Genomic DNA, 110,114 nt, shown 5'->3' with positions numbered 1-110,114 from the left:
CAGGATCCAGACGTGTTCGGCGTCGGGCCGATCCTCACCATACTCCTCGCCGATCACGCCGTGGTCGGGATAGTGGGCGGCGATCGCCTGACGAATGGCGGCCTCGGCCTCCTTGTCGGCCTGGGTCACGGGATCGAAGGCCCCCGGACCCGCCTTGTTCTCCTGCGCATACTCGCCGCGAAAGAACGGCAGGGTCACGGCAGCGGCCGTGCGCGCCAGGTCGACGGCGAAGGCTTCAAGGGAGGTCATAGGGCCGAGGGTCTAGGGGCGAGGGAATGACGCTTCTAGCGTCTACACGCCCCGATGTCCTTACCTACTCGACCCTGAAACCTCGACCCTCGAACCTTGGGCTCAGGCGACCGGCTCTTCCGCGTGCAGCGACTTGGCCAGGTCCAGCAGGCGGCGGCGCGGGCGCTCGCCGAGCTGGTAGTAGGCCTGGATCAGGTCGAGGGTTTCCTTCCTGGAAAACATCTCGCCGCCGTTGGCCCCGGCGGCCTCCTTGCGTTCCATGGCCTCGGTCAGGCCGTCGTAGAAATAGTTGACCGGCGATTCCAGCGCCTCGGCCAGCTGCCACAGGCGGGCGGCCGAGATCCGGTTGGCGCCGCACTCGTACTTCTGGATCTGCTGGAAGCGGATGCCGACCTGGAGCGCGAGCTGTTGCTGGGTCAGGCCCAGCAGACGACGGCGACGACGCAGGCGGCGGCCCAGGTGAAGATCGATATCGGTGGCCATGGCCCCATTTCCCCATTCTGATGGAGTGTCCCAAGACGGGACGGCTCGCCTTACCAGCCGCAAGCGACATGCCGGTTTCGCTTGGGGAGGGAGTTGCAGCGTTCGACGAACGGATTCGGCAGCCCTGCGGCATTTCGACAGGCCGGGACGCAACCCGAAAGGTGGCGACGCATTACAGGCCCATCGAAAGCTTGACTTGGAAGGGTCACCACAATGGGTCTCGGAATTATCGGATGGATTGTCATCGGCATCGTCGCCGGCTGGCTCGCGGAAAAGGTCATGGGTCGTAGCCACGGCCTGGTCACCAACCTGATCGTCGGCGTCGTCGGCGCACTGATCGGCGGTTTCATCGCTCAGAATTTGCTCGGCATCCCCGTCGGCGGCTTCAACCTGATCACCCTGCTGGTGGCGTTCGGCGGTGCCGTCCTGCTGCTGTTCCTGCTGGGCCTGGTCAAACGCCGCGCCTGATCCTTCTCAGGATCAGAGCATGAAGAAGGGGCGGTCCTGTCGGGACCGCCCCTTTTTGCTATGCCGGTCGGGAAACCTTACTGAGGCTCGGTCGGAGCCGGTTCGGCCGTCTCGGTCTCGGCGTCGTCAGAGGCCGGTTCTTCGGTCGCCGGCGGTGTCGTGGTTTCGGTCGGGGCCGCGTCCTCGGCGATGGCCGGGGCGGCCGTGAACTCGGTCGAGGTCCAGCCGACCACGACGCCGGCGCCGTCCTGACGCAGACCGCCCAGCGGCACGCCCTTGAGCTGGCCATCCGCGCCACGCACGGTCAGTTCCTGTGCGCCCGCGTCATTGTTGCGCGCGCCTTCCAACTTGCCGAGCACGGTCCCATCAGAACCCTTCACGTCCGAGCCGGGTTGCAGTTGCAGCGTGGCGGGCTGGGCAGCGGGCGCGGCTGCGGCGGGGGCCGGCGGCGTCTGAGCCGGAGCGGGCTGGGTCTGGGGCGAAGTGGGGGCGGGCGGTGTCATCGCCTCCTGCGCCAGGACAGGGGCGGCCGTCAGCATCAGGCCGGCGATGCTGGTCAGAAGAGCGGTCTTGCGGATCATGTCGGATCGGTCCGGGGTTGCGCGGCAGAGGTGCGCCGCAGCCAGACAAACACCCTCCATTTCGGAATGTTTCACCCGCCCCGGAATGACCTTGGGGGCGCCACGGTTGGCCAAATCCCGCTATCAGACCGCCATGAGTTCGCCCCGTCGTCGCCCCGGTATCCTGATCCGCCTGCTCGCCCTGGGGCGCGAGGCCTCGCCCCAGGCCTTCGGCGTGGTGGTGTTCGGCGCCGGTGCCCTGACCCTGATATCGGCAGTGACGCCGGCCTTTTCGAACCGACTGTCGATCGTTCGCGAGACCTTTTCGCCCTTCCTGATCGACATCTCCCATTTCGCGGCCAGCGTGATCGGCTTCCTTCTGCTGCTGCTGGCCGCCGGTCTGTGGCGCAGGCGGCGGGGAGCCTACTGGCTGGCGCTAGGAGCCATGCTGGCGGGCGCGGTCTTCACCATGCTCAAGGGCCTGAACTGGGAAGAGGCGCTACAACTCGTGGCCGTGGCCGCCTTGTTGACGCCGTGCAAGCCGGCGTTCGACCGGCGGTCGCGCCTGGTGGAGCCTCTGCGCCCCGGCTGGCTGCTGCTGGTCGTCACGGCGGTGGTCGCCATGGTCTGGCTGGGCTTCTTCGCCTATCGCGACGTGGCCTATACCGACGAACTCTGGTGGACCTTTCTGAGCGACAGCGAAGCCTCGGGCTTTCTGCGCGCGGCGGCCGTGCTGTCGATCCTCACCCTGCTGATCGCGGCGGTGTCGCTTCTGGCCGCACCCGGATCGGGCCGTCGTAGGCTGCCTGATGCCCAGGATCGGGCCCGCGCCCTGACCGCCCTGGCCGAGGCGGCCCAGTCTCCGCTCCATAGGGCCGCGCCGGAAGCCTGGCTGGCGGCGCTGGGCGACAAGGCCCTGTTGTTCAGCCCCTCCGGCCGCAGCTTCCTCAGCTACCGCGTGCGCGGGCGGCGCTGGATCGCCATGGGCGAGCCGGCGGGGCTGAAATCCGAGCGACTGGACCTGCTCTGGGCCTTCGCCGAACTGGCCGACAGCTATGGTGGGGCCCCGGTCTTCTATTCGGTGGGCGAGGGGTTGCTCGCCGATCTGGCGACCATGGGTCTGGCGGTGCGCAAGGTCGGCGAGACCGCCGTGGTCGAGGTCGCCGCCTTCACCCTGGAGGGCAAGCCGCGCCAGAACCTGAGGACCGCCGTCAACCGCGCCGAGCGCGAGGGGGCGTCGTTCGCCGTCCTGCCGCCCGGATCGGCGTCGGGGATTGGGGAGGAGCTCCGCGCCGTCTCGGACGCCTGGCTGGCCGAGCACAACGGCGAGGAAAAGGCCTTCTCGCTGGGCCGGTTCGACCCCGACTATCTCGACCTGACCCCGCTCGCCGTCGTGCGCCAGACGGTCGAGCAGAGCAGCCGCATCGTCGCCTTCGCCAACCTGTTGCCGGGTGCAGGGGAGGCGAGGGAGGTCGCGATCGACCTGATGCGCCATGTGCCCGATGCCCCGCCGGGGATCATGGACTATCTGTTCATCCGCGCCATCCAGTGGGCGGGGGCGGAAGGCTACGCGGCCTTCGACCTCGGCATGGCCCCCCTGGCCGGGCTGGAGGACCGTCGCGGGGCCCCGGTGTTCGGCCGGGTCGGCGCCCTGGTCTTCGAGGAGGGCGGCGCCCTGTACGGCTTTCAGGGCCTGCGCGCCTACAAGTCCAAATTCTTCCCCGACTGGCGCCCCCGCTTCATCGCCGCGCCTGCAGCCACGCCGCTGGCGCTTGCGTTGCTGGACGTGGCCCTGCTGACGAGCGGGGGGTGGCTGGGGTTGTTGGGGGTGAGGCGCAGGCGATAAGCCCCGCTATCTCCCCTCTTGAGCAGATTTCGTGGCTGCCCTCGGCCGTGTCATGACTATGTCGCGGCCCGTAGCCGCTTGCCGAGAACCCGCCGTGCCCAGCCTGACCCATCTTCAGCGGCTGGAGGCCGAGAGCCTCCATATCCTGCGCGAGGTCGTCGCCGAGGCGGAGCGGCCGGTGATGCTGTATTCGATCGGCAAGGATTCGGCCGTGATGCTGCATCTGGCGGCCAAGGCCTTCTATCCCGCGCCGCCGCCCTTTCCCCTGCTGCACGTCGATACGACGTGGAAATTCCGGGACATGTACGCGATGCGGGAGGCCTCGGCGGCCCGCTACGGCATGGAGCTTCTGGTCCACAGGAACCCCGATGCCGTCGCCCGCAACATCAACCCGTTCGACCATGGCTCGGCCATGCACACCGACCTGTGGAAGACCGAGGGACTGAAACAGGCGCTGGACCTCTACGGTTTCGACGCGGCCTTCGGCGGGGCCCGGCGCGACGAGGAGAAGTCGCGCGCCAAGGAACGCATCTTTTCCTTCCGCTCGGCCCAGCACCGCTGGGACCCCAAGGCCCAGCGGCCCGAGCTGTGGAAACTGTATAACGCCCGCAAGAACCCCGGCGAGAGCATCCGCGTCTTCCCCATCTCCAACTGGACCGAGCTGGACGTCTGGCAATACATCCACCTGGAAAACATCCCGATCGTCCCCCTCTACTACGCTGCGCGCCGTCCGGTGGTGGAGCGGGACGGGATGCTGATCATAGTCGATGACGACCGGATGCCGCTGTGGCCTGGCGAGACGCCGGAACTGCGGTCGGTGCGGTTCAGGACGCTCGGCTGCTATCCCCTGACGGGGGCGGTCGAGAGCACCGCCGATACCCTGCCCGCCATCATTCAGGAGATGCTGCTGACCACGACGTCGGAACGTCAGGGCCGGGCCATCGACCACGACCAGGCCGCATCGATGGAGAAGAAGAAGCAGGAGGGCTATTTCTGATGGCCCTCGACACCGCACCGTCCGTATACAGACCCTCGGATCTGATCGCCGCCGACATCGACGCCTATCTGACGGCGCACCAGAACAAGTCCCTGCTGCGGTTCATCACCTGCGGCTCGGTCGACGACGGCAAGTCCACCCTGATCGGGCGGCTGCTGTACGACTCGAAAATGATCTTCGAGGACCAACTGGCCCAGCTGGAGGCGGACTCCAAAAGGGTCGGCACCCAGGGGTCGGCCATCGATTTCGCCCTGCTGGTCGACGGCCTGGCCGCCGAGCGGGAACAGGGCATCACCATCGACGTCGCCTATCGCTTCTTCGCCACCGACCGGCGCAAATTCATCGTCGCCGACACGCCGGGTCACGAGCAGTACACCCGCAACATGGTCACCGGCGCCTCGACCGCCGACCTCGCCGTCATCCTGATCGATGCGCGGAAAGGCGTCCTGACCCAGACGCGGCGGCACAGCTTCCTCGTCCAGCTGATGGGCATCCGCCACGTCGTCCTGGCGGTCAACAAGATGGATCTGGTCGGCTACGATCAGGCCCGGTTCGACGAGATCGTCACCGAGTACACAGCCTTCGCCGACCGGCTGGGCATGGCCGATGTGGTCGCCATCCCGATCTCAGGCGTCGCCGGCGACAACATCGCCTCGGCCAGCGCAAACACTCCCTGGTATTCCGGCCCGACCCTGATGGAGCATCTGGAGACGGTCGAGGTTGATGCCGACCGCCTGCAGTCCCAGCCGTTCCGCATGCCGGTCCAATGGGTCAACCGGCCCGACCTGGACTTCCGGGGGTTCGCGGGCCTGATCACCTCAGGGCAAGTCCGCCCCGGCGACGCCATCCGCGTCGAGCCCTCGGGCCGCGCCTCGACCATCGCCCGCGTCGTGACCCACGGAGGCGACCTCGACGTCGCGGTCGCGGGCCAGTCCGTGACCCTGACCCTGGCCGACGAGGTCGACTGCTCGCGTGGGGACGTCATCGCGGGCGCGGCCTCACCGCCCCAGGTCGCGGATCAGTTCGAGACCACGATCGTCTGGATGGCCGACGAACCCCTGCTGCCCGGGCGTTCCTACTGGCTGAAGATCGGCGCGCAGCGCGTCGCGGCTCAGGTCACCGAGATCAAGCACCGCATCCACCCCGACAGCCTGGAACATCTGGCCGCGCGCGAACTGGCGCTGAACGAGATCGCGGTCGCCAACCTGTCGCTGGACCGCCCGATCGCCTTCGATCCGTACACGGACATTCCTGACACCGGCGGCTTCATCCTGATCGACCGGATGACCAATGCGACGGTCGGGGCGGGCCTGATCCGCTTTGCGCTCCGCCGTTCCCAGAACCTGCACTGGCAGGCGTTGGACGTCTCAAAGGCCACGCGCTCCTCCGACCTGGGCCAGAAGCCGGCCGTGATCTGGCTGACCGGCCTGTCGGGGTCCGGCAAGTCCACCATCGCCAACCTGGTCGAGAAACGGCTGCGGGCCGAGGGCAAGCACACCTATCTGCTGGACGGCGACAATGTCCGCCACGGGCTGAACCGCGACCTGGGCTTCACCGACGCCGACCGGGTCGAGAACATCCGCCGCGTCGCCGAGGTGGCCAAGCTGATGCTGGACGCCGGACTGATCGTCCTGACCGCCTTCATCTCGCCGTTCCGCTCGGAGCGCCGCGTCGCGCGCGACCTGATGGGGCCCGGCGAGTTCTTCGAGGTCCACGTCGACACCCCCCTGGCCGAGGCCGAACGCCGCGACGTCAAGGGCCTGTACGCCAAGGCCCGTGCCGGCCAGCTCGCCAACTTCACCGGCATCGACAGCCCCTACGAAGCCCCCGAAACGCCTGAGATCGTCGTCGATACGGCCTCGATGACCGCCGAGGCCGCCGCCGAGATGATCGTCGATCGCCTGCGCGACGACGGCTACCTCAGGGCCGATCCGCTGTTCTCGGAGGGCGGCGGGGTTTGATCGCGCCTATTGCGCCAGCATCCCACCGTCGATCTTGAACTCGGTTCCCGTCACGAACTTGCTCTCGTCCGAGGCCAGATAGATCACCGCATAGGCCACGTCGTCCGGCTCGCCGATACGCTTCAGGGGAATGCCGCGCGCCAGACGTTCGTGGGCCTTGGCCTCGTCGCCGTGGGCCATGGCGATGAAGGGGTCGAGGATCGGGGTCTTGATGAAGACCGGGTGGACCGAGTTGACCCGGACGTTCCACTCCATCTTGGCGGCTTCGAGCGCGACGGTCTTGGTATACATCCACACCCCGGCCTTGGTGGCGTTGTAGGCCCCCATACCCGGAGCCCCGGCCAGTCCTGCGATCGACGAGATGTTGATGATCGACGACGGCGCGGCGGCCCTCAGATGCGGCATGGCGTGCTTGCAGCCGAACATCACCGATCGAAGGTTGATCTCGTACTGCCGCTGCCAGTTTTCGGCCGTGTCCTGTTCGGCAAACAGCAGCACGTCGCCGACGCCCGCATTGTTGATCAGCACCGACATCCCGCCCATGTCGGCGGCGGCGCGGGCGACGACGTCGATCCACTGCTCCTCGGACCGCACATCGTGGGCATAGGCGAAGGCGGACCCGGCCACCTCGGCGTTGATGGCGTCGGCCAAGGCCTCCGCTCGCGCGCCGTCCACGTCGGTCAGGGCGACCTTCGCCCCCTCGCGGACCAGCATCCAGGCCATGGCCTCGCCCAGCCCCCCGGCCGCGCCGGTGATCAGGGCCGTCTTGCCCGCGACGCGTCCCGTCATGATTTCACTCCCATGTCCTTCGCGGCCTCGTCGATGAAACGGGCCATCTTGATGTCGAGTTCGGTGACGCCGCCCGCGTCGTGGGTCGTCAGCAACACCTCGACCCGGTTGTAGACGTTCGACCATTCGGGATGGTGATCCATCCTGTCGGCCATCAGCGCGACGCGGGTCATGAAGCCGAATGCGGCGTTGAAATCCTTGAAGATCAGCCGCCGCTCGATCGCCGGGCGATCTCCTTCCGACGCCTGCCACAAGGGCAGGTCGACCAGAACTTCCGCAACGTCAACAGGGGCTTGGGTCATTTTCGATCCTCTTTTGACCGGCGTAGCGCGCCCTGAACCGGGCCACAAGCACCCGTCACGTGTCGCGCGGTCGCGTCGGGAACGTCTGGCCAAGCTTGGGCGTTAGCAAGCGTCGCTGTTCACAGGAGGCCCCCATGGACAATCTCTGGATCGCTGCCCTCAGCCCCGCCGACCGCAAGCGGATCGAACCCCACCTGAACGAGAAGGCCTTCGCCCAGGGCCAGATGCTGTACGACGCCGGCGAGGAGGTCGATGAGGTCTGGTTCCCGCTGAAGGGGGTTGTCTCCCTGATGACCGTCCTGCCCGACGACAAGATGATCGAGACCGCCGCCATCGGCCGTGAAGGTCTGGTCGGCGTCACGTGCGGCCCGATGAACGCCCGCGCCTCCAGCCGCGCGATCAGCCAGTCGGAGGGCGTCGCCGCCTGCCTGCCCAACGACATCTTCTCCGACGCTCTGGGCAGAAGCGAATCCATGCGGATATCGCTGGCCAAATTCACCGAGAGCTTGTTCGCCCAGGTCCAGCAGACCGCCGCCTGCAACGCCCAGCATAGGCTCGACGAGCGGCTGGCCCGGTGGCTGCTGACCATCCACGACCGATCCGACAGCGACCGCGTCAAGCTGACCCAGACCGACATCGCCGGGATGCTGGGCGTGCGGCGCGCCACGGTTTCGGAGGTCGGCGCCCAGCTGGAAGGCCAGCATCTGATCCGTCGCGGCCGGGGCTGGGTCGAGGTGCTGGATCGCAAGGCGCTCGAGACGGCCTCCTGTGGCTGTTACGGCCTGATGCGCGGGGTCATGAAGGATCTGGGCGTGCCGCGTCCCCGCGCTGGCTGATCCACCGAATCCGCCAACCCCGCGTTGCGCCGCGCCGCTCCACGAGCGATGTTACGACAGGCTTTGGGGAATCGACATGATCGAGTTGGTGATCGACGCGCGGCGCAAGGATCTCGGCGGGTTCGAGGTCGGGCGCGTCCTGCCGTTTCCGACGCGCCGGATGATCGGCCCCTTCATCTTCCTGGACCAGATGGGACCGGCGGAGTTCGCACCGGGTGCCGACGCGATCAATGTCCGGCCGCATCCGCACATCGGCCTGTCGACCCTGACCTATCTGTTCGAGGGCGAGATCATGCACCGCGACAATCTGGGGGTGACCCAGGCCATTCGTCCGGGCGAGGTCAACTGGATGACGGCAGGCAAGGGCATCGTCCACTCCGAACGCACCGATCCGCTGAAGAAATCGACCGGCGGCCCCATGCATGGGATGCAGGCCTGGATCGCCCTGCCCGACGGCGCCGAAGACATCGACCCCAGCTTCGACCACCATGGCGAAGACGACCTGCCGGCCTATGAGAACGGCGGCCTGTTCGCGCGGCTGGTGGCGGGCGAGGCCTATGGGGCCGCGGCCAAGGTGAAGACGTCCTCGCCCCTGTTCTATGTCCACTGGGAGATGCAGGAGGGCGTCCGCACGGCTCCCCCGCCCGGCAAGGGTTCGGGCGGGATGAGCGAACGCGCGCTGTTCGTCGCCAAGGGATCGATCGAGGTTGCCGACCGGACCTTCCACGCCGGCCAGATGATCGTGCTGGAGCCGCACGCCGAGCCGACCGTCAAGGCGCTGCAGGGGTCCACCGTCATGGCCTTGGGCGGCGAGCCAATCGGAGAGCGGCTGATCTGGTGGAATTTCGTCGCCTCGACCCAGGCGCGCATCGATGCGGCCAAGGCGGACTGGAAGGCCGGTCGCATGGCCCTGCCCACCGAGGACGATCTGGAGTTCATTCCGCTGCCGGAATGAGCGGGTAGGGAACCTTACCCCTGAGCGGGACGCAGGCCGGGGGCGGCGGCGACCTGGGCCGCGCCGATCTGACGCTTCTCGCCGCCCGAGGCGATGATCCGGTCGATCCGGGCCTTTTCGGCGCGGAAGGCGTTGAGGTCGGCACCCGCCAGAACGGTGCCCTCGGAGGTGCGGATACCGGCCGGATTGATCCGCTGGCCACCGCGCCAGATTTCATAGTGCAGGTGCGGACCCGTCGAGGCCCCGGTCGAGCCGACGAAGGCGACGACCTGTCCCTGGGTGACCCGCTGGCCTGCGCGAATGCCCGACCCATAACGGGACAGGTGGCCATAGCCGGTCTCGAGCCCGTTGGCGTGACGGATGCGCAGCCAGTTGCCGTATCCGCCCCAGCGCCGCGCCTCGACGACGACGCCGTCAGCGGGGGAAACGACCGGCGTTCCGGTCACGGCCGCATAGTCCATGCCCTGGTGCATCTTGCGATAGCCCGACAGCGGGTGGACCCGCACGCCGAATCCCGAGGACACGCGGCGGAAGCTGGACAGCGGGGCCCGCATGGCCGTGGTGCGCAGGTTGCGTCCGGCGGCGTCGAAATAGGCGAACTCGCGCGCACCGGCCGGCTTGAAGCGATAGAAGGCCTGGCCCTTGAGTTCGGCGTACAGCAGGTCGCCGGTCGCGACCGTGCGGCCCTGTTCGGTCACCGAGCGGTCGAACACAAGGGTGAACTGGTCGGCGCTGCGAACGTCACGCCCCATGTCCAGCTTGCCGGCCAGAACCTGAGTGGCCCGACGGATGATGGCGGAGGTGGCACCGAAGGCCCCGGCCGAAGAGGCCAGCGAGCGGTCGATCGTCCCGCGCGCGACGACGGTCTCGTGCGTGACCTTCTCGTCCAACGCCCGCAGGCGCAGCGCGCCGTCGAAGCTGCGGGACACAGTAAGCTGGCTGGCCGGGCCCGTACGCATGGTCAGGCCGATCAGGCGCGGCTCGCCCATCCCGCCACGCGGCTTGGAAATGGCGGTCTCGAACTTCAGGCCCGCGCCCATGGCGTTCAGGTCGAAGGCGTTGGAAATGGTGGCGGCGACGGCGTGGGCCTCGGCGGCACCGATGCCGGTGCGCAGCATGGCCTGCTCGAAGGTTTCGCCCTTGCGGATCTGGACCGCGACGTTTTCTGGGGCGGTCAGTCCGGCGGGAGCTCCGGCGGCGGCGAAGGCGCGCGCTTCGAGCGCATCAACCTGTTGTTGGGTCAGTTCGGGAACTTCCTGCGCCTGAGCGGGTTGGTATACCCGACCGGCGAGAAGCGCGACCGACAAAGCGGCCGTGGCAGTCAGCAGGTGCGGTGCAAAACGCATCGGCTGGCGGCGTGGATCGAACTGAGCCATCGGTCCCCGAAAAATGACGACGCCCCACAGCGCCCCGGAAATCTAAGTCTGAAACGCCAAGTCTGCATAAGGCTATGCAAGGATCGCGCCCGATGTACCCCGGTGTCGCGAGACAGGTCGTATACCTCAGCAAGACCACAATGGAAAGAAGGGCGTTACAAACCGTTAACCGCCGTGACCGCAGGGGAACCTCCCGCCCGGGCGGGGCTTTTCGCCCTTCGCGCGATCAGTCTATGACGAACCTCATGACCCTGCGGCTCCAGGCCACACCCCCCGCCTATTTCCGATGACGGATCACTCCGCGTCGGCGCACGCCGTCGACCCTGAACCCTCCCGGACGCCGACGCCTCGCAAGAGGCGCACAGGGCGCAGGGTCGCGATCGTCGCCCTGATGGCCACGACGGCGCTGGGCCTCGTGGTCGGCGTGGCCTGGCTGAACCGACGGGTGGTGGCGCGCGAGGTTCTGGTCGGCTGGCTCGATGACCGGGGCGTGCCTGCGACCGTGCGTGTCGATCGGCTCGAGCTGGACGGCTTCGTCGGTCGGATCGTCGTCGGCGATCCCCGCGATCCCGATTTCTCCGGCGACGTCAGCGTCGACTATCGCCTCACGGGCCCGTGGACCGGGGCCGGGTTCGGTGTGACCCCCAGCCGCATCCTCCTGACCCGGCCGGTTCTGAAGGCCCGCTGGTCCGACAATCGCTTCTCCATGGGCAGTCTCGATCCGGTCATCGAGGAATTCACCGGCCGACCGCCGCAACCTGACAGCCGCTCTCCGCTCATCATCGTCCAGGGCGGCCGCCTGAACCTTGCGACCGACTACGGCCCGGTCACTGCCTTCGCCGACCTGACTGTCGACAACGGCAAGCTGATGCGGCTGAAGGCCAGGACCCCCGACCTGCGCCTGGCCCAGGGGGAGACGCAGGCCACGGGTCTGGCCGCCACCCTCGACCTGACCACCACCGGCGACCGCGTGGCGCTGGGGCTGAACCTGCGCGCCGCCGACCTGTCAGGCCCGGTCGTGTCAGGCCGCAATGCCCGCATCGGCCTGATCGCCGACTTGCCCTATCCGGACCTGAAGACCCGACGTGGCGACGGCCGGGCCTCGTTCGACCTGTCGATGACCGGGGACGCCCTGGGCGTCGGCGGTGTGGCCACGTCTTCGCCCAATGCGCGCCTGACGTTCAGCGGCCAGACCACCGGCTGGATCGAGACCTTCCGCATCGCCGGCGACCTGACCGGGACCTTGCGCGCCGCCGCTGTGACCGGGGAGGGTCTATCCGCCACTGCACCGAACCTGGGCCTGACCGCGACCCGGCTCGACCTGTCGCGCCAGAACGCGGGCGACCTCACGTGGTCGGCGACCGGCCCGGCGACGCTGACAGCGACCCGCGCCTCTGCGGGTGAACTGACCCTTGCCGATCTCGCCGTCCGGTCGTCGACGCTGGCGTTCGGCGGGCGCGGTGCAGGTTTCGAGGCCACCGGCCCTGTGGTCCTGACCGCCGCGACGGCCACCTTCGGCGATCTGAACCTGACGGGTCTCAACGGCACGGCCGATCTGGACATGATCCAGGGGGACCAGACCCTCATCCAGGCCACGGGCGCGCTCAAGAGCTCCGGTGGTCGCTGGCCCCTGTTCGGCCCGATCGGGCCCGACGACGTGCCGGAGCTTGCCGCCATGAAGGCCGCGCTCGGCGACTTCGCCGTCGACCTGCCGTCATTCCGTCTCAGCGCGGGCACGCTCGGAACCCGGATCGACCTGACCGCCCCGGCGCGCCTGACGCCCCGTAACGGCGGTGTCCTGACCGTCCTGCCCGTCGCCCGCCCGATCTTCTCGGCCGCGCCCGGTGAGCTCGGCGGTGGCGCGCTGAAGGTCACGGCGACGCGTGGCCGGGGCCTGCCCGAGGCGACCTTCGACGTGCCCGACTGGCGGCTGACCCCCGGCGGCTTCTCCGCCCGCCTAGACGGCCGCGCCAGGCTCGACTTCGGCCTCGCCCAGGGCCTCGACGTCACCACCTCCGGCACGTTGTCCACCGATCGCGGCGTCCTGACCTATGCCGCCGCCCGCTGCCTCGACGTCGTGGTCGAACGGCTGGAGCTGGGCGAGAACGACGTGTTCGACGTCGCGGGCCAGGCCTGTCCGGCAGGCCGTCCCCTCGCCGAGGTCCGCGATGGACGCTGGCGCGCGGACCTCGGCCTGAAAGCCTTCTCGGCCAGGGCCCCCTTCCTAGCCCTCGACGTCGACCGGATCGAGGGGACGGCGGCCGTGACCGGATCGCCCTCGGGCATCGGCCTGACCGCCGACATCGCCTCCGCCCGCGTCAACGACGCCACCACGCCGCGCCGCTTCAACCCCCTGTCCGCCTCGGGTTCGGCCACTCTGAGCGGCGAGAGCTGGACCGGCGGCTTCGACCTGGTCTCAGGCCAGACGCCCATCGCCCATCTGGACCTGACTCACGACGGCCTGACCGGGCGCGGCGGCGTGGAGATCGACACCGGAACGCTCACCTTTGCCCCCGGCGGCCTCCAGCCCGTCGATCTGACGCCGCTCGTCGCCGGGATCGTCAGCCCGCCGGTCACCGGCTCGGCGGCCTTCAAGGGCCAGTTGGCCTGGGATCCTGCGCTTCCGGAGGGCATCAGCTCCGGCCGCCTGACTGTGCCCGGGATCGATTTCACCTCCCCCGCCGGGCCGGTGCAGGGTCTGCGCGGCACCATTGACTTCACCAACCTCGCCCCGCTGACCACGGCACCGGGCCAGATCCTGCATGTCGACAAGCTGGTGACGATCACCGACCTGACCGATCTCGACGTCAATTTCGCGCTCGGCAAGGCCGCCGTCACCGTCTCGGGGGCCGAGATTCAAGTTGCGGGCGGCTTCATCCGCATCGAGCCCTTGCTGCTGCCGCTCGACCGGACGACCCCCTTCGACGGCGTCATCGTCTTCGACCGGGTCCAGCTGGGCGAACTGGTCAAGGGGGCCGGGTTCGACGACAAGGTGGCGCTGGACGCCGTCGTCTCCGGCCGCCTGCCCTTCACCTACGATCCTGTCGCCGGCGTTCGCATCCAGGCCGGAACCCTGGCCGCCGTCCAGCCCGGCCGTCTGTCGATCCAGCGCGAGGCCCTGTCGGGGATCGAGGCTGGGGGCGGGGGCGCCATCCCGCCCGGTACGGTCGAGGACCTCGCCTATCAGGCCATGGAAAACCTGGCGTTCGACACCCTGTCGGCCAATGTGAACAGCGAGGGCGACGGCCGGGTCCGGCTGATGTTCGCCATCAAGGGTCGCCACGACCCGCCCGAGCGTCAGGAGCTGCGCCTGACCATCCCCGAGCTGATCAGCCGCCAGTTCCTGAACCGGCCCCTGCCGTTGCCCAGTGACACGGGCATCGACCTGAACCTGAACACCACATTGAACCTGAACGAGGTGGTCGGTGACCTCTTGGCCATCAACCGCGCCCGCAACGCCGCACCGGCCACGCCATCGGGAACATCGCCCTTACCTTGACCGTTAGACCCGCATAGACGTTCAGATCGCATTCACCGCTCGCGGCGCACTGAAGCCTACGAACCGTCGATCCTGGAGACCCCCCGCCATGACGCCGCCAAAGAGCTTTCCCCGCCGCCTCGCCTTCGCGGCCCTGGCCTCGACCGTGATGGTCGGGGGTCTGGCTGCCTGCACGCCCACGATCCGCCTTCAGGTCGATCCGATCCAGATCAATGCGACGCTGGACGCCAACGTCCGCATTCGCCTCGATCAGGAGCTTCAGGACCTGCTGCGCGAAAACCCGAACCTGTTCTGATCGAAAGATGATCACGATGAACCGCAATCTCCTCGCCGCCGCCTTCGCCGTCCTGGCGCTGGGTTCGGCCGCCGTCACGGTATCGGCCCTAGTCCCAACACCGGCCATGGCCCAGACCTCGGCCCAGAAGGCCCTGATCGACGCCGCCAAGGCCCAGGGCGTGGTCGGCGAACAGGCCGACGGCTTCCTCGGCTTCCGCACCGCCTCGTCGGACTCAGCCCTGCGCGACGCCGTTACGACCACCAACTCGGCTCGCCGCGCCGCCTATGCCCAGAGCGCGGCCGGGGCCGGCACCACGGCGGACGTCGCCGGCGTGCGCATGTTCGAGACCCTGATCCAGGCCCGCATCCCCTCGGGCCAGTGGTACCGCAACGCCTCGGGCACCTGGGTCCAGAAATAGGCTCACCCGCCCGCGACCCCCGAACCGCGACCATGCGGCCGCCGACAGGCCCCGCATGATCTGATAGGACAGACGGCATGGATCACCCTGCCGTCCGTTTTGTGTTGCGCCTGTTGCTGGCCATGGTGGTGGCGGCGGCCGGAACCGGAGCCATCGCCGGCTTCTGGACCCTGATCGGCGGTGGCGAGCTGACGATCCACGGCTGGATCGCCCTGACCCTGGGCGTTCTGGGCACCATCGGCCTGACCTGGGGCCTGATGGGCCTGGCCTTCCGCTCCCACCGCGATGGCTGGGACGACCGCGTCGACAACTCGCTGGATCCGGGGCGGGAGGGGGAGGATTAAGCTCCCGCCAGCGCCGGCAGAAACAACTGCTCCGTCAGCGCCCGCACCACCGGCGTCGCCACAGCGTCGCCCATCAGGGTCAGCGCCCCGCTCTCGCTCCCCGGCAGGCGAAAGTCGTCGGGAACCCCCATCAGACGAGCCGCCTCGCGCCCGGTCATCCGCCGCGCCCGCACCCGCCCGGCCTCGCAGACCAGGACGTACTGCCGCGACGACCCGCCCGACGGCGTCCTCAGACATCCCGCCAGCCCGTCCAGACGCACCTCCAGCCGCTGGACCTTGACGCCCGCCTCGACCCGGACCCGCCGGAAGGCCGCCGCCACCCGACGCTCGCCCGATGCCGCCGCCGCGTCCAGCCGCGCGCGGTGCAGGGGCGCGGTCAGGGCCAGCAGGCGTTCGGTCTGGGCCGCGTCGAACCAGTTCACCGCCGCGTCCGGCTCCAGCACACCGGTCAGATCGACATTCCGCCTGGGCGGTTCAGCCAGCCGCCACCAGGCCCAGGCCGCCCGCACCCGGTCGGGCAGGACCGCATGGGCGGCCATCAGTCGCCGCGAATGGAATGGGGCGACCGGTCTCGGCCCCTCCGCTCCCGTCACGCCGCGCATCCCGATGATGAACAGACGGGGCCGCGACTGGGGCAGCCAGGCCGCCGCATCGACCTCCAGCGCTCCGACCGTATAGCCCGCCTCGACCATGGCCCCACAGACGGTGGCGAAGTCCCGTCCCCGACCCGAGGTCAGCAGGCCGACCACATTTTCGACCACCACGATGCGCGGGCCCCGTCTCTCCGCGTCCAGCCCCTGCATCAGCCGCCAGAACCCCCAGAAGGCCCCCGACCGCCGCGCCTCCAGCCCGCCCCGCGCGCCGGCCAGGCTGACGTCCTGGCACGGCGACGAGGCCCAGCACAGGTCGGGCGTCCCCGGCAGGTCTGCGACCGCCAGGTCCCAGACGTCGCCCTCGTGCAGCGGGACGTCTGGATGATTGTCGCGAAACGCGCGCGCCTTCATCGGCGACAGATCATTGGCGAAGTTCATCTGAAACCCTCGCCCCCCGGCAGTCAGCCCGATCCCCGCCAGCCCGCCGCCCGCGAAGAACTCGAACGCCGTCGGTCGTGTAGGAGTGGGTGGTCGAATCGCCATCCGGGAACCTTAGGCACCGGGCCCGAGGAAGGCGACGCCGAGCCTCTCTCCTTCCTTTCGTCATTGCCGGGCTTGACCGGGCAACAAGGCGGCGCCGAAGGCGATTTGTTCAGACACGGCATTTCAAGGGCTCGTGTGCGCGACAGGTTCGCGCTCTCGCGCGCCGCTGGGTTCCGGGTCTCCGCTGCGCTGCGCCCGGAATGACGAAATTAGAGATGAGGCCTTAGCTTGAACGCGACGGCATCCGCAGTCACCATGGCTCGAGCACCAAGGACCACCTCATGCGCCCCATCGCCGCCGCGCCCTTCATCGCAGTTCTCGCCCTCGCCGCGTGTTCGGAACCGGCGTCGCAGCCCACCTCTGCCCCCGCGCCCGCACCGGCCGCCGCGACCTTGGCCGGTGTCGATCTCAACCAGCCGGTTCGGGCGCTGGGCACCGAACCCTTCTGGGGCGTCGAGATCACCGCCTCGGCGATCACTTACACCAGCATCGAGGGCCCGCCGCAGACGGGCACCAACTCCGGCCCGACGCTCCAGGGCACGACCGCCACCTATGCCTCGACCATCGGCGACCAGCCCATCGAGATCACCCTGATCGCCACCGAATGCTCGGATGGCATGAGCGACCGCACCTATCCCCTGACCGCCATGGTCAAGCTGGGCGGCGAAACCCTGAACGGCTGCGCGGCGTCCAAGGCCGCGCTGGAGGCCCAGCCCCCGGCCTAACCGCCCAGCAAGGCCCCAACCCCCGGCACCGTCTTGACCGCCTCCCCCAGAGGATCTGCCCCCGTCACCGTTCGCAGCCGGTTGCGCGCGGCGGGTAGCAGCCGCTTCAGCTCATCGCGCCCGACGCCGACTTTCTCCAGCCGCCCCAGCACGGCCATGGCGTCGGCGATCGCCTTGCCCGACAGACCCCCGGCGCTCTTCATCAACCCGCCCATCAGCCCCCCGCGCGGCGGCTTCGCCTCGTCGGACAAGGCCGCCTCACGCGCGCCCGACACGGCCGCATAGACCGCCGCCATCGCCTCCGGCTCGGCATGTTTCTCCAGCAATCCCAAGGCGCTGACCAGTGCAGCGCGGGCCTGTTCCGGGGTCAGTCCGGCCTTGTCGGCGGCGGCTGAGATCAGGTCGTCGAGGGGAATCATCGTGCTCATGGCCTCGCCTTAACGGTTCTCAAAGCGTGTGGCTCCTACAGTGTGCGCATGACCCAGCTCAGCCCTGCGGCCCCGGCCGACCTCCGCTCCCTGACCGCGCTTCGCTTCGTCGCCGCCATGTGGGTCGCCGTTTACGCCCTGTGGGACAATCTGGCGGTCGGTTTCCGGCCCGACCTGGTGGCCAAGGGCTACCTCGGCGTCGAACTGTTCTTCGTCCTGTCAGGCTTCATCCTGTGCCACGTCTATCTGGCGGCGCATGGCGAGAAACGGTTCAGCTATCGCGACTTCCTGTGGGCCCGGGTCGCGCGGGTCTATCCGCTCCATATCGCGACCCTGGTCGGGGTCGGGTTCTTGGGTGCCGCCGCCTTGATCGCCGGCATGAGCATCGACGGCAATGTGCTGAGCTGGGCCGCGCTGCCCGCCAACATCGCCATGGTCCATGCCTGGGGCCTGTCGCCCGAGGCCGGGTGGAACCACCGGTCCTGGTCGATCTCGGCCGAGTGGTTCGCCTATCTGCTGTTCCCGGCCTTCGCCTTCGTGGCATGGAAACTGCGCCGCGTCCCCGGCGTCGCCATCGCAGGGGCCCTGGCCATGATCGCCGGCCTCTATGTCGGCTTCAACGCCGTCGCCGGCTTTCCCCTGACCGAGGCGACCTTCCAGTGGGGCGCGCTGCGCATTGTCCCCTGCTTCGCCTACGGCTGTGCCCTGTATCTGGCCTTCCGCAAGGCCCCCCTGCCGGCACCCGGCCTGATCGCCCTGGCCTCGACCGCCGCCCTGATCGGAGCGGCCGCCTTGAATCTCTGGGACGGCTTCATCGTCGCCATCGCGGGGCTGCTGATCCTGTCGCTGGCCTCGCTGCCCAATGCCCGCGCCGGCTGGCTGGCGTCAAAGCCCGCCGTGTATCTCGGAGAGATCAGCTACGCCGTCTATATGGTGCTGGTGCCGTGGCAGTTGCTGGCCGTGAACCTTGCGGCCAAGGCGACGAACGCCCCCGACAAGCATCTTCAACTTTTTGTGTGGCTGGCGGTTCTGGCGGCTTTGCCGGTGGTCGCGGCGGTGGCCTATCACCTAGTGGAATACCCGTCACGGCGGGCTATCCGGGCCTGGGCGGCGCGCCCCTCAAAGTCGGTCAAGCGCGACAAGACCGCGCAGCAACCCGCCTAAAACAGGGCTTCCCCTGCTGCGCGAGTCCCGGTTAAGGATGTCGTGGGCGTAACAATCGGACACAAACCCAGCATGAAGAAACGCATTGCTGCCGCCGTGGTTGCGGCCTGTCTCGGATTTGGCGCGGTCGGCGCGCCCGTCTCCGCCTCTGCAGACAGCCCCTACTGGCAGTGCGTGACCTTCGCGCGGATGTTTTCCGGCATCAACATCTTCGGCGACGCCTGGACCTGGTGGAGCCAGGCGACTTCGAAGTTCCGCACCGGCAATGCGCCCGAAACCGGTGCCGTCCTGGTCTTCCGCCCCGAGGGCCGGATGAGCCGGGGCCATGTCGCCGTCATCTCCAACGTCCTGACCGACCGCGTCGTTCAGGTGACCCATGCCAACTGGGGCGGAAGCCGCGGCCGGGTCGAGGAAAACGTCACCGTCGTCGATGTTTCGGGCAACAACGATTGGAGCCAGGTCAAGGTCTGGTACAACCCGATCCATGATCTGGGCACGACCGTCTATCCGACCTATGGATTCATCTACAAGAACGCGGCCGATCCGGTTAACCCGTCGGCTTCCGTGCTTCAGACGGCCTCGCTTGGCGGCTCCGCCGGCCAGCCCTGAGGCCCAACTGGCCCCAAGGGGTCAGGCATGATCCGCGTCTATCGCTCGGGGTGCAGCCATTGCGATGCGGTCGTCGCCGAGCCGTCCGACTGGGCCCTTCCCCAAGACGCCATCTGGATCGATCTCGTCGATCCCACCCCTGAAGAAGACAAGGCGGTCGAGGTCGCCCTGTCGCTCTCGATCCCCACGCGGGCCGAGATGGCCGAGCTGGAGGCCTCCAGCCGTCTGTACCGCGAAGGCGGCGCCACCTACGTCACCGCCGACATCATCCACAACGGTGACGGCGACATGCCCAGCGTGGATCCGGTGACCTTCGTCGTGACCCAGGGCCCCCTGGTCACGATCCGCTATTTCGACCCCAAGCCCTTCGCCATCCTGGCCGACCGCATCGAGCGCGACCCCGAACTGTGCAGCTCGGGCGCCGACATGTTCCTGCACCTCATGGAGGCGATCATCGACCGCGCCTCCGACATCCTGTCGATCAACGCCGCGCGAGTGGAGGGCATCTCCAACCATGTCTTCGCCGAGGGCAAGACCGTCGGCTTCCAGCGGCTGATCGGCAAGCTGGGCCGGGCCCATATCGTCAACACCCGCATCGAACAGAGCCTGGCGGGTCTGGCGCGGGTCTTCGCCTATGTGTCGCTGGACGAGCGGATCGAGCATGTCCCGGATGCCCGCGACCACCTGCGCTCCCTGTCCGGCGACGCCGCCTCTCTCCTGCAGCACAACCAGTCGGTGGCGGCCGGGATCAATTTCCAGCTCAGTGCCGCCCTGGGACTGATCAACATCGACCAGTCGTCGATCGTGAAGGTCTTTTCCGTCGCCACGACCTGTCTGATGCCGCCCACCCTGATCGGTGCCATCTACGGCATGAATTTCGATCACATGCCCGAGCTCCGTTGGATCGACGGCTACCCGCTCGCCATCCTCGCCATGGTCATCTCGGGAATTGCGCCGTTGCTGTGGTTCAGGCGGAAGGGGTGGCTTTAGAGCCTACCATTGCGGCTGGATCGACAGCTGGAAGGCGACCAGCCCCTCCGACACGTCGCGGTCGAAGCCCTCGCCGCCGCGCAGGCCCTCAGCCTTGAGCTCGCGGTAGACGACGCCGAATGAGCCCTGCATCGCCCCACGCCGATAGGCCACGCCGATCGAGGCGTCGCCCAGGAAGGATCCCTTGTCCTGGCTCATGCCGGATCGGGCATAGTCGCCGTCGCGGGTGCGAGCGAAATTGTAGCCGACCGCCCGCCCTGAACCTGCCGCATAAAGATACCACCGCGCCCGGTCACCGAACCTCTGATGACCGCTGGGGGCCAGCCGGTCCAGGTTGTCGCCGATCCTGAGCGTGGCACCCGCCTCGGCCGATCCGCCGTCGCCGCCGACCCCGAACCCGGCGTGGGGCGTCAGGCTGACCTCCAGACCCGAGCGCGTATAGCCCCGCGCCACCGACCAGCCGCGCGTGAACGAGACGTCATAGGCATCGATGTCGAAGGCGTCGCGATCGCGCGCCGTGACCGGCAGGGGCGACCCGTCGGCCCGGCGCAGCGTGCCTCGCGTGGTCAGCCGTACCCGGTCAGAATGGCGCCCGCTGTCGAACCAGGCCTCGGAACGCTGGGTCGCCGCCAGGCCGTCGAACCGGTCCGGCACGCGCGCGCCGAAGACGTTCGCGGTCACGGCCGAGGACGACAGGACCGGCGAGGGGCTCTGGAACTCGATCGCACCGCCGAATGCCCGCTCGGGCTGGACACGGAAGGCCGAAGGCTGGGCGAGCGTGGCGGCGGGTCCGGTCGAAAACGCCGCGTCAGTCAGGGGCGCTGCGACCACCTGGGCCCGTTGTCGCGCGGCTTGCAGGTTGGCGACCTCCTGGGCCCGGGCCCAGTCAGGGTTGAGAGTCGTCTGCGCCGTCGCCCCGGTCACCGAGACCAGAAACGCGGTCAATCCGCACGCGATACTCGACAGACGCCCCAACGGTCCCCTCACCGCCCGTTAACGTTGCGTTTACCCTGACCTAGAAAGGGCCGACCGCCAACAGACAAAATTACGATGCATTCCTGACACCTTCGCAACGCGAAGGGTCAGGGTGGGGTTCCGCAGTGTTCTTTCGCCTTGCGACGGGGTGGAAAAGCTACGCCAGCGCCGCTTCGGACGCGGCGATGCGGCTGGCGGCGTGGACGACGGCAGCGATACGCAGGGCGGCCTGGATCTGGGTCGAGGGGACGGCGTGTTTCTTCAGTTCGCCTTCGTGGGCGTCGAGGCATGCGCCGCAGCCGTTGATGGCGCTGACCGCTGTCGACCACAGTTCGAAATCGATCTTCTCGACCCCCGGATTGGCCAGGACATTCATCCGCAGGCGCGCCGGCAGGGTGGCGTACTCGTGGTTCTTCATCAGGTGAAGCGACCGGTAGTAGATGTTGTTCATGCCCATGATGGCGGCGGCGGCCTTGGCCGCGTTCATGGCCTCGGGCGACAGTTTCTCGGCGGCGGCGGCCTCGATCGCCTTGACCACGGGCACGACGCCGATGGCATGGGCCGAGGCCAGGAAACAGCCCCACTTCTGCTGCTCGGTCAGCAGGGTCTCGTTCGCCAGCGAGGACAGGTTCAGCGAGATGTCCTTGGCATAGGCGGGCAGGAGGTCGCGGACGGCGTCGATGGACATGATGAATCCCTTGGTGGGCTATCGTTCGCGGCGCGGCCGCTTACTGCTTGAGCCCGTTTCGTGATGGAAGAAAAAAGGCGACGACGGATGCCCGCCGCCGCCTTCTGCTTTCGGGTCGCTCAGCCTGCCTTTACGCAGCGAGCGTTTCGCCACCGACGGCGCGGTTGCAGGCGCACAGTTCGTCGGTCTGCAGGGCGTCGACGACACGCAGGGTGTCTTCCGGCGCGCGGCCGACGTTCAGGTTGGTGACATAGACGTGCTGCACGACATTGTGCGGGTCGACGACGAAGGTGGCGCGGAGGGCGACGCCTTCGGCCTCGTCCAGAATACCCAGGGCGCGGGCGAACTTGCCGCCGGTGTCGGCGAACTGCCAGATCGGCAGCTTGTCGAGGTCAGCATGGTCGCGGCGCCAGGCCAGCTTGCAGAACTCGTTGTCGGTCGAGCCACCCAGAACGATGGTGTCACGATCCTCGAAATCCTTGCCCAGCTTGGCGAAGGCGGCGATTTCGGTCGGGCAGACGAAGGTGAAGTCCTTCGGGTAGAAGAAGATGACCTTCCACTTGCCCTCGAAGGAGGTCTCGGTCAGGGCCTCGAACGCCGAGACGCCGCCCTCTTCGTGGGAATTGAAGCCGGGCTTCACGCCGGTGATCTTGAAGGAAGGCAGGGTTTCGCCAACGCCGAGCATGGGTCTCTCCGATTGAAAATAAGGGACGGCGACGGGGGAGGTGTCGCCGATGCGGCCCAGATGGGCCTTCGCACCTGCGAAGTCAAATCGATCGTTTTGCATCGCAACATAGATTCAAATTATATGAAACTGAGCGTCCGAAAGCCTCGCTTTCATAGATTTTCCTACGGCTGTGTGAAAACATTATCGATTTTGCTTTCCTCAAAGACGAGCCTAGCGTCACCGCCAACGGCCCAAAAACACCCGGAGGACATCATGGACGGCGAACAGGCTCCCACCCCCCTCAATGACCCCAGGAAGGAGCCGGCGGCGCTGCGCTCCCTGCTGGGGCGGACCAACCGCGACTGGTGGCCCAACCAGATCGCGATGGACATCCTGCATCAGCAGGGCAAGTCGGGCGACCCGATGGGCGACGGCTTCAACTATGCCGAGGCGTTCAAATCTCTGGACTATGTGGCGGTCAAGCGCGACCTGACCGCCCTGATGACCGACAGCCAGCCTTGGTGGCCGGCCGACTACGGCCATTACGGTCCGTTCTTCATCCGCATGGCCTGGCACTCGGCAGGGACCTATCGCACCGGCGACGGGCGCGGCGGCGCGGGCGCGGGTCAGCAGCGGTTCGCGCCGCTGAACTCCTGGCCCGACAACGGCAACCTGGACAAGGCACGCCGTCTGCTGTGGCCGATTAAGCAGAAGTACGGCTCCAAGCTCAGCTGGGCCGATCTGATGATCCTGGCCGGCAATGTCGCCATCGAGTCGATGGGCGGACCGGTCTTCGGCTTCGGCGGCGGCCGCGCCGACGTCTGGGAGCCGGAGAAGGACGTCTACTGGGGCACCGAAGAGAAGTGGGTCGGCGAGGAGGGCAATGAGACCCGGATCCAGCCCGACAAGGATATGGCGCTGGAGGCTCCGCTGGCCGCGATCCAGATGGGCCTGATCTATGTGAACCCCGAAGGCCCCGGCGGCGTGCCCGAAGCCTTGCAGTCAGCCCGCGACATCCGCGAGACCTTCGCCCGCATGGGGATGGACGACGTCGAGACGGCGGCCCTGACCGCAGGCGGTCACACCTTCGGCAAGGCCCACGGCGCAGGTGACGCGTCCAAGGTCGGTATCAGCCCGGAGGGTGCCGACATCGCCCAGCAGGGCATGGGCTGGATCTCGGGCCACGAGAGTGGCATCGGCGACCACACCATCACCTCCGGTATCGAGGGGGCCTGGACCCCCACGCCAATCACCTGGGACATGACCTATTTCGACATGCTGCTGGACCACGACTACGAACTGGTCCGCTCGCCTGCGGGCGCGAAACAATGGCAGCCGGTCGGCAATCCGCCCGAGACCCTGGCCCCCGCCGCGCACACCCCGGGCAAGCGCGTGCCGACGATGATGACCACGGCCGACATGGCCTTCAAGGTCGACCCGGCCTACCGGGTCATCATGGAGCGGTTCCGCGCCGATCCCGCCTATTTCGGCGACCAGTTCGCCCGCGCCTGGTTCAAGCTGTGCCACCGCGACATGGGTCCCAAGGTCCGCTACCTCGGGCCGGAAGTGCCCGCCGAGGACCTGATCTGGCAGGACCCGATCCCGGCCCACACCGGCCCGCTGATCGGCGAGGCAGACATCGCCGCGCTGAAATCCCGGATCGCCGCGTCCGGCCTGTCGGTCGCCGAACTGGTCACCACGGCATGGGCCGCCGCTGCCACCTATCGCGGTTCGGACCATCGCGGTGGCCCGAACGGCGGACGTCTGCGGCTGGCACCTCAGAAGGACTGGGACGTCAACGAGCCGGCCAAGCTGGCCAAGGTTCTGGCGGTCTATGAGGACATCAAGGCCTCGTCGGGGACCAACGTCTCCATCGCCGACCTGATCGTCCTGGGTGGCTCCGTCGGTGTCGAACAGGCGGCCAAGGCGGCCGGCCACACCGTCGACGTGACCTTCACCCCGGGTCGCACCGACGCCTCGGCCGAACAGACCGACGTCGAGGGTTTCGCCGTTCTGGAGCCCAAGGCCGACGGCTTCCGCAACTATCTGTCGGTGCGCTTCAACGTGCCGACCGAGGAACTGCTGGTGGATCGCGCCCAGCTGCTGAACCTGACGGCGCCCGAGATGACTGTCCTCGTCGGCGGTCTGCGGGTACTGGGGGCCAACCACGGCGCGTCGAAGCACGGCGTCTTCACCGACCGTCCGGGCGTCCTGACCAACGACTTCTTCGTCAACCTGCTGGACATGAAGACCGGCTGGAAGAAGGTCGACGGGGAGGGTGACGAGACCTTCGTCGGCACCGACCGGATCACCGGCGAACAGCACTGGACCGCGACCCGCACCGACCTGGTGTTCGGCTCCAACTCCCAGCTGCGCGCCCTGTCGGAGGTCTATGCCTCGGCAGACGCCGACGAGAAGTTCGTCAGGGACTTCGTCAAGGCCTGGGTCAAGGTCATGAACCTCGACCGCTTCGACCTCAGCGGGTCGGAACTGGCCAGGGCCGCGGCCTGAGCCACCGAATCTCCTCCCTCTGCGGTGCAGGGGGAGGAGATATCGTTTAGCGGAACGGCGGCTCGTCGAAGGCGCGCAGCTTCCTGGAATGCAGGCCCGCGCCCTCGCCGCGCATCAGGTCGATGGCCTTGATGCCGATCTGGAGGTGTTCGGAGATCGAGCCTTCGTAGAAGCGGTTGGCCTGACCCGGCAGCTTGATCTCGCCGTGCAGGGGCTTGTCCGACACGCACAGCAGGGTGCCGTAGGGCACGCGGAAGCGGTAGCCCTGCGCCGCGATGGTGGCGCTCTCCATGTCGATCGCGACGGCCCTGGACTGGTTGAAGCGCAGTGCGGATTTGGAATAGCGCAGCTCCCAGTTCCGGTCGTCGGTGGTCACCACGGTGCCGGTGCGCAGGCGGCGCTTGATCTGTTCGCCCGGCATGCCGGAGACGACCTTGGCGGCGTCATAGAGGGCGCGCTGGACCTCGGCGATCGAGGGGATGGGGATGTCCGGCGGCAGGACCGCGTCCAGCACATGGTCGTCCCTCAGATAGGCGTGGGCTAGGACGTAGTCGCCGATGGTCTGTGACGGCCTCAGGCCTCCGCAGTGACCGATCATCAGCCAGACGTGGGGCCGGGTCACGGCCAGGTGGTCGCAGATGGTCTTGGCGTTCGACGGCCCGACCCCGATGTTGACTAGGGTGATGCCGTTCGAGCCCGGAGCCGTCAGGTGATAGGCCGGCATCTGGTGCTTCTTCCAGGCCGCATCCATGACCGCCATCTCCGGGTCGGCCGTCTCGGCGGTGATCACCACCCCGCCCGCGCACGACAGGCTGTTGTAGGGGGTCGAGGGATCGCGGACCTGCTCCACCGCCCAGCGCACGAAGTCGTCCACATAGCGGTTGTAGTTGGTGAACAGGATGTAGGACTGGACGTGCTCGACCGGGGTGCCGGTGTAGTGCCGCAGCCGTGCCAGGGAGAAGTCGGTGCGCAGGCCGTCGAACTGCGACAAGGGGAAGTCCTCGCCCAGGTCGAACAGGCCATCGGAGATCTCGTCGCCGATATGGGCCAGGTCGGTGGTCGGCAGGTAACGTGCCACCGCCGCCGTCTGGGACGGGTCCAGCACCACGTCGGAGCCGTCGAGCACATAGGGGAAGGGGATCTCCTGATCCGACGGCCCGACCTCGAAGGTGGCGCCGTAGTCCTGTTCCAGCAGGGTCAGTTGTTCGAGCAGATAGGGCCGGAACAGGTCGGGCCGGGTCACGGTCGTCGAATAGACCCCCGGTCGCGACATCCGCGCATAGGCCCGCTGGGCCAGGTTCAGGGGCCGGTCGCCGAACCAGCTGACTTTCAGCGAGGGATAGGAGAAGATCCCGGCGGCGCGGGCGGCGGGCTCGACCCGTTCGCCGGTGGCGAGGAAGGCCCGGGCTGCATCACGCAGCGACTGCACGGACTGGAAGTAGAGGGTTTCGAGGCGATCCAGCGCCGCCTCAGCCGTCATGCGGCTCGTCATTGTTTCTGTCATGGCCGCTTGTAGCGGACGATCATGACCTTGGCGAGACGGCGAAGCTTCGCTTCGCCTGACTTGTTGGGGCGCTGACGCGCCGCGCTACCGCTCGGCTCGCCCCCGGGTCCGATCTTCGATCGGCGCGAGGACAGGCTCTGCCTCGCTGCTTGAGCGCGGGGGGCCTACCGGTCCCGCAGTCGGGCGTCGGAGACGACCAGTGCGTCGCCCTCGATGGCGAAGTCGATCAGGGCGTGGCCGCCGGTGCCGCAGCAGCCGGCGTCGCCGTCACGGAACATCTCGGTCAGGGCGATCATCTCCTCATAGTCGATGCGGACGCGGCCGAAGGCGTTCAGGCCCGGCAGCTTTTGGGAGACCTGGTCGCGCCAGCTCCAGCTGTCGATCTGGGTCAGGGGCCGTTCGGCACCCGGGGTCCAGCGGAAGATCAGGTCGGCGTCCGACCGCCCGGCGCCCATGCTGCGGCCGGGGATGGCGATGTAGACGTTGTCTGCGCCCCCGAACACTACGGGGGCGCTGTAGCGCGACCCCTGCCAGGCCCAGGCGACGGGTTCGAGCCGGCCGGAGGTCTCGGTGAAGAAGACGATGCCCGACGTGCCGCCGTCCTCGGGGGTGAAGCCGGCCTGGATCTGCCAGAACAGGCGCGGTCCTTCATGCGGGACCAGCCAGCCGCCCTCGGTGGTGCGACAGTTCCGGAGCGCGCCCAGGTCCACGCAGTCGCCGATCGCGTCTTCCAGAGGGGCGGCGGCCGTCGTCGCCCGCAGGTCCACCTCGGCGGCGGCCAGCAGCCGGCCGAGCCGATCCTCGTCGGAGGCCAGACGGACCTCGGCATCGGGGGTCTCGGCCCGTTCACGCAGATATTCGGCCTGGTCGCGGCGCAGGCTCAGAGGCGTGGAGCTGTGCAGCAGGGCGGCCTGATAGGCGCTCTCGACCGTCGCGGGGGCGGCCGACTGGGCCCCGGCGCAGGCGGGGGCGAGCAACAGAACGATCAGCGGTAACAGGCGCATGGACAGACCCTCCGCAGCCCTTGTGGGCCACGGCACCGGTCCGCGCTACTGACGACGCCTGACGGCCGCGATGGCCTAGAGGGTCAGGCCGTGCTCGCGGGCCAGGTCGGCCAGGCTGACCATGGGGCGGGGGCCCCAGTGGGCGATGACCTCGGACGCGGCCAGCGAACCCAGCCGGGCCGACTGTTCCAGGGTCAGGCCACGGGCGAGGCCCAGCAGGAAGCCGGCGGCGTACTGGTCACCCGCGCCGGTGGTGTCGACCACCTTGGCGACCGGATAGGCGGCCACCGCGACGCGATCGTCGCCCGAGATGACGACAGAGCCCTCAGGCCCGCGGGTGACGGCGGCGACCTCGACCATGGAGGCCAGTTTCGCGGCGGCGGCGTCGAAGTCTTCGGTCTCGAACAGGGCGCCCAGTTCAGCCTCATTGGCCAGGACGATGTCGGCGGAGGCCTCGATGAAGGCCAGCAGTTCGGCGCGCCAGCGGGCGACGACGAAGGTGTCCGACAGGGTGATGGCGACCTTGCGGCCCGACGCGTGGGCGGCCGCGGCGGCGGCCTCGAAGGCGGCACGGGCCGGGGCCGGGTCGAACAGATAGCCTTCCAGATAGACGATGGCCGAGGCGGCGATCAGGTCGGTGTCGATGTCCGAGGCGTCCAGCTGGTTGGCGGCCCCCAGGAAGGTGCACATGGTGCGCTGGCCGTCGCCCGTGACGTTGATCAGGCAGCGGCCGGTGCCGGCCCCGCCGACCAGTTCGGGGGTGTCGAAGTGGACGCCGGCGGCACGGATGTCGTGGCTGAAGACGCCGCCCAGGACGTCGGGGGCGACCTTGCCGATATAGGCCGCACGTCCGCCGAAGGAGCCGACGCCGGCGACGGTGTTGCCGGCCGAGCCGCCCGAGGCCTCGATGCCCGCTGCCATGGCGTCGTACAGGGCCGCGCCCTGGGCCTCGTCGATCAGGGACATGGAGCCGGGGGTCAGGCCCTGGGCGCTCAGGAAGGCGTCGTCGCAGGGGCTGAGGACGTCGACGATGGCGTTGCCGACGGCGCAGACGTCATGGGTGTGGGGCGTGGTGCTGGTCATGATCGCCCCTTAGCCGAGCCCGGCGCCTGAGTCATGCAAAACATATAAGGATCGCCTTATGTGATTGGTCATGGTGGGTGGCGAGGCGGGGACGGCTGGCCTATAGGCCCCTGCATGACCCGTATCGCCGTCCTGACCCCCGACCCCGCCGACCCGTCCTATACCCGCCAGTGGCCCGGCGTGCTGGAGCGGTTGCAGACCGCCCTGGCCGGGGAGGGGGTGGAGGTCGTGCCGACCGCCTGGACCGACCATGTCGACAGCGCCGAGGCCCTGATGGGCTATCCGCTGGTCCTGCCCCTGCTGGCCTGGGGCTATTACAGCGACCACGATCGGTGGTTGACGGCGACGACCCTGTGGGAACAGGCCGGGGTGGCCATGGCCAATCCGGCGAGCGTCCTGGCCTGGAACTCGGACAAGGCCTATCTGCGCCGGATGGCCGAGGCGGGGGTGCCGATCGCCCCGACCCTGTGGAGCGAAACCCCGACGGCGGACCAGATCGCCGCCGCGTTCGACGCCTTCGGGACCGACCAGGTGGTGGTCAAGCCGACCGTCTCGGGTGGGGCCTGGCGGACGCTCAGGGTCGCGCGCGGCGAGGTCGTGGCGACGGTGGACCTGCCCCTGGGGGCGACGATGATCCAGCCCTATCTGCCGACCATCGAGACGGAGGGCGAGACGAGCCTGCTGTTCTTCGGCGGCCGTTTCAGCCATGCGGTGAACAAGCGGCCGGTGAACGGCGACTTCCGCATCCAGGTCCAGTACGGCGGCCAGTACCGCACGCTCGAAACGCCGCCCGCCGCCTGTAGGGCGCTTGCCCAACAGGTGCTGGCGGCGGTCGAGGAGCCGCTGCTCTATGCCCGCATCGACATGGCGCCGGACGAGGCGGGAAACTGGATTCTGATGGAGGCCGAGCTGATCGAGCCGGACTTCTACCTGGGGTCGGACCCGGCGCAAGGGGCGGGATTTGCGGCGGCGGTATGTGAGCGGCTTGGACAGTCCGGACTCGAAAATTAGAGTCCGAAGAGTCCGAAGAGTCCGAAGAGTCCGAAGAGTCCGAAGAGTCCGAAGAGTCCGAATGGTCTGAATCGGCCGGTCGGAAAACATCGACCGTTTCAACCGTTTCAACCGCTTCGGTCGTTCCGGGCTGGCCACGAGGATGTCAAAGACCGCAGTTCAAAGGCTGGTCCTCATCCTACCACGCCCACGACGGGCGCCAGGTCGAAAGGCTGATTTTTAGGCCAATCTCTTGCGGCGCAAGGGATTGGTGGCTCGAAGTTTGAAACCTCGACCGCTCATACTGACCCTTCTTCTCCCGCGCAGCGGGGGAAGTGTCGCGTCCCTGAGCGCAGCGAAGGTAGCGACGATGGGGGCCGTGAGACAGTGGGTCGCGACAGTACCCCCATCGACCCTTGTCTCGCTCCGCTCGACTGCGGCCCACTTCCCCCGCTGCGCGGGAGAAGAACAGCGGGGTCAGGCGGAGCGGATGATCCCGTCCACGACCGCGACCGGCCAGGGCGTCAGCCGCGCGCCTGCGCAGGGACCGCCGACGCATTTCCCGCCGATCGGATCGAACACCGCCCCGTGCCAGCCGCACAGGATGACGCGGCCGTCCGGCGTCAGATAGCGATCCGGCACCACCGCGACCGGAAACCCCATGTGCGGACACCGATCGACCCACCCGGCGACCTCGCCGTCCTTGCGAACCACGAAGCCGTGGAAGAAGGCGTCCCGGATCTGGAGAACGAAGCCGCGCGAACCGGGATCGGCAATGTCGGCCTCTGCGCACAGGGCGACATTGGCCGGGGTGGTCCAGACGCGCTTGCGCTCGGTGGGGATGGGGTCGGTCACGGGATGCGGGTTAGCATGGCCGGGCAGGGGCGCCGAGAGCGGACTCCCGTAGGGACTGCTAGGGGGGAAGCAGACCTCGCCGATCGTCAGAGATACCAGTCCTGGCCGTGATAGAAGCCGCGCGCGGCGTCGGGGTTCAGGTCCAGCATGAACCGCCCGTCGAGCGAAGACAGATTGGACATGAGGTCCTCGCCGAACAGATCGGCCTCATCCACGCCCGGCAGGGTCTGGGGACCAGTGTCCTTTACCGCCGGTTCCTCGCCGATCGCGCCGGTCGCCCACAGGATGTCGGACGCAACCAACGTCGTCGCGGCCAAGCCGATGACCATATCTGTCGAGCCGTTGCCGCCCAGGTCCACGAACAGGAACGACCCACCTTCCAGATAAGCGATGCCGAAGGTGTCAGCCGCACCCGTCCGCACCTGACGCAGATCCAGTCTGTCGGTCCCGGACACGAAGCCGAAAATGCCGTCGGTCGCGGCCGCCGTCGAATCCGAGGCCGCCACATAGACGAAGGTATCCGCGCCCGCATCGCCGAACATGGCGTCAGCGCCACCACCGCCGGTGATGGTGTCGTTGCCGCCACCGCCCGCGATCGGATCGGCCAGCGACGTGCCGACCAGGGTATCCGCCACGCCCGACCCGACCATGTAGATGCCGAAGCCGTTGCCGTAGGTGATGTCGGTCGCCTGCACGGTCCGCTGTGCCGCCGTGGTCAGAAACACGCCCTGAGCCGTCTCGGCGTAGATGAAGCTCGAACCGTTGTCGGATCGAAGGATGCTGATCGAGCGGGCGTTCAAGAGCGACAGGTCAATGCGATCCTGACCCGTGGTGAAATCATAGAGGTTGTCGAAGCCATTGGTCTGGTTGGAGTCGCCCAGCGCCGTGTAACGGAACGTATCTCGTCCCGCCCCGCCTTCGATCGCATCAGCGCCGCCGCCACCGGTGATGACATCGTCTCCACCATTCCCGAGAATAGGATCGGGCGCGTTGGTGCCCTGGATGACATCCGCTTCGGTCGACCCGATTACGAAGACGCCGAAGCTTCCGGTGTAGATGAAATCGGTGCCGTTGAGGTTGGCGTTCTGAACGAAGGCCTGGAATGCGCCAGTCCGGGTTTCGGCAAAGACGACCGATCCACCGCCGGCGATCCGCGCAACCGATATGGACGTCGGGAGCGTGCCGGTCAGATCAATGCGATCCTCGCCGACCAGGAAGTCCGTTATCGTGTCTGACGTGGTCGGACCCGACTCCGATGCGGACTGGTATCGGAAAATGTCGGCACCGGCTCCCCCGGTGAGATTGTCGGCCGCACCTCCGCCGATGAGGACGTCAGCGCCATTGGTGCCTGTAATCACGTCGCTCGACGACGATCCGATCAGGGAAAGTCCGCCGCCAGCGATCACGGCAACCGACCGATCAGAGAACCGCAGTTCCTCCACACCGGTAAGGGTGTCAACTCCGGAAGTCGCGCTCGTGATCGTCAGGGTGCCGTTGGCAAAGCTGATGCTGTGAGCCGCGAATTCGCTGGAGAACTCGGCGATATCCGCTCCAGCGCCCCCGATGATTGTGTCGTTGCCGCCGCCGCCGAAGAGGATGTCGTTGCCTTGCAAGCCGTCGATCACGTTGGCGAACGCATCGCCACGCAGAACGTCATTCAAGTTCGAGCCGCGAATGTTTTCGACTCCGACGATGCTGTCAGATCCGCTGGATGATCCGGTCGCGGTCCCGTTGGAAAGATCGACTGAAACGCCAGATGACGTCGCATCTTCAAAGTTGACGGTATCTACCCCGGCTCCGCCCTGGATGATGTCGTTGCCCGCCCCGCCCGACAGGATATCATTGCCTTCCCCGCCATCGAGCAAGTCTGCACCCGCTGCTCCAGTCAGGGTGTCGTCTCCACCGAACGCAAACAGCTGGTCATTGAACGACGTCCCGACCAGGGTGTCAGACCCCGACAGCAGGTCTTCAATGAAGTTGGTCCGCGTCGTGGAAAGAAACCGAGACGTCGAATAGGCGGCGGAAGAGATGGTGAATGACGATGCACCACCTTGGAAATAGCCCAGGATGGACTCGATCTGTTTCGAAACCGACGTCACGCCGTTGACCGTCGATGAGGAATAGGAGCTGACATCCGTCAGGCTCAGCCTGCGCCCATCGGTTAGCGTGTAGTCGATTCCTGACCCTGCGGTGCGTTCGCTGCCAGTGAAGTATCGCTGGAAGAGGTCGAAGGCCTCACCCTCGTCGAAGATGCCAAACGTCGTGGGATTGAGGATGGCTGCGGCCGAACCGCCAAATTGGATAAGCATGTGTTTTCTCGCCGACTTCTCTACGAACGGTGCTTGAGGACCCTAGATCTCTGGGTTGTTTCCGCAAGGAAATTCTCACTTACGGCGAAGCTTGCGCGGCCATGCGATGGCAGCGGGCGCGAAGGTGGCCAGCCAGCCAGCCAGGCGGACGTAAGCGAGACGGCACATCAAAGGCGACGCGATAGGTCCCAGACGGACAGCCGCGTAAGGCAGGCCGAGCAGAAGGGGCGATACGTCGGCCTTAACTACGGCACCCCCGAGGCGCGGACGTCTGATAGCTCAGGTCCGCAATGGGTCGAAAGCGGACCTCAGCATCAACGCGGAACGCGGGCGTCCGGCGGGTCGAGCCTATTCCCGTTCCGACTTCAGCGGCCTGGACAGCAGGCGTTCGATGACGACGTCGACCGTGGTCTCCCCCGCCAGCACGGCCGCGACGGCTTCGCAGATGGGGGTTTCGACGCCGAGGCGGGCGGCGAGTTCGCGGACGGCGGGGGCGCTTTCGTAGCCTTCGGCGACGGAGCGTTTGCCGGCGAGGGCCTCCTGCACCGTCTGGCCCTGGCCGAGGGCGAGGCCCAGGCTCATGTTGCGCGACTGGGGGCTGGAACAGGTCAGGACGAGGTCGCCCAGACCACATAGGCCGGCGACGGTCTCGGCCTCGGCACCCAGGGCCACGGCGAACCGGGTCATCTCGGCGAATCCCCGGGTGATCAGGGCGGCGTGGGCGCTGCGGCCCAGGCCCCGGCCCTCGACGATGCCGCAGGCGATGGCCAGCACGTTCTTGAGCGCGCCGCCGGCCTCGGCGCCGATCAGATCGGTCGCCAGATAGGGACGGAAGCCGGGGGCAGACAGGGCTTGCATCAGGGCCTCGCCCAAGGCGGCGTCCTCGCAGGCCAGGGTGACGGCGGTGGGCAGGCCGCGCGACACATCGGCGGCGAAACTGGGGCCCGACAGCACGGCGACCGTGGCGTTCGGGATGGTCTCGGCCAGAACCTCGGTCATCAGCTTCAGCGTGCCGCGCTCGATCCCCTTGGCGCACAGGACGATCGGGACGCCCGGCCGGTAATGGGGGGCGAAGGCGGCCATGGTCGAGCGCAGATGCTGGGCCGGGGGGACGGCCAGGATCAGGTCGCACCCGGCCAGATCGGCCAGGTCGGGCGTCACCTGCACATGGTCGTCCAGCGTCACGCCGGGCAGGAAGGCCTCGTTGATCCGACGATCGCGGATGCTCTCGACGACCTCGGGTTCGCGGGCCTGAAGCAGGGTGTCGAGCCCCGCCCAGCCGGTGACCTGGGCCAGGGCCGTGCCCCAGGCGCCCGCGCCGATGACGCCTGCCGTGCGGAATTCCATGGGGCCTCGCGGGACTGTTCGGACGCATCCTAGCGGAGATGCGGGGGGATTTGGCAAATCTCAATTGGTCCCTCTCCCTCTGGGAGGGGGCGCTACGCCTTTGCGCCTTTTCGACCCGGCGCGTGGACGGGATCGGCCAGGGCGCGGGCTTCGTCGAGGGGCCAGCGCGGGCGGGCGGCGGTGTCGATGTCGGACGTCAGGCCGAGCTGCAACCGTTCCGCCCCGGCCAGGGCGATCATGGCGGCATTGTCGGTGCAATAGGCCATGGGCGGGGCGAGGAAGGCGAAGCCGTGTTTCGCCGCGGTCGCTTCCAGCGTGGACCGCACGGTCCTGTTCGCCGCGACCCCGCCGGCGACGACAAAAAGGCGGTGGTCATGCCGCTCGGCATAGGCCTTCATCGCCCGCTCGGACCGTTCAGACAGCTGGCGGGCGATGGCGGTCTGGACGGCGGCGGCGAGGTCGGCGCGGTCCTGGTCGGTCACGCAGGCCTGGGCGAGGCGCGAGGCGGCGGTCTTGAGCCCCGAGAAGGAGAAATCGCAGTCCTTGCGGTCCAGCAGAGCGCGCGGCAGGGCGATCCTCGACCCGTCGCCCGTCGCCGCCAGCCGTTCCAGCGCCGGGCCGCCGGGGTAGCCCAGCCCCATGGCCTTGGCGATCTTGTCGAAGGCCTCTCCGGCGGCGTCGTCGATGGTGGTGCCCAGACGGCTCATGTCGCCGATGCCGCGCACCTCCAGTAGCTGGCAGTGACCGCCCGAGACCAGCAGCAGCAGGAAGGGATAATCGACCGGCCGCCCCAGCCGCGCCGAGACCGCGTGACCCTCCAGATGGTTGACGGCGATGAAGGGCAGGCCCCGCGCCAGGGCCGCCGCCTTGCCGAAGCTCAACCCCACCATGACCCCGCCGACCAGGCCGGGCCCTGCCGTCGCCGCGACGCCGTCGAGGGCGGCGTAGTTCAGGCTGGCCTCGTCCATGGCTCGCCGAGTGACGCCCGCGATCATCTCGACATGGCTGCGCGCCGCGATCTCGGGCACCACCCCGCCATAGGCCGCGTGGTCGTCGATCTGGGAGTGGATCACCGAGGACAGGACGGTGGCGGTGCCGTCCGCCGACAGCCGCACGACCGACGCCGCCGTCTCGTCGCAACTGGTCTCCAGGCCGAGGACGGTCAGGTCGCCAGTTGCCCGCTCCCGCCCGCTGCTATAGTCCGCGCCGATAGTCATCGGGTCGAGGTAGCGACCCCCTCCGGTTCCCGCAACGCCTCATGTCCCCCATTCTCCGCATCGGCACCCGCCGCTCCGCCCTGGCCCTGGCCCAGTCCGGCATGATGCAGCGCGCGATCGCCGCGGCGCTGGAGGTGTCCGTCGAGCGCGTGCCCCTGGTCGAGATCGTCACCACCGGCGACCGGGTCCAGGATCGTCGCCTGCTTGAGATCGGCGGCAAGGCCCTGTTCACCAAGGAGATCGAAGAGGCGTTGCTGGACCGCCGCATCGACATCGCCATCCATTCGATGAAGGACGTTCCCGCCGAACAGCCCGACGGCCTGTGTATCGCCGCGATCCCTGAGCGCGAGGACGCCTCCGACGCCTTCTGCAGCCGGGATCATGCGTCGTTCGACGCCCTGCCGCTCGGAGCGCGCCTCGGCACCGCCTCGCTGCGGCGTCAGGCCCAGGCCCTGGCGCTGAGGCCCGATCTGGATATCCAGATGCTGCGCGGCAATGTCGACACCCGCCTGCGCCGGCTGGCCGAGGGTGAGTTCGACGCCATCCTGCTGGCCACAGCGGGGCTGAACCGCCTGGGGCGGTCCGAGGCGATCCGCGAGCGGCTGTCGCTGGACGCCTTCCTGCCCGCACCGGGACAGGGCGCGCTGGCGATCCAGAGTCGCGAGGACGATGCGGACGCGGCCCTGCACGCGCCTTGGATCGCGGCGCTGAACCATGCCGCCACCGCCCTGGCCGTCGCCGCCGAGCGGGGGGCCATGATCGCGCTGGAGGGGTCGTGCCGAACGGCGGTCGGGGCCCACGCGACCTTCGGCGACGGGCACCTTTTGCTGACGACCGAGATGCTGAGCCCGGACGGGTCCGCCCGCTGGCGCCGGTCGGGGACGCTGGGCGACGTCCACGCCGCCGATGCCGAGGCCGCCGCCCGTGCGCTCGGCCAGTCGCTCGGGGCCCAGGTCCACGCCATGGCCGGCGACCAGCGCATCGAGGGCTGAGGCCGTGACCGTCGCAGGCGGGACCCGTCAGGACGGCCCCCGCGTCTGGATCACCCGCACCACCCCCGGCGCGGACCGCACGGCGCAGGCCGTTCGCGCGCTCGGCTTCGTGCCGGTCGTGGCTCCCCTGCTTGAGGTCCGGCCGTTGCCTCCGGCAGCCGCTCTCGACCTGGACGACGTCGCCGCCCTCGCCTTCACCAGCGTCAACGGCCTGATCTTCGCCGACCTGACCTCGCGCCGCGATCGGCCCGTCTTCGCCGTCGGCCACCGGACCGCGCAGGCGGCGCGTGAGCGGGGCTTTACCGATGTCCGCTCGGCCGGAGGCGACGCCGACGCTCTCGCCGCCCTGATCGCCCGGGAATGGGTCGCGCGGGGTCTGGCACGCGGACCGGGCGTCCTGCTGGTCCCCGGCGCGGTGAGACCCTCGGCCGACCTCGCCGGCCTGCTGGCCGGTCGCGTTCCGGTCCGGTCCCTGCCGGTCTACGAGACGGTCGAGGCGGCTGTGCAGGTGCCCGCCGACTTCGACATCGTGCTCGTCCACTCCGCGCGCGCGGCCGAGGCCCTGACGCGACGCCTGGCCCCGGGCATGGCCGCCGGTCGCATCGCCGTCGCCCTGTCGCCCCAGGTCGCCGGGCCGCTGGAGGCGCTCGATTTCGCCGCCCTCCGCATCGCCGCCCGACCCGACGAGACAAGCCTGCTAGAGGCGCTTGGCAATCCCCGCCCCGCCGTATAAAGAGCCCTCCTCGCGCCGGACGATACCGCCCGCGCCATAGGCCGCTTTAGCTCAGCTGGTAGAGCATCGCATTCGTAATGCGGGGGTCAGGTGTTCGAGTCACCTAAGCGGCACCACTACTTTCGGCAGGATATCGACGCCGTCCCGGGCGAAAGCGCGCAAATCCCAGTCCATACCTGTTCCCACGCCAGAGTGCCTTTAGCCTCAGTGGGGGCATTCGTAATGCTGGTGTCGGGCGTTCGGGTCACCTAAGCCGCTCCGCCTTTCCGAAGCCACTCTTGTCAATCGGCGTCTAAAAGGGACCCCTTATCGGCGTGCAATAGGGACCCCCTTTTGGGGTTCGTGATGGACGTCACGAGCGCACCGCTTGCGAGGGTTGGGGCGTAGGGAGGGCGTAGCCCGACCGGAGGCTCAACCCTCGCTTGGCGTTCTTCGTGGTGGGTCAGCTGCGGTGTTTGAAGCGCCAGCTGTCGTTGCCGGTCTCGACGATGTCGCAGTGGTGGGTGATGCGGTCGAGCAGGGCCGTGGTCATCTTGGGATCGCCGAACACGGTCGGCCATTCGCCGAAGGCGAGGTTGGTCGTGACGATCACCGAGGTCCGCTCGTAGAGCTTGCTGATCAGGTGGAACAGCAACTGACCGCCCGAGCGGGCGAACGGCAGGTAGCCGAGCTCGTCGAGGACCACGACGTCGAGGCGGCAGAGGTGAGCAGCCAGCGCACCGGCCTTGCCCAGGCGGGTCTCCTCCTCGAGGCGGTTCACCAGGTCGACGGTGTTGAAGTAGCGGCCACGCGCCCCGGCGCGCACGACGTTGGCGATGATGGCCGTGGCCAAGTGGGTCTTGCCCGTGCCGGTCCCGCCGACCAGCACGATGTTGCGCCGGTTCGCCAGGAAGGAGCCGCTGTGAAGCGAGCGCACCAGTCCCTCGTTGATCGGCGTGCCGTCGAACACGAAGGCGTCGAGGTCCTTCACGGCCGGCAGCTTGGCTGCCGCCATCCGGTACCGGATGGAAGCCGCATGCCGGTGGGTCGTCTCGGCGCGGAGCAGGTCGGCGAGGATCTCCATGGTCGTACGCTTGCGCTGCAGGCCCGTGGTGACCGCTTCGTCGAAGGCGCCGGCCATGCCCTTGAGGCCCAGGCCGGTCAGGGCCGCCATCATCTCATGCCGCTGCATGCAGGCCTCGCAAGCTGTCGTAGCGGTCGCAGTCCGCCAGAGGCGGATGCCGCAGCGCCAGGTCGTCCGGTGTGACGATGCTCAGCGGCCGGGGCGGTTCGCGCCGGCGCGCCAGGATGTTGAGGATGACGTCGTCGCTGACGGTCCCGGCGGCGAGCGCCTCGCGCGCGGCAGCCTCGACCGGCTCCAGGCCGTCTTCCAGCACCGCCGCCAGCACCCGCACGAACCGGCGATCGGCCTCGTCGCCTGAGCCCAGCTTGCGGCGCAGGCGCGCCAGCGCGGGCGGCAACTCCCAGTCCTGGAACGGCGCGCCATTGCGCAGGGCCCCGGGCTTGGTCGCCAGCACCGGCAGGTAATGCCAGGGATCGTAGAGGGTCCGGTCGCGACCGAAGAACCGACGATGGTCGGCGATGACCTCTCCCTCGCAGCGCACGACGATCCGGTCGGCATAGGCGCGGACCTGCACCGTGCGTCGCCCGGCTCTGGCCATCACCGAGTAGCGGTTGCGGTCGAAGCTGATCAGGCAGGTCCCCGTCACCGCGTGTTCGCTCTCGTGGAAGCCGTCGAACGGGCCCAGCATGGGCTGCAGCGCCGGACGCTCGGCGGCCAGGGCCTGAGCGACCGTCAGGTCCTTCTGCTCGGGATGCTGGCGCAGCTCGCCCCAGCGACGGCATTCTGCCTCCAGCCAGCCGTTCAGCTCCTCCAGGCTGGTGAAGCGCAGGCGCGGCTGGAAGAACCGTCCCCGCGCCGTCTGGACCTGGTGCTCGACCTGGCCCTTCTCCCAGCCGGCCGCTGGCGAACAGGCCGTCGGTTCGACCATGTAGTGGCTCGCCATGACCAGGAAGCGCCGGTTGAACAGCCGGTCCTTGCCCGTGAACACCGTCGTCACCGCCGTCTTCATGTTGTCGTAGATCCCGCGCGTCGGCACCCCGCCGAAGAAGGCGAACGCCCGCGCATGCGCGTCGAACAGCATCTCCTGGGTCTCGCGCGGGTAGGCCCGAACATAGATCGCGCGTGACGCGCACAGTCGCATGTGCGCCACCTTCACCCGCATCGGCTTGCCCGCGATCTCCACGTCCTCGTGGCTCCAGTCGAACTGGTAGGCTTCGCCCGGCTGGAACATCAGCGGGATGAACGTCGGCGCATCGGCTACGCCCCGGCGTCGCTTCAGCCGCCACCCCGCCGCGTAGCGCCGGACCGCGTCGTACGACCCGTCGAACCCCTCGCGCACCAGCAGGTCATGGACCCGCGTCATCCGCAGCTTCTCGCGCCGCGGCCGCGCCTCGTCCTCTTCCAGCAGTTCATCGAGCCTGGCCTGGAACGGCGCCAGCCTCGGCAACGGCTGCACCGCCCGCCGATAGGCGAACTCCGCATCAGGCTCCCGGATCGCCTTGCGCACCACCTTGCGCGACAATCGAAGGTCACGCGCGATCGCCTTGATCGCCTTCCCGGACGCAAACTCGCGCCGGATCCTCAACACCGTCTCCAACACCAACATCCCGAACTCGCCGCCTGACATCCGCCAAGCCGCCACCGTTAGACCTCAGGGATGAGGGGTCCTTATTCGACGCCGATCACACCGCTAACGGGGTCCCTTTTCCACGCCGATCCACAGCCGAGCGGCGATGCAATGACCTTTCGTCCGGTAACAGAACGGGATGGGGGCGCGGGGGAGAACGCTTCCCTACGGGTGGCGCAGTATGTCCGGATGTCCACGGACCATCAGCGCTATTCCACTGAAAACCAAGAAGCCGCCATCGCGATCTACGCGTTGCGCCATGGCATGGCGATCGTGCGCACTTATGCCGATGAAGGCCGAAGCGGACTCGACATCGCCGGCCGCGATGCCTTCCAGCGATTGGTCGCTGACATCGAGGGGGGCTCACCCGGTTTTGAAGCGGTTCTTGTCTATGATGTGAGCCGTTGGGGTCGTTTCCAGAATCAGGACGAAGCCGCCTTCCATGAATACCGGTGCCTCCGCGCCGGCGTCCGGGTTCTCTACTGCTCCGAACAGTTCGAAAACGACGGGTCGTTTCTGTCGAATATGGCCAAGACGCTCAAGCGCTCGATGGCCGGTGAATACAGCCGCGAACTCTCCAACAAGGTCTTTCAGGGCCAGTGCCGGCTGATCGAAAAAGGCTTTCGACAAGGAGGCCCTCCCGGGTTCGGCCTGAGGCGTTGCCTAATCGATGAACGCGGCGAACCGAAAGCGACGCTGGAGAGAGGTCAGCAGAAGAGCCTTCAAACTGACCGCGTCGTCCTTGTGCCCGGCCCGGACGATGAAGTTGCGATCGTAGGGCGCATCTATCGGCTCTTCGTCGATGACGGTCGCACGGAGAACGAGATCGCGGGGCGGCTCAATGCGGAAGGACATCAGACCGACTTGGGGCGAGCCTGGACACGCGGCACCGTTCATCAGATCCTGACCAACGAAAAATACGTCGGCAACAATGTCTTCAACCGCACTTCATTCAAGCTGAAGAAGCGCCGCGTCCGCAACGTCCAGGACGACTGGGTGCGAGCCACGGGTGCGTTTCAGGCCATCGTCGATCATGAGTTGTTTCAGAATGCGGCAGCGATCATTGCGGAGCGCTCTCAAAAACTCAGCGACGCGGAACTTCTGGAGCGGCTAGCCGCACTCTTTCAAGCGACAGGAATTCTTTCTGGCATCATCATCGACGAACGTGAGGATATGCCGTCCAGCAGTGCTTACCGCTCGCGATTTGGCAGTCTGCTGAGGGCCTACTCGCTTGTCGGCTATAGCCCCCGGCGCGACTATCGTTACGTCGAGATCAACAAGCGCCTTCGCGTCCTTCATCATGATGCGATAGCCCACGTGTTACATGGGCTTGAAGGTGTTGGTGCCTACGTGCAGGCAGGGACGAGCGATGGCCTGTTGCGGGTGAACGACGAGTTCTTTCTGTCCATCGTCGTGGCCCGCTGCCAGCAGACCGCCGCAGGGTCACTGCGTTGGCGTTTGCGTTTTGACACCAGTCTTCGCCCCGACGTTACGATCGCCGTCCGGATGGACAAGTCGAACCTCAATCCGCGCGACTACTACATCTTTCCGTCAATCGATGTGGATGTGGACAAGCTCCACCTGGCCGACAGTAACCCCAGAACGCTCGATGCCTATCGCTTCGATACTCCCGATATTCTTTTTGCGTTCGCCCAGCGGACGCCCATTCCGGAGGCCGCGTGATGACCAGAACAGTCGAGATGGTGCCTATCGAACATGTGACCGTGCTCAACCCCCGCACGCGTAACCGAAAGCAGCACCGGGAGATTGTCGACAACATCGATGCGGTCGGCCTTAAACGACCCATTAGCGCCCGGCGGAAAATCACGGCTGACGGGGTTCGCTACGAGGTCGTCTGCGGAGAAGGTCGGCTCGAAGCCTTCCGGATGCTTGACCAGACCCATCTACCCGTCGTGTTCGTGGATGGGACCGAAGCAGACTGCATGGTCATGAGCCTCGTCGAGAATGTTGCGAGGCGAAAGCACCGGTCCATCGATCTGATCCAGGAAATCGGCGGCCTTCGGAAGCGGGGTTACAGCGATGTGGAAATCGCCGGCCGCATCGGCGTCACCGCCTCATGGGTAGGGATGGTTGGAACGCTCATTGAAAAGGGCGAAGAGCGTCTGGTCGCCGCAGTAGAGAGCGGACTTATTCCCATCACCTTCGCCATCGACATCGCCCGCGCCAAAACCTCGGAAGATCAGCGGTTGCTCACAGAGGCTTATGCGTCTGGCCAGCTCAAGGGAAAGAACATCCCCTCCATTCGGAGAATGCTGGAACAACGATCGAAGCGCAATCGGAGCGTTCCCGATAGCGGCCTTGGTCGCCAGCCGCCTCGGAGGGTTCAGAGTGCGAGCGAATTGATGGCTGTCTATCAGCGCCATGCTGAAAAGCTTCGCGAGACCGTGCGCAAGACTGACTACGCCGAAGACCGCTTCCTCTTCGTGGTGGAGGCGCTGCGGAAGTTGTTCGGGGACGAGAACTTCACCAACGTCTTGAAGGCGGAAGGGCTCGATACAATGCCACGTTTCCTGAGTGATCAGGTCGTTTCGGGGTCATTGTCATGACCAGTGCAACACGACACGACGAGGTGAAGCTCGACTTTGAATCGAACTTGGTCACCATCTCACTTGATAATATTCTGCCTCTCAAGCCGTTGAGGCCCTCGGTCAAGGAGAGCCGGAAATACGCTCAGATTTGCGCCTCAATCCGGGCGATTGGCGTTGTAGAGCCGCCAGCCGTACTTCGCGATCCCAAAAGTAAGAATGGCTACCTCCTCCTGGACGGACATCTCCGCATCGAGGCGCTGAAGGACATAGGCGCAACTGAAACGGAGTGCCTGATTGCAACGGTGGACGACACCTACACCTACAATAAGAGGATCAATCGTCTGACTGCCACGCAGGAGCATCGCATGATCTCCCGCGCAGCGGACAGGGGTGTTTCGGAAGAGCGGCTGGCCGACGCGCTCGGGCTGGATGTCAGCACCATCCGTCGTCGCTTCAAAATGCTCGACGGCATTTGTGATGCGGCAGTTGAGACGCTGCGTGACACTCCCTGTCCAATGGCCGGTTTCGAGCTGATCAGATGCATGGCCCCCGTGAGGCAGGTCGAAGCGGCCCAGCTGATGGTCGATCAGGGCAACTTCAGCGTCAACTTCGTCCGTGCTCTGTTGCTGGCTACGCCCGAAACCGAGCTTGTCGATCCCAGGAAGAAAAAGCCTAAAGGGACGCGCAAACGGACGGCAGAGGACATGGGCCGTATGGAGCGCGAAATCACCAATCTTCAGGCTCAAGCGCACACGAAGGAGAACCGCTACTCGGAGATCAACTTCCAGCTGACGTTCGCGAAGGGCTATCTAGAGAAGGTTCTAGGGCGGCCTCGAGTCTCCCGATGGCTGGCAAAAAATCACCCAGAATACTTCGAGCAGTTCCAAGATATTGTTGGCGTCACCTCGTTGAAGGCAGCGTCGGCGGGCCAGCCTTTGGATCTTGGCGACCCTCCCGCAACATCGCCCTGAACCTGACCTTCACGTTTGCAGGTATGGCGCAGGTCGCAATTTTGAACCTTCCCACGTGAAAGCGCCTTCGTTAGGAAACGCCCGAAGCGCGCCAACCGGTCAGACTGGGAGGAGCTTGGGTATCGGTAAATCTGGGGTGACAGAACCTGGGAAATGCCATGCCGGCAATGGGTCCGCTCCCTGGGCCTGACTAGATTTCGTAATGCGGGGGTCAGGTGTTCGAGTCACCTAAGCGGCACCACCACTTCCCACAGGACATGGACCCGGCAGCGGGCGGACGGGCCTTGCGGTCGGGCGGCTATGCAGCCGCTTTGACGTCGGACCGTCGCGTCGGCTTCCGGAGCGGCGTGAGCGCTGCGTCCCTGTTCAACTTCAGCCTCGAAATGAGACTGATCAGTTGATTGGCCTCGCTGGTCAGGCCCTGGCTGGCGGCGGTGGACTGTTCGACCATGGCGGCGTTCTGCTGGGTGACCTGATCCATGTGGTTCACCGCGGTGTTGATCTCTCGCAGCCCTGTGGCCTGTTCCTGAGCGGACGCCGCGATCTCTGAGATCAGGCCGTCAATCTCGGCGACCCGGCCCACGATACGCTGAAGCGCCTCTCCGGTCTGACCGACCAGTTCAACGCCCGAGTTCACCTGCTGGGTCGAACTGGAGATCAGGATCTTGATCTCCCTGGCGGCTTCGGCAGAGCGCTGGGCGAGCGCCCGGACTTCGGACGCGACGACGGCAAAGCCACGTCCTGCTTCGCCTGCACGCGCGGCCTCGACGCCGGCGTTGAGCGCCAGCAGGTTGGTCTGGAAGGCGATCTCGTCGATCACGCTGATGGTCTGGCTGATCTGCTGGGCCGAAGCATGGATGGCATCCATCGCGGCAATCGAGTCGTGGACGATCACTCCGCTTGTCTCCGCATCACCGCGAGCCGCCTGAACCGTCGCCGAGGCCTGCTTCGCTCCGGCGGCGGTGCGATTCACGGTTGCCGTGATTTCGTCCAGTGCCGCAGCCGTCTGTTCCAGACTTGCTGCCTGTTGTTCGGTTCGATGCGACAGGTCGTGGGACGCCTGACTGATCTCGCCGGCGCCCGTGCCGATCGAGCGGGCATTGGTCTCGATGACGATCATGTCATTCTGCAAGGCGCTGATCGCTGCGTTGAAATCCTGCTGGAGCCTGGCGTAGCGCCCCGGGAATGTTCCGGGGATCCGATAGGTCATGTCACCGCTCGCAAGGGCACTGAGAGCGTCTGCCGTCTGGTCCACGACCAGCGCCTGCTCGCGCGCGACCTCCAGATCGAATGCCGCCTTCTCCGCAGCCAGGCGGTCCGCCTCGGCGCGCGATACGTCAAGCGCCGAGGTCGACTCTACAACGCGGGCCGTGGCCTCGTCCGCCTTGGACCGGCTGAGTTCGTTGGCGGCGAACATCGCCGTGACGCTGGCGGCGCTCCATGTCAGGACGGCAGCCTCTACCACCAGGATGACTGCGTGAAAGGCCACCCGACCCAGATCGGCCGACCCCGGGAACACCAGGTCAGGCAGGACGAAACTCAGTACAAGGTGATGGACAGCGACTGTCGCGGCACCCCCGACGATCGCGCGCCAGTCGCAATAGATGACGACCGCGGCCAGGGCGGCAAAATAGGCCATGTGCATGTCGATCTGGAAAGCATGTCCAGCAAGGCCAGCTACGAGTGTCGAGACCTGTGCCATCAGTAGAATCGCAGACAGCATGCGGCCGCTGGCACGCGATCGCAGTGTCATCCAGACCGCCGTCTGACATCCCGCAAGCATCAGGGCCGGAACCAGGCCGGCGACCAGGTTCGCGCCGAGAAGAAGGGTCTGAACCAGACTGCCGAACGCAAGCGTCCAGACAAGGATCAGTATCACCGTGCTGCCGATGGTGCGCTGATGCTCGAGATCGCGTGGCTGAAAGATCATTGTGAGAACTCCGATTGCGGGCGGCATGCCGCAAGCCGGGGATCCAGGATGAGCCAGGCCCCCGCCTTTCTCAGCCGAAGCTGAAGATTGTTACCGCCATAGACCGTGACGACATTGGGGGTCCGCCCCGTTGCGGTGATAACACCCACCGGTTCCACCGCGTCTCGAACGTCGTCGGCGCTCCACCAGGGTGGAAAAGCTGCCGCCACAGCAAAGGCAGAGGCGGGTGGGGCGGACATGAGCACCGTCATCACCGACGTCGCCAGAATGATCGCGACGTAACTCGAAACCTGGAGCCAGATTTTCGGAACCATTGACCGCACCGCCGGACTGAAAGTCTACTGTGGTCCCGTCGATTGAATATTCCGTTAACCGTGATTTTTTCAGCGTCGGAGATGGAGCCGTGATCGGGCGGACGTGCCTTCCGGACGGGAGCGGGATCAGCAGGCGAGCGATCTATGCCGGCCAGCTGCGGACGAGGCGGCGATAGGCGGGGCCGATCGGGAGGGTGGTGCCGGTGTCGAGCTGGACCTTCAGGCTCTTGCCGGAATGGATCACGGCCGTGACGCGAGACGGCCTGACCATGGCCGAGCGATGGATGCGCACCAGGCCGTGCGGAGTCGCCAGGGCTTCGAGCCGGGCCATGGTGATCCGGTGCATCCAGGTGCGGCCGTCGAGATGGAGGTAGACGTGATCTTTTGCCGCCGTGACGTGGGAAACCTCCGACAGGGGGACCCGCACCTGACCCTGGCGAACGGCGACCCAGATGCCGTCGTCCGGCAGGAGTTCAGATAGCGGCAGATCCGATTGCGAGGGCCGGTCCAGACGTCGGCGCACACGCTCCAGGGCCTCGGCCAGCCGCTCGCGCCGGATCGGCTTGAGCAGATAGTCGGCCGCATCGATCTCGAAGGCGTCGAGCGCCCGATCGGTATGGGCGGTGGCGAAAATCACCGCCGGCCGACCGCGCCCGCGCAACAGTCCGGCCGCCTCCATCCCGTCCATCTCGGGCATCTCGATATCGATGATGAGCACATCCGGGTCGAGGGCGGCGATCCGTTCGCCCGCCTCGCGCCCGTCACCGGCCTCGCCCACGACCTCGACCCCCGGCGCCTCGGCGAGCAGGTGGCGCAGCAGAGCGCGGGCCAGGGGTTCGTCGTCGGCCAGAAGGACTTTCATCTCAGAGCCCCGTTCGACCGCTCATGCTGCCTGTCCGGACGGTTCGATGCGTTCGGCCTTGCGCCGGGGAAGACCGATCTCGACACGGAAGCCGTCGTCCAGGGGCAGGGCCGTCATCCAGGCCGTATCACCATAGGCCACCGCCAGCCGCTGGCGCGTATTGGCCAGGCCGATCCCGTGGCGTCGCTGGTTCTCGTCGGGATGATGAACCGAGGCTGCGGCCTGGCCCGCCCCATGGCCGGAGCGGTTCTCGACCGTCAGAACCAGTTCCCCGTCGGCCTCGCGCGCATCGATCCGGATCGTGACGGGATGGGTGAAGGGGGCGACGCCGTATTTGACGGCGTTCTCGGCCAGCGGTTGCAGCAGCAGGCTGGGGATCGGCAGTTGCAGCACGTCCGGGGTCGTCTCGATCTTCAGGGCCATTCGGTTTCCGAACCGGATCTCCTCGATCTTCAGATAGGACGTCAGCGTCGCCAGCTCCTCTTCAAGGGGCACATCGCTGGAGGGGTCGGAGTTCAGCGAGGCCCGCAGGAAGTCGGCCAGCAGGCCGATCATCCGCTCTGCATCACGCTCCCGCCCCGTGACGACCAGACTGGCCACGCTGTTCAGGGCGTTGAACATGAAGTGCGGATTGAGCTGCATGCGCAGCATCGAGGCCTCGGCCTTCTGGTTGGCCACTTCCAGGGCCGCCGCACGGGCCTCGACCTCGCGCGCGTGGTCGTTGGCGCGGATGGTCAGTTTGGAGGCCAGGATCAGGCTGAAGGTCCAGACGTAGAGGATCAGGACCTGGCCCATGCGCCCGAGATACACATTGGCCTCGAGGTCCGCCCAGGTCAGCCATTGCGGCAAAACCGTGCGGGCAAGGGTGACGAGCACCCAAAGATCAAAGACCGTCTGGACGAGACCGGCCGCCAGAACCGCCGCAGCGATGACGGGCCACCGCATAACCGGATGCCAACGCTCGGTCGCGTGGAGAAGCATCAGAAGGCCGAACGAGAACGCCAGTCCCAGCGCCAGTTGCGGCAGGCAGCAGATGAACATCAGACCCGGGGGCCCTTTCCCTGCAACACGGCGGTCAGGTCGACCAGGGCGTAGCCGAACACCCACAGGGTCACCACCAGTCGCCAGATGGGGCCCACCGCCACTCGCCACATCGTCCGTCCCCGCCGCCCGAAGGCCATGGCTCCACTTTGAAGCGCATTCCGCGTTCGTCCAACCCTGTTCGTCGTGCCCGGGGGCGGCTTCGTCGCAAGTCTCTTGGCGGACGGGGGAGCCCCACCGCAGGTTTCGCAGGCGGTGCGACGCTGTCGTTTCCGTCGCATGAGGAGGAGACGATGCCGGGCCTGCCCATCCTGTTGTTCGCCGTCATCCCCGGCGTTCTGGCGCCCATCCTGACCTTCTGGATGGCGTCACGCGCCGAGGCGAAGATCCGGGCGGCGCGGCACTGGCCGATCGTCCGGGCCCGGATCGTCGAGTCAAGGATCAACCGGAACTCCAAGGGCGGTCGCTGGGCCACGGTCCGATACGCCTATGAGGTGCAGGGGGCTCAACACCAGTCGACGCGGCTGTCGTTCGTCCAGACCAACCTGACCGGCGAGCAGGCCGACGCCGTCCTGACCCGCTACCCGTCCGGGGCCGAGATCGAGGCCCGCTACGACCCCGACAAGCCCGGTTATGCCGTCCTGGAACCCACGGGCGACGTTCGCACCTTGCGCTTCGCCGGCGTCTTCGTCGGCGCGGCCTTCCTTGTCGTCGCCGTCATTCTTGTCTTCGCCGGGGCCTGAGCGCCCCCACTTTACTGGAGGATACCATGTCGAATCGCCTCGCCATCGCCGCCGTGGCCGCGCTCGGCCTGACCGCTTTCGCCGGGGTCGCCCGCGCCCAGGTGACTGTCTCTGTCAGCGGCGGCACCCCGACGATCGCCAGCTACTACCAGATCGGCCATTGCCTCGACGTCGGCAACAGTAACGTCATCATGTACGCGACGTGCCAGTCGGGCCGAGGTGCCCAAGGCTGGAGGTTCGTCTCCGGCACCTATGGGATGATTTCGCTGGGCAACCTGACCTGTCTGCAGTCCAACGGCCAGGGCTCGCCCCTGTCGGCGGCAGGGTGCAACAACGGCCAGAACCAGCGCTGGGGCATCCAGGCGAACGGGGAGCTTCGAAACGAACTGGGGCTATGCGCTGACATCGAAGGCGGAAATCGCGCATCAGGCGCACGCATCGTCGGATGGAGCTGCCACGGCGGGATGAACCAGAAATGGTACACCGCGACCACGGGCGGCAACGCCACCTACCGCATCAGTTCGACGACGCCCCTGACCGGTCTACAGCCCGGAAAGGCCTTGCTGGGCTCGCGAGGCGTTTCCAGCTCCAACATCGTCGCCGGCGGCGCGGGGAACATCGTGGCCGGCGGCGCAGGCAACATCATCGCGGGCGGAGCGGGCAACATCATCGCCGGAGGCGCGGGGAACATCATCGCCGCCAGCATCCTGGCGGGAGGCGCAGGAAACATCTTGGCGGGCGGCGCCGGAAACCTGATCGCCAACGACGGCGCGTCCCTGCGCAACATCGCCCCCGGAAGCTACTGATGCCGATCCTGTCTTTCGCCACCCTGGCGATGGGCCTGGCTCTGGGCGTTTCGTCCGCGGCGGCCGCTCAGGACATCCCCGACGCCCCGGTCCCGGCCGAGGCGACGACTGCGCCCGTGATCCCGACGACCCCGGTCGCGACGGATGCCGCAGCGCCGGTCATCCCCGCCACCCCTGCCGCCCCGGCCGTTGTGCCCGCTGCGCCCGTCGCTCCGCCTGCTGCCCCCCCTCTGGCCGCCTACACCGAGGTCGAGGTGGAGGATCCGGTCGATCCGGGCTTCTGGGACCGATGCACCGTGATCGAGGCGTTCCAGGGGGCCTATGAGGTCAGCTGCAACCACACGCGAACCATCCGGCGCGACGTCCATGTCCGCCCGGTCGGGGGCCAGCCGGTGACCCAGACGGCGGCCAGACCCGCTGCCGGTCCGCCGTTCGGACGCGGCACGATCGTGCTGGGATCGACCATGGGACTGCCCAACGACTGGAAACTGTGTGTCATTCTGAGGAACGAGGTCGAGGCGACGAACAGCTATGCCGCCAACTGTGGTGGTGGCCCCATTCGCCTGCTTCCGAACTGGGCGCGCGCCGATCCGAAGGCTCCGGCATCATGACCGGACAAGAGCCAGGTCGCGGGCAGAAACGCCCCGTGGCGGTCGACCGGGTGCCGCAACGCGGTAGCTGATCGGGGGGGCGATGTTCGGCGCGCCTAAGCGGCGCCGCGCCTGTCCTCTGCGGATCCGGCGCGGTCGGCGGGCGATGAGCCGGTGCGGCGTTCGCCCTGGCGGCGGTCGGCCTGTCGCATGCCGCCGTTGGCCATCATCAGCTCCAGCCGGATTTCGATCAGACGCTGCTCGATACTGCCCAGCATCAGGGCGAAGACCGAGGTGATCACCGCCATGCCCGCGACCGACAGGGCGATCCAGGGCGTCCGTTCCAGCAGTGTCGTGGTGGCCATGAAGACGATGGCGAAGATGGCGAAGGACATGGCGGTCGCCCAGGCCCCGCAGATCTTCATCAGCGAGCGTCGCGGCGCGGCCCGGTTGATGCGGGTATGGCCCAGCCGGCGATCCTTGCCGCGCCGTTCGGACCGGGCCTGCCGCGCGCCGGGATCCACCTCGCCCGCCCGGGCGACACTTTCGGCTTCGAGCGCCATGGCGGTCTCCTGTTTCCTGGGCCTAGTGGACGAGTTGTGATCCGCCGCCGCGCGGACCGACGCCGGTCGGGACGGGGACGTCGGAGGCGCTGTAGTTGGCGTTGATGATCAGCGAGGGCGCGCCCTTGAGCTGAAGGGATTTGGCGACGATGACGGTCCAGGCACTGTCGCGCGCGACGTCGTTGTTGCCGCCCTCGACGATCAGCTGCGCGTCCGGCACGTAGATCACTCCCAACAGGCTATCGACGTTGTCGCTGGAGATTGTGAAATTCTTGATGTTGCCACGCTCGGCGACCATGACCATACCCGCAAAGGCTCCGCGCTTGCGCCCTTCCAGATTGACGGTGCTGTGACCCATGAAGTCGAAATTCGACTGCTTGTCGAAGAACAGGACCACGTCCGAGCCTGTCAGGCGCGCGTAATCGCGCATCTGAAGTATACCGTTCATGAACCAGTGTTCGCCGGGATCGAGGATCAGCTGGGAGTTGCCGCCGAAGATGTAGATGCCACAGTGGACGCCGGGCGACAGGCGGAAGGTGCCCATCAGCAGATTTTTCGGAAACGCCAGGTCGATCAGCTTGCACGGCGAGGGGGGAGTGAGTTTGAGATCCTTGAACGGGTCCTCGATCGGGGCGGCACCGGTGCCGGGATCGGGACTGATGACGCCGGTGGCCGAGGTCACGGCCTGGACCTGATAGGCACCGATCGAACCACCCTCGACCAGAATATCGCGGTTCGAGTGAACCAGGCATTCGGGGGCAGAGATCCGGCCGGTGTCCTTGACGTTGAGCAGTTTGGAGCCCGATCCGCCGCTGACCAGGACGCAGAGCGGGGTCATGGCGACCGACACCGCGCGGGCCTGGGCGCTGTAGTTCCAGCCGCCGGGCGGCAGCATGTTGGCGAAGAAGGACGGGGTATGGCCGTTCAGGGTGACCTCGATCACCCGCTGGTCATCCTGCTCGACGACCTGGATAACCGGTGTCACCGTCGGGCCCTTTGGCCACTCCGACAGGTGACCGGCGACGAAGGCGTGGGCCCGTTCCACGGCGGTGACGTCGTCGATGGCCAGGCCCAGTTCGTTGGCCCCGGCCAGGGCCGCCGTGTCGGCGATGTCCTGAAGCTTGACGCGGTTGGACTGGACATTGCCGAGGTCGATGGCTCCCACCGCGATCAGGACGACGGCCGGGGCCGACAGGGCGAACATCAGGGCGATGTTGCCGCGCTCATCGCGGCCGAATCCGCCGAGGCGGCGCCGGGCGCGCGCGATCCAGCGGACGAGGGTCTTCATGCGGCGACGGGGACGGCGGCGCGGCACTGGTCACGCAGTGCGGCCTCCGCGCGGGCGGCGCGCAGGGTGAAGCGGAGCTGGTATGACAGCAGCCGCCAGTTCATGGGCTTGGTGACGAAGGCGGTGGCCCCGGCGCGAAAGGCGCGATCGATGGCGTCCACGTCCTCACGGCCGGTCTCCACGATCACAGGCAGGTGGGCGGTCTCGGGATCGGAACGCAGCCGGGCCAGCAGCTCGAACCCGTTCATGCGCGGCATTTCCAGATCGACGAGCAACAGGTCGTAGCGGCGGCGCGACAGCATATCGAGGGCCTCGATCCCGTCGGCGGCGACGTCGACCTCGGCCGCGGCCGAGGCGAGATTCACCTGGGCGAACTCACGCAGGATCGGATCATCGTCGACGAAGAGGATCCTCGCCTCCTCATCCAGTACGTAAAAGAAACCACTCATCGATATCGACCCTGGGGCTGACAGACCCCATCCCAGATCTTCTGATCCAACGGCCACCTTAAGGGTCGGGTCATTAACGTCAGGTATAGCTCACCGCTTGAGGCGTTGCGGGAGATTGGCGTGATCGCCAAAAGTCAAAAGACCAGAAGCGGCAACAAGGGCGGTATCGCGCGCAAGTTGTCTATTCTGGTTCTGGCCTCTCTACTGGCATCGTTCCTCGTCTCGGCGACCATGTCGACATGGATCGACTTGAGACGACAGGCCACGCTGGAGACCAGCCGCCTGACCCAGACCGCACGGGTCATCGGATCCCTGGCATCGGAAGCGGTCTATGACGGCAATCGCGGTGGCGGGTTCACCGCCATCCGATCGGTCAGCCAGATGCCGGGCATCAGCTACGCGCGCATCGAATCCGACCGCCACGGCCTGCTGGCCGAGACCGGTGCGGGGGCCCGCCTGATCACCGACGCCACCATGGACGGCGATGACGGCGAGTTGTCCCTGTGGTCGGTGCTCAACACCGGATCGATCCAGACCACGGTCCCGGTCATGCACGAGGGTCTTCCGGTCGGTTCGATTACCCTGTTCAGCCAGACCCCGGAACTGCGGGGCCGGGTCCTGTCCACCATCTGGACCACACTGGCAGGCGCGCTCGTCGCGGTGCTGGCCGGACTGCTGGTCGCACTCAGGATGGCGCGCGGGATCAGCCGGCCCATCGTCGGCCTGGCCGGTCTGGTGCGGCGGGTTCACGAGACGAAAGATTTCTCGACCCGGGTCGATATCCGTGCCGACGGAGAGGTCGCCGATCTGGTCGCCGGCATCGACACCATGCTGTCCGGCATTCGCGAGCGCGATGCCCTCATAAAGGCCCAGGTAGAGGGGCTGGAGAGCGAGGTCGCGGCCCGCACCGGGGAACTGGTCGTCGCGCGCGACGCGGCCGAACAGGCCAATGCGGCCAAGTCGGACTTCCTGGCGGTCATGAGCCACGAGATCCGCACGCCCCTGAACGGCATCCTGGCGCTCAGCGACATGCTGGCGACCTCGGACCTTCCGCAACGCCAGCAACGCTATGCCGACGTGATCTCCAAGTCCGGCAAGTCCCTGCTCAGCATCATCAACGACATCCTCGACTTCTCCAAGGTCGAGGCCGGGAAGATGGATCTGGAGGCCGTCGAGGTCGATCTGGCCGACGCCGCCGAGGATGTCGCCAGCCTGTTCTCGGAAAAGGCCGCCAGCAAGGGGCTGGATCTGGCGGTGTTCGTCGATCCGCGCCTGCCCGTCGTCATGGCCGACCCGACCCGGTTGCGGCAGGTGATCGGCAACCTGGTCAACAACGCGATCAAGTTCACCGACGTCGGGGGCGTGCTGATCGCCATAGACCGCGATGCGGCCGATCCGGCGCGAGTGCGGGTGTCGGTCCACGACACCGGGCCCGGCATCCCGGCGGACAAGCTGCCGACCCTGTTCGAGGCCTTCACCCAGGCCGATCAGAGCACGACGCGGACCCATGGCGGCACCGGACTGGGTCTGGCGATCTGCGACCGGCTGGTGAGGTCGATGGGCGGCGAATGGGCCCTGGCCAGCACGGTCGGCGAGGGCTCGACCTTTGCCTTCACCGCGCCGCTGGAGGCGGCTGCGCAGACGCCCGAAGCGCTGCCGATCAAGGCCGGATGGTCGGTCAGCGTTCGGGGACTGTCGTCCCAGACGCGGCGGGCCGTGCTGATGTATCTGGCGGCGTGGGGCGTCATCGCGACGGACGAGGCCGAGGGTCCGGCGATCGTGGCGGCGGGTCAGGCCGTGTCGGGCCCGGCCCTGGTCGTCTGTGACAATGAAGCCCTGGCCGAAGCCGTGGTCGCGGCGTCGCCGACCGCCTGCGTCATGGTCAAGCCGCTGCGCCAGGCGGACCTGCGCGACGTGATCGGCCAGATGCACGACGGTGTGCAGCCGCGCCTGACGCACCAGAAGGCCGGCGTCCCGGCCGGGACCACCTTCCCCGGGGTGCGGGTGCTGGTGGTGGACGATTCCGAGGTGAACCGCGAGGTGGCGACCGAGGCCCTGTCACGCCTGGGGGTCGAGACCTTCACCGCCGACGACGGGCAACAGGCGGTCGAACGGTTGCGGGGCCAGAGCTTCGACATGGTGCTGATGGACGGGTCCATGCCCGTGCTGGACGGCTTCGAGGCGACGCGGGTGATCCGTGCCGAAGAAGCCGCGACCGGACGGCCGCGTGCGGTGATCATCGCCCTGACGGCCCATGTTGTCGGCTCTGGCGCAGACGCGTGGAAGGCCTCGGGCATGGACGGGGTGATCCACAAGCCCTTCACCCTGGACGATCTGGTACGCGAACTGGCCCGGTTCTGTGGCGACAGCGCCGTGGTCGGATCCGTAGTGGTCCTGCCGGTCGAGACCGCCGCGCCCGAAGCTGTGCCCGAGGCCGTGCGGCCGGACCTGTTCGACGCCACGATCCGGGGCGAACTGATGGCCATGGGGCGCAACGGCAAGGCCGATTTCGTCGACCGGGTCCACGCCCTGTACGCGACCAATGCGCCGCTGCGGCTGGCCGAGATCGTGGAGGCTTCGGCCGGTAACGATGCCGACGGCCTGGCCCGCGCGGCCCATGCGCTGAAGTCCATGAGCCTGAGCCTGGGGGCGGCGGCGGTGGCGCGCGAGGCCTCGCGGATCGAGACGGCGTCGCGTTCCGGCGAACCGGCGTCGGCCGTCGGGACCGAGGCGATCCAGTCCCTGGTCGCCCTGACCCTGACCGCGATGGCGGAACCGACGGACGCGCCCGTCGTGCGGCTGGGCGCCGACGAAGAGCTGGCGGTCGGCATCGAACGCGGCGACCTGCATCTGGTCTACCAGCCCCTGGTCGAACGGCGGGGAGCACTGTCGGGCAAGGTCGAGGCCCTGATCCGCTGGACCCATCCGCAGCACGGCCGACTGAGCCCCGACGACTTCATCCCGCGCCTTGAGGCCGAGGGCGGGATCACGCGCCTGACGGATTTCGTGATGACACGGGCCATGCAGGACCTGCGTAGCCAGCCGGACATCCGCGTGTCGATCAACGCCTCCGCCTCCGAGTTCCAGGCCCCCGGTTTCGCGGCGCGCGTCGCGGCGGCGGCGAGGGCCCTGAACTTCCCGCCCGAGCGGCTGGAGGTCGAGGTCACCGAGACCGCCATGCTGGATGTCGCCGCCGCCGGCCGCACCATCGACGAACTACGCGCGGTCGGGTTCGATGTCGCCCTGGACGATTTCGGCGCGGGGTTCACCAGCCTGCATGCCTTGCGCGAGCTGAAGTTCACGACGCTGAAGATCGACCGCAGCTTCGTCGAACGCTGCGCCAGCGACACGGCCTCCGCCGCCATCATCCACGCCGTCATCGGGGTAGGACGGGCGCTGGGCATGAAGGTCGTCTGCGAAGGCGTCGAGACGGCGGAACAGGCCGATTTCCTGCGCATTGCAGGAGCCCACTATCTGCAGGGCTATTTCTTCCATCGCCCGATGGCGCTGGACGCGCTGCTGGGTGTGGCCAGGAAGGCCGCATGACCACGACCGTCCTGATCGCCGACGACGACCCGATGCTGCGCGCCATCGGGGCCGAGCTGCTGTCCGGCGAAGGCTATCGCGTGCTCGAGGCCGAGGACGGCGACGAGGCCCTGCGCATCGTCGAGGCCGAATCCGTCGACCTGATCGTCCTGGACATGCTGATGCCCAACAAGGACGGGATCGAGACCATCATCGAGCTGAAGCGGCGTCGCTCCAGCGTCCGCATCCTGGCCATCTCCAGCGGGGGAAGCATGGATGTGAACAGTCTCCTGAATCCGGCTCTGGCCTTCGGTGCCGACCGGGTCATGTCCAAGCCGCTGCGAATCTCCACCTTTGCGACGACGATCGCGGAGATGCTGGCCGGGCCGTCGGTGGCGAGCAGTCCTTTCGACTGACCCAGGGCATCCAGGCCCCGGGGCGGACCTCCCGCGTCCCCGATATCTGCGCCGGGATATCGTCACGCTCTGGCGGGACGGCGAGGATGGTGCGACACCTGTGGTCTCGTCCTGATCCGCCAGCAGAGACCCCTCATCGTGGGACCCGCCCTGTCATCCGACGGCCGCCCTGAGCCGTCAGCCTCGCCGCTGATCGATCCATTCGGTCGGGCGATCGACTATGTGCGGGTGTCGGTGACGGACCGCTGCGACCTGCGCTGCACCTATTGCATGGCCGAGCGACAGACCTTTCTGCCGCGCGCCGAACTTCTGACGATCGAGGAACTGGGTCGGCTGTGTGCGACCTTCATCGACCTGGGCACCACGCGGCTGAGGCTGACGGGGGGCGAGCCTCTGATCCGCAAGGGGTTCATGGACCTGGTCGCCGACCTGTCGCGCCATCTGGACAGCGGGCGGCTGCACGAACTGACCCTGACCACCAACGGCACCCAGCTGGCCCGCTACGCCCAGGCTCTGGCCGGATACGGGGTGCGGCGGATCAATGTGTCGATCGACACCCTCGACCCCGACGACTATCGCCGGATCACGCGCGGGGGAAACCTGACCGAGGTGATGGCGGGGATCGACGCGGCCCAGGCGGCGGGCATCCGGGTCAAGATCAACACCGTGGCGCTGAAGGCCGACAATGCGGAGGCCCTGGCCGGGATGATCGCCTGGGCCCACGAGCGGGACATGGAGCTGACCCTGATCGAGACCATGCCGTTGGGGCTGATCGAGGCGGATCGGACGGATCAGTATCTGCCGCTGACCACCGTGCGCGCGGGGCTGGAGCGGGACTGGACCCTGACACCCCTGCCGCTGAAGACAGGCGGGCCGGCCCGCTATGTCAGGGTCGAGCAGACCGGCGGTGTTCTGGGCTTCATCACCCCCATGACCCACAACTTCTGCGAAAGCTGCAACCGGGTGCGGGTGACATGCACCGGAACCCTGTTCGTCTGTCTGGGCCAGGACGATCACGCCGATCTGCGGGCCGTACTGCGCGACAATCCGGGCGACGATGCCCCGCTTCAGGCCGCGATCCGCGAGGCCATCTCACGCAAGCCCAAGGGCCACGATTTCGAGATCGGCCGTCGGGGGGCGGCACCGGCGGTATCACGGCCGATGTCCATGACGGGCGGCTGATGGCGCGGGTTCTGATGTTCGGAGCCCTCGCCGAGGCGGCGGGCTGGCGCGAGCGGGTCATCGATGCGGGGTCGCTGGACGCTTTGCGGGCGATGCTGGCCGATGAAGATGCGGGGCTGGGAGAGCGACTGTCTGGCCCGGGAACCTGCGCAATCCTCAATGCCGAAATGGTGCGAGGCGACAGGCCCTTGAGCGCCTCCGACGAGGTCGCCTTCATCCCGCCGGTCAGCGGGGGCTGAGCCGTGATCCGGGTCCAGACCGAGGCCATCGATCCCGGGGCCCTGCTGGCCGGCTTCTGTCGCGGTCGCAGCGATGTCGGCGGCGTGGTCAGCTTCACCGGCCTGACGCGCGGAGCGACCGACGGAGCTGTGGTGTCGCGGCTGAGCCTTGAGGCCTATCCCGGCTATACGGAAAAGGTCGTGGCCGAACTGGAGGCCGAGGCACGGGCGCGGTTTTCGGTCATCGACGTGCTGGTGGCGCACCGCTGGGGCGATCTGGAGGTGGGGCAGCCCATCGTCTTCGTCGCCGTGGCGGCCGAGCACCGCCGGGAAGCCTTTCAGGCGGCCGATTTCCTGATGGATCAGTTGAAGACACGGGCCCCCTTCTGGAAGAAGGAGACGGGGCCGGACGGGACGCGCTGGATCGAGGCGCGGTCAGGCGATCACGCCGACGCCGCCCGCTGGACGACTGGAGAGACGATATGACCGACGACATTCTGCCGGCACCGGGCGGCAAGCTGATCGACGGGCCGATCACGCCGATCCGGATCGCAGTCCTGACCGTGTCCGACACGCGCGACGAGGACAGCGACACCTCGGGCGGCATCCTGGCTGACCGGATCGCGGCGGCGGGTCATGCCTGCGTCGGCCGCGCCATCGTGGCCGACGACATCGAGGAAATCCGGGCCCAGGTCCGGGGCTGGATCGCGGGTGGCGACGTCGATGCGATCATCACGACGGGTGGCACCGGCCTGACCGGGCGGGACGTCACGCCCGAGGCGCTGGAGCCCCTGTTCGACAAGCGGATCGACGGGTTCTCGGTGATCTTCCACACCGTCAGCTACCAGACCATCGGCCTGTCGACGCTGCAGTCGCGGGCGACGGCGGGGATCATCGGCGGGGTGTTCGTCTTCTGCCTGCCGGGGTCTAACGGGGCGGTGCGGGACGGCTGGGACAGTGTGATCCGCTGGCAGCTGGATAGTCGCCACCGGCCCTGCAACATGGTCGAGCTGATGCCGCGTCTGCTGGAAGTCTGATGGCCGAAAGTCAGCGAAACCTTACACACATCGACGCTGAAGGCCGCGCCCGGATGGTCGATGTCTCCGACAAGGCGACGACGACGCGGGAAGCCGTCGCGGAAGGGCGGCTGACGATGCTGCCCGCGACCCTGACCCTGGCCCTGTCCGGGGGCGGCAAGAAGGGCGACGTGCGGGCGGTCGCCGAGATCGCGGGGGTCATGGCCGCCAAACGGACCTCGGACCTGATCCCGATGTGTCACCCGCTGATGTTGAGTTCGGTCAAGGTGGCGGTCGAACCCCTGGCCGACGGGTCAGGGCTGGGGGTCATGGCGCGGGTGCGGACGACGGGCCAGACCGGGGTGGAGATGGAGGCGCTGACGGCCGCCGGCTTGGCCCTGCTGACCCTCTACGACATGCTCAAGGCCGTGGACCGGGGGATGACGATCGAGGCGGTTCGGCTGGTGTCTAAGTCGGGCGGGGTCTCGGGCGACTGGGTACGGGTGTGAAACTGCCGACGGTCGAGGCGGCGCTGGAGGCCGTTCTGGCCCAAGTCGGGTCGCTCGGTGCCGAGGACGTCGCCCTGGCCCAGGCCGACGGGCGCTGGCTGGCCGCGCCCATCGCGGCTGGGCGGGACCAGCCGCCGTTCGACGCCTCGGCCATGGACGGCTGGGCGGTGCGGGATGCCGACGTTCAGGACGGCGCTTCGCTGCGGATCGTCGGCGAGAGCGTCGCGGGACGGGGCATGGCGCATGGGGTCGAGGCCGGAGAGACGGCGCGCATCTTCACCGGCGCGCCCGTGCCGCCGGGTGCCGACCGGGTGGTGATCCAGGAAGAGGTCGAGCGGCGCGGCGACCTCGCGGCGTTCAAGCCGACAGGGAACGTGGGGCGCAACATCCGTCGCCGGGGCTGTGACTTCCGCGAGGGCGAAGTTCTGCTGAAAGCCGGGACGCGGGTGAATCCGTGGCGTCTGGCGCTGGCGGCCTCGGCGGGAGTGGCGACGCTGCGCTGCGGGCGGCGACCGACGGTGGCGATCCTGGCCACCGGCGACGAACTGGTCGAGCCGGGACAGGCGGCGGGACCGGACCAGATCTACAACTCGGGCGCGCCGTCGCTGGCGGCCTTCGTGGCGCGGCACGGCGGGGGGGCTCAGGTTCTGGCGTCGAGCGGTGACGACAAAGACGCGATCGCGGCTGCGGTGTCGGGGGCGACGTTCGACGTCCTGGTCACCATCGGCGGGGCCTCGGTGGGGGACCACGATCTGGTCAAGCCTGCGCTGCGGGATCTGGGGGCCGTCCTGCACGTCGAGGGGGTGGCGATGCGGCCGGGCAAGCCGGTTTGGTTCGCGACCCTGCCCGACGGGCGGGCTGTGCTGGGCCTGCCCGGCAATCCGGCGTCCGCGCTGGTCTGCGCCGAGTTGTTCCTCGCCCCCGTGCTGGCGCGGTTACAGGGCGGGGCGCTGGGCGAGCGGTTCGAGACGGCGATCTTGGCTGGGACGCTACCGGCCAACGGACCGCGTGATCACTACATCCGGGCCGTTGCTGCACCCGGTCCGGACGGTGTGCGGCGGGTGACGCCCTTCGCCGATCAGGATTCGTCGCTGGTTTCCGTGATGGCGGCCGCCAACGCCCTGATCCGCCGTCTGCCCTTTGCTGAGGCCGTGGCGGACGGTGAGACGGTGAGCGTGATGGGGCCTTCGATATAATGAAGGGCGTTTCCCTCCCCCTCGGGGGAGGGCAGATCGCGAAGCGATCGGGTGGGGGCGGCAAGGCGAACCGGCGCTGCCTTGCCTTGCCCTTCCCACCCGGTCTCCGCTTCGCTTCGACCACCCTCCCCCGAGGGGGAGGGAGAGATTAAATCCGCTCCAGCCGCGCGGCGAAGAACCCGTCCACGCCACCCTTCTCAGCCCACATCGAGGGCAGGATGCGGAGCCAGCCCTCGGGGGTCAGGGCCTCGTCCGGGGCACCGATCTCGGCGGGGAGGGCGGGAGCGGTGCGGAAGGCGGGGTTGCGGCGCAGGAAGGCGATGATCTGGGTCTCGCCCTCCTCGCGTTCCAGCGAACAGACGCAATAGACGAGGCGACCGCCGGGGGCGACGCGCAGGGCGGCGGCGTCCAGCAGCCGGTGCTGGACGTCCGCCAGCTTGGCGACCTCGGCGGGCTTGGTGGCGCGCAGGACCTCGGGGTTGCGGCGGAAGGTGCCGGTGGCGGTACAGGGGGCGTCCAGCAGGACCGCGTCGAAGGTCCTGCTGTCCAGCCAGTCCTCGGCCGGCATCACCGCGATCTCGGCCTCCAGACCCGTGCGGGCCAGGTTCTGGCGCAGGCGTTTCAGCCGGGCGTCGGAACGGTCCAGCGCGACGACCGAGGCGGCGGACGCCGCGATCTGCAGCGTCTTGCCACCGGGGGCAGCGCACATGTCCAGCGCGGTCTCGCCGGCCTTGGGGGCCAGAAGCCGCACAGGAACGGCGGCGGCGGCGTCCTGGACCCACCAGGACCCGTCCTCGAAGCCGGGCCAGCCCGCGACGTCGCCGCGCTTGAAGGTGCGGACCGTGCCGCCGGGCAGCACCTCACCCTCGACGGCCTCGGCCAGGGTGGCCGGATCGGCGTCGGGTTTGAGGCTGAGGTCGGTCGCGGGCTCCTCGCGGGCGGCGAGGGCCAGACCGGCCAGGGCGGCGTCGCCATAGGTCTGTTTCCAGCGGGCGGCGATCCAGTCGGGCAGGTTCGACTCGGCCGTGGTCAGGCCGGGCCCCTCGCGTTCGATGCCGCGCAGGACGGCATTGACCAGGGCCTTGTAGGGCCGGGTCTTGGGATCTCGCTCGGCCAGTTTCACGGCGGTGGAGACGGCGGCGAAGGCGGGGGTGCCCAGCACCAGGGTCTGGGCCAGGGCGATGCGCAACAGGGTGCGGATGGTCTCGGGCGGCCGCTTCTGGAGCTTGCGGTCCAGGATCTGGTCAATCTCGCCGAGCCGACGCAGGGCCGCCATGGCCACGGCACGCGCGAAGGCGCGATCGGGGCCGGGCAGGGCGGTGACGGCGGGCAGGGCCAGCGCCTCGTCCAGGCCGCCGCGCCTGATCAGGGCGGCGTTGAGCAGGACGCCGGCGGCGATGCGGGCCTCGACGCCGATGTCTGCGGCTTCGTCGGGGACGCGCTCGGCCTGGGGCTTGGGCTCGCGACGGGGCCCACGCGCCTTGTCAGCGAGACGGCGGCCGCGTGCGCCTGAGTCCTTGCCCTTGGGGGCACCCCCGCTCATGCGGACACCGTCAAACCGAGACCTGCGTGCCGAGTTCGACCACCCGTCCGGGCGGGATGTGGAAGAAGTCGGTCGGGTTGGCCGCGTTGCGCATCAGGAAGATATAGAGCTTGTCCTGCCACAGGGGCATCCCCTGGCTGGCCGAGGGCACGACCGAGCGACGGCCGAGGAAGAAGCTGGTCGACATGATGTCGAACTTCACCCCCTGTTTGCGGCACAGGCTGAGCGCGCGCGGCACCACCGGGCTTTCCATGAAGCCATAGGTCAGGGTGATCTTCTTGAAGTCGTCGTTGATCGGCTCGATCTGGACGCGGTGGCTGTCGGGAACGCGCGGCCGGTCGGCGGTACGGACCGTCAGGATGACGTTCTTCTCGTGCAGCACCTTGTTGTGCTTGAGATTGTGCATCAGGGCGACTGGGGCCACGTCCGGGTCGCTGGTCAGGAAGATGGCCGTGCCGGGCGCGCGATGCGGCGGGCGGGCGCGCAGCATCTCGATCAGGTCGGTCAGGGGCAGGCTGTCCTTCTTGGCCTTGTCGGACAGGATCTGCGACCCCCGCGTCCAGGTCCACATGATCAGGATCAGCACCGCGCCCAGGACCAGCGGCAGCCAGGCGCCGTCGGGGATCTTGAGCAGGTTCGAGGTCAGGAAGACGGTGTCGATGAAGCCGAACGGGATGAGACAGGCCAGGGTGGCCCACACGCTCCAGCCCCATTTCTTGGTGATGACCGAGAAGCTCATCAGGGTGTTGATCAGCATGACGCCGGTGACCGCGACGCCGTAAGCCGCCGTCAGATTGTGCGAGCTCTGGAACACGACCAGCAGGGTCAGGACCCCGACCATCAGCAGGGTGTTGACCGCCGGCACGAAGATCTGACCGGCCTGGGTCTCGGACGTGAAGCGGATGTCGATGCGCGGCAACAGGCCCAGCTGGACCGCCTGTTGGGTGACCGAGAAGGCGCCGGTGATCACGGCCTGGGACGCGATGACGGTGGCGATCGTGGCCAGCAGCAGCATGGGCCAGTAGGCGAAATGCGGCACCATGGCCCAGAACGGGTTCTCGGCCGCGCCCTGGTTGTCGAGGATCAGGGCCCCCTGGCCCAGGTAGTTCAACGTCAGACAGGGCAGGACGAAGCATAGCCAGCCGGCGCGGATCGGGGCCTTTCCGAAATGGCCCATGTCGGCATACAGCGCCTCGGCCCCCGTGACGGCCAGGAAGACCGAGCCCAGGATGATGAAGCCCAGGAACCCGTCGTTGATCAGCAGCATCACCCCGTAGTGGGGCGACAGGGCCCGCAGGATGCTGATGTCGTCGAAGATGTGATAGAGGCCCAGCGCGCCGAGCGACAGGAACCAGATCGCGGTGATCGGGCCGAAATACTTGGCCAGGCCCGCCGTGCCGCGTGACTGGGCCAGGAACAGGGCGATCAGAATGGCAGCGGCCACCGGCACGATGAAGGCATCCAGGCGAGTGCCGACGCCGGGCGCATCCTTGACGCCCTCGATCGCCGACAGGACCGAGATGGCGGGCGTGATGATGCCGTCGCCATAGAACAGCGCCGCGCCGCAGACCCCCAGGATGAAGATCCAGGCACTCCGTCGACCGATCGCGTGCTGGGCCAAGGCCATCAGGGCCAGGGTGCCGCCTTCGCCCTTGTTGTCGGCGCGCATCAGGAACAGGACGTATTTCAGCGTCACCACGATCATCAGGGCCCAGAAGGCCAGAGAGACGACGCCGATGACGGCCAGGTCCCCGCCGACCCCGCCCTGGGCATGGCCGATCGCCTCGCGCAGCGCGTACAGCGGGCTGGTGCCGATGTCGCCGAACACGACGCCGATCGCGCCGATGGTCAGGGCCCAGAATCCAGCCTTGCCCGGCCCGTGGGCGGCTTGTGTAGTTTGAGCGGTCGCGGGCGCCGAGGCGTCGGCGGTCGTGTCTGGCGACGTGGGCGGGGGAGCGCCTGCATCGCGGGGCGTATCCCCAGCCATGAATATCCTCCGGGTCGCACTGTTCGAGCGCGCCCATCAAAGCGGAGCGCGCTGTAGGCTCATTCCGACAAAGGTTCAATCGTGGGCCAAGGATTCGGTTGCGGTGCGCCATTTCCTCCCCATCGGGCAGCGGCGGACGAGACGGCGAGGGGGCATTTGTGAATCTTCCGCGCCCGCACTACCTTATGGGCTGGAACCCCGCCCCATGTCTGACAGCCAACGCTTTCCCGTCGCCGCCCACGCCCTGGCCTATCTGGCCCACAGGGACGCGTACGACCCCTCGCGCGCGGCGGCCAGCGCCGTGCTGGCGGCCTCGATCCCGACCAATCCGGTGGTGATCCGGCGCGTGACCGCCCTGCTGGCCAAGGCCGGGCTGATCGCGACACGGCCGGGTGCATCGGGCGGGTCCTGGTTGCTGAAGCGGCCTGAGGACATCCGGCTGGACGCGGTGCTACGGGCCGTCAACGGCTGCGCCCACCTGGGTTCGCCGCCGCAAGGGGCCAAGGGGTGCCCGATCTCGGAGCATATCCCCCGCCAGGTCGCCAAGGCCCTGACCGCCGCCGACACCGCCGCCCACGAAGCCCTGTCCCACATCACCATCGCCGACCTTCTGGCCGAGAACGCGCCCTCGCTCGCGGCCCATGCGCCCCACGCCAGCTGCCCCGTCGCCGCCTGAGATGATCGGCCAGCGGCCCGGTGGCGGGCGTACCGTCCTAGTCACGGGTGCTTCTGCAGGCATTGGAGCCGCACTCGCCTGGACCTTCGTCAAGTATGGTTGGGACGCGGTACTCACGGCTCGACGTGAGCCCGAACTGGCGCTTCTCGCTGACCAACTCTCAGAAATCTACGATGCCCGAGTGACCGTGTTGCCTTGCGATCTGGCAGCACCCGGTGCTGCGACCGCGTTGGTCGACCAGATCGGTGCGCTTGGGATTCAGATCGACGCCCTGGTCAACAACGCCGGCTTCTCGCGCACCACGGGGTTTCTGGCCACCGATCCGGCGGATCATGCGGCCATGGTGAAGGTCATGCTGAGCGCGCCGATCGAACTGTCGCGGCTGCTGATCCCCGGCATGGTGGATCGCGGGTTCGGGCGGGTGCTGAACGTCGCGTCCCTGGCCGGGTTGATGCCGGCGACCGGGGGCGACACCCTGTACGGGCCGATCAAGGGGTTCCTGATCAAGGCCTCGGCCGGGCTGCATCTGGAGCTGGAGGGGACGGGCGTTCACGTCACCGCCCTGTGCCCCGGCTACACCTTGACGGAGTTCCACGACGTGAACGGATCGCGCGAGGAGGTGTCCTCGGCCTATCCGGCCTGGATGTGGCAGACGGCGAACCAGGTGGCGCGGGTCGGATATGCCGCCGTCGAGGCCAACCGCGCGCGGGTCGTGCCGGGCTGGCGCAACACCCTGTTGGCCGCCATTCCCAAACTGTTGCCCGACGCCCTGGCGCTGAAGATCATCGGCGGCCATGCCCGGCGGCTGAAGCGGATCTGACCTACCAGCGCCAGACCCAGCGGCCGATCCCAGTCCCGACCGCGACCGGGATGGCCATGCCCAATGTGTACCAGACGGCGACGAAGGCGGCGGTGTGCTCGGGGCAGTGCAGACCGTAGAGGGTCGCGGCCAGTCCACCGATCATCAACCCCACCGCCGCTCCGGCCAGGGCGGGACGTAGCGGCGCGAAACCGCGAACCGCGAACAGGATCAGGGGCGCGGCCAGCAGGCTGAGGCCGGCGATATTGGTGGGGCAGACCCTGGCCGACTGACCCATCAAGGCCTCCATCCGTGTCGCGTCAGGGGTCAGCATCAGGCTGACGGTGCCCCACACGACCGCAATCACGACCACGGCCCCGAAGACGGCCAGAGGCGTGCGGAGACCGGCGCCCGGCCGCCCGGCACGGTCCAGCAGCCAGAAGCCGGCACCCGCCAGCGCCGCCGTATAGGCCGCCTTGGCCCAGAAGGTCGGACCGCCCATCGCGATCATCAGGTCCGGTCTCAGGCCCAGCGTCAGGATGACGCCCGCAAGGACCAGCAGGGCCGCGGGGATCAGGGCCAGGCCCGCGCGACGGCGCAGGGCCACTGCGCCGGTCGGGGTGGTGTCGGCGGCCAGGGCCGCGATCAGGTCATCCGTTTTCATCGTCGACCCTCCCGGGCGCTGTATCGGTGCCGGCGAACCGGGCGTTGAGCAGCTTGAGGCTGCGGTGGATGCTGACCTTGGCGGCGGTCAGGGAATAGCCGTGGCGTTCGGCCGCCTCCGCGACGCTGAGGCCGGACAGGCGAACGTCCTCGATCAGGCGGCGTTGTCGGGTCGGCAGGGCCGACAGGCAACGCCCCAGGTCGGCCCGGGTGGCGCCGTCCTCGACCGTATGGTCGGCCCACAGGGATTCCGCCGCCTCGATGGGGCGGGTCGGGCGTCGGCGTCGGCTGCGCAGATGGTCGATCAGCTTGTGACGGGCGATGGCCCAGGCCCAGCCGGTGAAGGGCCGCGCCGGATCCCAGGTCGCCCGCTTGGCGTGGATGGCGATCAGGGTCTCCTGCACCAGGTCCTCCGCATCGGCCCCGCCGTCGAACAGCTGACGGCCGAACCAGGACCTCAGGTGCGCCCCGAGATCGGTCAGCAGCACGCGCCAGGCCGCTGCGTCGCCGTCGAGACCGCGCAGCATCAGAGCCTTGAAATGCGCTTCCCGGTCGATCACGGCCGCTCCCGGCCGTCATCGCGACCCGCGCCCAGTCTGGCACGCGGGCGGGCCTCGGGCCTGCGGAAAATGCGGTCGGGGATCACGCGGCGGCGATGCGGGCGACGGCGGGAAGACCGTCGCCCTTCGTCGGATCAGTGCGGCGCGCTCATCTTGTCGGCAGCGGGCGCCATGGCGTCGGCGGCCGGGGCCATCTTGTCGGCCGGAGCCATCTTGTCCGCGGGGGCCATGGCGTCTCCTGCGGGAGCCATGGCGCTGTCGGACGGTGCCATCGCGCCGCTGGCGGGAGCCATTGCGCCATCGGCCGTAGCCATGGCGCTGTCGGCGGGAGCCATGGCATCGGCCTTGGTATCGGGCGCGGGCTGGCAGGCGGCGGCGAACAGTGAAAGGGCGGCGACGGCGGACGCGGCGAGGATGTTGCGGATCATGGTGGAAACCCTTGGGATCAAGCCGGGGGTCTGTCCCCCCTGAACCCGATTACGCCGGGGGCTCGACGAAGGTTACAGGGACGGTGGCGTCAGGCGACCATGACGGTCCCGAGCAGGAGCACGGCGCCGCGTTTCCTCAGGGTGCGAAAGGTGGCCACCTGGAGGGCACGGTGCAGGCGGTCGACATCGGGCACGGCGCCGGGCAACAGGCCAGCCGCGAACCCCTGGACCACGGTGTTGAAGGCCGCGCGCAGGCGCGGGCCTTCCAGGGTCGCCTCGGCGTTGAGCTCGGGGTCGGGAACGTCCAGACCGGTCTCGACCGTCAGGACGCCCCGACGGCCGTCGGGCCGGATGATGGTCGAGGTGATGGTGCCGAAACGGATGTAGCCACCGGCGGACTTGCCACCGCCGCTGCTGCCGCTGGCCTGGGCGGGCGCGACGGCAGCGGCCGCGAGAACGGCACCGGCGAGCGGGGCGAGGGAGAAGAGCTGACGACGATCCATGCCGTCACCCTAGCGGCCACGCTTTAAGGTCGGGTTACGCCCGGGCCACCGGCTCCATCGCCTTCAGGTCCAGCAGGGCGAACAGGCGGGCGTCCTCGTCCTGTTCGGGGTTGGGCGTGGTCAGCAGCTTGCCGCCGACGAAGATGGAGTTGGCACCGGCCAGGAAACAGAGCGCCTGCATCTCGGGGCTCATGGTCTCGCGTCCGGCCGAAAGACGGACCATGGCGCGCGGACAGACCAGGCGGGCGACGGCGACGGTGCGGACGAACTCGATGGGGTCGATCTCGCCGGTCTGAAGCACCCGTTCGCCCAGAGGCGTGCCGGTGACGGGGACCAGGGCGTTGACCGGCAAACTGTCGGGATGCTCGGGCAGGGTGGCCAGGGCATGCAGCAGCGAGGCCCGGTCACGGCGGCTCTCGCCCATGCCGACGATCCCGCCGCAGCAGGTGCTCATGCCGACGTCGCGGACATGTTGCAGGGTGTCGAGCCGGTCCTGATAGGTCCGCGTCGTGACCACCTGGGCGTAGTATTCCGGGCCGGTGTCGAGGTTGTGATTATAGTAGTCGAGACCGGCGTCCTTGAGCTGCCGGGCCTGATCGGCGGTCAGCATCCCCAGCGTGGCGCAGGTCTCGAGCCCCAGGGCCTTCACGCCCGCGATCATGGTCGCCAGTTTCGGCGTGTCGCGATCCTTGAGCTCGCGCCAGGCGGCCCCCATGCAGAAGCGCGAGGCCCCACCCGCCTTGGCCGCCATGGCCTCGGCGATGACGGACGTGGTATCCATCAGCTTTTCGGCCTTCAGCCCGGTGTCGAAACTGGCGGACTGACTGCAATAGCCGCAGTTCTCGGCACAGCCCCCGGTCTTGATCGACAGCAGCTGGGACTTCTGGACCTGCGACGGATCGAACCAGCGCCGGTGGACCGTCGCGGCGTCGAACACCAGCTCCATGAACGGCCGCGCGAACAGGGCCTCGACCTGATCCAGCGTCCAGTCGTGGCGCGGCTGGGCCGGGTCGGCGAAGGCGGAACGGATGGGTGATGCGTCATCGGCCATGGCGACGATCTACTCGCGGGTAGGGCCCGCGCCAAGCCCCTCGTCCTTGAACACCTCGCCGCCCTTCATCACGAAATCGACCGACTTCAGGGTGGTCACGTCGGTCAGAGGGTCGCCCGCGACGGCGATCAGGTCGGCCTGTTTGCCGGGCTCCAGGCTGCCGACCAGTGCGGACAGGCCCAGGAGGTCTGCGGCGTTGACGGTGGCCGCCTCGATGGCAGTCGCGGGCGTCATGCCGTTGGCCACCATCAGCTCGAACTCGTCGGCGTTGCGACCGTGTTTGGAAACACCGGCGTCGGTGCCGAAGGCGATCCTGACGCCTGCCGGGACGGCGCGTTGCAGCGACTGGCCGGTAATGGAGATGCGCCACATGATCTTGGGCAGGACCTCGGGCGGATAGGCGTCGGGGTTGGCGGCCAGGCGCTCGCGGTAGCCGTTCACCGTCGACAGGGTTGGGACATAATAAGCACCCGAACTGCGGAACAGGCCGATGGTATCGTCGTCGAAGATGGTGCCGTGCTCGATCGAGTCGGCACCCAGTCGCAGGGCCAGGGCGATGCCGTCGGCCCCGTGGGCGTGAACGGCGACCTTCTTGCCGTACAGATGGGCGGTGTCGATCAGGGCTCGGGCCTCGTCCTCGAACATCTGGGCACCCAGGCCGGCGCCGATCCGGCTGTTGACGCCGCCGGTGGTGGCGATCTTGATGACATCCACGCCTCGACTGATCTGGAGCCGCACGGCCTCGCGGCAGGAGCCGATGTCGTCGCAGACGTTGTCGTGGGCGGTGTGTTCGCGAATCTCGTCGTTCAGCCCGTTGCGGCCGTCCATGTGACCCGAGGTGGTCGAAATCGAGGTTCCGGCGTCGAGGATGCGTGGCCCCGGGACGGCTCCGCGCGCCACGGCGTCCCGGAGCGCCAGGGTGACGCCTCCGGTATCGCCCAGGTTACGCACGGTGGTAAATCCGGCCATCAGGGTCTTTCTGGCGTTCTCGGCCGCTTCATAGGCGCGGGCGGGCAGGCTGTCGGTGAACTCGGACAACAGGCCCTCCTGACCCGCTCGGTCGGAGACCAGATGCACATGGCTGTCGATCAGGCCCGGCAGGACGAAGTGGTCCTGAAGGTCGATCACCCGCGCGCCGGCAAAGGCCTCGGTGCCGACGAAACCGTCGCGCAGTTCGACGACGACCCCTTCGCGGATCACGATCGTTGACGGTCCACGCGGTGCCTGTCCGGGGCGGTCCAGCAGGCGTCCGGCCTGGACGAGGACGGTCCCCGATCCAGCGACCTGCGCCCATGCAGGGGCTGTCACGGCCAGAGACGCGGCCAGTGCCGCCGCGAGAACCCGGATCTTCATGCGCATGCCCCCTGTAGAGGCGGTGAGATTAGCCATGGTGCGGACGCGACCGCCAGTCCGGATCACATAAGGATATCCTTATATGTTTCTTGCCCTGAGGCTTCGGGCGGTCTATAGGCGCGGCAACCGACAATCCGCGATCCGGCCCTGCGCCGACGCTTGAGGAGCGCCCACCATGGTCGACTACATCGTTCGCGACATCTCGCTTGCCCCGTTCGGCAACAAGGAAATCGCCATCGCCGAAACCGAGATGCCGGGCCTGATGGCTCTGCGCGAGGAGTTCGGTCCGTCGCAGATCCTGAAGGGCGCCCGCATCGCCGGCTCGCTGCACATGACGATCCAGACCGCCGTGCTGATCCAGACGCTGGAAGCCCTGGGTGCCGACGTCCGCTGGGCCTCGTGCAACATCTTCTCGACCCAGGACCACGCCGCTGCCGCCATCGCCGCCAACGGCACGCCGGTGTTCGCCACCAAGGGCGAGACGCTGGAAGAATACTGGGACTATGCCCACAAGATCTTTGAATGGGCCGACGGCGGCTATCCGAACCTGATCCTGGACGACGGCGGCGACGCCACCCTGCTGTGCGTGCTGGGCCCCAAGGCCGAGAAGGACCTGTCGGTCATCTCGAACCCGCAGAACGAGGAAGAGGAAGCCCTCTTCAAGGTCATGAAGCGCTACATCGCCGAGAAGCCCGGATTCTACTCGGCGATCCGCGACGCCATCGGCGGCGTGTCGGAAGAAACCACCACCGGCGTCCACCGCCTGTACGAAATGGCCAAGAAGGGCGACCTGCCGTTCCCCGCCATCAACGTCAACGACAGCGTCACCAAGTCCAAGTTCGACAACCTGTACGGCTGCCGTGAATCGCTGGTCGACGCGATCCGTCGCGGCACCGACGTCATGCTGTCGGGCAAGGTCGCCGTGGTCTGCGGCTACGGCGACGTGGGCAAGGGCTCGGCCGCCTCGCTGCGCCAGGGCGGCGCCCGCGTGAAGGTCACCGAGATCGACCCCATCTGCGCCCTGCAGGCCGCGATGGAAGGCTATGAGGTCGTCACCGTCGAGGACGTGGCCCACGAGGCCGACATCTTCGTCACCGCCACGGGCAACCTCGACGTCCTGACCGTCGAGCATATGCGCGCGATGAAGAACAACGCCATCGTCTGCAACATCGGCCACTTCGACTCGGAGATTCAGGTCGCCGGCCTGAAGAACTTCAAGTGGGACGAAATCAAGCCGCAGGTCCACCACGTCGAGTTCCCGGACGGCAAGAAGATCATCCTGCTGTCGGAAGGCCGCCTGGTGAACCTGGGCAACGCCACGGGTCACCCCTCGTTCGTGATGTCGGCGTCCTTCACCAACCAGACCCTGGCCCAGATCGAACTGTGGACCAACATCAAGGCCTACGAGAACCAGGTCTACACCCTGCCCAAGCACCTCGACGAGAAGGTCGCCATGCTCCACCTGGCCAAGCTGGGCGCCAAGCTGACCGTGCTCAACAAGGAACAGGCCGCCTACATCGGCGTCCCGACCGAGGGCCCGTTCAAGCCGGAAGCCTATCGGTACTAGGATAGCATCACCTCTCCGCCGGCGAAGGCCGGTGGGGAGGACAGATCGGCGGCTTCGCCGATCAGGAGGGGGCGACCCGGTGAAAGCCGGGAGCCCCTTTTTCATGTCTGATCGTTGACAGCGTGTCGCCCCCGCCTTGCACCGCAACAGCACCGCCGTTCCTCCCCATCGCCCTCCGGCAATGGTGAGGTGAGAGGGTCACGCCGCCAGCGAGAACGACCCCGTCGGCGCGTCGTCCCGGCCGGTCAGGCTGACCTCGAAATCGGCGAGCATGTCGAGCAGTTCGTCGGGGGTCGGGACGGGCTTGCCTGGGGCGGTGCGATATTTCCAGAAGCTGACGATGTGCTGGATCGCGCCCAGCCGCTCGCCCAGCTTGGCGAACAGGTGCGGGGCGTCGCGCAGGAAGTCGCGGAAGGCGGTCGGACGACCCTCCTGGGTCAGTCCCCGGAAGGCGTCGTCATAGACCCGCAGCATGTTGGCGGTGCTGTCGCAGGTGTCGATGATGCGGCGGCGGATGGTCTCGCGGCTGCGCGCCAGGGCGACATATTGCTGGGTGGTCGGCCGCCCGCGCGGCTTGGTCACCCGCACGGCCTCCATGACGTCGCCGATCTCGCCGACCACATCGCGCAGCACCCATTTGTAGTAGAGGAAGCCCTTCCAGCAGAAGACGCCCTCTTCATACTCCTCGGGGGCGAGACGCAGGGTCAGGCCCAGGGCGCTCAGGTCCTCGCCGGCCGAGCTCGACAGGATCTTGTCGGTCAATCTGGCGACCGGATTGTCCGCGGTCAGATCCCAGTCCGGACCCAGGCTGAGGTCGACCAGGGGCGCGATCTCTTCGGCGACGAAGGCGATCATGGCACCGAGGTCGGCCTCGGACAGGTTGAAATAGCAGGGGGCCGGGGTCACGCCGTTGCGGCGCAACTGCTCGCGCAACAGGAAGGGGTCAAGGCCCGGCAGGCCGTCCATGACGCGCAGGGTCTGGATGTCGGGATGGTCGGGCTGCAGGCCGAAAGCCTGGGTCATGGTGGTCTCGAAGCCGGCCTCGCCCACGAACAGATACCGCCCCCCGGCTCGCAGGTCGCCCGCGTCGATCGGCAGGATGATCTTGGTGGCGACATAGCGGCGGAAGCGGAAGCGATCGATCTCGTCACGCCTCAGCCGGTGCTTCACGATCATCGAGCGGTTCAGCATGGGATTGCGGAACATCGGCTGGTCGCGCCAGGCCTCGGTGTCCCCGTGCTCGCGATGCACGCGCGACAGATTGAGCACCCGGGCGGTGGAGGCCGATCCCCGAAGGTTGGCCAGGCTGCGGATGGTGCGATCGGTCATGAGGCGTCCGGGGAAGGAAGCGCCACCATAGCGGGAGAGCGTTGATCAATCGGCGTTAAACAGGGTTAGCGAGGGGTTAGGGCCTTGCCTCGCCAGGTCTCGGCTTGTCATGAAGGGAGACAGGTGGGGAGGTCGTGATGCCGGATCAGAGGTTGGAAACCGTGGCGCGACCCGAGGTCGATATCCTGGCCTTCTCGGACGATCTGGCCGGCGCTTTTCACGACATCAACGCCCAGTGGATCCAGACCATGTTCACCCTGGAGCCCACCGATCGGGAGGTTCTGGAGAACCCGCGCGCCCGGATCGTGGAGCCGGGTGGCGACATCCTGTTCGCCCGGGTCCCGGGCCTCGGCGTGGTCGGGACCTGCGCGCTCCAGAAAACCGGCGCGGATCGCTACGAACTTACCAAGATGGGGGTGCTGGATTCCGCGCGCGGCCTGAAGATCGGCGAGACCCTGTTGCAGGCGGCGATCGCGCGGGCGCGCGAGATGGGGGCGACGAGCCTGTACCTGCTGACCAACAGCCGATGCGCCGCCGCCATTCATCTGTACGAGAAGAACGGCTTTGCCCACGACGCGGACATCAAGGCCGAGTTCGGATGCCGCTACGCCCGGTGCGACGTTGCCATGCGCTACTGCGGCGATTGAGCCTCCGGTCGGTGGTGTGAATCCGTTCACGGCCGGGACGATCCTGGGGTAGACTGGCCGGATGGAAAACGTCTTCACCATCCTGATCCTGCTGGCCGTGGCGGCGGTGTCGGTCACGCTCGGCTTCGGCATCTACTCCCTGTATCGCGGCGGCGACTATGCGCGGTCCAACTCCAACAAGCTTATGCGGCTTAGGGTCGTGCTCCAGGCGACGGCGATCGTGCTGCTGATGCTGGGGTTGTGGTGGAAGGCGACGCACGGGTCGTGACGGGTCGATTCCGATGGTGGTGCTGAACAAGATCTATACCCGCACGGGCGACGCGGGCGACACCGGGCTGGCATCCGGCGCACGGGTGTCCAAGAGCGATCCCCGGGTCGAGGCCTATGGCACCGTGGACGAACTGAACGCCGTCATCGGCATCGCCCGGCTGCATGCAGGCCAGAACGACCGCATCGACGCCATGCTGGGCAGGATCCAGAACGAACTGTTCGACCTCGGCGCCGACCTGGCCACGCCGCTGGACCCGCCGCCCGCCTGGGAGGCGTTGCGCATCCTCGACAGCCAGGTCGAGCGGCTGGAGGCCGAGATCGACTGGATGAACGAGAGCCTAAGCGCGCTCGACAGCTTCATCCTGCCCGGCGGATCGCCCCTGGCGGCGCATCTGCATCTGGCGCGGACGGTCGCGCGGCGCGCCGAGCGGGACGCCATCCGTCTGGTCGAGACCGGAGCGACGGTCACTCCGGCGGCCCTGCGCTATCTGAACCGGCTGTCGGATCATCTGTTCGTCGCCGCCCGCCGGGCCAACGCCAACGGGGCCGATGACGTGAAATGGGTTCCCGGCGGTACGCGCTGAGCCGGCTTGGCAGGATGATCTCGGCAGCGTAGCTTCGGCGCATCGGGCTCATGCGGACGCCCGATCAGACGGCCTTCCTGTCCAAGCTCCGCTCCTTTTCCCACGCCGATGGCGTGGGTCGGAGCATGACCTGTGACGACGCCTGACCTGACGATACCCGAGCCTGAACCCACCCCGCCCACCCTGACCTATCCGGCGCTGTTCCTGCGCTTCCTGCGCTTCGGTGCCATGGCCTTCGGCGGCCCCGTCGCCCAGATCGCCATGATCCGCAAGGAACTGGTCGATCAGGAGCGCGGGATATCCAGCGGCCACTTCAACCGCCTGCTGGCGGTGCTTCAGGTCCTGCCGGGGCCGGAGGCGCACGAGCTGTGCGTCCATCTGGGGATGCGGGCACGCGGTCGGATCGGCGGACTGCTGGCCGGGCTCGGCTTCATGCTGCCCGGGTTCCTGATCATGCTGGGGATCGGCTGGGCCTATGTGTCGCTGGCCCCGGCCATGAGCGTGCTGGCCGGAGCCTTCCTGGGCGTCCAGTCGGCGGTGGTGGCGGTCATCATGCGGGCCGTACACAAGATCGGCGGCCATATCCTGGAGGACCGCTGGCTATGGGGCATCGCAGGTGCAGGCCTGATCGCGACGCTCGTCGGGGTCGGGTTCTGGATCGTGCTGCTGGCAGGAGGTGTGGCCTATGCGCTCGTCAAGGGCGGGCAGCCGTTGCTGGCCACAGCAGTGGTCGCGGCCGCCGCCGTCGTGGCGGTGCTGCTTCATCGTGTCGCGCCCGTAGTCGAGCCGGGTGTCGCGATCGGTACCTCCGCCGGAACCCTGGCCATGTTCTGGACCGGACTGAAGGCGGGGCTGTTGACCTTCGGTGGGGCCTATACGGCCATCCCCTATGTGCGGGCCGATACGGTGGGGCGAGGGCTGATCGGGGACGGGACGTTTCTGGACGGAGTGGCCTTCGCCGGGGTCATTCCGGCACCGCTGGTAATCTTCTGCACCTTCGTCGGCTTCGTGGTCGGCGGCTGGGCGGGAGCGCTTGCCATGACGGCGGGGGTCTTCCTGCCGGCCTTCGCCTTTTCGATGATCTTCTATGAGCGGCTGGAAGCTGTGGTCGCCGACGAGCGGCTGCACCGACTGCTGGCCGGGGTCGCGGCGGCGGTGGTCGGGATCATCGCGGCGACCAGCCTGCAACTGGGATGGGCGACCCTGGAACGCGTGCCGTCGATCCCGGTGGCCGTCGCGATCTTCGTCCTGGCCTTCGCCGCCGTCTGGTTCTGGAAGAGCCGCTATGCGATCGCGGTCATCCTTGCGGGGGCGGCGCTGGCAGGCTGGCTGCTGTTCCGCTGAGCGCGGTTCAGTCCCGCTTGCCCTTGAACGAGGCGACCAGCGCCATGGCGTGGCCGTGACCCAGGTCGAAGTCGGTCTTCAGCCAGTCCACGATCTGACCGGCCTTCACGCCCGGTGCCAGGTCGCCGTCCGCGACGAAGCCTTTCCGGGTGGCCAGGGCGGCGAAGTCGTCGGCGGTCTTGCCGGTCTTGGCCTGGATGTTGTCGAGATAGGCCTGGAACGACATCAGAAGCCGCTGTTCTTTTCCACCAGGGCGCGGTCGCGGTCGGTCTGAGCCTGGCGCGCGGCCTTCTCGGCGGCGAGGCGGTGTTCGATCTCGACCAGTTCGCGGGCCTGTTCCCTCGACCATTCGTCGCGAGAGACCCCGGCGGGACGGCCCGTCAGGTCCGGCAGATAGAGCGGTGTTTCGCAGGTCCGGCCCTCTTCGTACCACCACCGCCCGCTGGCCTCGCATTTCTCCTGCGGGTCAAGGAACAGCCGCTGGTAGCCGAACACCCCGACCAGCGTCAGGGCGAACAGGCCGGCGAACAGTATGCCCAGGCGTTTCGTGGTCAGGAAGCGGGTCATGGGGTCTCGTTGAACACTACGGGTGCGATGGATGGTCTAGTTCACGTTGCGTTACGTTGACAGGCCGGGCGGCGCGTTCCATTCCCTGCGCCAACTACCTGGCCCCAATTCTTGACCACAGTGTGGATAGCGCAATGAAGGTACTCGTCCCCGTCAAACGGGTCATCGACTACAACGTCAAGGCCCGCGTCAAGGCGGACCAGACCGGCGTCGATCTGGCCAACGTCAAGATGAGCATGAACCCCTTCGACGAAATCGCCGTCGAGGAGGCCGTGCGCCTGAAGGAGGGCAAGGAGCATCATGCGGCCGGCACGATCAGCGAGATCGTCGTGGTGTCCATCGGCGTCCAGCAGGCGCAGGAAACGATCCGCACGGCCCTGGCCATGGGCGCCGATCGCGGCATCCTGATCCAGTCCGACGCCGATCTGGAGCCCCTGGCCGTCGCCAAGCTGCTCAAGGCCGTGGTCGATGAGGAAAAGCCGGACCTGGTCCTGATGGGCAAGCAGTCGATCGACGGCGACAACAATGCGGTCGGCCAGATGCTGGCGGCTCTGCTCGACTGGCCCCAGGCCACCTTCGCTTCGAAGATCGAGATCGCCGACGGCAAGGCGACCGTGACGCGTGAAGTCGACGGCGGTCTCCAGACCCTGGCGGCGACCCTGCCGGCCGTGGTGACCGTGGACCTGCGCCTCAACACCCCGCGCTACGCCAGCCTGCCCAACATCATGAAGGCCAAGAAGAAGGAGATCGCCATGAAGGCGGTCGCCGACTACGGCGTCGATACCGCGCCGCGCCTGACGGTAGTCAAGGTGACCGCGCCCGCGACCCGTTCCGCCGGGATCAAGGTGGCCGACGCCGCCGAACTGGTGTCCAAGCTCAAGACCGCAGGAGCCCTGTAAGATGGCCGTTCTCGTCATCGCCGACCACGACGGTTCGGCTGTCCGCGACACCACCCACAAGACCGTGACCGCCGCCCTGGCCCTCGGCGGTGACGTCGATGTCCTGGTCGTCGGCTCCGGCGCTAAGGCCGCTGCGGATTCGGCCGCGAAGATAGCCGGTGTCCGCAAGGTCCTGCTGGCCGAAAGCGCCGGCCTGGGTCACCAACTGGCCGAGGATGTCGAGAAGACCGTCCTGGGTCTGGCCGGCGGCTATGACGCCATCCTGTCCCCCGCGACCAATGACGGCAAGAATTTCATGCCTCGCCTGGCCGCCAAGCTGGATGTCGCGCCGATCTCTGACATCGTCGAGGTGATCTCGGCCGATACCTTCGTGCGTCCGATCTATGCGGGCAACGCGCTGGAGACCATCCAGTCGTCGGACGCCAAGAAGGTCATCACCGTCCGCCCGACCAACTTCGCTCCCGCGGCCGAAGGCGGCTCGGCTCCGGTCGAGACCGTCGCCGGCGCCGAAGCCGGCAAGGCGACCTTCGTCGGCGAGGAACTGGTCAAGTCGGATCGCCCTGAACTGGGCGCCGCCAAGATCATCGTCTCGGGCGGTCGCGCCCTGGGCTCGGCCGAGGAATTCCACGCCGTGATCGAGCCCCTGGCCGACAAGCTGGGCGCCGCCGTGGGGGCCAGCCGCGCGGCCGTGGACGCCGGCTATGCCCCCAACGACTATCAGGTCGGCCAGACCGGCAAGGTGGTGGCTCCGGCCCTCTACATCGCCGTCGGTATCTCGGGCGCCATCCAGCACCTGGCCGGGATGAAGGACTCCAAGATCATCGTCGCCATCAACAAGGACGCCGACGCCCCGATCTTCCAGGTCGCCGACTTCGGCATCGTCGGCGACTACAAGACGGTCGTTCCGGAGCTGATGACCGCTCTGGGCTGACGTCGGGCGGCTTTTGAACAGGGCGCGGGGCGAGAGCTTCGCGCCCTTTTTCATGTTGTGTTCCCGGTGACTTGACTCATTTCGATGTTTAGCTAATTGTCTTAGCGTGAGCCAGGTATTCAAAGCCCTTTCCGATCCCACGCGCCGGCGGGTGCTCCAGCTCCTGCGTCAGGGGCCGATGACCGCGGGGGAGATCAGCGACCGTTTCGACGTCTCCAAACCCACCATGTCGGCGCATTTCGCCGTGCTGAAAGAGGCCGACCTGGTCCACGCCGAGAAGGCCGGAAAGTCCGTCATCTATCACCTGAAACTCTCGGTGCTCGAGGAAGCCCTGCTGGGCTTTGTCCATTCGTTCGGTCTCGACGCCCGGGCGTCGTCCCCCACGCAGGAGCCTGCAAGATGAACAAGGACCTGATCAACAGCCTCGCCTGGGGCGGAGGCATTGTCGTTCTGGCGCTCTGCGCGAGCCTGGCCCGCAACCTCGGCTTCATCGACCAGGATACGACCCTGCGTATCGTGCTGGGGGCGACCGGTCTGATGATCGCCTCCTTCGGCAATCGTATCCCCAAGACCTTCGTCCCGGGTGCTGGTGCCCGCAAGGCCCAGCGCGTCGCCGGCTGGTCCATGGTGATCAGCGGTCTCGTCTATGCCGGGGCCTTCGTCTTCGCGCCGGTCATGACGGCAGTGATTGTCGGTTGCGGTGCGGTGATCCTCGGCATGACGGTGACCTTCGCCTACTGCCTGTCGCTGCGGAACCGGACCGGGGCCGCCTGACCCGGTCGATGGGCAGGCTGGCCGTCAAGCTGAGCCCTGGTGCGTCTCATGATCGCATCGACGGCTGGGACACCGACCCGGAGGGCCGTCCGGTTCTCAAGGTCCGTGTTCGGGCAATGCCCGTCGAAGGAGCGGCCAATACGGCCCTGATCCGGCTGCTGGCGAAGTCGCTTGGTGTCGCCCGCACGGCGGTATCCCTGGCGCGCGGCGGGCAATCGCGGCTGAAGATGATCCATGTCGAGGACCTCGACGACGCCGAACTCGGAGATCGTCTTACAGGAATGTAATATTTCCGCCTTTGACGCACAGCGTGTGACGCTCTTGTAATCGGGCTCGACCCACGCCGTCGGCGTATCAGGAGAGCCGTCCCCAGATGTTTCGTTCCGCCCTGCGAGGGTCCAGCCTCGCCGTCCTCGCCTGTGTTCTTGCGCTCGGCGCCTGCGCCACCACCGGGGCCACCCCCGCCGCTGAGGACACCGCCGACAAGGCCGAGGTCAAGCCGCTGGCGACCGGGCTGGACGTCCAGGCCAACCTCGATCCCTTCCCCTCGACCTACGCCCCCCTGCCTCGCCAGAACTCGGCGATCGTGGGCGCGACCGTGTTCGACGGAGCGGGCCGGAAGATTGAGAACGGCGTCGTCCTGATGGCTGACGGCAAGGTCGAGGCGATCGGCGGGGCCGATACGCCGGTCCCGGCCGGATACACGGTCATCGACGGGCGCGGCCGGTTCGTCACGCCGGGCGTCATCGACGTCCACTCGCACCTGGGCGTCTATCCGTCGCCGGGCGTGCAGGGGATGAGCGACGGCAACGAGGCGACCAGCCCGAACACCGCCCAGGTCTGGGCCGAACATTCGATCTGGCCCCAGGATCCCGGGTTCAACACCGCCCGCGCCGGCGGCGTGACCACGCTCGGCATCCTGCCCGGCTCGGCGAACCTGTTCGGCGGACGCGGCGTGACGGTGCGCAACGTGCCGTCGATCACCATGCAGGGGATGAAGTTCCCCGGCGCACCGCACACGCTGAAGATGGCCTGTGGCGAGAATCCCTCACGGGTCTATGGCGGGCGCAACCAGAGCCCGGCGACCGGCATGGGCAATGTCGCCGGCTATCGTGCCGCCTTCATCGCGGCGCGCGACTACAAGGACAAGTGGGACAAGTGGCGCGAGACCGGTGAGGGCTCGCCCCCCACGCGCAATCTCCAGAACGAGACACTGGCGGGCGTTCTGGACGGGTCGATCCTGGTTCAGAACCACTGCTACCGCGCCGACGAGATGGCGGTGATGCTCGATATCGCCAAGGAATTCGGCTACAAGATCACGACCTTCCACCACGCCATCGAGGCCTACAAGGTCGCGCCGATGCTTGCGGCCAACGGCACCTGTGCGGCGATGTGGACCGGCTGGTGGGGCTTCAAGATGGAGGGGCTGGACGCGGTCGAGGCCAATGCGGCCTTGGTCGATGCGGCCGAAGGCTCGTGCGCCGTCATCCATTCCGACGACCCCGAACTGACCCAGCGCCTCAACCAGGAGGCGGCCGCGGCTCTGGCCGCCGGTCGTGCGGCGGGGCTCGATATCAGCGAGGAACGCGCGATCAGCTGGTTCACCGTGAACGCCGCCCGCGCCATCGGCATCGACAAGGAGACGGGGTCGCTGGAGGCCGGCAAGCGCGCCGATGTGGTGATCTGGTCCGCCAGTCCCTTGAGCGTCTACGCGCGCGCCGACCAGGTCTTCATCGACGGGGCCAAGGCCTATGACCGGTTCGATCCAGCCTATCAGCCGAGGTCCGATTTCGAGCTGGGCCAGCCCGGCTACGGCCTGACCGCCGCCAACGTGACTGAAGGAGCCCGCTGATGCGTATCTCGCTCAAGACGCTTCTTCTGGGCGCGGCCCTGACCGCGCTCGCCGTCCCGGCTTCGGCCGAGGTCGTGGCCATCACCGGCGCCAAGGTGCTGACCGGCACCGCCGTGATCGAGAACGGCACCGTCGTCATGGACGGGGCGACCATCGTCTCGGTCGGCACGGGGGCTGCTCCTGCGGGTGCTCGCATCATCGACGGTCGCGGCAAGACGGTGTCGCCCGGCTTCGTCGCGGTCGACTCCGGTCTCGGCGGGTCCGAGGTGTCGTCGGTGTCGGGGTCGAACGACCTGTCGAACAACGCCAACACGATCAGCGCCTCGTTCGACGTCTCCTATGGGCTGGACCCCTGGTCCTTCACCCTGCCGGTGGCGCGCACGGGCGGGATCACCCGCGCCATCGTCGTGCCGGCCCACCCGGGCGGCGGCGGCGGACACGGCAACCACCAGGACGACGGCGAGACCGATTTCGCGGGCGCGGGCGAAGGCGGCTTCCAGTCGCCGGGCCTGTTCGCGGGACAGGCCGCCATCATCACCCTGGCCCAGGGCACCGACATCCTGGTCAAACCGCGCGTGGCCATGGTCGCGCCGTTCGGCGAGGCCGGAGCGGGCGTCGCCGGCGGCGCACGCGGCGCCGAGTTCACGCTGTTTAAGGAAAGCCTGGCCGAGGTACGGCTCTATGCGCGCAACAAGGCGGCCTATGACCGGGCGGGCCTGCGCGACCTCAGCCTGTCGCGGGCGGATCTGGAGGCGCTGATCCCCGTCGCCAACGGGACCATGCCGCTGATCGTCACCGTCCACCGGGCGTCCGACATTCTTCAGGTCCTGCGTCTGGCCCAGGAGGAGGGCGTCAAGGTCATCCTGGACGGCGCGGAAGAAGGCTGGCTGGTCGCGCCTCAGATCGCGGCGGCCAAGGCCCCAGTGTTGCTGAACCCGATTTCCAACCTGCCCGGATCGCTCGAGACGCGGGCGTCGCGGATGGAAAATGCGGCGGCGCTGAACGCGGCGGGCGTGGTCATCGCCATCAAGGGCAACGAAGGCTCCGTCCACCGGGCGCGCGAGGCCCGCTACAACGCCGGCAACGCCGTCTCGCACGGCCTGCCCTACGCGTCGGCGATCGCGGCCCTGACGGTGAACCCGGCCCGCATCTTCGGCGAGGGCGGGACGTTCGGCGAGCTGATCCCGGGAGCCCAGGCCGATGTCGTGGTCTGGTCTGGCGACCCGCTGGAGCCCCTGACCACGGCCAGCCAGGTGTTCATCTCGGGCGTCGAACAGCCGATGCAGACGCGCCAGTTCCAGCTCAGGGATCGGTATCGGAATGGTGGGGCCGGGCCGAACGGGATGCCTGCGGCCTACAGCCAGTAACCGTTTCTCCCTCCCCCTCGGGGGAGGGCAGGGCGCGAAGCGACCGGGTGGGGGCGGCAAGGCGAACCGGCGCTGACTTGCCTTGCCCTTCCCACCCGGTCTCCGCTGCGCTTCGACCACCCTCCCCCGAGGGGGAGGGACAGGTATATACTGCACCCATGCCCAAGCCCCGCCTCTTCATCGACGCCGACGCCTGTCCGGTGAAGGACGAGGTCTATCGCGTGGCGGCCCGGTACGGCCTGCATGTGTTCGTGGTGTCGAACTCCTGGATCAACACGCCGCGCGAAAAATGGATCGAACAGGTCGTGGTCGATGCGGGGCCGGACATCGCCGACGACTGGATCGCCGAGCGGGCCGTGACGGGCGATGTGGTCATCACCGCCGACATCCCTCTGGCCGACCGCTGCCTGAAATCCGGGGCCCAGGCGATCAAGTCGAACGGCCAGGCGTTCACGCCCAATTCCATCGGCTCGGCCCTCGCCGGGCGGATGGTGGGCGAGCATCTGAGGTCGATGGGGGTGGCGACCTCGGGCCCGCCGCCGTTCGGCCCGCGCGACCGGTCGAACTTCCTCCAGGCGCTCGACCAAGCAGTGGTGAGGGCGAAGAAGGCGCTGGCCATGATCCCGCCGCCTCCGCCGGGCGCGCCGTCATGACGGCTATTCCCGAAGACGAACTCGAGTTCCGGTTCTTTCGCGCCGGCGGACCCGGCGGCCAGAACGTCAACAAGGTCTCGACCGCCGTGCAGATGCGGTTCGACGTGGTCAATTCGCCCTCGCTGAAGGATGGCCAGAAGCAGCGACTGATGAAGCTGGCCGGCAGTCGGCTGACCCAGGACGGCATCATCCTGATCACCGCCGTCCGTCACCGCACCCAGGAGCGTAACCGCGCCGACGCTATCGAGCGGTTGCAGGCCATGGTCGACGAGGCGGCCGTGGCCCCGATCTATCGCGTCCCGACGCGGCCGACCCGGGCGTCGAAGGAGCGGCGGCTGATCGCCAAGTCGCACCGGTCGGGCATCAAGAGCGGCCGGGGCAAGCCGACGCCCGGTGACTGATCCTGGGACCGGGCCGGCCGCCTGAAATCAGGCTGCCGGCCGCGGCGGGGCCGGGCGGAACAGCAGGGCGACGATCTTGCCCTGATCGTTCTGGCCGAGGATCCACTGGGTCGGGGCGTTTTCGAAACCGACCAGGAACAGTTCGGCGCCGTCCTGGGTGGCGACATGGGCGATATCCCCCAGCGCGCCGAGTTGGGCAAAGATCGGGGCCATGCTCGGGGCCTGCTGGCGGACCTTGTCGGCCAGGTCCGGGGTCATGTCGCCGTAGTTGGGCGTGCCGGCCTGGAAGGCGGCGATGGTGGTGCGCAGCATGGCCTCGGCGGCGGCGACCTTGGCGGGGTCGGAAGGCTCTGACACTTCGGCCGGGGCGGGCACCGGCGCGGCGCGCGGCGGGGCTGCGGGCTGGTCGAAGGTGTTGGGCAGGCGGCCCGCAGCGGCACCGGTCTGGGGTGCGGTCTGGGCGGCGGCCGGCAGGGCGAGGGCGGCGGAGATCAGGACGGCGGCGGCGAGGGCGGACTTCATGCAGGCAACTCCGGGAAATCGTTATCCTGCAATGACCGACCAAAGCGACAGGATCAGGGCACCGACCGAGGCGGCGGTTGCGACAACGACACAAACCACCAGCCATCGTGGCGTCTGGATGACCTGAACCACGGTCGGGCTGGGCGCCGGCGGGTCCTGGACGAGGCGAGACAGGGCCTTGGCGCCCGAAATCAGCTCACGGACACCGTCGCGGATCTGGGCTCTGGGGCCCAGCTCGCGCAGGATCCAGCGTTCGACCACCGGCTGGGCAGCCGCCCACAGGTCGTGATCGGGGTTCAGGCGTCGCGCCACGCCCTCGACCGAGACCATGGTCTTCTGCAACAGGATCAGCTCGGGCCGCAGGTGCATGTCGAACAGGGCGGTGATCTCGAACAACTGGCCCAGCAGCCGGCCCATGGAGACCTGCGACGCCTGTTTGCCGATGACCGGCTCGCCCACCGCGCGCAGGGCCTGGGCGAAGGCCTCGACCGAATGGTGCGGCGGCACGTATCCGGCCTCGAAATGGACGCGGGCGATACGGGGATAGTCGCGGTTCAGAAAGCCCCAGAGAATTTCGGCCAGATAGCGCCGCTCGCCGGGGCCCAGGCGGCCGACGATGCCAAAATCCACCGCCGTCAGTTCGGCCGGGGCCGAGCAGAACAGGTTGCCCTCATGCAGGTCGGCGTGGAAGACGCCGTGGTCCAGCGCCTGGGACAGGAAGGCGCGTACGACGTTGTCGGCCAGGGCGTTCTTGTCGAGGCCCGGCTGAACGGCGGCCAGCGGATCGGTCATGGCGATGCCGGTCGCCCACTCCAGCGTCAGCACCCGCTTGCCGACCCCGTCCCAGACCACGCCGGGGGCGGTCATGTGGCCGACGCCCTCGGCGATCGACTTGTCCATCACGTCCTTGAGCTCGGAGGCGGCGGCGGCCTCCAGCCTCATGTCGAGCTCCAGCTCCATCGAGCGGGCCACGGTCTCGACGAAGGCGCGGGGCTCCAGACGGCGGGCGGCGGGGACCAGCCGATGGACGACGCCGGCACCCAGCCGCATCGACTCCAGCCCGCCGATGACGCGACGCTCGACTCCGGGCCGCAGCACCTTGACCGCCACCTTGCGCCCGTCGGCCAGCCAGGCGGGGTGGGCCTGGGCGAGCGACGCCGCGCCGATGGGGTCGCCCAGGTCGATGAACAGGCTGTCGATGGTGCGGCCCAGCGACCGCTCGATCTCGCGCCGTGCCTGATCCGTGGGAAAGGGCGGCAGCTTGTCCTTCAGGCGCCCCAGATCGGTGGCGAACTCGGTGCCGAAGATGTCGGCGCGGGTGGCCAGGACCTGGCCCAGCTTGATGGCGACGGGTCCCAGATGCTCGAACGCCTTGCCCAGCCTCTGGCCCGGGCGCCCGTCGCGGCCCTCGCGTCCGGCGAACAGATGGATGAAATGGATCAGCGGCCGCAGCCAGCCGGGCAGCAGATGCGTGATCTCGCGCGGGGCCAGGGCGTCGTGGCGGACCAGCACCCAAGCCCATCCGATCAGCCGCCAGGCCGCGCCCAGGGGATCGCGCACCCGCACCGCGACGGGCGGGGTGGGCGCGACGCGATAGGCGTTGGGATTGGCGGTCAGATCGCCCACCCGAAATGGATCGCCGCCACACCGCCCGACAGGTTGGTGACCGTGACGTTCCGGAACCCGGCCGCCTCGATCATGGCCTTGAAGGTCGCCTGATCCGGGAAGCGGCGGATGCTCTCGACCAGATACTGATAGCTGTCGCGATCCTTGGCGACCCATTGGCCGATGGCCGGAATGGCGTTGAAGGACCAAGCGTCATAGGCGCGGCGCAAAGCCTCGGTGGTGGGGCGCGAGAACTCCAGGCACAGGAACCGGCCGCCCGGCTTCAGCACCCGCCGCGCCTCGGACAGGGCCACGGCGATGTCGGCGACATTCCGGATGCCGAAGCTGATCGAATAGGCGTCGACCGAGGCGTCGGGCAGGGGCACGGCCATGGCGTCGCCGACGGTCCAGCGCATCTCGGGCTCGCCGCCCTTTTCGACCCCGGCCATGATCATCTCGGCATTGTAGTCCAGCACGATGACCGAGGCATCCTCGCCACCGTTCCGTTCCTGGGCCCGGCGCGCCATCTTCGAATAACGCCGCGCCATGTCGCCGGTGCCGCCGGCGACGTCGAGGATGGTCTCGCCCGGTCGGCAGTTGAGCTTGGAGGCCGCCGCATCCTTCCACAGCCGGTGGACGCCCGCGCTCATCAGGTCGTTCATCAGGTCGTAGTTGGACGCCACGCTGTCGAACACGCCCCGCACCATCCGCACCTTGTCCTTCGCGTCCACGTCGCGAAAGCCGAAGGAGGAGGTGTCGCCCGAGGAATGGGGGCCATGGGAGGTCGTGGTCATCCGCGCGGTCTAGCGCGTCGCGGGCGCGGCGTCACCGGGCCGCGTCGTCGCGGCGGCCCGTCAATATTATGCGCCGCGTCGTCTCGGTGCTGGGCCTATTTGACGTGCGGGGTGATGATGCCGAGCGGCAGGGCGGTCACGTTCTTGACCCCGCGCGTCACGATATGGCTCTCGCAGTCCGAGACGATGCCCAGGGTCAGCAGCTTGTTCCTGAGGAAGGTGTCGAAGGCGTGCATGTCCGACGTCACGATACGCAGCACATAGTCCTCGCGGCCGGTGATGGTGGCGCACTGGACGACCTCGGGCCATTGCTCGACGGCCTTCTCGAACAGTTCGAGGTTTTCGTTGGACGGCAGGCTCAGCTTGACGATGGCATAGACCTCGAAGTCGAGGCCCAGAAGCTGGGCGTTCAGCAGGGTCACGCGCTTGCGGATCAGGCCGGAATCTTCCAGTCTCTTGATCCGGCGCCAGCACGGCGAAGCCGACAGTCCGACCCGATCGGCGACCTCCGCGACCGACAGTCCTGCGTCCTGTTGCAGGATGTCCAGAATGCGCGCGTCGATGGGATCCAGTTCGTCCGCCAAGGCGTTTCTCCAATTGTTCTTATGGCGCAATAAAATACCCTGATACCGCCTATTGCAAGGCAAAGTTCAGTAAGTCTTGATCTGCGCTCTCTGCTATCAGGCGCTATAAAGACAATCGTGGCCGGATCAACCGGACGCCAGACCCCAATTCGGCAGGATGGAAGACCAGGAATGACGGTGCCCGAGACCGATTCGACCCGAAACAGCCGTCCGCTTTCGCTGCGCGTGCCGGAACCGGCCGGGCGGCCGGGGGATACGCCCGACTTCAGCCACCTGAAGCTCGATGTCGCGGGCGCCGTGGATCGTCCGCCCGTCGATGCGCGGCCGGTGCAGATGATGGACCTGGCCTTCCGTTTGATCCGGGTGCTGGACGAGGACGGCACCGCGGTCGGGCCGTGGAACCCGCGTTTGGACGCCGACACAATGCGGCGCGGCCTGAACGCCATGATCCTGACCCGCGCCTTCGACGACCGGATGCATCGCGCTCACCGCCAGGGCAAGACCAGTTTCTACATGAAATGCACGGGCGAGGAGGCCATCGCGGTGGCACAGGGAATGATCCTGTCGCGCGAGGACATGGGGTTCCCGACCTATCGCCAGCAGGGGCTTCTGATCGCGCGCGGCTATCCGCTGGTCGACATGATGAACCAGATCTATTCCAACGCCTCGGATCCGATCAAAGGCCGCCAGTTGCCGATCATGTATTCGGCCAAGGACTATGGGTTCTTCACCATCAGCGGCAATCTGGGGACGCAGGTCCCGCAAGCGGTGGGCTGGGCCATGGCCAGCGCCTACAAGGGTGACGACAAGATCGCGATCGCCTGGACCGGCGACGGGGCCACGGCCGAGGGCGACTTTCACAACGCGCTGACTTTCGCGGCCGTCTATCGCGCGCCGGTGATCCTGAACATCGTCAACAACCAGTGGGCCATCAGCTCCTTCCAGGGCATCGCCGGGGGCAATGAGACGACCTTCGCCTCGAAGGCCATCGGTTACGGCCTGCCGGCGTTGCGGGTCGATGGCAACGACTTCCTGGCGGTCTGGGCCGCGACCCAATGGGCCGAGGAACGCGCCCGGTCGAACCAGGGGGCGACGGTGATCGAGCTGTTCACCTATCGCGGCGCGCCCCACTCGACATCCGACGATCCGGGCAAGTACCGGCCGGCTGACGAGCATGACAAATGGCCGCTCGGCGATCCGATCCAGCGCCTGCGTCAGCACCTGACCTCCATCGGCGAATGGGATGACGAGCGCCACGAGGCGGCGCTGAAAGCCGCCGTCGAACAGGTCCGTCAGGCCGGTCGCGAGTCCGAGGCCATCGGCACCCTGGGCCAGTCGCGTCCCTCGGTGAAGACGATGTTCGAGGAGGTGTTCGCCACCCCCGACTGGCGGCTGACCGAACAACGCGGCGAGGTGGGAGTCTGACCATGAGCGAGACCTATTCCCCCGCAGACCAGAACGACGGCATCGGCCCCGACATGGCCGACGGTCCCGAGACCGCACCCGCGCCAGAGAGCGCCGCCGTCCAGCCCATGAACATGATCCAGGCGCTGAATTCGGCCCTGCACGTCAAGATGGCCGAGGACGACAATGTCTTGAGCTTCGGCGAGGACACGGGCTATTTCGGCGGCGTGTTCCGGGTCACGGACCAGCTGCAGCAGAAGCACGGCCTGACCCGCAGTTTCGACACCCCGATCAGCGAATGCGGCCTGGTCCGCCGCCGCCATCGGCATGGGCGCCTATGGTCTGCGCCCGGTCGTCGAGATCCAGTTCGCCGACTACATCTATCCCGCCTACGACCAGATCGTCTCCGAGGCGGCCAAGCTGCGCTACCGCTCGGGCGGCCAGTTCACGAGCCCGATCGTGGTGCGCTCCCCCTATGGCGGCGGCATCTTCGGCGGCCAGACGCACAGCCAGTCGCCCGAGAGCCTGTTCACCCATGTGGCGGGACTGAAGGTCGTCATCCCGTCCAATCCCTATGACGCCAAGGGTCTGCTGATCGCGGCGATCGAGGACGACGATCCGGTCATCTTCTTCGAGCCCAAACGGCTCTACAACGGCCCCTTCGACGGCTGGCACAAGAACCCCGTCTCGCCGTGGAAGGCGCAGGACGTCGCCCAGGTCCCGACCGGCAAATATGTCGTGCCGATCGGCGAGGCCAGGGTGGTCCGCGAGGGCGCCGACGTCACCGTTCTGTGCTACGGTACCATGGTCTGGGTGTCGCTGGCGGCCGCCGAGTACGCGGGCGTGGACGCCGAGGTCATCGACCTGCGCACCCTCGTTCCGCTCGACATCGCCACCATTGAGGCCAGTGTGAAGAAGACCGGTCGCTGCGTGATCGTGCATGAGGCCCCGAAAACGTCCGGGTACGGAGCGGAACTGTCGGCCCTGGTCCAGGAACGCTGCTTCTATCATCTGGAGGCGCCGATCGCGCGCGTCGCCGGCTGGGACACCCCCTATCCGCACGCCTTCGAGTGGGAATATTTCCCGGGGCCGGAGCGCGTGGGCGCCGCCCTGAAATCGGTGATGACCGGAGGACCCCGCTGATGGGCCGTTTCGTCTTCAAACTGCCCGACGTGGGCGAGGGCACCGCCGAGGCCGAACTGGTCGCCTGGCACGTCGCGGTCGGCGACACGGTCGAGGAAGACCAGCTGCTGGCCGAGGTCATGACCGACAAGGCGACGGTCGAGCTGACCTCGCCGGTGTCGGGTGTCGTTACGGTCCTGCACGGCGAGCCGGGGGTGCAGTCGCCGGTCGGCGGGCCGCTGGTGGAGTTCGAGGTGGAGGGAGCGGGGAACGCCGCTCCTGACGTCGGTGTCGCCCCCTCCGTCATCGCCCAAGAGGGCGATGCCACCTCCCCATCGGCTGACGCCGACGGGGAGGAGAACGACGACATCTCTCCTCCCCATCCGCAGGATGGGGAGGTGGCGCGGAGCGATAGCGACGTGACGGAGGGGGCGACACCGGCCTCGAGCGGAACCTACATCTTCCGCCTGCCCGACGTCGGCGAAGGCACGGCCGAGGCCGAACTGGTCGCCTGGCACGTCGCGGTCGGGGATGAGGTCGAGGAGGACCAGCTGCTGGCCGAGATCATGACCGACAAGGCCACGGTCGAGCTGACATCACCGGTCGCGGGTGTCGTCGCCGCCCTGCACGGCCAGCCCGGAACCCAGTCGCCCGTCGGCGGCCCGCTGGTGACCTTCAGCGTCGAAGGGGCGGGGAACAGCGAGCCTTTGGCCGCCAGCCCCTCCACCGCTTCGCGGTCCCCCTCCCCAGTCGCAAGCGCGACCGGGGAGGAGACGGTCGCCGATGCATCTCCTCCACGCGCAGCGGGGAGGGGGACCGCCGCAGGTGGTGGAGGGGCTCCATCCGCCACGCCACTGCCCCCCGTCGCCCGCACCGCGCAGACCCCCGGTGTCCGCCCCCTCGCCTCCCCCGCCGTGCGCAACCGCGCCCGCGACATGGGCATCAACCTGGCCTTCGTCCCAGGATCCGGCCCGGCCGGACGCATCGGCCATGACGACCTTGACGCCTTCCTAACCCACGGATCGACACAACCGTCCGTGTCCGGATCGTCGGCGCCGACGATGTTCGCCAAGGCCGAAGGCACCACCGAGGTCCGCATCATCGGCCTGCGTCGCAAGATCGCGGAGAAGATGGCCGAGAGTGTGCGGCGCATCCCGCACATCACCTATGTCGAGGAAATCGACATGACGGCGCTGGAGGAGCTTCGCGCCCACCTGAACGCGACCAAGGCCAAGGATCAGCCCAAGCTCAACATCCTGCCCTTCATTGCCCGCGCCATCGTCGTGGCGTTGCGGGACCAGCCCAGCATCAACGCCACCTATGACGACGAGGCCGGGGTCCTGACCCAGCACGCCGCCGTGCATCTGGGCATCGCCGCCCAGACGCCGAACGGGCTGATGGTGCCGGTGGTCCGTCATGCCGAGGCGCTCGATGCGTGGGCGACGGCGCTGGAGATCGCGCGGGTCTCGGGCGCGGCCAAGGACGGCTCGGCCAAACGCGAGGAACTGTCCGGCTCGACCATCACCATCACCTCGCTGGGCACGCTGGGCGGGGTCGTACACACCCCGATCATCAACCACCCCGAGGTCGCCATCGTCGGCCCCAACAAGATCGCCGAACGGGTCATGGTCAAGGACGGCCAGATGGTCATCCGAAAGATGATGAACCTGTCGTCCAGCTTCGATCACCGCATCGTCGACGGCCACGACGCGGCCGTGTTCGTGCAGCGGATCAAGGGATTGCTGGAACAGCCTGCGACGCTTTGGATGGGATGAGATGAAGACCTTCGCCCCGGTCGCCGCCGCCCTCGTCGCCGCCTCCCTGTTCGCCACCTCGGCCCTGGCCTGCGTGCCCATGCCGCGCGACACGGCGGCCGAGATCGCCGAGGCGCGGGCGGTATTCGTGGGGCGGGTGACGGCGGTCGAGGCGGGGGACGCCGCCGCCTGCCGTGCGTATCTGGCGCGGGCGCGGATCGAGCCGGGGATGCCGGGGGCCACTGCGTGCGAGGCCTTCGGGCGGGCGACGCTGGAGGCCTTGCACACCGTCAAGGGCGAGGTTCCGGCTGCGCCCCTGATCGTCAACTGGAACGCCCATCCGGTCTGCTACGTCGGCTGGACGCCTGCGGTCGGACAGGCGGTTCTGGCCACCGTCCCCGCCGACCCCCGCTTCATCGGCGAGGGTGCCAATGTCGCCGTCGATCCGCAGGACCAGAGCGACCTGATGGTCCGGGCCCTGCTTGACCTCGCCTCGAAGGCGCGATTGGCCCGATGACTACGATACAGAGGACCACGTTTTCCACCTTCGGCGCAGCCTTGGCCTCGGCTTGCATCTGGCTCGCCTCACCGTCCTCGGCTTGTTCGCCTCCCGCAGACAGGAATTCGGTCGAGGGCAGGGATAGTGACCTGCGCGCGGTAACGGTCATCTACGAGGCAAGGATCGAGAACGTGGTCGCGAGCGGCCCGTATCAAGACAACCTAGATTTCACAGTGAGGCCGACAGCGGCAATCTGGGGGCCGGTATCGCCGCAGCCCTATCGTCTGTTTTACGAGGTTGGGGCTTGCACCAACTGGGTCTTCATCGGCGACGAGCAAGCCGAGGGATCGCCTCCAAACGGGCTGAAGGTTATCGTCATGGCCAACCCAGAAGGCCTTGCCGACAGGCGTTGGCTGTACATCCTGAGAGCCGGTGCCGACTACACTGATTTCATGTTGAGGGCTTGGCAGTCGCACCGAGGCGGCCAGCCCTTGCGAGGACGCCAATGACCCAGACCCAACAGATCAAAACCAAAGTCCTCATCATCGGCGCGGGCACCGGCGGCTATGTCGCCGGCATTCGCTGCGGCCAGCTCGGTCTCGACACCGTGCTGGTGGACGGCTCGGCGGGGCTCGGCGGGACGTGTCTGAACGTCGGCTGCATCCCGTCCAAGGCGATCATCCATGCGGCCGCCAAGTTCGAGACGGTGGCCAAGGCGGCGGGGGACGGCACCCTGGGCATCACGGCGTCGCAGGCCGCGATCGATCTGGCCCAGACCGTGGCCTGGAAGGACGGGATCGTCCGTAAGCTGAACGTCGGCGTCGCCGCCCTCCTGAAGAAGGCGAAGGTCAGGGTCATCAAGGGCTGGGCGACCTTTGCCGACGCCAAGACCTGCCGCGTCGAGACCGACGACGGGCCGATCACCATCACGGCTGAGCATGTGATCCTGGCTACCGGGTCGGAGCCGGTCGAACTGCCCTTCCTGCCGTTCGGGGGCGACGTGATCTCCTCGACCGAGGCCCTGTCGCTGGACGCGGTGCCGAACAAGCTGGTCGTGGTCGGCGGCGGCTATATCGGGCTGGAGCTTGGCATCGCCTATCGCAAGCTGGGGGCAGAGGTGGCGGTCGTGGAGATGGCCGACCGCATCCTGCCGCTCTACGACAAGGCCCTGACCGATCCGGTGATGAAGTGGCTGACGAACCACGGCGTCGAGCTGCATCTCGGGGCGCGCGCCGGCGGGTTCGGGGACGGCAAGCTGAACGTCACGACGAAGGACGGCGAACCGCTGCAACTCGAGGCAGACAAGGTGCTGGTCACCGTCGGGCGCCGCCCCCGGACCAAGGGCTGGGGTCTGGAAAACATGGGCGTCGCCATGGCCGGGCCGTTCGTGAAGATCGACGACCGCTGCGCGACGAACATGAAGAACGTCTGGGCCGTCGGCGACCTGACCGGCGAACCGATGCTGGCGCACAAGGGCTCGGCCCAGGGCGAGGTGGTCGCCGAGATCATTGCCGGGCATGACCGGCGCTTCGATCCGGTGACGATCGCCGCCGTCTGTTTCACCGAGCCGGAAATCGTCTCGGCAGGTCTGGGCCCGCTGGATGTCGAGGGCCGGGACGACGTCATCACCGCCGTCTTCCCCCTGGCCGCCATCGGCCGGGCTCTCGCCATCGAGGCGGGCGAGGACGGCGGCTTTGTCCGCGTTCTGGCGTCAAAGGCCGATCACCGACTGCTGGGGGTACAGGCCGTCGGCCAGCACGTCGCCGAACTGTCCAACAGCTTCGCCCAGATGCTGGAAATGGGCGCGGTGCTGGAAGATGTGGCAGGCGTTATCCACGTCCACCCAACCCTGGGCGAGGCCTTCCACGAGGCGACGCTGAGGGCCCTCGGGCACGCGATCCACATCTGAGGGCGGTAACGGACGGGCCGCCCTCGGTGCCTATTCCAACGGCCCGACCACAGGGTTGGCGTCTTACAGTCCTGGCGACAGTCTCACCCGTTGCAAATCCCCGGCTCAGGCGGCCGATCCCAACAGGGCCTTCGCCCGGTCCGACAGGCCGCCGTCCGCGAATGGATTGACGATCTCGACGCCCAGGATCGCCGCCCCGTCCTGCAGATCCTCGGTCATCATGGCCGTGCAGCCGGCCCGCGCCACGGTGGACAGCAACAGCGCGTCCCAATAGCTGAGGCGGCCGGTTTCCAGATGATCGAGTGCGACCATCACGTCAGCGGCGGTCGGCGAGACCAGGTCAAACGCCTGAACGATCTCGCGGCCGACGGTCGCCGCCTCGAGGGCCGATCTCTTGAACTTCCTGCGCAGGATGTTCTGCGTTTCGCCGACGACCTGCAATGAAATCCGGGTTCTGGCGATAGCCAGTGACCGAACGACATCAAAGGCGATCGCACGTTTCACGGGGTCGCGATTGTCGGTCATATAGAGCAGCACATTGGAATCGAGCGTGATCAACGCTCGTTCATTTCATCTCGCGTCCACGGGGTCCCGTCGGACATGAACCCTCGCCCGCTCAGCGCGAACAGGCGTTGGATGGCAGCCTCCCGCGCCTCCGGCGTTCGTGCAGTCGTTGGCGAGATCAGGGGTCCGTCGTCCTCGACCGGCCTCACCGACACCTCGTTCCCCCGCCTGTGTTCATACAGCTCGCGCCAGAAGGCCTGTGCCCGCCCCACGGGCCGTATGCCGGGCGTGGTCCGGCCGTCCTTGCCCCGCGCCATCTTCGCCCAGGTTCCGGGCACCCCGTCCACGGCCAGCTCGATCGTCTCGCCGGGCTCCAGCGCCTCGATCCGGGCAGGAAGGGTCAGATCGCCGTGGAGGTGTTTGCTCCAGATCACATAGTCCCGGATGACGGTGCGGGCGGTCATGGCCGTAGCATGGCACACACCGCCCGGCCCGTCGAGGACCCCCCAGGGCCCCCTAGCGAAGCCCGCTCAGTATTCCTGGATCGCCTTCACATCCAGCTCGCCGGCCTTGATCGCCGCGATGCCTTGCGACGCCGCCAGGGCCCCTGCCGCCGTGGTGTAGTAGGGGATCTTCATCATCAGGGCGGTGCGGCGCAGGCTGAACGAGTCCTGCAACGCCTGTTTGCCGTCGGTGGTGTTGAAGACCAGCTGGACGTCGCCGTTCTTCATGGCGTCGACGATGTTGGGGCGGCCTTCCAGCACCTTCTTGACCGGGGTCACGGCCAGACCCTGTTCGGCCAGATAGGTCGCGGTGCCCCCGGTGGCGATGACCTTGAAGCCCTGGGCGATCAGGCCGGCGACGGCCTCCTTGATGAAGGGTTTGTCGTCGTCCTTGACGCTGACGAAGGCGCAGCCGGTCGTGGGCAGGGTTGTCCCGCCGCCGATCTGGGACTTGGCGAAGGCGCGGGCGAAGGCGGGGGCCATATCGGCCTCGCCGTCGCGCTTCCAGTCCAGGCCCATGACCTCGCCGGTCGACCGCATCTCGGGGCCCAGGATAATGTCGACGCCCGCGAACCGCGCGAACGGGAAGACGGCTTCCTTGACCGCGATATGGTCGTACGGCTTGTCGGCCAGGCCGAAGGATTTGAGCGGCACGCCCGCCATCACCTTGGCGGCGATGGAGGCGACCGGTTCGCCGATCGTCTTGGCCACGAAGGGCACGGTGCGCGAGGCGCGCGGGTTCACTTCCAGAACGAAGATGCGGGGCTCGGCCGAATGGGGCTCCTCGATCGCGAACTGCACGTTCATCAGGCCGCGCACCTTGAGCGCCCGCGCCATGGCCTCGGTCTGGCGCTTCAGCTCGGCGATGATGGCGGGGGACAGCGAGAAGGGCGGCATCGAACAGGCGCTGTCGCCCGAGTGCACCCCGGCTTCCTCGATATGCTCCAGTACCCCCGCCACGAAGACGGTCTCGTCGTCGCAGATGGCGTCCACATCCACCTCGGTGGCGCGGTTCAGATAATGGTCGATAAGGACCGGATCGTCGCCCGAGACCCGCATCGCCTCGCCGACATAGCGGTCCAGCTGCTCGCGATCGTGGACAATCATCATGCCGCGCCCGCCCAGCACGTAGGATGGGCGCAGCACAACCGGGTACCCGACCTCGTCCGCCTTGTCGGCGGCTTCCTGGGCCGAGCGGGCCAGGCCGTTGGGCGGTTGTTGCAGGTTGATCGACTGCAGCATCTGCTGGAACCGCTCGCGGTCCTCGGCCAGGTCGATGGAGTCCAGACTGGTGCCCAGGATGGGGATGCCGTCCTCGTGCAGGGCGTGGGCCAGCTTCAGCGGGGTCTGGCCGCCGAACTGCACGACGCAGCCGATCAGCTCGCCCTTCGACCGCTCGACCTCGATCAGCTCCAGCACGTCCTCGGCCGTAAGGGGCTCGAAATACAGCCGGTCGGAGGTGTCATAGTCGGTCGACACGGTCTCGGGGTTGCAGTTGACCATGATCGACTCGACGCCGATGTCCGCGAACGCAAACGCCGCGTGACAGCAGCAATAATCGAACTCAATTCCTTGCCCGATCCGGTTCGGCCCGCCACCCAGAATGATGGCCTTTTTCAATGACGTAGGCTCGGACTCGCACTCGGGAATCTGGCCCAGCGCGCCGGTCTCATAGGTCGAATACATATAGGCGGTGGCCGAGGCGAATTCGGCGGCGCAGGTGTCGATGCGCTTGAACACGGGCCGGACCGACAGGTCGCGACGCGCCTTGCGCACGGCTTTCTCGGTCGTGCCGGTCAGGGTGGCGAGGCGCGCGTCGGAGAATCCCTTGGACTTCAGCTTGCGGAACTCGGTCGACTCGGTCGGCAATCCCTTGACCCTGACATGGCCTTCCTCGCGCACGATGTCGGCGATCTGGCGCAGGAACCACGGTTCATAGGAACAGGCGGCGTTGACCTCCTCGACCGACAGGCCGTGGCGGAAGGCCTGGGCGATGACCAGGATCCTGTCGGGCGTCGGCTGGCCCAGGGCCCGGATCACGGCGGCGCGGGCCGAGGCGTCGTCGGCGACGTCGGCCATGCCGTCGATCTCGATCTCGTCGAAACCCGACAGGCCGGTTTCAAGCCCGCGCAGGGCCTTCTGCATCGATTCCTGGAAGGTCCGCCCGATGGCCATGACCTCGCCCACCGACTTCATCGATGTGCCCAGCAGGGGTTCGGACCCCGGATATTTCTCGAAGGCGAAGCGCGGAATCTTGGTCACGACATAATCGATGCTCGGCTCGAACGAGGCCGGCGTGACCATGGTGATGTCGTTCTTGAGCTCGTCCAGGGTGTATCCGACGGCCAGACGGGCCGCGACCTTGGCGATCGGGAAGCCGGTGGCCTTGGACGCCAAGGCCGAGGACCGCGACACGCGCGGGTTCATCTCGATCACGACCATCCGGCCGTCGGCGGGATTGATCGCCCACTGCACGTTGGATCCGCCGGTCTCGACCCCGATCTCGCGCAGCACGTTGATCGAGCCGGTCCGCATCCGCTGATATTCCTTGTCGGTCAGCGTCAGCGCAGGGGCCACGGTGATGGAGTCGCCCGTGTGGACGCCCATCGGGTCGATGTTCTCGATCGAGCAGATGATGATGCAGTTGTCCGCCGTGTCGCGGACCACCTCCATCTCGTACTCCTTCCAGCCCAGGACGGATTCCTCGATCAGCACCTCGGTGGTCGGCGACAGGTCCAGGCCGCGCAGGACGATTTCCTCGAACTCCTCGCGGTTGAAGGCGATGCCGCCGCCGGTGCCGGCCAGGGTGAAGGACGGGCGGACCACGGCGGGCAGGCCGACGAACTCCAGCCCCTCCAGCGCCTCTTCCATCGAGTGGGCCGCCTTGGACCTAGGCGATTCCAGGCCCAGCTTGTCCATGGCATCACGGAATTTCTGGCGATCCTCGGCCTTGTCGATGACCTCGGCCTTGGCCCCGATCATCTCGACGCCGTACTTCGCCAGAGCGCCCGACGCATCCAGCGCCAGGGCCGTATTCAGCGCCGTCTGCCCGCCCATGGTCGGCAACAGGGCATCCGGCCGTTCCTTGGCGATGATCCGCTCGACGAACTCCGGCGTTATCGGCTCGATATAGGTCGCATCGGCCATGTCCGGATCGGTCATGATCGTGGCCGGGTTGGAGTTGACCAGGATGACCCTATATCCCTCGGCCTTCAGCGCCTTGCACGCCTGGACTCCGGAGTAGTCGAACTCGCATGCCTGCCCAATGACAATGGGCCCCGCGCCGATAATCAGAATGGATTTCAAGTCTGTACGTTTGGGCATCGCGGCCTCTTTTTCTTAATGGGTCACGACCGCGCACTCCCAGCCGTCGTAGTCGAGCTGGAAGGCCGCGGCCCAGGATTGCATCATGGCGGAGACGGGGGCGAAGGACGCCTCGTCCACAGGGATCGTCGTTTCGAGTACGGTCATGTCGTCCTGACCGCGTGTCACGAAACCGGCGCGGCGGGCGACCTCGTTCAGGTCGTCGTGGTCGCCCTCGCCGTAGAAGTAGAACAGGGTGTGGCGCGGGGTGACGCCCGAATCGCCGTGCACGGCGAGCGAGGCGCGGACGGCGGCGTCTTTCTCGTCTTGCTCGGACATGGGTCGTTCCATCGCGCGCGAAGGCCCCGGCGAAGCGTGTGCCTCGGCCGCTGGCGTTCAGGTTGTCGGTTAAGCGGCCCGTCTAAAGACGGGGGGCACAGGGCACAACCCCTCTGAAACGAAAGGTGGGGAAAGCGAAGCTTAAGGCCGGGTCTGCCCGGTCCCGCGTACCACGTATTTGTAGCTGGTCAGCTGTTCGGCCCCGACCGGTCCGCGTGCATGCAGGCGGCTGGTCGAGATGCCGATCTCCCCCCCGAAGCCGAACTCTCCACCGTCGGCGAACTGGGTCGAGGCGTTCCAGAGGACGATGGCGCTGTCCACGGCGTTCAGGAAGGTTGTGGCGGCCTCGGCGTCGTCGGTGACGATCGCTTCGGTATGGCCCGAGCCGTAGCGGCGGATGTGGGCGATCGCCGCGTCCAGCCCGTCCACGATCCGCACGGCCAGGATGGGTGCCAGATATTCGGTGGACCAGTCGGCGTCCTCGGCGGCGATCATGGCGGGCACGAGGGCCTGCGCCGCAGCGTCGCCGCGCAGTTCGCACCCGGCGGCGATCAGAGCCTGGGCCACCGGCGGCAGCAGGCGACCGGCGGCCTCGGCGTCGACCAGCAGCGTCTCCGTCGAGCCGCAGACCGAGACCCGCCGCATCTTGGCGTTGACGGCGATGTCGCGGGCCATGTCGAGGTCGGCGGCCGCGTGCAGATAGGTGTGGTTCAGGCCTTCCAGGTGGCTGAGTACCGGCACCCGTGCCTCAGCCTGGACCCGGGCGACCAGGCTCTTGCCGCCGCGCGGGATCAGAAGGTCGATGCAGCCGTCCAGTCCGGTCATCAGGGCTCCGACGGCCGCGCGGTCCGGCGTCGGGACCAGTTGCACGGCGTCGGCCGGCAGCCCCGCCGCCGTCAGCCCCTCGACCACCGCCGCGTGGATGGCCAGCGCACTGTCGAGGCAGTCCGAGCCGCAGCGCAGGATGGCGACATTGCCCGAGCGGATGCACAGGGCCGCTGCGTCGGCCGTCACATTGGGCCGGCTCTCGTAGATGATGGCCAGCACGCCCAGCGCGGTGCGCACCCTGGCGAAATCCAGTCCGTTCGGCCGGGTCCAGCGCGCGGTCTCGACGCCGAGCGGATCGGGAAAGTCGGCGACCTCGTCCACCGCATCGGCCATGGCGGCGATCCGGGCGGGCGTCAGGGACAGCCGGTCGATGAGGGCCTCGGTCACGCCGTTGGCCCGGGCGCGGGCGACGTCGGCGGCGTTGGCCAGAAGGATCGAGTCGGCACGGGCGCGCAGGGCCTGGGCGATGGCGCTCAGCGCGGCCGACCGCGTTTCGGCCGAGGCCAGGCGCACGGCCTCCGAGGCCGCACGGGCGCGGCGGCCCATGTCGGCCATCACGGCGGCGACGTCGAACTGTGTCTGCTGAGGCTGGACAGTCATGGGCGGTCCAGTACCAGATCGTCGCGGTGTATGGCCACGCCCGGCCCCTTGTATCCGACCAGCCCCTCGATCTCGCCCGAATGGCGGCCGCGAATCCGCTCCATTTCATCCGCGGCATAGGCGGCGAGGCCGACGCCGAGGGCGCCGCCCGTCAGGCCCACCACCCGGATGCAGTCGCCCCGATCGAACCGGCCCTCGACCCGTTGGACGCCCGAGGCCAGCAGGCTGCGTCCTCCGACGAGGGCCTGGGCCGCGCCGTCGTCGATGGCGATGGCTCCGGCGGGTTCCAGACTGCCCGCGATCCACTGCTTGTAGGCGGCCAGAGGCGTGGCGGGCGCGGTAATCAGCGTCGCCCTCGCGCCCTGCGCCAGCGCCCGGAGCGGATGCGGCTCCAGCCCCGAAACGATCAGGGTCGCGCATCCCGCCGAGCGGGCGATCCGTGCCGCCTCCAGCTTGGTCGCCATGCCGCCGGTGCCGACGTCGGCGGCCGCGTTCGCCCCGCCGGCCATGGCGAGGATCTTTGGAGTCAGGGCCTCGATGACGGCCAGATGGCTGGCCGCCGGGTGCTTCCTCGGATCGGCGGTGTACAGACCATCAACGTCCGACAGCAGGATCAGCAGGTCCGCCCGCACCAGCTGGGCCGTCCGCGCCGCCAGCCGGTCGTTGTCGCCATACCGGATCTCCTCGGTGGCGACGGTGTCGTTCTCATTGACCACGGGGATGCAGCCGAGCTTGAGCAGGGCGTCCAGAGTGGCCCGCGCATTCAGCCAGCGCCGCCGGCGTTCGGTGTCGTCGCGGGTCAGCAGGACCTGTGCCGGGGTCAGGGATTGCGGCCCCAGGGCCGCCTCCCAGGCCTGCATCAACAGCGACTGCCCCACCGCCGCCGCCGCCTGTTTCTCGTCCAGACGCGCGTTCCGGGCCAGGCCCAGCCGCCCGCGCCCAAGGGCCACCGCCCCCGACGACACCACGATGACCTCACGGCCCCGGGCGCGAAGTTCGGCGATGTCCTGCGCCAGGGCGGCCAGCCAGGCGCTCGCCGGGGCACGGCTGTCGGCGTCCACGACCAGCGAGGAGCCGATCTTGACGACGATGCGGCGCGCGCCGCCCAGGGTTTCCGAGGCCGAGATTTTCACGCGGCGGACCATGCCGCCAAGGTTGCGATGCAGCAAGCGCGGGATTCTGCGCGCCGGGACCAGCGTGGCTGAAGACGAGAGCCGTTGTCTACATCGCCGCGAAGGTATCGCAGGTCGCCGGGTCGCCGGACTGGTAGCCGCGTTGCAGCCATTCCATCCGTTGTGCCGATGAGCCGTGGGTGAAGCTTTCGGGCGAGACCCGGCCCCCGCCGCGCTGTTGCAGGGTGTCGTCACCGATGGCGGAGGCGGTGCGCAGGCCCTCCTCGATGTCCCCGGCCTCGACCACGACCTGGCCATTGCCGACCTGGGCGGCATTGGCGGCCCAGACCCCGGCATAGCAGTCGGCCTGAAGCTCCAGCGCCACCGAATAGCGATTGCCCTCGCCCTCGCTGCGGGCCCGCTGCTGGCTTTCCTCGGCCTGTTGCGAGGCCCCGGTCAGGGTCTGGACGTGATGACCGAACTCGTGGGCGATCACATAGGCGCGGGCGAAGTCAGCGCCGGATGCGCCCAACTGGGTCTCCATCTCCTGCCAGAAATTCAGGTCCAGATAGATGGTCTGGTCACTCGGGCAGTAGAACGGCCCCATGGCCGCTTGGCCATAGCCGCAGCCGGTCGGGGTGCCCTGGGTGTAGATGACGACGTTGGGCTTGCGATAGCCGTTCAGCTTTTCGGCCCAGACGTCGTTGACGTTTTCGCCGACGACATCGACGAACAGTCCGGCCTGATCCTCGGGGGTTCCGACGGTGCCTTCCTGCTGGGCTGTGGCAGGCCCGAACTGGCTGACGACCTGCTGGGTGGTAGAGGGGTCGATGCCGAAGAACAGGTATCCGGCCGCTGCCAGCACCAGCCCGACCAGGCCGCCGCCCGCCGCGACGCCGCCGCCCAGGCCACGCCGATCCTCGACGCCGCCACCGCGTTCTCCACCTTCCCAGCGCATGATGTCGTCCCTCCGTTGGCCCTCAAGCTAGGCCGGAACGCGCGTTGAAGGAAAGGGATGCGGCGTGGGGACCACGGCTATTGCGGGCGTCGGTCCAGCCAGGTGTCGATCTGGGTGGTGGAGCGGACCACGGCACCGCTACGGGCCTCGGCGGCCTGACGGGCCTGACGGGCTTCCTCGAGCGTCAGCGGGCGACGGGCTTCGGGCAGGTCCAGCGGTGGCTGGCGTCGGGCCTGAAGCGACTGGATCGTGGCCCGGGTCTGGGCCGACTGCGATTGGGCCAGGGCCTGACTGCGGTCGGCCTGGTTCCGAAGTCGGTCCATCTCGTAGCGATGGATGTCACCGGTGGTCAGGTCGGGGCGACCCGCCGGGCTATAGGGATAGACTTGGGCCGACACTGGCCCGGCCAGGGCGATCAGGGCGACGGCGAGGGCGATCGAGCGGCTCATACAGGGCATATGGGCCGGGTCAGCGGAAGTCCAAGCGTGACCGTACAGGCTCACGGCAGGGCCCAGACGCTGGAGCGTTTGATGGCGAAATCCTCGAGCTCGCGGGTGGTGGGCACCTGATACTCGGCCAGCAGTTCCAGGCCGGACTTGGGGAAATAGGTGCGGTGCGGGTCGCCGATCAAGACGCGCGTTCCGTTCGCCCGCGCCGCACCCAGCCAGGCCAGCACCCGTTCGGTCATCGGCTTTTCATAGCAGACGTCGCCGGCGCAGATGACATCGACCTGCGGCGGCGGCGCGTCCAGCAGGTCGCGGTCGGTGAAGGCCATCTCGACCCCGTTGGCCTCGGCATTGAGAGCGACCGCCGCGCCGCAGAAGGGATCGATGTCGGCCCCCAGAACCGACATCGCCCCGGCCATCATCGCCGCGATCCCGACCAGGCCCGAACCCGTGGCAAAATCGATCACGGATCGTCCCGCGACCTCATCGGGATGATCCAGCAGATACCGCGCCAGTCCCTGGCCGCCAGACCAGGCGAAGGCCCAGAACGGCGGGGGCAGGCCGATTTCGCCCAGTTCTTCTTCGGTCATCCGCCAGATGGGCGTGACCTCGTCGGCCAGCCACAGCGAGATCTGCGGCGCATGGGGCACGGCCTGTAGTCGGGTGTTGGCCAGGATGAAGGCCCGGGGGGCGGAAATTCGCTCTGACAAAGTCATGCGGTCCTTACAGAAAGTGAGGTTGACTCGACAAAAGCCTGATGTAATGTAAGCCTTACATTTCGTCAGGAGAACACGTCATGCTCGCTCTCGGCAGATCGGCCACGCCGGCCCATCGAAGATACGTCATCCGCACCATGGCCTTCATGGCCGGCTATGTCGCGGTCAACATGGCCGCCATCTTCGGGGCCTTCGACGACATCGCCAATCCGGTCGCGGCCTGGGCCCTGGCCCTGACGGTCTCGGCCCCGGTGGCGGGTCAGATCTGGGCCACCCTGTCGCTGATGAACGAGGCCGACGAGTTCGTGCGCAGCCTGACGGCCAAACAGTTCATCCTCTCGGCCGGGATCGCCATGGCCCTGTTCAGCGCCTGGGGTTTCGGCGAAAGTTATGCCGATGCGCCCCACGCGCCCGGCTGGCTGATCTATCCGCTGTTCTGGGGAATCTATGGCCTGGTTTCTCCCTTCGTGAAGACCAGCCGATGAAGAACCGGCTGAAACTGCTGCGCACCGAGCGCGGCTGGACCCAGGAACAGCTGGGTCAGGCCCTGGGGGTCTCGCGACAGGCGGTCAACGCCCTGGAGACCGAGAAACACGACCCCTCGCTGGATCTCGCCTACCGGATCGCGGTGCTGTTCAAACAGCCCGTGGAAGAGATTTTCGAAAACCCCCACGGCTGACCCTGTCAGCCTGATTTCACCCTGGAGACCCTGATGCTCAACGCCTTCTTCCAGGCGCGCCCCCGGCTGCGCGCTGCCCTGATCGGCCTCGCCGTCTGCTCGCCCTGTTTCGTCGTCGCCGCCCAGGCCTGGGGCCAGGATGCTTCTGCACCGGCACCGGCCGTCGCCCCCTTCACCTCGGACCGGCTGTCGGTCGAGGTGGTTGGATCGGGCCCCGACGTCCTGATGATCCCGGGCTTCGGCTCTTCGCGCGAGGTCTGGCGGGCCGAGGCCGAGCGTCTGAAGGCGACGCACCGCGTACATCTGGTCCAGTACGCGGGCTTCGCCGGCGAGCCCTGGAGCCACGGCGACGGCCCCTTCGTCGATCCGGCGGTGGAGGCCCTGGCCGCCTATGTGCGCAGTGCCGGATTGAACCGGCCCGCCGTGATCGGCCATTCGATGGGCGGTCTTTCGGCCCTGCTGCTGGCCCAGCGGCACCCGGACCTGGTCGGCAAGGTGCTGGCCGTCGACAATCTTCCCTTCTTCTCGGCCCTGTTTGGACCCCAGGCCACGGTGGAGTCGGCGCGGCCCTTCGCCGCCCAGGCGGCCGCCTCGATGCGCGACACGCCCGAGCCCGCCCTTCGCGCCGCCCAGACGCAAGGGGCCGTCGGTCTGGCGCGCGATCCGGCGACCCGTATCGCCATGGTGGACTGGACCATGGCCTCGGATCGTCAGGCCCTGGGCGCAGCGATCCGGGACGTGATGACCACCGATGCGCGGCCGGGTCTGGCGGCCATGACCACGCCGGTCACGGTGCTGTATGCCGCCGACGCCGACGGCGGTGCGCCCGCCGCCATGGCCGACGCGACCTGGGCTCGGGAGTATGCGACCCTGCCCGGGGTGAAGCTGATACGGGTGGACGGCAGCCGTCATTTCATCATGGCCGACCAGCCCGCCCGGTTCGCCGAACTGACCGACGCCTTTCTGGCCCAATAGGCTACTGGCCGTCTTCCTCGGGCAGGGGCGTGGGCTCGCCGGCGAACTCGTCGGCATAGGCGGGGGCGATCAGGGCACGGAAGGCGGACTGGGGCACGTTCACCCAAAAGGAACCCTCGGCGTACGATCCCACCAGATAGGGGCCGATCAGGAAGGTCAGGCCGCCCGCCTTGCCCGGCGTCGATCCGGCGGCTAGCACGAACGGCATCCCGGCGGCGGTGGGGCAGGACCAGATCTCGCCCTCGACCGTGCCCAGCGTCAGGGGTTCGACACCGGGATTGCGCTTTTCCTTCTCGGCGTTCAGGGCGGCGCACAGGGCGGTGTCGAGGACCGACAGGTCGGTGCCGGGGCGGAACAGCTGGGCCGCGGTGATCTGTTGCTTCGACGCCTTGTCCCACAGGATGGCCGAATAGCTGGACAGGCCGTGGGCCCCGCCGGTGTATTCGTAGGCGGTGCGGGCCAGGCTGAACAGTTTCCCGGTCTCGACCGGGGTGTCGTATTCGATGGTCTTCTCATAGGCCCCGAGGCCCATGTCGCCGCCCGCCTCGGTGCGGTCGGACTGGGACCCTTCGGTGAATTGACGCAGGTCGCGCACCCCGGCCGAGAACAGCCGGGCATGCAGGTCGGGATAGGGCTTCAGCGCCTGGGGCAGGGTCAGCTCGACCGAGGCATAGGGGGTCTCTGACCGGAAATCGAAGGGGGCGGCGGCCTCGGCCGGGGTCACGACGGCCGTGGCAGGCGGGGGTGCGGGTGCCGGGGCGGGTGTCTCTTCCGGGCGGCTGGTGATCACGGCGAAGGCGATCGCGCCCACGACGGCCAGGGCGGCGGCGGCCGTGCCGACCAGAACGACCGGGCGCTTGAACGGAGAGCTCATCGAATGTCCTTCACGAGAAATGCGGTCCGCCGAGCGCGATCGCGGCCAGCAGGATCAGGCCGGCCTCACGGTTCGACTTGAACAGTCGCAGGGCCAGGGGGCTGTTGTCGAGCCGCAGCGTGCGGACCTGCCAGGCCAGATGGGCCCCATAGGCGAGCAGCACGACATAGAACAGCGGACCCAGACCGGCGTTCAACCCGGCCAGGGCCGCGCAAACGACGGCCGCGACGTAGAACAGGGCCACCCCGCGGGGGACACTCTGGCCGAGGCGTCGGGCCGAGGACTTGACCCCGACCATGGCGTCATCCTCGATGTCCTGCAGCGCGTAGACGGTATCGTAGCCGAGGGTCCAGAAGACGCCGCCCGCGTAGAGGAGGACGGCGGGCAGATAGGCTGCGAGGTGAAGCTCGACATAGTGCTGGTCTTGCAGGGCGTAGTCGTTCGACGCCACTTCGAGCGCCTGCCAGAAAAACGGATGCAGTTCTGTGCGCATCTCGGGCGGCAGGATCGTCATGGCCGCAAGGGGAATGGCGGCAGCAAACCCCATCAACGCGCCCCAGTTGAAGGTCAGGCCCAGCCAGGCCTGAGGCCACCAGGTGATCCGCTTCATGAAGGGATAGGCGGCGACAAGGGCGAGGGAGGCGACGCCGAGCAGGATCGCAGCGGTGGGCAGGGTGAGCAGGATCAGCAGGCTGACCAGACTGCAGCCGATCAGGAACATCCAGGCCTGTTTGACGCTGATGCGGCCCGAGGCGAGCGGGCGAGCCGCCGTGCGGGCGACCCTGGCGTCGATGTCGCGGTCCACGATGTCGTTGAAGGCGCACCCCGCCGCCCGCATCAGACAGGCCCCGAGCGCAAAGCCGACAACCAGCCACAGGGCATGGAGACCCGGCGGCTGAGCGAACTGCGCCTGGGCCAGGGCAATCCCTTGCCAGCCGGGCAGGAGCAGCAGCCAGATCCCGATCGGCCGGTCGAACCGCCCCAGCTTGAGCCAGGGCTTGAGCCCCTCCGGCGCATGATCATCCACCCAGTTGCGGCCGGCGTCGGGGAGGGGGGCAGAGGACATGGCGGCCAGTGTAGCGGGGGAGGAGGGATGTGGGGAGGGGGATAGGCGGGTGGTTGGTGGTTGGTGGTTGTCGCATCCTCGACGCCGCGCCCAAGGCCGTCAGCCCGCGCGCCGTCAAATCCAGCGGTCACCAGCCACGAACCACCAACCACTCACCACACACGCCTCTTCGCCCTCAAGCGATCACTCGCTGAAGTTATGAGAAGGGCCGGCGGAGCGTCCGGGCTCTCGCCCGGAATAGGGATAGTGATTACCGTTTCGGCGAAAGACAGACGCTCCGCGTATGTGGTTTTCGCAGGAGCTGTACGGCTCGGTCTCCCGAACCAGCGGGGGTGTTAACCCCTTGCCGCTACCGCGCCCCCGGCGGGAAGGTCGTGCCCTTGCGACACGAGCCCCTGAACGATCCGACTCTCTGCGCCAGACCCTTTGACGGTCCGGGGCGACGCAGCTCTCGAAAGAACTGCGCCGGCCTCCCCCGGTCCGATCCCGCTCCACACACCCCCGCCGCAACAAGATCGCAAGGCCTTGCGCCCTTCCCCGCGACGGGACGAAGAGCAGTATAACGGGGCTGGAGACCTGGGCGCGTTCGAGGGACCGAGAAATCTGCAATCCGTTGCAGGGCAAGGGATTGGTGGCTCGAAGTTCGCAACTTCGAGGCGTCGGACAAGCCGGATTTCTTCTTCTCCCGCGTAGCGGGGGAAACCATCCCCGGCGTCGAGCGCAGCGAGACCAGGGTCGATGGGGGCCGTGTGAAGGGGGAGAAGAAGGAAGACTTCCCCCATCGGTCCTGGATCGCTGCGCGATCGACGGACCGCTTTCCCCCGTGAAGGACGGGGGAAGGAGGGTTTACTGCCCCGACCCGGGGCGGCTCACGTAGAAGGTCGCGGCGTTGCCGACGGCATTGGTGCCGGTGATGGCGGCGCGGCCCTGGCCGTAGACGGTGGTGGAGGCCGACGCCGAGACATTGCCTTCGTTATGCTGGACATTGTTGGCCGTCAGGGTCGCCTCGCAGGCGGCGCAGGCATAGCCGGTGACAGAGTTGCCTAACGCATCGGCCGAGACATAGGCGTCATAGCCGTTGGTGCCGGCGAAGGTGGCCTGGACTTCGACGCCGCCGGTGTTGAGCTGGCTGTTGTCGAGTTCGAGGTAGTCCGACTCGGTGCCGACCGAGACGACGTTGCCGCCGCCCTGAGCCGAGGCCATGGCCGCGCCGAAATCATAGCTGGTGACGCGGGCGGTGGAGGCGACGGCGCTGGCGTTCTCCTGCTGGGTGCGGGCGACGACCGAGCCGCCGTGATTGGCCAGCACGGCCTGGTTGGCGTTGGCGGTCGCGGTTCCGGTCAGATCCCAGGCGTTGCCGGCATTGGCGCTGACGTCGGCGGTGACGATGTCGCCGGTCGATCGCTGGCCCACATAGATGTTCTGGCTGGAGACGCTCTCGCCGTTGATGGCCGTGGCGTTGCCCAGCGCCTGGGCGCCGAAGATGGCGGTCGCGGGGATATATTGGGTCTGGGCCAGGTTGCCGGCGCGGACGGACGAATCCGACGTCTGGTGGACCGCGCCCGAGATGTCGGTGCCGGTGCCACCCAGGGCCATGGTGTTGGCGCTGGCCGCGACGCCGACGGAGGCCCCCGACAGAAGCCGGGCCGTGCCGCCCGGGATGGTCGACGAGGCGACGATCTCGCCGGGGCCGACACTCTGGTCCGAATCGATGGCCAGGTTCGCGCCATAGGCGCCGCCGGCGACATAGTTGCCGTTCGACTGGGTCGTGGCATTGACCACGCCTTCGGTGTCGCCGCGCAGGTTCAGGGTGGTGGCGGACGAGACGCCGCCGTTGACGCGCTGGACGTTGCGCAGGGTCAGGGAGCCTCCCTGGACGCCACCCGACAGGCTGTTGCCCGTGGCGGCGGTCGAGACGGTGACCTGTTCACCGGCATCCTCGACGTTCAGGGTCTGGCCGCTGATGACGTCGCCCAGCTGGAGCTGGTTGTTGAGGACGAGCTGTTCCTGGGCGGACGCTTCAGTAGCGGCCGCGGCGAACATCGCCATCGCGGCCAGCGTGCCAGCGATTCGGTTCTGCGCGGGTCGAGCCATTGTTCGTGTCCGTGTTGGCGTAGGCGGGATAATAGCCGCCGGTGGGGCCGACCGTGCCCAGGGGGTCGCGCGAGGCGTCGAGGCAGACCTGGGGGCCAGGTGCGCCGTACAGATTGGCCATCATCTCGAGGGTGGCGCGTTCGATCAGCGAGCGAACCGCCAGCTGGACCGGCTCCATCCCGCCCGTGCCGGCCGAGATGTCGATGACGTTGCCGCCCAGGAAGTCGAACACGCCGGCCGAGATCTCGCGGCCGATGATCTGCTTCTGGTAGGAGACGACGTCGACGACCTCCATGGAGGTCGTCTGGACCAGGCGCAGGTCGAGCGCGACGTTCATGACGAAGATCTTGCCCTGGAGCAGGGCCGATCCCGGGCGTTCGGAGTTCAGCTCGCCCTGGCCCGCATCGAAGCCGGCCGAGCGGATGTTGTAGTTCACCTCGGTCACGCCGCCGACGAGGTAGAAGTCCGAACCCGGAACCTGTCCCGCCAGGATGCGGCGGTAGTTGTTGCCGTTGGGCCCCTCGGCCTCATCGCCGATCAGCTTGTTGTTGGCGTAACGGAGCTCAAGCTCGGAGATCGAGGTGTCGTAGCGTTCGACCATCCGGGCGCCGGACTTGGCCAGGGCCGAATAGGCCATCAGGGAGGCACCCTGGGTGATCTGGCGGCCGCCGTCGGTGGCGACCGAGCCGGTGTAGTCGCTGATCCGGCCGATCGCGATGCGCGGCGAGGGGAGGTTGTAGCGCCGCGCATAGTCGGCGAGGCAATACAGGGCCGGCGAATAGGGGGTCGGGTTGGCCGTCACCGGCGCATTGCCGATGGGGGTGGCGTACATGCCGTTCGGCCCGGCCACGGGGCTGACGCAACCGGCCAGCATGGCGGCCGCAGCGGCGGCGGCCACCGCGATGCGGCTTCGCTTCAGGGTGGCCCGCTTCAGAATACGATCAGTTGCCAAGGTTCAAGGTCCCGTTCAGCGCCGTACCCGCGGTGATGTTGCCGGTGTTCGTCTGACGCGAGTTGACGATGACCGTGTTGTGGTTGCCCTGGACCACGACGTTCAGGCTGTTGCCGATGGCGGTGGCCCCGCCGATCACCGTGCCACCGTCCGAGGACGAGCCGGCACCGGCATAGGAGGACGAGACCCCCGAATTCTGGCTCTGATAGCTGGAGGCACCCGCCTGGATGATGCCGTCGACGATCAGCCGGTTGCCTTGGGCGTCGCGGGTCGAGCCGCTCTGGGCCGTCGCCGTCGAATAGCGCGCGCCGCCGTAACCCGCCTGGAAGCTGGACAGACCGGACGAACCGGTGCTCTGGGCTGCGGCCGGAAGGGCCATGGCCAGGGCGCAGGCCGTGCCCAGCAGGGCCGTCCGGGGGATCGTGTGACGAATCATGCGCGGGACTCCGCAAGCGAAACTGGTGGCGGGTCGGCAATCAACCCGCGTGCCAAAATGGGTCATGGTTATTAAGAACCGCTTGAGATCGGGGGCTTAGGCGCACATTTGCCGGGTATGGCCTCCGACCCGGACCGATTCGCGAGCTTCACCCCAAGCTCGACCGCAGTGCCGCCCGCGCGTGAGCCGGTGTTCAATGCGCCGATCGCGGCCATCTTGCTGGCCCTGTCGATTCCGGGTCTCTACGCCCTTCAGATGCAGCTGCCCGACGCGGGGCTGCGCTGGGCCTTTCGACCGGTCAGCCTGTTCGAGGGCGGATGGTGGCCCGGGGTGCTGACCTCGATGATCCTGCACGGCGGCTGGACCCATGCACTGATCAATGCGGGGTTCGCCTTCGCCTTTGGACCGGCGGTGGCGCGGCTGTTTCCGGGGCTGAAAGGCGGAGTCATTTTTCTCGGCTATTATATTGTATGTGGACTGGCCGGAACGCTGGGCTACGGCCTGGTCCATCCGGCCAGTACCGCGACCCTGGTCGGGGCGTCCGGAGCGGTGATGGGGCTGCTGGGCGGAGCGATCCGTCTGCTGGGGACGGAAGGGCGGCCTCGCCCCCTGACCGATCGGCGGGTGATCGGGATGAGCGTGG

112 protein-coding genes, 1 tRNA gene and 1 pseudogene (2 of these 114 only partly in view) are annotated in these 110,114 nt (G+C 67.7%); 58 read left to right on the top strand and 56 right to left on the bottom strand.

Annotated elements, in window-relative coordinates:
• Together hisN and O5K39_RS19510 are read right to left on the bottom strand one after the other, a co-directional pair.
• Positions 1 to 249 carry the beginning of a histidinol-phosphatase gene (gene hisN / locus O5K39_RS19515; protein ID WP_271145252.1) on the bottom strand. Its footprint begins 537 nt before the window's first position, so 249 of the gene's 786 nt are visible here — the first part of the coding sequence; it begins with the start codon at positions 247 to 249; its stop codon lies off the left edge, out of view.
• A 102-nt stretch (positions 250 to 351) separates the two neighbouring features.
• Positions 352 to 732, bottom strand: coding sequence for a helix-turn-helix transcriptional regulator (locus tag O5K39_RS19510; protein WP_271145251.1), 381 nt, complete (start codon positions 730 to 732; stop codon positions 352 to 354).
• A 213-nt stretch (positions 733 to 945) separates the two neighbouring features.
• Here O5K39_RS19510 and O5K39_RS19505 point away from each other — a divergent pair, with 213 nt between their 5' ends.
• A complete protein-coding gene (locus tag O5K39_RS19505) occupies positions 946 to 1,200 on the top strand; it encodes a GlsB/YeaQ/YmgE family stress response membrane protein (RefSeq protein WP_271145250.1) in 255 nt (84 codons plus the stop codon).
• A gap of 77 nt (positions 1,201 to 1,277) precedes the next feature.
• Here O5K39_RS19505 and O5K39_RS19500 read toward each other — a convergent pair whose 3' ends face one another.
• Complete coding sequence (locus O5K39_RS19500; RefSeq protein WP_271145249.1) at positions 1,278 to 1,781, bottom strand: superoxide dismutase; 504 nt, start codon at positions 1,779 to 1,781, stop codon at positions 1,278 to 1,280.
• A 106-nt stretch (positions 1,782 to 1,887) separates the two neighbouring features.
• Between O5K39_RS19500 and O5K39_RS19495 the strand changes: the two genes are divergently transcribed.
• Genes O5K39_RS19495 through cysN form a run of 3 tightly spaced genes read left to right on the top strand, consistent with a single transcriptional unit; the run spans position 1,888 to position 6,564 of the window.
• Positions 1,888 to 3,606, top strand: coding sequence for a phosphatidylglycerol lysyltransferase domain-containing protein (locus O5K39_RS19495; protein ID WP_271145248.1), 1,719 nt, complete (start codon positions 1,888 to 1,890; stop codon positions 3,604 to 3,606).
• Between the two features lie 52 nt (positions 3,607 to 3,658).
• Entirely contained in the window at positions 3,659 to 4,603 is a 945-nt protein-coding gene (cysD, locus tag O5K39_RS19490) for a sulfate adenylyltransferase subunit CysD (protein WP_271145247.1), read from the top strand.
• Positions 4,603 to 6,564 (top strand): sulfate adenylyltransferase subunit CysN, encoded by a 1,962-nt coding sequence (cysN, locus tag O5K39_RS19485; protein WP_271145246.1) that lies wholly within the window; start codon positions 4,603 to 4,605, stop codon positions 6,562 to 6,564. Before cysD ends, cysN begins: the two co-directional genes overlap by 1 nt.
• A 6-nt stretch (positions 6,565 to 6,570) precedes the next feature.
• Here cysN and O5K39_RS19480 read toward each other — a convergent pair whose 3' ends face one another.
• Together O5K39_RS19480 and O5K39_RS19475 are read right to left on the bottom strand one after the other, a co-directional pair.
• Positions 6,571 to 7,353 carry an SDR family oxidoreductase gene (locus O5K39_RS19480; protein ID WP_271145245.1) on the bottom strand — a complete coding sequence of 261 codons (783 nt, stop codon included), beginning with the start codon at positions 7,351 to 7,353 and terminating at the stop codon, positions 6,571 to 6,573.
• Complete coding sequence (locus O5K39_RS19475; protein WP_271145244.1) at positions 7,350 to 7,655, bottom strand: 4a-hydroxytetrahydrobiopterin dehydratase; 306 nt, start codon at positions 7,653 to 7,655, stop codon at positions 7,350 to 7,352. The genes O5K39_RS19480 and O5K39_RS19475 overlap by 4 nt, the downstream gene beginning before the upstream one ends.
• Before the next feature lie 134 nt (positions 7,656 to 7,789).
• Between O5K39_RS19475 and O5K39_RS19470 the strand changes: the two genes are divergently transcribed.
• Entirely contained in the window at positions 7,790 to 8,491 is a 702-nt protein-coding gene (locus O5K39_RS19470) for a Crp/Fnr family transcriptional regulator (protein ID WP_271145243.1), read from the top strand.
• A gap of 76 nt (positions 8,492 to 8,567) precedes the next feature.
• Complete coding sequence (locus O5K39_RS19465) at positions 8,568 to 9,446, top strand: pirin family protein (protein WP_271145242.1); 879 nt, start codon at positions 8,568 to 8,570, stop codon at positions 9,444 to 9,446.
• 14 nt (positions 9,447 to 9,460) lie between these two features.
• Here O5K39_RS19465 and O5K39_RS19460 read toward each other — a convergent pair whose 3' ends face one another.
• Positions 9,461 to 10,822 carry a M23 family metallopeptidase gene (locus tag O5K39_RS19460; RefSeq protein ID WP_271145241.1) on the bottom strand — a complete coding sequence of 454 codons (1,362 nt, stop codon included), beginning with the start codon at positions 10,820 to 10,822 and terminating at the stop codon, positions 9,461 to 9,463.
• Between the two features lie 391 nt (positions 10,823 to 11,213).
• On the opposite strand from O5K39_RS19460, the gene O5K39_RS19455 reads away from it, so the two are divergent.
• The 4 genes from O5K39_RS19455 (at position 11,214) to O5K39_RS19440 (ending at position 15,360) form a co-directional block, all read left to right on the top strand.
• The gene (locus O5K39_RS19455; RefSeq protein WP_271145240.1) at positions 11,214 to 14,321 is read left to right on the top strand and encodes a YdbH domain-containing protein; all 3,108 of its coding nucleotides are present in this window, start codon (positions 11,214 to 11,216) and stop codon (positions 14,319 to 14,321) included.
• Between the two features lie 88 nt (positions 14,322 to 14,409).
• Positions 14,410 to 14,616: a YnbE family lipoprotein gene (locus tag O5K39_RS19450; RefSeq protein ID WP_271145239.1), complete on the top strand. Its 207-nt coding sequence runs from the start codon at positions 14,410 to 14,412 to the stop codon at positions 14,614 to 14,616.
• Between the two features lie 16 nt (positions 14,617 to 14,632).
• On the top strand, positions 14,633 to 15,016 hold the full coding sequence (locus O5K39_RS19445) for a YdbL family protein (RefSeq protein ID WP_271145238.1): 384 nt from the start codon (positions 14,633 to 14,635) through the stop codon (positions 15,014 to 15,016).
• A gap of 77 nt (positions 15,017 to 15,093) precedes the next feature.
• A complete protein-coding gene (locus tag O5K39_RS19440) occupies positions 15,094 to 15,360 on the top strand; it encodes a hypothetical protein (RefSeq protein ID WP_271145237.1) in 267 nt (88 codons plus the stop codon).
• Here the strand turns inward: O5K39_RS19440 and O5K39_RS19435 are convergent.
• Positions 15,357 to 16,496 (bottom strand): DNA cytosine methyltransferase, encoded by a 1,140-nt coding sequence (locus O5K39_RS19435; protein WP_271145236.1) that lies wholly within the window; start codon positions 16,494 to 16,496, stop codon positions 15,357 to 15,359. The genes O5K39_RS19440 and O5K39_RS19435 overlap by 4 nt on opposite strands.
• A 281-nt stretch (positions 16,497 to 16,777) precedes the next feature.
• Between O5K39_RS19435 and O5K39_RS19430 the strand changes: the two genes are divergently transcribed.
• Positions 16,778 to 17,221, top strand: a complete 444-nt coding sequence (locus tag O5K39_RS19430) for a hypothetical protein (protein WP_271145235.1) — start codon at positions 16,778 to 16,780, stop codon at positions 17,219 to 17,221.
• Here the strand turns inward: O5K39_RS19430 and O5K39_RS19425 are convergent.
• On the bottom strand, positions 17,218 to 17,649 hold the full coding sequence (locus tag O5K39_RS19425; protein ID WP_271145234.1) for a hypothetical protein: 432 nt from the start codon (positions 17,647 to 17,649) through the stop codon (positions 17,218 to 17,220). The genes O5K39_RS19430 and O5K39_RS19425 overlap by 4 nt on opposite strands.
• A gap of 48 nt (positions 17,650 to 17,697) precedes the next feature.
• Here O5K39_RS19425 and O5K39_RS19420 point away from each other — a divergent pair, with 48 nt between their 5' ends.
• The 3 genes from O5K39_RS19420 to O5K39_RS19410 all read left to right on the top strand — a co-directional run bounded on the left by O5K39_RS19420 (position 17,698) and on the right by O5K39_RS19410 (position 20,412).
• Positions 17,698 to 18,813, top strand: coding sequence for an acyltransferase (locus tag O5K39_RS19420; protein ID WP_271145233.1), 1,116 nt, complete (start codon positions 17,698 to 17,700; stop codon positions 18,811 to 18,813).
• 72 nt (positions 18,814 to 18,885) lie between these two features.
• Positions 18,886 to 19,422 carry a CHAP domain-containing protein gene (locus tag O5K39_RS19415; protein WP_271145232.1) on the top strand — a complete coding sequence of 179 codons (537 nt, stop codon included), beginning with the start codon at positions 18,886 to 18,888 and terminating at the stop codon, positions 19,420 to 19,422.
• A gap of 27 nt (positions 19,423 to 19,449) precedes the next feature.
• Positions 19,450 to 20,412, top strand: coding sequence for a magnesium transporter CorA family protein (locus tag O5K39_RS19410; protein ID WP_271145231.1), 963 nt, complete (start codon positions 19,450 to 19,452; stop codon positions 20,410 to 20,412).
• 3 nt (positions 20,413 to 20,415) lie between these two features.
• Here the strand turns inward: O5K39_RS19410 and O5K39_RS19405 are convergent, their stop codons facing one another.
• The 3 genes from O5K39_RS19405 to O5K39_RS19395 all read right to left on the bottom strand — a co-directional run bounded on the left by O5K39_RS19405 (position 20,416) and on the right by O5K39_RS19395 (position 22,760).
• Positions 20,416 to 21,357: a lipid A-modifier LpxR family protein gene (locus tag O5K39_RS19405; RefSeq protein WP_271145230.1), complete on the bottom strand. Its 942-nt coding sequence runs from the start codon at positions 21,355 to 21,357 to the stop codon at positions 20,416 to 20,418.
• 187 nt (positions 21,358 to 21,544) lie between these two features.
• Complete coding sequence (locus O5K39_RS19400) at positions 21,545 to 22,075, bottom strand: carboxymuconolactone decarboxylase family protein (protein ID WP_271145229.1); 531 nt, start codon at positions 22,073 to 22,075, stop codon at positions 21,545 to 21,547.
• 130 nt (positions 22,076 to 22,205) lie between these two features.
• Complete coding sequence (locus O5K39_RS19395; protein WP_271145228.1) at positions 22,206 to 22,760, bottom strand: peroxiredoxin; 555 nt, start codon at positions 22,758 to 22,760, stop codon at positions 22,206 to 22,208.
• 255 nt (positions 22,761 to 23,015) lie between these two features.
• Here O5K39_RS19395 and katG point away from each other — a divergent pair, with 255 nt between their 5' ends.
• A complete protein-coding gene (gene katG / locus O5K39_RS19390) occupies positions 23,016 to 25,253 on the top strand; it encodes a catalase/peroxidase HPI (RefSeq protein WP_271145227.1) in 2,238 nt (745 codons plus the stop codon).
• A 46-nt stretch (positions 25,254 to 25,299) separates the two neighbouring features.
• Here katG and O5K39_RS19385 read toward each other — a convergent pair whose 3' ends face one another.
• The 3 genes from O5K39_RS19385 to O5K39_RS19375 all read right to left on the bottom strand — a co-directional run bounded on the left by O5K39_RS19385 (position 25,300) and on the right by O5K39_RS19375 (position 28,844).
• Positions 25,300 to 26,745 (bottom strand): AMP nucleosidase, encoded by a 1,446-nt coding sequence (locus tag O5K39_RS19385; RefSeq protein WP_271145226.1) that lies wholly within the window; start codon positions 26,743 to 26,745, stop codon positions 25,300 to 25,302.
• 176 nt (positions 26,746 to 26,921) lie between these two features.
• Complete coding sequence (locus tag O5K39_RS19380) at positions 26,922 to 27,761, bottom strand: hypothetical protein (protein WP_271145225.1); 840 nt, start codon at positions 27,759 to 27,761, stop codon at positions 26,922 to 26,924.
• Between the two features lie 75 nt (positions 27,762 to 27,836).
• Positions 27,837 to 28,844 carry an adenosine kinase gene (locus O5K39_RS19375; protein ID WP_271145224.1) on the bottom strand — a complete coding sequence of 336 codons (1,008 nt, stop codon included), beginning with the start codon at positions 28,842 to 28,844 and terminating at the stop codon, positions 27,837 to 27,839.
• A 114-nt stretch (positions 28,845 to 28,958) separates the two neighbouring features.
• On the opposite strand from O5K39_RS19375, the gene O5K39_RS19370 reads away from it, so the two are divergent.
• Complete coding sequence (locus O5K39_RS19370) at positions 28,959 to 29,855, top strand: transporter (protein WP_271145223.1); 897 nt, start codon at positions 28,959 to 28,961, stop codon at positions 29,853 to 29,855.
• A gap of 456 nt (positions 29,856 to 30,311) precedes the next feature.
• Here the strand turns inward: O5K39_RS19370 and O5K39_RS19365 are convergent, their stop codons facing one another.
• The 4 genes from O5K39_RS19365 to tsaD all read right to left on the bottom strand — a co-directional run bounded on the left by O5K39_RS19365 (position 30,312) and on the right by tsaD (position 35,562).
• Positions 30,312 to 30,689, bottom strand: coding sequence for a Rieske 2Fe-2S domain-containing protein (locus tag O5K39_RS19365; protein ID WP_271145222.1), 378 nt, complete (start codon positions 30,687 to 30,689; stop codon positions 30,312 to 30,314).
• 86 nt (positions 30,690 to 30,775) lie between these two features.
• Positions 30,776 to 32,998 carry a calcium-binding protein gene (locus tag O5K39_RS19360; protein WP_271145221.1) on the bottom strand — a complete coding sequence of 741 codons (2,223 nt, stop codon included), beginning with the start codon at positions 32,996 to 32,998 and terminating at the stop codon, positions 30,776 to 30,778.
• A 348-nt stretch (positions 32,999 to 33,346) separates the two neighbouring features.
• The gene (locus O5K39_RS19355; protein ID WP_271145220.1) at positions 33,347 to 34,345 is read right to left on the bottom strand and encodes an NAD(P)H-dependent glycerol-3-phosphate dehydrogenase; all 999 of its coding nucleotides are present in this window, start codon (positions 34,343 to 34,345) and stop codon (positions 33,347 to 33,349) included.
• Between the two features lie 92 nt (positions 34,346 to 34,437).
• Positions 34,438 to 35,562, bottom strand: coding sequence for a tRNA (adenosine(37)-N6)-threonylcarbamoyltransferase complex transferase subunit TsaD (gene tsaD / locus O5K39_RS19350; protein WP_271145219.1), 1,125 nt, complete (start codon positions 35,560 to 35,562; stop codon positions 34,438 to 34,440).
• A gap of 41 nt (positions 35,563 to 35,603) precedes the next feature.
• Between tsaD and hemC the strand changes: the two genes are divergently transcribed.
• The 3 genes from hemC to O5K39_RS19335 all read left to right on the top strand — a co-directional run bounded on the left by hemC (position 35,604) and on the right by O5K39_RS19335 (position 37,403).
• The gene (hemC, locus tag O5K39_RS19345; protein ID WP_271145218.1) at positions 35,604 to 36,554 is read left to right on the top strand and encodes a hydroxymethylbilane synthase; all 951 of its coding nucleotides are present in this window, start codon (positions 35,604 to 35,606) and stop codon (positions 36,552 to 36,554) included.
• A gap of 4 nt (positions 36,555 to 36,558) precedes the next feature.
• Positions 36,559 to 37,287, top strand: a complete 729-nt coding sequence (locus tag O5K39_RS19340) for a uroporphyrinogen-III synthase (protein WP_271145217.1) — start codon at positions 36,559 to 36,561, stop codon at positions 37,285 to 37,287.
• Between the two features lie 40 nt (positions 37,288 to 37,327).
• A tRNA-Thr gene (locus tag O5K39_RS19335) sits at positions 37,328 to 37,403 on the top strand.
• Positions 37,404 to 37,729: 326 nt separating this feature from the next.
• Here O5K39_RS19335 and istB read toward each other — a convergent pair.
• Together istB and istA are read right to left on the bottom strand one after the other, a co-directional pair.
• Positions 37,730 to 38,458 carry an IS21-like element helper ATPase IstB gene (gene istB, locus O5K39_RS19330; RefSeq protein WP_271143524.1) on the bottom strand — a complete coding sequence of 243 codons (729 nt, stop codon included), beginning with the start codon at positions 38,456 to 38,458 and terminating at the stop codon, positions 37,730 to 37,732.
• A complete protein-coding gene (istA, locus tag O5K39_RS19325; RefSeq protein WP_271143525.1) occupies positions 38,445 to 39,956 on the bottom strand; it encodes an IS21 family transposase in 1,512 nt (503 codons plus the stop codon). The genes istB and istA overlap by 14 nt, the downstream gene beginning before the upstream one ends.
• Before the next feature lie 132 nt (positions 39,957 to 40,088).
• Here istA and O5K39_RS19320 point away from each other — a divergent pair, with 132 nt between their 5' ends.
• Genes O5K39_RS19320 through O5K39_RS19310 form a run of 3 tightly spaced genes read left to right on the top strand, consistent with a single transcriptional unit; the run spans position 40,089 to position 43,497 of the window.
• Complete coding sequence (locus O5K39_RS19320; protein WP_271145216.1) at positions 40,089 to 41,660, top strand: recombinase family protein; 1,572 nt, start codon at positions 40,089 to 40,091, stop codon at positions 41,658 to 41,660.
• Complete coding sequence (locus O5K39_RS19315; RefSeq protein WP_271145215.1) at positions 41,660 to 42,544, top strand: plasmid partitioning protein RepB C-terminal domain-containing protein; 885 nt, start codon at positions 41,660 to 41,662, stop codon at positions 42,542 to 42,544. The genes O5K39_RS19320 and O5K39_RS19315 overlap by 1 nt, the downstream gene beginning before the upstream one ends.
• Complete coding sequence (locus O5K39_RS19310; protein WP_271145214.1) at positions 42,541 to 43,497, top strand: plasmid partitioning protein RepB C-terminal domain-containing protein; 957 nt, start codon at positions 42,541 to 42,543, stop codon at positions 43,495 to 43,497. Before O5K39_RS19315 ends, O5K39_RS19310 begins: the two co-directional genes overlap by 4 nt.
• Before the next feature lie 298 nt (positions 43,498 to 43,795).
• On the opposite strand, the gene O5K39_RS19305 is transcribed toward O5K39_RS19310, so the two are convergent.
• The 4 genes from O5K39_RS19305 to O5K39_RS19290 form a co-directional block, all read right to left on the bottom strand.
• Positions 43,796 to 45,427 (bottom strand): methyl-accepting chemotaxis protein, encoded by a 1,632-nt coding sequence (locus O5K39_RS19305; protein ID WP_271145213.1) that lies wholly within the window; start codon positions 45,425 to 45,427, stop codon positions 43,796 to 43,798.
• Positions 45,424 to 45,741, bottom strand: coding sequence for a hypothetical protein (locus tag O5K39_RS19300; protein ID WP_271145212.1), 318 nt, complete (start codon positions 45,739 to 45,741; stop codon positions 45,424 to 45,426). Before O5K39_RS19300 ends, O5K39_RS19305 begins: the two co-directional genes overlap by 4 nt.
• Positions 45,742 to 45,883: 142 nt before the next feature.
• Positions 45,884 to 46,603 (bottom strand): LytTR family DNA-binding domain-containing protein, encoded by a 720-nt coding sequence (locus O5K39_RS19295; protein ID WP_271145211.1) that lies wholly within the window; start codon positions 46,601 to 46,603, stop codon positions 45,884 to 45,886.
• Between the two features lie 21 nt (positions 46,604 to 46,624).
• Positions 46,625 to 47,644 (bottom strand): histidine kinase, encoded by a 1,020-nt coding sequence (locus tag O5K39_RS19290; protein ID WP_271145210.1) that lies wholly within the window; start codon positions 47,642 to 47,644, stop codon positions 46,625 to 46,627.
• Positions 47,645 to 47,937: 293 nt separating this feature from the next.
• On the opposite strand from O5K39_RS19290, the gene O5K39_RS19285 reads away from it, so the two are divergent.
• Genes O5K39_RS19285 through O5K39_RS19275 form a run of 3 tightly spaced genes read left to right on the top strand, consistent with a single transcriptional unit; the run spans position 47,938 to position 49,804 of the window.
• The gene (locus O5K39_RS19285; protein WP_271145209.1) at positions 47,938 to 48,387 is read left to right on the top strand and encodes a DUF3592 domain-containing protein; all 450 of its coding nucleotides are present in this window, start codon (positions 47,938 to 47,940) and stop codon (positions 48,385 to 48,387) included.
• 26 nt (positions 48,388 to 48,413) lie between these two features.
• Complete coding sequence (locus O5K39_RS19280) at positions 48,414 to 49,193, top strand: RICIN domain-containing protein (RefSeq protein ID WP_271145208.1); 780 nt, start codon at positions 48,414 to 48,416, stop codon at positions 49,191 to 49,193.
• The gene (locus O5K39_RS19275; RefSeq protein ID WP_271145207.1) at positions 49,193 to 49,804 is read left to right on the top strand and encodes a hypothetical protein; all 612 of its coding nucleotides are present in this window, start codon (positions 49,193 to 49,195) and stop codon (positions 49,802 to 49,804) included. Before O5K39_RS19280 ends, O5K39_RS19275 begins: the two co-directional genes overlap by 1 nt.
• A 95-nt stretch (positions 49,805 to 49,899) precedes the next feature.
• Here O5K39_RS19275 and O5K39_RS19270 read toward each other — a convergent pair whose 3' ends face one another.
• From O5K39_RS19270 to O5K39_RS19260, 3 genes are read right to left on the bottom strand one after another with little or no spacing between them, the layout of a single operon-like run.
• Positions 49,900 to 50,346 carry a hypothetical protein gene (locus O5K39_RS19270; RefSeq protein WP_271145206.1) on the bottom strand — a complete coding sequence of 149 codons (447 nt, stop codon included), beginning with the start codon at positions 50,344 to 50,346 and terminating at the stop codon, positions 49,900 to 49,902.
• A 22-nt stretch (positions 50,347 to 50,368) separates the two neighbouring features.
• On the bottom strand, positions 50,369 to 51,634 hold the full coding sequence (locus O5K39_RS19265) for a TadE/TadG family type IV pilus assembly protein (protein WP_271145205.1): 1,266 nt from the start codon (positions 51,632 to 51,634) through the stop codon (positions 50,369 to 50,371).
• Entirely contained in the window at positions 51,631 to 52,083 is a 453-nt protein-coding gene (locus O5K39_RS19260) for a response regulator (RefSeq protein WP_271145204.1), read from the bottom strand. Before O5K39_RS19260 ends, O5K39_RS19265 begins: the two co-directional genes overlap by 4 nt.
• Before the next feature lie 177 nt (positions 52,084 to 52,260).
• Here O5K39_RS19260 and O5K39_RS19255 point away from each other — a divergent pair, with 177 nt between their 5' ends.
• The 8 genes from O5K39_RS19255 to glp all read left to right on the top strand — a co-directional run bounded on the left by O5K39_RS19255 (position 52,261) and on the right by glp (position 60,145).
• Positions 52,261 to 55,629 carry an EAL domain-containing protein gene (locus tag O5K39_RS19255; protein WP_271145203.1) on the top strand — a complete coding sequence of 1,123 codons (3,369 nt, stop codon included), beginning with the start codon at positions 52,261 to 52,263 and terminating at the stop codon, positions 55,627 to 55,629.
• Positions 55,626 to 56,024, top strand: coding sequence for a response regulator (locus tag O5K39_RS19250; RefSeq protein WP_271145202.1), 399 nt, complete (start codon positions 55,626 to 55,628; stop codon positions 56,022 to 56,024). Before O5K39_RS19255 ends, O5K39_RS19250 begins: the two co-directional genes overlap by 4 nt.
• Before the next feature lie 138 nt (positions 56,025 to 56,162).
• Positions 56,163 to 57,206, top strand: coding sequence for a GTP 3',8-cyclase MoaA (gene moaA / locus O5K39_RS19245; RefSeq protein WP_271145201.1), 1,044 nt, complete (start codon positions 56,163 to 56,165; stop codon positions 57,204 to 57,206).
• Positions 57,206 to 57,445: a MoaD/ThiS family protein gene (locus O5K39_RS19240; RefSeq protein ID WP_271145200.1), complete on the top strand. Its 240-nt coding sequence runs from the start codon at positions 57,206 to 57,208 to the stop codon at positions 57,443 to 57,445. The genes moaA and O5K39_RS19240 overlap by 1 nt, the downstream gene beginning before the upstream one ends.
• A 3-nt stretch (positions 57,446 to 57,448) precedes the next feature.
• Positions 57,449 to 57,910, top strand: coding sequence for a molybdenum cofactor biosynthesis protein MoaE (locus O5K39_RS19235; protein ID WP_271145199.1), 462 nt, complete (start codon positions 57,449 to 57,451; stop codon positions 57,908 to 57,910).
• Positions 57,907 to 58,461 carry a molybdenum cofactor biosynthesis protein B gene (gene moaB / locus O5K39_RS19230; protein WP_271145198.1) on the top strand — a complete coding sequence of 185 codons (555 nt, stop codon included), beginning with the start codon at positions 57,907 to 57,909 and terminating at the stop codon, positions 58,459 to 58,461. Before O5K39_RS19235 ends, moaB begins: the two co-directional genes overlap by 4 nt.
• Positions 58,461 to 58,949 carry a cyclic pyranopterin monophosphate synthase MoaC gene (gene moaC, locus O5K39_RS19225; protein WP_271145197.1) on the top strand — a complete coding sequence of 163 codons (489 nt, stop codon included), beginning with the start codon at positions 58,461 to 58,463 and terminating at the stop codon, positions 58,947 to 58,949. Before moaB ends, moaC begins: the two co-directional genes overlap by 1 nt.
• The gene (gene glp / locus O5K39_RS19220; RefSeq protein WP_271145196.1) at positions 58,946 to 60,145 is read left to right on the top strand and encodes a gephyrin-like molybdotransferase Glp; all 1,200 of its coding nucleotides are present in this window, start codon (positions 58,946 to 58,948) and stop codon (positions 60,143 to 60,145) included. The genes moaC and glp overlap by 4 nt, the downstream gene beginning before the upstream one ends.
• Positions 60,146 to 60,293: 148 nt before the next feature.
• On the opposite strand, the gene O5K39_RS19215 is transcribed toward glp, so the two are convergent.
• The gene (locus O5K39_RS19215; RefSeq protein WP_271145195.1) at positions 60,294 to 61,688 is read right to left on the bottom strand and encodes an RsmB/NOP family class I SAM-dependent RNA methyltransferase; all 1,395 of its coding nucleotides are present in this window, start codon (positions 61,686 to 61,688) and stop codon (positions 60,294 to 60,296) included.
• 10 nt (positions 61,689 to 61,698) lie between these two features.
• Positions 61,699 to 63,675: a potassium transporter Kup gene (locus O5K39_RS19210; protein ID WP_271145194.1), complete on the bottom strand. Its 1,977-nt coding sequence runs from the start codon at positions 63,673 to 63,675 to the stop codon at positions 61,699 to 61,701.
• Between the two features lie 205 nt (positions 63,676 to 63,880).
• Between O5K39_RS19210 and O5K39_RS19205 the strand changes: the two genes are divergently transcribed.
• Complete coding sequence (locus O5K39_RS19205) at positions 63,881 to 64,351, top strand: Rrf2 family transcriptional regulator (protein ID WP_271145193.1); 471 nt, start codon at positions 63,881 to 63,883, stop codon at positions 64,349 to 64,351.
• A 1-nt stretch (position 64,352) separates the two neighbouring features.
• On the top strand, positions 64,353 to 65,171 hold the full coding sequence (locus O5K39_RS19200) for an SDR family oxidoreductase (protein ID WP_271147198.1): 819 nt from the start codon (positions 64,353 to 64,355) through the stop codon (positions 65,169 to 65,171).
• A gap of 1 nt (position 65,172) precedes the next feature.
• On the opposite strand, the gene O5K39_RS19195 is transcribed toward O5K39_RS19200, so the two are convergent.
• The 6 genes from O5K39_RS19195 to O5K39_RS19170 all read right to left on the bottom strand — a co-directional run bounded on the left by O5K39_RS19195 (position 65,173) and on the right by O5K39_RS19170 (position 69,708).
• Positions 65,173 to 65,814, bottom strand: coding sequence for a DUF1109 domain-containing protein (locus O5K39_RS19195; protein WP_271145192.1), 642 nt, complete (start codon positions 65,812 to 65,814; stop codon positions 65,173 to 65,175).
• Entirely contained in the window at positions 65,801 to 66,373 is a 573-nt protein-coding gene (locus tag O5K39_RS19190; RefSeq protein ID WP_271145191.1) for a sigma-70 family RNA polymerase sigma factor, read from the bottom strand. The genes O5K39_RS19195 and O5K39_RS19190 overlap by 14 nt, the downstream gene beginning before the upstream one ends.
• A 134-nt stretch (positions 66,374 to 66,507) precedes the next feature.
• A complete protein-coding gene (locus O5K39_RS19185) occupies positions 66,508 to 66,801 on the bottom strand; it encodes a hypothetical protein (protein ID WP_271145190.1) in 294 nt (97 codons plus the stop codon).
• 89 nt (positions 66,802 to 66,890) lie between these two features.
• Entirely contained in the window at positions 66,891 to 67,304 is a 414-nt protein-coding gene (locus O5K39_RS19180; protein ID WP_271145189.1) for a Tat pathway signal protein, read from the bottom strand.
• A gap of 34 nt (positions 67,305 to 67,338) precedes the next feature.
• The gene (bioB, locus tag O5K39_RS19175) at positions 67,339 to 68,355 is read right to left on the bottom strand and encodes a biotin synthase BioB (RefSeq protein ID WP_271145188.1); all 1,017 of its coding nucleotides are present in this window, start codon (positions 68,353 to 68,355) and stop codon (positions 67,339 to 67,341) included.
• Between the two features lie 9 nt (positions 68,356 to 68,364).
• Complete coding sequence (locus O5K39_RS19170; protein WP_271145187.1) at positions 68,365 to 69,708, bottom strand: amidohydrolase family protein; 1,344 nt, start codon at positions 69,706 to 69,708, stop codon at positions 68,365 to 68,367.
• Between the two features lie 175 nt (positions 69,709 to 69,883).
• On the opposite strand from O5K39_RS19170, the gene ahcY reads away from it, so the two are divergent.
• Complete coding sequence (gene ahcY / locus O5K39_RS19165) at positions 69,884 to 71,275, top strand: adenosylhomocysteinase (protein WP_271145186.1); 1,392 nt, start codon at positions 69,884 to 69,886, stop codon at positions 71,273 to 71,275.
• Positions 71,276 to 71,473: 198 nt separating this feature from the next.
• Here ahcY and O5K39_RS19160 read toward each other — a convergent pair whose 3' ends face one another.
• The gene (locus O5K39_RS19160; protein ID WP_271145185.1) at positions 71,474 to 72,604 is read right to left on the bottom strand and encodes a hypothetical protein; all 1,131 of its coding nucleotides are present in this window, start codon (positions 72,602 to 72,604) and stop codon (positions 71,474 to 71,476) included.
• Between the two features lie 137 nt (positions 72,605 to 72,741).
• Between O5K39_RS19160 and O5K39_RS19155 the strand changes: the two genes are divergently transcribed.
• From O5K39_RS19155 to chrA, 4 genes are all read left to right on the top strand, one after another.
• Positions 72,742 to 73,251, top strand: a complete 510-nt coding sequence (locus O5K39_RS19155; RefSeq protein WP_271145184.1) for a GNAT family N-acetyltransferase — start codon at positions 72,742 to 72,744, stop codon at positions 73,249 to 73,251.
• A 61-nt stretch (positions 73,252 to 73,312) separates the two neighbouring features.
• Entirely contained in the window at positions 73,313 to 73,519 is a 207-nt protein-coding gene (locus tag O5K39_RS19150) for a twin transmembrane helix small protein (RefSeq protein ID WP_271145183.1), read from the top strand.
• Between the two features lie 13 nt (positions 73,520 to 73,532).
• On the top strand, positions 73,533 to 74,105 hold the full coding sequence (locus O5K39_RS19145; protein WP_271145182.1) for a cob(I)yrinic acid a,c-diamide adenosyltransferase: 573 nt from the start codon (positions 73,533 to 73,535) through the stop codon (positions 74,103 to 74,105).
• 132 nt (positions 74,106 to 74,237) lie between these two features.
• Positions 74,238 to 75,449, top strand: a complete 1,212-nt coding sequence (gene chrA, locus O5K39_RS19140; RefSeq protein ID WP_271145181.1) for a chromate efflux transporter — start codon at positions 74,238 to 74,240, stop codon at positions 75,447 to 75,449.
• A gap of 7 nt (positions 75,450 to 75,456) precedes the next feature.
• On the opposite strand, the gene O5K39_RS19135 is transcribed toward chrA, so the two are convergent.
• Positions 75,457 to 75,675 (bottom strand): DUF4287 domain-containing protein, encoded by a 219-nt coding sequence (locus O5K39_RS19135; RefSeq protein WP_271145180.1) that lies wholly within the window; start codon positions 75,673 to 75,675, stop codon positions 75,457 to 75,459.
• Complete coding sequence (locus O5K39_RS19130; RefSeq protein WP_271145179.1) at positions 75,675 to 76,016, bottom strand: hypothetical protein; 342 nt, start codon at positions 76,014 to 76,016, stop codon at positions 75,675 to 75,677. Before O5K39_RS19130 ends, O5K39_RS19135 begins: the two co-directional genes overlap by 1 nt.
• A gap of 134 nt (positions 76,017 to 76,150) precedes the next feature.
• Between O5K39_RS19130 and O5K39_RS19125 the strand changes: the two genes are divergently transcribed.
• The 9 genes from O5K39_RS19125 (at position 76,151) to arfB (ending at position 82,893) form a co-directional block, all read left to right on the top strand.
• On the top strand, positions 76,151 to 76,915 hold the full coding sequence (locus O5K39_RS19125) for an electron transfer flavoprotein subunit beta/FixA family protein (RefSeq protein WP_271145178.1): 765 nt from the start codon (positions 76,151 to 76,153) through the stop codon (positions 76,913 to 76,915).
• Between the two features lies 1 nt (position 76,916).
• Positions 76,917 to 77,846, top strand: coding sequence for an FAD-binding protein (locus O5K39_RS19120; RefSeq protein WP_271145177.1), 930 nt, complete (start codon positions 76,917 to 76,919; stop codon positions 77,844 to 77,846).
• 106 nt (positions 77,847 to 77,952) lie between these two features.
• Positions 77,953 to 78,249, top strand: a complete 297-nt coding sequence (locus O5K39_RS19115; protein ID WP_271145176.1) for an autorepressor SdpR family transcription factor — start codon at positions 77,953 to 77,955, stop codon at positions 78,247 to 78,249.
• Positions 78,246 to 78,620, top strand: coding sequence for an ammonium transporter (locus O5K39_RS19110; protein ID WP_271145175.1), 375 nt, complete (start codon positions 78,246 to 78,248; stop codon positions 78,618 to 78,620). The genes O5K39_RS19115 and O5K39_RS19110 overlap by 4 nt, the downstream gene beginning before the upstream one ends.
• Positions 78,621 to 78,628: 8 nt before the next feature.
• Complete coding sequence (locus O5K39_RS19105; protein WP_271145174.1) at positions 78,629 to 78,907, top strand: DUF167 family protein; 279 nt, start codon at positions 78,629 to 78,631, stop codon at positions 78,905 to 78,907.
• An 86-nt stretch (positions 78,908 to 78,993) separates the two neighbouring features.
• On the top strand, positions 78,994 to 80,472 hold the full coding sequence (locus O5K39_RS19100) for an amidohydrolase (protein ID WP_271145173.1): 1,479 nt from the start codon (positions 78,994 to 78,996) through the stop codon (positions 80,470 to 80,472).
• The gene (locus O5K39_RS19095) at positions 80,472 to 81,839 is read left to right on the top strand and encodes an amidohydrolase family protein (RefSeq protein ID WP_271145172.1); all 1,368 of its coding nucleotides are present in this window, start codon (positions 80,472 to 80,474) and stop codon (positions 81,837 to 81,839) included. The genes O5K39_RS19100 and O5K39_RS19095 overlap by 1 nt, the downstream gene beginning before the upstream one ends.
• A 158-nt stretch (positions 81,840 to 81,997) precedes the next feature.
• Positions 81,998 to 82,492: a YaiI/YqxD family protein gene (locus tag O5K39_RS19090; protein ID WP_271145171.1), complete on the top strand. Its 495-nt coding sequence runs from the start codon at positions 81,998 to 82,000 to the stop codon at positions 82,490 to 82,492.
• Positions 82,489 to 82,893 (top strand): alternative ribosome rescue aminoacyl-tRNA hydrolase ArfB, encoded by a 405-nt coding sequence (gene arfB / locus O5K39_RS19085; RefSeq protein WP_271145170.1) that lies wholly within the window; start codon positions 82,489 to 82,491, stop codon positions 82,891 to 82,893. Before O5K39_RS19090 ends, arfB begins: the two co-directional genes overlap by 4 nt.
• A 27-nt stretch (positions 82,894 to 82,920) precedes the next feature.
• Here the strand turns inward: arfB and O5K39_RS19080 are convergent, their stop codons facing one another.
• From O5K39_RS19080 to O5K39_RS19065, 4 genes are all read right to left on the bottom strand, one after another.
• Complete coding sequence (locus O5K39_RS19080) at positions 82,921 to 83,415, bottom strand: hypothetical protein (protein WP_271145169.1); 495 nt, start codon at positions 83,413 to 83,415, stop codon at positions 82,921 to 82,923.
• A 21-nt stretch (positions 83,416 to 83,436) separates the two neighbouring features.
• Entirely contained in the window at positions 83,437 to 84,981 is a 1,545-nt protein-coding gene (gene ubiB, locus O5K39_RS19075; protein ID WP_271147197.1) for a 2-polyprenylphenol 6-hydroxylase, read from the bottom strand.
• A 47-nt stretch (positions 84,982 to 85,028) separates the two neighbouring features.
• Complete coding sequence (locus O5K39_RS19070) at positions 85,029 to 85,814, bottom strand: class I SAM-dependent methyltransferase (RefSeq protein WP_271145168.1); 786 nt, start codon at positions 85,812 to 85,814, stop codon at positions 85,029 to 85,031.
• Between the two features lie 95 nt (positions 85,815 to 85,909).
• Positions 85,910 to 86,398: an Lrp/AsnC family transcriptional regulator gene (locus O5K39_RS19065; RefSeq protein ID WP_271145167.1), complete on the bottom strand. Its 489-nt coding sequence runs from the start codon at positions 86,396 to 86,398 to the stop codon at positions 85,910 to 85,912.
• 171 nt (positions 86,399 to 86,569) lie between these two features.
• Between O5K39_RS19065 and O5K39_RS19060 the strand changes: the two genes are divergently transcribed.
• From O5K39_RS19060 to lpdA, 5 genes and pseudogenes are all read left to right on the top strand, one after another.
• Positions 86,570 to 87,823 carry a 3-methyl-2-oxobutanoate dehydrogenase (2-methylpropanoyl-transferring) subunit alpha gene (locus O5K39_RS19060; protein ID WP_271145166.1) on the top strand — a complete coding sequence of 418 codons (1,254 nt, stop codon included), beginning with the start codon at positions 86,570 to 86,572 and terminating at the stop codon, positions 87,821 to 87,823.
• Between the two features lie 53 nt (positions 87,824 to 87,876).
• Positions 87,877 to 88,945: pseudogene (locus O5K39_RS19050) on the top strand (alpha-ketoacid dehydrogenase subunit beta).
• A complete protein-coding gene (locus O5K39_RS19045; RefSeq protein ID WP_271145164.1) occupies positions 88,945 to 90,699 on the top strand; it encodes a 2-oxo acid dehydrogenase subunit E2 in 1,755 nt (584 codons plus the stop codon). The pseudogene O5K39_RS19050 and the gene O5K39_RS19045 overlap by 1 nt, the downstream one beginning before the upstream one ends.
• Position 90,700: 1 nt before the next feature.
• Positions 90,701 to 91,195 (top strand): hypothetical protein, encoded by a 495-nt coding sequence (locus O5K39_RS19040; RefSeq protein WP_271145163.1) that lies wholly within the window; start codon positions 90,701 to 90,703, stop codon positions 91,193 to 91,195.
• Between the two features lie 487 nt (positions 91,196 to 91,682).
• Positions 91,683 to 93,086 (top strand): dihydrolipoyl dehydrogenase, encoded by a 1,404-nt coding sequence (gene lpdA, locus O5K39_RS19035; RefSeq protein ID WP_271145162.1) that lies wholly within the window; start codon positions 91,683 to 91,685, stop codon positions 93,084 to 93,086.
• A 105-nt stretch (positions 93,087 to 93,191) separates the two neighbouring features.
• Here the strand turns inward: lpdA and O5K39_RS19030 are convergent, their stop codons facing one another.
• From O5K39_RS19030 to O5K39_RS18990, 9 genes are all read right to left on the bottom strand, one after another.
• Complete coding sequence (locus tag O5K39_RS19030; RefSeq protein WP_271145161.1) at positions 93,192 to 93,644, bottom strand: PIN domain-containing protein; 453 nt, start codon at positions 93,642 to 93,644, stop codon at positions 93,192 to 93,194.
• Positions 93,641 to 94,054 (bottom strand): hypothetical protein, encoded by a 414-nt coding sequence (locus O5K39_RS19025; RefSeq protein ID WP_271145160.1) that lies wholly within the window; start codon positions 94,052 to 94,054, stop codon positions 93,641 to 93,643. The genes O5K39_RS19030 and O5K39_RS19025 overlap by 4 nt, the downstream gene beginning before the upstream one ends.
• A 66-nt stretch (positions 94,055 to 94,120) precedes the next feature.
• Positions 94,121 to 97,417: a carbamoyl-phosphate synthase large subunit gene (carB, locus tag O5K39_RS19020; protein ID WP_271145159.1), complete on the bottom strand. Its 3,297-nt coding sequence runs from the start codon at positions 97,415 to 97,417 to the stop codon at positions 94,121 to 94,123.
• A 15-nt stretch (positions 97,418 to 97,432) separates the two neighbouring features.
• Positions 97,433 to 97,735, bottom strand: coding sequence for a hypothetical protein (locus O5K39_RS19015; RefSeq protein ID WP_271145158.1), 303 nt, complete (start codon positions 97,733 to 97,735; stop codon positions 97,433 to 97,435).
• A 141-nt stretch (positions 97,736 to 97,876) separates the two neighbouring features.
• Positions 97,877 to 99,163, bottom strand: coding sequence for a glutamate-5-semialdehyde dehydrogenase (locus O5K39_RS19010; protein WP_271145157.1), 1,287 nt, complete (start codon positions 99,161 to 99,163; stop codon positions 97,877 to 97,879).
• The gene (gene proB / locus O5K39_RS19005; RefSeq protein ID WP_271147196.1) at positions 99,160 to 100,308 is read right to left on the bottom strand and encodes a glutamate 5-kinase; all 1,149 of its coding nucleotides are present in this window, start codon (positions 100,306 to 100,308) and stop codon (positions 99,160 to 99,162) included. The genes O5K39_RS19010 and proB overlap by 4 nt, the downstream gene beginning before the upstream one ends.
• A gap of 76 nt (positions 100,309 to 100,384) precedes the next feature.
• Positions 100,385 to 101,233: a neutral zinc metallopeptidase gene (locus O5K39_RS19000; RefSeq protein ID WP_271145156.1), complete on the bottom strand. Its 849-nt coding sequence runs from the start codon at positions 101,231 to 101,233 to the stop codon at positions 100,385 to 100,387.
• 77 nt (positions 101,234 to 101,310) lie between these two features.
• On the bottom strand, positions 101,311 to 101,682 hold the full coding sequence (locus O5K39_RS18995; RefSeq protein WP_271145155.1) for a hypothetical protein: 372 nt from the start codon (positions 101,680 to 101,682) through the stop codon (positions 101,311 to 101,313).
• A gap of 50 nt (positions 101,683 to 101,732) precedes the next feature.
• Positions 101,733 to 102,395: a methyltransferase gene (locus tag O5K39_RS18990; protein ID WP_271145154.1), complete on the bottom strand. Its 663-nt coding sequence runs from the start codon at positions 102,393 to 102,395 to the stop codon at positions 101,733 to 101,735.
• 80 nt (positions 102,396 to 102,475) lie between these two features.
• On the opposite strand from O5K39_RS18990, the gene O5K39_RS18985 reads away from it, so the two are divergent.
• Genes O5K39_RS18985 through O5K39_RS18975 form a run of 3 tightly spaced genes read left to right on the top strand, consistent with a single transcriptional unit; the run spans position 102,476 to position 104,049 of the window.
• On the top strand, positions 102,476 to 102,880 hold the full coding sequence (locus O5K39_RS18985; protein ID WP_271145153.1) for a hypothetical protein: 405 nt from the start codon (positions 102,476 to 102,478) through the stop codon (positions 102,878 to 102,880).
• On the top strand, positions 102,877 to 103,074 hold the full coding sequence (locus tag O5K39_RS18980; protein ID WP_271145152.1) for a helix-turn-helix transcriptional regulator: 198 nt from the start codon (positions 102,877 to 102,879) through the stop codon (positions 103,072 to 103,074). Before O5K39_RS18985 ends, O5K39_RS18980 begins: the two co-directional genes overlap by 4 nt.
• A gap of 33 nt (positions 103,075 to 103,107) precedes the next feature.
• The gene (locus tag O5K39_RS18975; RefSeq protein ID WP_271145151.1) at positions 103,108 to 104,049 is read left to right on the top strand and encodes an alpha/beta hydrolase; all 942 of its coding nucleotides are present in this window, start codon (positions 103,108 to 103,110) and stop codon (positions 104,047 to 104,049) included.
• Between the two features lies 1 nt (position 104,050).
• On the opposite strand, the gene O5K39_RS18970 is transcribed toward O5K39_RS18975, so the two are convergent.
• The 5 genes from O5K39_RS18970 to hfaA all read right to left on the bottom strand — a co-directional run bounded on the left by O5K39_RS18970 (position 104,051) and on the right by hfaA (position 109,471).
• The gene (locus O5K39_RS18970) at positions 104,051 to 104,923 is read right to left on the bottom strand and encodes a DUF4163 domain-containing protein (RefSeq protein WP_271145150.1); all 873 of its coding nucleotides are present in this window, start codon (positions 104,921 to 104,923) and stop codon (positions 104,051 to 104,053) included.
• Positions 104,924 to 104,933: 10 nt separating this feature from the next.
• Positions 104,934 to 105,989: a UbiA family prenyltransferase gene (locus tag O5K39_RS18965; protein ID WP_271145149.1), complete on the bottom strand. Its 1,056-nt coding sequence runs from the start codon at positions 105,987 to 105,989 to the stop codon at positions 104,934 to 104,936.
• Positions 105,990 to 106,835: 846 nt separating this feature from the next.
• Positions 106,836 to 108,083, bottom strand: a complete 1,248-nt coding sequence (gene hfaD / locus O5K39_RS18960) for a holdfast anchor protein HfaD (protein WP_271145148.1) — start codon at positions 108,081 to 108,083, stop codon at positions 106,836 to 106,838.
• Complete coding sequence (hfaB, locus tag O5K39_RS18955; protein WP_271147195.1) at positions 108,010 to 108,957, bottom strand: holdfast anchoring protein HfaB; 948 nt, start codon at positions 108,955 to 108,957, stop codon at positions 108,010 to 108,012. The genes hfaD and hfaB overlap by 74 nt, the downstream gene beginning before the upstream one ends.
• 67 nt (positions 108,958 to 109,024) lie before the next feature.
• Positions 109,025 to 109,471: a holdfast anchoring protein HfaA gene (hfaA, locus tag O5K39_RS18950; protein WP_271145147.1), complete on the bottom strand. Its 447-nt coding sequence runs from the start codon at positions 109,469 to 109,471 to the stop codon at positions 109,025 to 109,027.
• A gap of 168 nt (positions 109,472 to 109,639) precedes the next feature.
• Here hfaA and O5K39_RS18945 point away from each other — a divergent pair, with 168 nt between their 5' ends.
• A protein-coding gene (locus O5K39_RS18945; protein WP_271145146.1) for a rhomboid family intramembrane serine protease crosses the window boundary here: on the top strand, positions 109,640 to 110,114 show its 5' portion. 197 nt of this gene lie beyond the right edge of the window; the window shows 475 of its 672 coding nt (coding positions 1-475); its start codon is at positions 109,640 to 109,642; its stop codon lies beyond the right edge, outside the window.

Source organism: Brevundimonas sp. NIBR10, assembly GCF_027912515.1.
Taxonomy (GTDB): Bacteria; Pseudomonadota; Alphaproteobacteria; order Caulobacterales; family Caulobacteraceae; genus Brevundimonas.
The sequence above is the reverse complement of the archived record's forward strand: the minus strand, read 5'-3'. Positions and strand labels throughout refer to the sequence as shown.

Bases quoted from the DNA above. Each gene is read 5' to 3' on its own strand.
- O5K39_RS19510 (WP_271145251.1), bottom strand. From the start codon at position 732: ATGGCCACCGATATCGATCTTCACCTGGGCCGCCGCCTGCGTCGTCGC.
- O5K39_RS19505 (WP_271145250.1), top strand. From the start codon at position 946: ATGGGTCTCGGAATTATCGGATGGATTGTCATCGGCATCGTCGCCGGC.
- O5K39_RS19500 (WP_271145249.1), bottom strand. From the start codon at position 1,781: ATGATCCGCAAGACCGCTCTTCTGACCAGCATCGCCGGCCTGATGCTG.
- cysD (WP_271145247.1), top strand. From the start codon at position 3,659: ATGACTATGTCGCGGCCCGTAGCCGCTTGCCGAGAACCCGCCGTGCCC.
- cysN (WP_271145246.1), top strand. From the start codon at position 4,603: ATGGCCCTCGACACCGCACCGTCCGTATACAGACCCTCGGATCTGATC.
- O5K39_RS19480 (WP_271145245.1), bottom strand. From the start codon at position 7,353: ATGACGGGACGCGTCGCGGGCAAGACGGCCCTGATCACCGGCGCGGCC.
- O5K39_RS19475 (WP_271145244.1), bottom strand. From the start codon at position 7,655: ATGACCCAAGCCCCTGTTGACGTTGCGGAAGTTCTGGTCGACCTGCCC.
- O5K39_RS19470 (WP_271145243.1), top strand. From the start codon at position 7,790: ATGGACAATCTCTGGATCGCTGCCCTCAGCCCCGCCGACCGCAAGCGG.
- O5K39_RS19465 (WP_271145242.1), top strand. From the start codon at position 8,568: ATGATCGAGTTGGTGATCGACGCGCGGCGCAAGGATCTCGGCGGGTTC.
- O5K39_RS19460 (WP_271145241.1), bottom strand. From the start codon at position 10,822: ATGGCTCAGTTCGATCCACGCCGCCAGCCGATGCGTTTTGCACCGCAC.
- O5K39_RS19455 (WP_271145240.1), top strand. From the start codon at position 11,214: ATGGCCACGACGGCGCTGGGCCTCGTGGTCGGCGTGGCCTGGCTGAAC.
- O5K39_RS19450 (WP_271145239.1), top strand. From the start codon at position 14,410: ATGACGCCGCCAAAGAGCTTTCCCCGCCGCCTCGCCTTCGCGGCCCTG.
- O5K39_RS19445 (WP_271145238.1), top strand. From the start codon at position 14,633: ATGAACCGCAATCTCCTCGCCGCCGCCTTCGCCGTCCTGGCGCTGGGT.
- O5K39_RS19440 (WP_271145237.1), top strand. From the start codon at position 15,094: ATGGATCACCCTGCCGTCCGTTTTGTGTTGCGCCTGTTGCTGGCCATG.
- O5K39_RS19435 (WP_271145236.1), bottom strand. From the start codon at position 16,496: ATGGCGATTCGACCACCCACTCCTACACGACCGACGGCGTTCGAGTTC.
- O5K39_RS19430 (WP_271145235.1), top strand. From the start codon at position 16,778: ATGCGCCCCATCGCCGCCGCGCCCTTCATCGCAGTTCTCGCCCTCGCC.
- O5K39_RS19425 (WP_271145234.1), bottom strand. From the start codon at position 17,649: ATGAGCACGATGATTCCCCTCGACGACCTGATCTCAGCCGCCGCCGAC.
- O5K39_RS19420 (WP_271145233.1), top strand. From the start codon at position 17,698: ATGACCCAGCTCAGCCCTGCGGCCCCGGCCGACCTCCGCTCCCTGACC.
- O5K39_RS19415 (WP_271145232.1), top strand. From the start codon at position 18,886: ATGAAGAAACGCATTGCTGCCGCCGTGGTTGCGGCCTGTCTCGGATTT.
- O5K39_RS19410 (WP_271145231.1), top strand. From the start codon at position 19,450: ATGATCCGCGTCTATCGCTCGGGGTGCAGCCATTGCGATGCGGTCGTC.
- O5K39_RS19400 (WP_271145229.1), bottom strand. From the start codon at position 22,075: ATGTCCATCGACGCCGTCCGCGACCTCCTGCCCGCCTATGCCAAGGAC.
- O5K39_RS19395 (WP_271145228.1), bottom strand. From the start codon at position 22,760: ATGCTCGGCGTTGGCGAAACCCTGCCTTCCTTCAAGATCACCGGCGTG.
- katG (WP_271145227.1), top strand. From the start codon at position 23,016: ATGGACGGCGAACAGGCTCCCACCCCCCTCAATGACCCCAGGAAGGAG.
- O5K39_RS19385 (WP_271145226.1), bottom strand. From the start codon at position 26,745: ATGACGAGCCGCATGACGGCTGAGGCGGCGCTGGATCGCCTCGAAACC.
- O5K39_RS19380 (WP_271145225.1), bottom strand. From the start codon at position 27,761: ATGCGCCTGTTACCGCTGATCGTTCTGTTGCTCGCCCCCGCCTGCGCC.
- O5K39_RS19375 (WP_271145224.1), bottom strand. From the start codon at position 28,844: ATGACCAGCACCACGCCCCACACCCATGACGTCTGCGCCGTCGGCAAC.
- O5K39_RS19370 (WP_271145223.1), top strand. From the start codon at position 28,959: ATGACCCGTATCGCCGTCCTGACCCCCGACCCCGCCGACCCGTCCTAT.
- O5K39_RS19360 (WP_271145221.1), bottom strand. From the start codon at position 32,998: ATGCTTATCCAATTTGGCGGTTCGGCCGCAGCCATCCTCAATCCCACG.
- O5K39_RS19355 (WP_271145220.1), bottom strand. From the start codon at position 34,345: ATGGAATTCCGCACGGCAGGCGTCATCGGCGCGGGCGCCTGGGGCACG.
- tsaD (WP_271145219.1), bottom strand. From the start codon at position 35,562: ATGACTATCGGCGCGGACTATAGCAGCGGGCGGGAGCGGGCAACTGGC.
- hemC (WP_271145218.1), top strand. From the start codon at position 35,604: ATGTCCCCCATTCTCCGCATCGGCACCCGCCGCTCCGCCCTGGCCCTG.
- istB (WP_271143524.1), bottom strand. From the start codon at position 38,458: ATGCAGCGGCATGAGATGATGGCGGCCCTGACCGGCCTGGGCCTCAAG.
- istA (WP_271143525.1), bottom strand. From the start codon at position 39,956: ATGTTGGTGTTGGAGACGGTGTTGAGGATCCGGCGCGAGTTTGCGTCC.
- O5K39_RS19320 (WP_271145216.1), top strand. From the start codon at position 40,089: ATGACCTTTCGTCCGGTAACAGAACGGGATGGGGGCGCGGGGGAGAAC.
- O5K39_RS19315 (WP_271145215.1), top strand. From the start codon at position 41,660: ATGACCAGAACAGTCGAGATGGTGCCTATCGAACATGTGACCGTGCTC.
- O5K39_RS19310 (WP_271145214.1), top strand. From the start codon at position 42,541: ATGACCAGTGCAACACGACACGACGAGGTGAAGCTCGACTTTGAATCG.
- O5K39_RS19305 (WP_271145213.1), bottom strand. From the start codon at position 45,427: ATGATCTTTCAGCCACGCGATCTCGAGCATCAGCGCACCATCGGCAGC.
- O5K39_RS19300 (WP_271145212.1), bottom strand. From the start codon at position 45,741: ATGGTTCCGAAAATCTGGCTCCAGGTTTCGAGTTACGTCGCGATCATT.
- O5K39_RS19295 (WP_271145211.1), bottom strand. From the start codon at position 46,603: ATGAAAGTCCTTCTGGCCGACGACGAACCCCTGGCCCGCGCTCTGCTG.
- O5K39_RS19290 (WP_271145210.1), bottom strand. From the start codon at position 47,644: ATGTTCATCTGCTGCCTGCCGCAACTGGCGCTGGGACTGGCGTTCTCG.
- O5K39_RS19285 (WP_271145209.1), top strand. From the start codon at position 47,938: ATGCCGGGCCTGCCCATCCTGTTGTTCGCCGTCATCCCCGGCGTTCTG.
- O5K39_RS19280 (WP_271145208.1), top strand. From the start codon at position 48,414: ATGTCGAATCGCCTCGCCATCGCCGCCGTGGCCGCGCTCGGCCTGACC.
- O5K39_RS19275 (WP_271145207.1), top strand. From the start codon at position 49,193: ATGCCGATCCTGTCTTTCGCCACCCTGGCGATGGGCCTGGCTCTGGGC.
- O5K39_RS19270 (WP_271145206.1), bottom strand. From the start codon at position 50,346: ATGGCGCTCGAAGCCGAAAGTGTCGCCCGGGCGGGCGAGGTGGATCCC.
- O5K39_RS19265 (WP_271145205.1), bottom strand. From the start codon at position 51,634: ATGAAGACCCTCGTCCGCTGGATCGCGCGCGCCCGGCGCCGCCTCGGC.
- O5K39_RS19260 (WP_271145204.1), bottom strand. From the start codon at position 52,083: ATGAGTGGTTTCTTTTACGTACTGGATGAGGAGGCGAGGATCCTCTTC.
- O5K39_RS19250 (WP_271145202.1), top strand. From the start codon at position 55,626: ATGACCACGACCGTCCTGATCGCCGACGACGACCCGATGCTGCGCGCC.
- O5K39_RS19240 (WP_271145200.1), top strand. From the start codon at position 57,206: ATGGCGCGGGTTCTGATGTTCGGAGCCCTCGCCGAGGCGGCGGGCTGG.
- moaB (WP_271145198.1), top strand. From the start codon at position 57,907: ATGACCGACGACATTCTGCCGGCACCGGGCGGCAAGCTGATCGACGGG.
- moaC (WP_271145197.1), top strand. From the start codon at position 58,461: ATGGCCGAAAGTCAGCGAAACCTTACACACATCGACGCTGAAGGCCGC.
- O5K39_RS19215 (WP_271145195.1), bottom strand. From the start codon at position 61,688: ATGAGCGGGGGTGCCCCCAAGGGCAAGGACTCAGGCGCACGCGGCCGC.
- O5K39_RS19210 (WP_271145194.1), bottom strand. From the start codon at position 63,675: ATGGCTGGGGATACGCCCCGCGATGCAGGCGCTCCCCCGCCCACGTCG.
- O5K39_RS19205 (WP_271145193.1), top strand. From the start codon at position 63,881: ATGTCTGACAGCCAACGCTTTCCCGTCGCCGCCCACGCCCTGGCCTAT.
- O5K39_RS19200 (WP_271147198.1), top strand. From the start codon at position 64,353: ATGATCGGCCAGCGGCCCGGTGGCGGGCGTACCGTCCTAGTCACGGGT.
- O5K39_RS19195 (WP_271145192.1), bottom strand. From the start codon at position 65,814: ATGAAAACGGATGACCTGATCGCGGCCCTGGCCGCCGACACCACCCCG.
- O5K39_RS19185 (WP_271145190.1), bottom strand. From the start codon at position 66,801: ATGATCCGCAACATCCTCGCCGCGTCCGCCGTCGCCGCCCTTTCACTG.
- O5K39_RS19180 (WP_271145189.1), bottom strand. From the start codon at position 67,304: ATGGATCGTCGTCAGCTCTTCTCCCTCGCCCCGCTCGCCGGTGCCGTT.
- bioB (WP_271145188.1), bottom strand. From the start codon at position 68,355: ATGGCCGATGACGCATCACCCATCCGTTCCGCCTTCGCCGACCCGGCC.
- O5K39_RS19170 (WP_271145187.1), bottom strand. From the start codon at position 69,708: ATGAAGATCCGGGTTCTCGCGGCGGCACTGGCCGCGTCTCTGGCCGTG.
- ahcY (WP_271145186.1), top strand. From the start codon at position 69,884: ATGGTCGACTACATCGTTCGCGACATCTCGCTTGCCCCGTTCGGCAAC.
- O5K39_RS19160 (WP_271145185.1), bottom strand. From the start codon at position 72,604: ATGACCGATCGCACCATCCGCAGCCTGGCCAACCTTCGGGGATCGGCC.
- O5K39_RS19155 (WP_271145184.1), top strand. From the start codon at position 72,742: ATGCCGGATCAGAGGTTGGAAACCGTGGCGCGACCCGAGGTCGATATC.
- O5K39_RS19150 (WP_271145183.1), top strand. From the start codon at position 73,313: ATGGAAAACGTCTTCACCATCCTGATCCTGCTGGCCGTGGCGGCGGTG.
- O5K39_RS19145 (WP_271145182.1), top strand. From the start codon at position 73,533: ATGGTGGTGCTGAACAAGATCTATACCCGCACGGGCGACGCGGGCGAC.
- O5K39_RS19135 (WP_271145180.1), bottom strand. From the start codon at position 75,675: ATGTCGTTCCAGGCCTATCTCGACAACATCCAGGCCAAGACCGGCAAG.
- O5K39_RS19130 (WP_271145179.1), bottom strand. From the start codon at position 76,016: ATGACCCGCTTCCTGACCACGAAACGCCTGGGCATACTGTTCGCCGGC.
- O5K39_RS19125 (WP_271145178.1), top strand. From the start codon at position 76,151: ATGAAGGTACTCGTCCCCGTCAAACGGGTCATCGACTACAACGTCAAG.
- O5K39_RS19120 (WP_271145177.1), top strand. From the start codon at position 76,917: ATGGCCGTTCTCGTCATCGCCGACCACGACGGTTCGGCTGTCCGCGAC.
- O5K39_RS19110 (WP_271145175.1), top strand. From the start codon at position 78,246: ATGAACAAGGACCTGATCAACAGCCTCGCCTGGGGCGGAGGCATTGTC.
- O5K39_RS19105 (WP_271145174.1), top strand. From the start codon at position 78,629: ATGGGCAGGCTGGCCGTCAAGCTGAGCCCTGGTGCGTCTCATGATCGC.
- O5K39_RS19100 (WP_271145173.1), top strand. From the start codon at position 78,994: ATGTTTCGTTCCGCCCTGCGAGGGTCCAGCCTCGCCGTCCTCGCCTGT.
- O5K39_RS19095 (WP_271145172.1), top strand. From the start codon at position 80,472: ATGCGTATCTCGCTCAAGACGCTTCTTCTGGGCGCGGCCCTGACCGCG.
- O5K39_RS19090 (WP_271145171.1), top strand. From the start codon at position 81,998: ATGCCCAAGCCCCGCCTCTTCATCGACGCCGACGCCTGTCCGGTGAAG.
- arfB (WP_271145170.1), top strand. From the start codon at position 82,489: ATGACGGCTATTCCCGAAGACGAACTCGAGTTCCGGTTCTTTCGCGCC.
- O5K39_RS19080 (WP_271145169.1), bottom strand. From the start codon at position 83,415: ATGAAGTCCGCCCTCGCCGCCGCCGTCCTGATCTCCGCCGCCCTCGCC.
- O5K39_RS19070 (WP_271145168.1), bottom strand. From the start codon at position 85,814: ATGACCACGACCTCCCATGGCCCCCATTCCTCGGGCGACACCTCCTCC.
- O5K39_RS19060 (WP_271145166.1), top strand. From the start codon at position 86,570: ATGACGGTGCCCGAGACCGATTCGACCCGAAACAGCCGTCCGCTTTCG.
- O5K39_RS19045 (WP_271145164.1), top strand. From the start codon at position 88,945: ATGGGCCGTTTCGTCTTCAAACTGCCCGACGTGGGCGAGGGCACCGCC.
- O5K39_RS19040 (WP_271145163.1), top strand. From the start codon at position 90,701: ATGAAGACCTTCGCCCCGGTCGCCGCCGCCCTCGTCGCCGCCTCCCTG.
- lpdA (WP_271145162.1), top strand. From the start codon at position 91,683: ATGACCCAGACCCAACAGATCAAAACCAAAGTCCTCATCATCGGCGCG.
- O5K39_RS19025 (WP_271145160.1), bottom strand. From the start codon at position 94,054: ATGACCGCCCGCACCGTCATCCGGGACTATGTGATCTGGAGCAAACAC.
- carB (WP_271145159.1), bottom strand. From the start codon at position 97,417: ATGCCCAAACGTACAGACTTGAAATCCATTCTGATTATCGGCGCGGGG.
- O5K39_RS19015 (WP_271145158.1), bottom strand. From the start codon at position 97,735: ATGTCCGAGCAAGACGAGAAAGACGCCGCCGTCCGCGCCTCGCTCGCC.
- O5K39_RS19010 (WP_271145157.1), bottom strand. From the start codon at position 99,163: ATGACTGTCCAGCCTCAGCAGACACAGTTCGACGTCGCCGCCGTGATG.
- proB (WP_271147196.1), bottom strand. From the start codon at position 100,308: ATGGTCCGCCGCGTGAAAATCTCGGCCTCGGAAACCCTGGGCGGCGCG.
- O5K39_RS19000 (WP_271145156.1), bottom strand. From the start codon at position 101,233: ATGCGCTGGGAAGGTGGAGAACGCGGTGGCGGCGTCGAGGATCGGCGT.
- O5K39_RS18995 (WP_271145155.1), bottom strand. From the start codon at position 101,682: ATGAGCCGCTCGATCGCCCTCGCCGTCGCCCTGATCGCCCTGGCCGGG.
- O5K39_RS18990 (WP_271145154.1), bottom strand. From the start codon at position 102,395: ATGACTTTGTCAGAGCGAATTTCCGCCCCCCGGGCCTTCATCCTGGCC.
- O5K39_RS18985 (WP_271145153.1), top strand. From the start codon at position 102,476: ATGCTCGCTCTCGGCAGATCGGCCACGCCGGCCCATCGAAGATACGTC.
- O5K39_RS18980 (WP_271145152.1), top strand. From the start codon at position 102,877: ATGAAGAACCGGCTGAAACTGCTGCGCACCGAGCGCGGCTGGACCCAG.
- O5K39_RS18975 (WP_271145151.1), top strand. From the start codon at position 103,108: ATGCTCAACGCCTTCTTCCAGGCGCGCCCCCGGCTGCGCGCTGCCCTG.
- O5K39_RS18970 (WP_271145150.1), bottom strand. From the start codon at position 104,923: ATGAGCTCTCCGTTCAAGCGCCCGGTCGTTCTGGTCGGCACGGCCGCC.
- O5K39_RS18965 (WP_271145149.1), bottom strand. From the start codon at position 105,989: ATGTCCTCTGCCCCCCTCCCCGACGCCGGCCGCAACTGGGTGGATGAT.
- hfaD (WP_271145148.1), bottom strand. From the start codon at position 108,083: ATGGCTCGACCCGCGCAGAACCGAATCGCTGGCACGCTGGCCGCGATG.
- hfaB (WP_271147195.1), bottom strand. From the start codon at position 108,957: ATGCTGGCCGGTTGCGTCAGCCCCGTGGCCGGGCCGAACGGCATGTAC.
- hfaA (WP_271145147.1), bottom strand. From the start codon at position 109,471: ATGATTCGTCACACGATCCCCCGGACGGCCCTGCTGGGCACGGCCTGC.